The sequence below is a fragment of the Amycolatopsis lurida genome, assembly GCF_900105055.1.
Taxonomy (GTDB): domain Bacteria; phylum Actinomycetota; class Actinomycetes; order Mycobacteriales; family Pseudonocardiaceae; genus Amycolatopsis; species Amycolatopsis lurida.
Map to the genome: position 1 here is coordinate 4,850,241 of NZ_FNTA01000004.1, position 112,363 is coordinate 4,962,603.

The 112,363-nt window shown below is 69.2% G+C and carries 106 protein-coding genes, 1 pseudogene and 1 riboswitch (2 of these 108 only partly in view); of the genes and pseudogenes, 63 read left to right on the plus strand and 44 right to left on the minus strand.

What is annotated here, in order from left to right; all coding sequences use genetic code 11:
- Window positions 1-1,141: the 3' portion of a benzoate-CoA ligase family protein gene (locus BLW75_RS28275; RefSeq protein WP_034308184.1), read on the plus strand. It extends 467 nt beyond the left edge of the window; 1,141 of the gene's 1,608 nt are visible here — the last part of the coding sequence; the start codon falls outside the window, past its left edge; it ends in the stop codon at window positions 1,139-1,141.
- A 209-nt stretch (window positions 1,142-1,350) separates the two neighbouring features.
- Here BLW75_RS28275 and BLW75_RS28280 read toward each other — a convergent pair whose 3' ends face one another.
- Window positions 1,351-1,812, minus strand: coding sequence for a MarR family winged helix-turn-helix transcriptional regulator (locus BLW75_RS28280; protein WP_167373528.1), 462 nt, complete (start codon window positions 1,810-1,812; stop codon window positions 1,351-1,353).
- Window positions 1,813-1,911: 99 nt separating this feature from the next.
- On the opposite strand from BLW75_RS28280, the gene BLW75_RS28285 reads away from it, so the two are divergent.
- From BLW75_RS28285 to BLW75_RS28300, 4 genes are read left to right on the plus strand one after another with little or no spacing between them, the layout of a single operon-like run.
- Window positions 1,912-2,871 (plus strand): ring-cleaving dioxygenase, encoded by a 960-nt coding sequence (locus BLW75_RS28285; RefSeq protein ID WP_034308188.1) that lies wholly within the window; start codon window positions 1,912-1,914, stop codon window positions 2,869-2,871.
- Window positions 2,868-3,500: an alpha/beta hydrolase gene (locus BLW75_RS28290; protein WP_034308190.1), complete on the plus strand. Its 633-nt coding sequence runs from the start codon at window positions 2,868-2,870 to the stop codon at window positions 3,498-3,500. Before BLW75_RS28285 ends, BLW75_RS28290 begins: the two co-directional genes overlap by 4 nt.
- A 9-nt stretch (window positions 3,501-3,509) precedes the next feature.
- Window positions 3,510-4,658 carry a dipeptidase gene (locus BLW75_RS28295; RefSeq protein WP_034308193.1) on the plus strand — a complete coding sequence of 383 codons (1,149 nt, stop codon included), beginning with the start codon at window positions 3,510-3,512 and terminating at the stop codon, window positions 4,656-4,658.
- Window positions 4,659-4,696: 38 nt separating this feature from the next.
- Window positions 4,697-5,053, plus strand: coding sequence for a LapA family protein (locus BLW75_RS28300; RefSeq protein ID WP_034308196.1), 357 nt, complete (start codon window positions 4,697-4,699; stop codon window positions 5,051-5,053).
- Here BLW75_RS28300 and BLW75_RS28305 read toward each other — a convergent pair.
- The gene (locus BLW75_RS28305) at window positions 5,041-5,970 is read right to left on the minus strand and encodes an AraC family transcriptional regulator (RefSeq protein ID WP_034308198.1); all 930 of its coding nucleotides are present in this window, start codon (window positions 5,968-5,970) and stop codon (window positions 5,041-5,043) included. The two genes, BLW75_RS28300 and BLW75_RS28305, sit on opposite strands and share 13 nt — an antisense overlap.
- Window positions 5,971-6,052: 82 nt before the next feature.
- Here BLW75_RS28305 and BLW75_RS28310 point away from each other — a divergent pair, with 82 nt between their 5' ends.
- A complete protein-coding gene (locus BLW75_RS28310) occupies window positions 6,053-6,451 on the plus strand; it encodes a pyridoxamine 5'-phosphate oxidase family protein (RefSeq protein ID WP_034308201.1) in 399 nt (132 codons plus the stop codon).
- On the opposite strand, the gene BLW75_RS28315 is transcribed toward BLW75_RS28310, so the two are convergent.
- Entirely contained in the window at window positions 6,432-7,283 is an 852-nt protein-coding gene (locus BLW75_RS28315) for a maleylpyruvate isomerase family mycothiol-dependent enzyme (protein ID WP_241783423.1), read from the minus strand. The two genes, BLW75_RS28310 and BLW75_RS28315, sit on opposite strands and share 20 nt — an antisense overlap.
- 80 nt (window positions 7,284-7,363) lie before the next feature.
- Between BLW75_RS28315 and BLW75_RS28320 the strand changes: the two genes are divergently transcribed.
- The 8 genes from BLW75_RS28320 to BLW75_RS28355 all read left to right on the plus strand — a co-directional run bounded on the left by BLW75_RS28320 (window position 7,364) and on the right by BLW75_RS28355 (window position 19,529).
- Window positions 7,364-8,146 (plus strand): Abi-alpha family protein, encoded by a 783-nt coding sequence (locus BLW75_RS28320; protein WP_034308203.1) that lies wholly within the window; start codon window positions 7,364-7,366, stop codon window positions 8,144-8,146.
- A gap of 7 nt (window positions 8,147-8,153) precedes the next feature.
- Window positions 8,154-9,398 carry a DUF445 domain-containing protein gene (locus BLW75_RS28325; RefSeq protein WP_034308204.1) on the plus strand — a complete coding sequence of 415 codons (1,245 nt, stop codon included), beginning with the start codon at window positions 8,154-8,156 and terminating at the stop codon, window positions 9,396-9,398.
- A 464-nt stretch (window positions 9,399-9,862) separates the two neighbouring features.
- Window positions 9,863-12,835 (plus strand): patatin-like protein, encoded by a 2,973-nt coding sequence (locus tag BLW75_RS28330; protein WP_034308207.1) that lies wholly within the window; start codon window positions 9,863-9,865, stop codon window positions 12,833-12,835.
- 223 nt (window positions 12,836-13,058) lie between these two features.
- A complete protein-coding gene (gene ectA, locus BLW75_RS28335; protein ID WP_034308209.1) occupies window positions 13,059-13,550 on the plus strand; it encodes a diaminobutyrate acetyltransferase in 492 nt (163 codons plus the stop codon).
- A gap of 38 nt (window positions 13,551-13,588) precedes the next feature.
- Window positions 13,589-14,839, plus strand: coding sequence for a diaminobutyrate--2-oxoglutarate transaminase (gene ectB, locus BLW75_RS28340; RefSeq protein ID WP_034308211.1), 1,251 nt, complete (start codon window positions 13,589-13,591; stop codon window positions 14,837-14,839).
- A 32-nt stretch (window positions 14,840-14,871) separates the two neighbouring features.
- On the plus strand, window positions 14,872-15,261 hold the full coding sequence (locus BLW75_RS28345; RefSeq protein WP_007033454.1) for an ectoine synthase: 390 nt from the start codon (window positions 14,872-14,874) through the stop codon (window positions 15,259-15,261).
- Window positions 15,262-15,286: 25 nt separating this feature from the next.
- Window positions 15,287-16,186 (plus strand): ectoine hydroxylase, encoded by a 900-nt coding sequence (thpD, locus tag BLW75_RS28350; protein WP_034308213.1) that lies wholly within the window; start codon window positions 15,287-15,289, stop codon window positions 16,184-16,186.
- Window positions 16,187-16,739: 553 nt separating this feature from the next.
- Entirely contained in the window at window positions 16,740-19,529 is a 2,790-nt protein-coding gene (locus BLW75_RS28355) for an AfsR/SARP family transcriptional regulator (protein ID WP_034308216.1), read from the plus strand.
- Between the two features lie 277 nt (window positions 19,530-19,806).
- On the opposite strand, the gene BLW75_RS28360 is transcribed toward BLW75_RS28355, so the two are convergent.
- The 6 genes from BLW75_RS28360 to BLW75_RS28385 all read right to left on the minus strand — a co-directional run bounded on the left by BLW75_RS28360 (window position 19,807) and on the right by BLW75_RS28385 (window position 24,318).
- Window positions 19,807-20,457, minus strand: coding sequence for a hypothetical protein (locus BLW75_RS28360; protein WP_034308219.1), 651 nt, complete (start codon window positions 20,455-20,457; stop codon window positions 19,807-19,809).
- A 161-nt stretch (window positions 20,458-20,618) separates the two neighbouring features.
- Window positions 20,619-21,503, minus strand: coding sequence for a hypothetical protein (locus tag BLW75_RS28365; RefSeq protein ID WP_034308221.1), 885 nt, complete (start codon window positions 21,501-21,503; stop codon window positions 20,619-20,621).
- Entirely contained in the window at window positions 21,500-21,976 is a 477-nt protein-coding gene (locus tag BLW75_RS28370) for a DUF6932 family protein (protein WP_034308223.1), read from the minus strand. The genes BLW75_RS28365 and BLW75_RS28370 overlap by 4 nt, the downstream gene beginning before the upstream one ends.
- 91 nt (window positions 21,977-22,067) lie before the next feature.
- Complete coding sequence (locus tag BLW75_RS28375) at window positions 22,068-22,496, minus strand: hypothetical protein (protein ID WP_034308226.1); 429 nt, start codon at window positions 22,494-22,496, stop codon at window positions 22,068-22,070.
- Window positions 22,497-22,503: 7 nt separating this feature from the next.
- Window positions 22,504-23,220 carry an OmpA family protein gene (locus BLW75_RS28380; RefSeq protein ID WP_241783425.1) on the minus strand — a complete coding sequence of 239 codons (717 nt, stop codon included), beginning with the start codon at window positions 23,218-23,220 and terminating at the stop codon, window positions 22,504-22,506.
- A gap of 258 nt (window positions 23,221-23,478) precedes the next feature.
- Window positions 23,479-24,318 carry an SGNH/GDSL hydrolase family protein gene (locus BLW75_RS28385; protein WP_034308229.1) on the minus strand — a complete coding sequence of 280 codons (840 nt, stop codon included), beginning with the start codon at window positions 24,316-24,318 and terminating at the stop codon, window positions 23,479-23,481.
- A gap of 272 nt (window positions 24,319-24,590) precedes the next feature.
- On the opposite strand from BLW75_RS28385, the gene BLW75_RS28390 reads away from it, so the two are divergent.
- A complete protein-coding gene (locus tag BLW75_RS28390; RefSeq protein WP_034308231.1) occupies window positions 24,591-25,274 on the plus strand; it encodes a DUF3159 domain-containing protein in 684 nt (227 codons plus the stop codon).
- Window positions 25,275-25,358: 84 nt separating this feature from the next.
- Here the strand turns inward: BLW75_RS28390 and BLW75_RS28395 are convergent, their stop codons facing one another.
- Together BLW75_RS28395 and BLW75_RS28400 are read right to left on the minus strand one after the other, a co-directional pair.
- Entirely contained in the window at window positions 25,359-26,333 is a 975-nt protein-coding gene (locus tag BLW75_RS28395; protein ID WP_034308234.1) for an N-acetylglucosamine kinase, read from the minus strand.
- Window positions 26,330-27,373, minus strand: a complete 1,044-nt coding sequence (locus BLW75_RS28400; RefSeq protein WP_034308663.1) for an SIS domain-containing protein — start codon at window positions 27,371-27,373, stop codon at window positions 26,330-26,332. Before BLW75_RS28400 ends, BLW75_RS28395 begins: the two co-directional genes overlap by 4 nt.
- Window positions 27,374-27,513: 140 nt before the next feature.
- Here BLW75_RS28400 and BLW75_RS28405 point away from each other — a divergent pair, with 140 nt between their 5' ends.
- Both BLW75_RS28405 and BLW75_RS28410 read left to right on the plus strand, forming a co-directional pair.
- Complete coding sequence (locus BLW75_RS28405; protein ID WP_005160527.1) at window positions 27,514-28,269, plus strand: GntR family transcriptional regulator; 756 nt, start codon at window positions 27,514-27,516, stop codon at window positions 28,267-28,269.
- A 91-nt stretch (window positions 28,270-28,360) separates the two neighbouring features.
- Window positions 28,361-29,872: an MFS transporter gene (locus BLW75_RS28410; RefSeq protein WP_034308236.1), complete on the plus strand. Its 1,512-nt coding sequence runs from the start codon at window positions 28,361-28,363 to the stop codon at window positions 29,870-29,872.
- Window positions 29,873-29,930: 58 nt separating this feature from the next.
- On the opposite strand, the gene BLW75_RS28415 is transcribed toward BLW75_RS28410, so the two are convergent.
- Window positions 29,931-30,869, minus strand: a complete 939-nt coding sequence (locus tag BLW75_RS28415) for a threonine ammonia-lyase (RefSeq protein ID WP_034308238.1) — start codon at window positions 30,867-30,869, stop codon at window positions 29,931-29,933.
- A 149-nt stretch (window positions 30,870-31,018) separates the two neighbouring features.
- On the opposite strand from BLW75_RS28415, the gene BLW75_RS28420 reads away from it, so the two are divergent.
- The gene (locus BLW75_RS28420) at window positions 31,019-31,726 is read left to right on the plus strand and encodes a hypothetical protein (RefSeq protein ID WP_034308240.1); all 708 of its coding nucleotides are present in this window, start codon (window positions 31,019-31,021) and stop codon (window positions 31,724-31,726) included.
- 83 nt (window positions 31,727-31,809) lie between these two features.
- Here the strand turns inward: BLW75_RS28420 and thiE are convergent, their stop codons facing one another.
- Window positions 31,810-32,475, minus strand: a complete 666-nt coding sequence (gene thiE, locus BLW75_RS28425; RefSeq protein WP_034308242.1) for a thiamine phosphate synthase — start codon at window positions 32,473-32,475, stop codon at window positions 31,810-31,812.
- A gap of 30 nt (window positions 32,476-32,505) precedes the next feature.
- Window positions 32,506-32,613, plus strand: a riboswitch (TPP riboswitch).
- Between thiE and thiO the strand changes: the two genes are divergently transcribed.
- The 4 genes from thiO (at window position 32,607) to BLW75_RS28445 (ending at window position 35,182) form a co-directional block, all read left to right on the plus strand.
- Window positions 32,607-33,677, plus strand: a complete 1,071-nt coding sequence (gene thiO, locus BLW75_RS28430) for a glycine oxidase ThiO (protein ID WP_034308244.1) — start codon at window positions 32,607-32,609, stop codon at window positions 33,675-33,677. Its footprint overlaps the riboswitch before it by 7 nt.
- Window positions 33,677-33,877 (plus strand): sulfur carrier protein ThiS, encoded by a 201-nt coding sequence (gene thiS, locus BLW75_RS28435; protein WP_007033436.1) that lies wholly within the window; start codon window positions 33,677-33,679, stop codon window positions 33,875-33,877. Before thiO ends, thiS begins: the two co-directional genes overlap by 1 nt.
- A gap of 1 nt (window position 33,878) precedes the next feature.
- Entirely contained in the window at window positions 33,879-34,637 is a 759-nt protein-coding gene (thiG, locus tag BLW75_RS28440) for a thiazole synthase (protein ID WP_034308247.1), read from the plus strand.
- 110 nt (window positions 34,638-34,747) lie between these two features.
- Window positions 34,748-35,182, plus strand: coding sequence for a MarR family winged helix-turn-helix transcriptional regulator (locus BLW75_RS28445; protein ID WP_034308250.1), 435 nt, complete (start codon window positions 34,748-34,750; stop codon window positions 35,180-35,182).
- Here BLW75_RS28445 and BLW75_RS28450 read toward each other — a convergent pair.
- The 3 genes from BLW75_RS28450 to BLW75_RS28460 are packed head-to-tail and all read right to left on the minus strand — an operon-like array spanning window position 35,160 to window position 37,761.
- Window positions 35,160-35,957 carry an ion transporter gene (locus BLW75_RS28450; protein ID WP_034308252.1) on the minus strand — a complete coding sequence of 266 codons (798 nt, stop codon included), beginning with the start codon at window positions 35,955-35,957 and terminating at the stop codon, window positions 35,160-35,162. The genes BLW75_RS28445 and BLW75_RS28450 overlap by 23 nt on opposite strands.
- 26 nt (window positions 35,958-35,983) lie before the next feature.
- Window positions 35,984-36,814 (minus strand): bifunctional hydroxymethylpyrimidine kinase/phosphomethylpyrimidine kinase, encoded by an 831-nt coding sequence (gene thiD / locus BLW75_RS28455; protein WP_034308254.1) that lies wholly within the window; start codon window positions 36,812-36,814, stop codon window positions 35,984-35,986.
- A 23-nt stretch (window positions 36,815-36,837) separates the two neighbouring features.
- Window positions 36,838-37,761 carry an NADP-dependent oxidoreductase gene (locus tag BLW75_RS28460; protein ID WP_034308255.1) on the minus strand — a complete coding sequence of 308 codons (924 nt, stop codon included), beginning with the start codon at window positions 37,759-37,761 and terminating at the stop codon, window positions 36,838-36,840.
- A gap of 88 nt (window positions 37,762-37,849) precedes the next feature.
- On the opposite strand from BLW75_RS28460, the gene BLW75_RS28465 reads away from it, so the two are divergent.
- Together BLW75_RS28465 and BLW75_RS28470 are read left to right on the plus strand one after the other, a co-directional pair.
- Window positions 37,850-38,248 (plus strand): winged helix-turn-helix transcriptional regulator, encoded by a 399-nt coding sequence (locus BLW75_RS28465; protein ID WP_198935690.1) that lies wholly within the window; start codon window positions 37,850-37,852, stop codon window positions 38,246-38,248.
- Between the two features lie 95 nt (window positions 38,249-38,343).
- Window positions 38,344-39,861: an alkaline phosphatase family protein gene (locus BLW75_RS28470; RefSeq protein ID WP_034308257.1), complete on the plus strand. Its 1,518-nt coding sequence runs from the start codon at window positions 38,344-38,346 to the stop codon at window positions 39,859-39,861.
- 177 nt (window positions 39,862-40,038) lie between these two features.
- On the opposite strand, the gene thiD (BLW75_RS28475) is transcribed toward BLW75_RS28470, so the two are convergent.
- From thiD (BLW75_RS28475) to BLW75_RS28485, 3 genes are all read right to left on the minus strand, one after another.
- Window positions 40,039-40,854 (minus strand): bifunctional hydroxymethylpyrimidine kinase/phosphomethylpyrimidine kinase, encoded by an 816-nt coding sequence (thiD, locus tag BLW75_RS28475; RefSeq protein ID WP_034308259.1) that lies wholly within the window; start codon window positions 40,852-40,854, stop codon window positions 40,039-40,041.
- Window positions 40,855-40,888: 34 nt separating this feature from the next.
- On the minus strand, window positions 40,889-42,532 hold the full coding sequence (thiC, locus tag BLW75_RS28480; protein ID WP_167373530.1) for a phosphomethylpyrimidine synthase ThiC: 1,644 nt from the start codon (window positions 42,530-42,532) through the stop codon (window positions 40,889-40,891).
- Window positions 42,533-42,692: 160 nt separating this feature from the next.
- A complete protein-coding gene (locus tag BLW75_RS28485) occupies window positions 42,693-43,286 on the minus strand; it encodes a LysE family translocator (protein ID WP_034308671.1) in 594 nt (197 codons plus the stop codon).
- A gap of 157 nt (window positions 43,287-43,443) precedes the next feature.
- On the opposite strand from BLW75_RS28485, the gene BLW75_RS28490 reads away from it, so the two are divergent.
- Window positions 43,444-45,612 (plus strand): glycoside hydrolase family 15 protein, encoded by a 2,169-nt coding sequence (locus BLW75_RS28490; RefSeq protein ID WP_034308261.1) that lies wholly within the window; start codon window positions 43,444-43,446, stop codon window positions 45,610-45,612.
- A gap of 56 nt (window positions 45,613-45,668) precedes the next feature.
- Here BLW75_RS28490 and BLW75_RS28495 read toward each other — a convergent pair whose 3' ends face one another.
- Window positions 45,669-46,235 carry a peptide deformylase gene (locus BLW75_RS28495; protein ID WP_034308263.1) on the minus strand — a complete coding sequence of 189 codons (567 nt, stop codon included), beginning with the start codon at window positions 46,233-46,235 and terminating at the stop codon, window positions 45,669-45,671.
- Window positions 46,236-46,393: 158 nt separating this feature from the next.
- On the opposite strand from BLW75_RS28495, the gene BLW75_RS28500 reads away from it, so the two are divergent.
- Both BLW75_RS28500 and BLW75_RS28505 read left to right on the plus strand, forming a co-directional pair.
- The gene (locus BLW75_RS28500) at window positions 46,394-46,705 is read left to right on the plus strand and encodes a DUF3263 domain-containing protein (RefSeq protein ID WP_005160574.1); all 312 of its coding nucleotides are present in this window, start codon (window positions 46,394-46,396) and stop codon (window positions 46,703-46,705) included.
- Window positions 46,702-47,346 (plus strand): LytR C-terminal domain-containing protein, encoded by a 645-nt coding sequence (locus BLW75_RS28505; RefSeq protein ID WP_091598491.1) that lies wholly within the window; start codon window positions 46,702-46,704, stop codon window positions 47,344-47,346. Before BLW75_RS28500 ends, BLW75_RS28505 begins: the two co-directional genes overlap by 4 nt.
- A 54-nt stretch (window positions 47,347-47,400) precedes the next feature.
- Here BLW75_RS28505 and BLW75_RS28510 read toward each other — a convergent pair whose 3' ends face one another.
- The 4 genes from BLW75_RS28510 to BLW75_RS28535 form a co-directional block, all read right to left on the minus strand.
- A complete protein-coding gene (locus tag BLW75_RS28510; protein ID WP_034308267.1) occupies window positions 47,401-49,680 on the minus strand; it encodes an AAA family ATPase in 2,280 nt (759 codons plus the stop codon).
- A gap of 184 nt (window positions 49,681-49,864) precedes the next feature.
- The gene (pssA, locus tag BLW75_RS28515; protein WP_034308270.1) at window positions 49,865-50,836 is read right to left on the minus strand and encodes a CDP-diacylglycerol--serine O-phosphatidyltransferase; all 972 of its coding nucleotides are present in this window, start codon (window positions 50,834-50,836) and stop codon (window positions 49,865-49,867) included.
- A 3-nt stretch (window positions 50,837-50,839) separates the two neighbouring features.
- Complete coding sequence (locus BLW75_RS28520) at window positions 50,840-51,568, minus strand: phosphatidylserine decarboxylase (RefSeq protein ID WP_034308272.1); 729 nt, start codon at window positions 51,566-51,568, stop codon at window positions 50,840-50,842.
- Window positions 51,569-52,044: 476 nt separating this feature from the next.
- Window positions 52,045-52,329 carry a GlsB/YeaQ/YmgE family stress response membrane protein gene (locus BLW75_RS28535; protein WP_034308275.1) on the minus strand — a complete coding sequence of 95 codons (285 nt, stop codon included), beginning with the start codon at window positions 52,327-52,329 and terminating at the stop codon, window positions 52,045-52,047.
- A 215-nt stretch (window positions 52,330-52,544) separates the two neighbouring features.
- Here BLW75_RS28535 and BLW75_RS28540 point away from each other — a divergent pair, with 215 nt between their 5' ends.
- Both BLW75_RS28540 and BLW75_RS28545 read left to right on the plus strand, forming a co-directional pair.
- Window positions 52,545-53,108, plus strand: a complete 564-nt coding sequence (locus tag BLW75_RS28540; protein ID WP_034308278.1) for an ArsR/SmtB family transcription factor — start codon at window positions 52,545-52,547, stop codon at window positions 53,106-53,108.
- Complete coding sequence (locus BLW75_RS28545) at window positions 53,105-54,349, plus strand: MFS transporter (protein WP_091598497.1); 1,245 nt, start codon at window positions 53,105-53,107, stop codon at window positions 54,347-54,349. Before BLW75_RS28540 ends, BLW75_RS28545 begins: the two co-directional genes overlap by 4 nt.
- A gap of 15 nt (window positions 54,350-54,364) precedes the next feature.
- Here BLW75_RS28545 and moeA read toward each other — a convergent pair whose 3' ends face one another.
- Complete coding sequence (moeA, locus tag BLW75_RS28550; protein ID WP_034308280.1) at window positions 54,365-55,558, minus strand: molybdopterin molybdotransferase MoeA; 1,194 nt, start codon at window positions 55,556-55,558, stop codon at window positions 54,365-54,367.
- Window positions 55,559-55,631: 73 nt separating this feature from the next.
- Here moeA and BLW75_RS28555 point away from each other — a divergent pair, with 73 nt between their 5' ends.
- The 5 genes from BLW75_RS28555 (at window position 55,632) to groL (ending at window position 60,631) form a co-directional block, all read left to right on the plus strand.
- Window positions 55,632-56,309 carry a TIGR00266 family protein gene (locus BLW75_RS28555; protein WP_034308282.1) on the plus strand — a complete coding sequence of 226 codons (678 nt, stop codon included), beginning with the start codon at window positions 55,632-55,634 and terminating at the stop codon, window positions 56,307-56,309.
- A 4-nt stretch (window positions 56,310-56,313) separates the two neighbouring features.
- Window positions 56,314-56,937, plus strand: a complete 624-nt coding sequence (locus tag BLW75_RS28560) for an AIM24 family protein (RefSeq protein WP_034308285.1) — start codon at window positions 56,314-56,316, stop codon at window positions 56,935-56,937.
- A gap of 114 nt (window positions 56,938-57,051) precedes the next feature.
- On the plus strand, window positions 57,052-57,258 hold the full coding sequence (locus BLW75_RS28565; protein WP_005164266.1) for a cold-shock protein: 207 nt from the start codon (window positions 57,052-57,054) through the stop codon (window positions 57,256-57,258).
- 56 nt (window positions 57,259-57,314) lie between these two features.
- The gene (locus tag BLW75_RS28570; RefSeq protein ID WP_034308287.1) at window positions 57,315-58,754 is read left to right on the plus strand and encodes a serine/threonine-protein kinase; all 1,440 of its coding nucleotides are present in this window, start codon (window positions 57,315-57,317) and stop codon (window positions 58,752-58,754) included.
- Between the two features lie 248 nt (window positions 58,755-59,002).
- Window positions 59,003-60,631 (plus strand): chaperonin GroEL, encoded by a 1,629-nt coding sequence (groL, locus tag BLW75_RS28575; protein ID WP_034308290.1) that lies wholly within the window; start codon window positions 59,003-59,005, stop codon window positions 60,629-60,631.
- Window positions 60,632-60,874: 243 nt separating this feature from the next.
- On the opposite strand, the gene BLW75_RS28580 is transcribed toward groL, so the two are convergent.
- Window positions 60,875-61,099, minus strand: coding sequence for a PspC domain-containing protein (locus BLW75_RS28580; protein ID WP_007033414.1), 225 nt, complete (start codon window positions 61,097-61,099; stop codon window positions 60,875-60,877).
- 96 nt (window positions 61,100-61,195) lie between these two features.
- On the opposite strand from BLW75_RS28580, the gene BLW75_RS28585 reads away from it, so the two are divergent.
- From BLW75_RS28585 to BLW75_RS28595, 3 genes are all read left to right on the plus strand, one after another.
- Window positions 61,196-61,990 (plus strand): transporter substrate-binding domain-containing protein, encoded by a 795-nt coding sequence (locus BLW75_RS28585; RefSeq protein WP_034308292.1) that lies wholly within the window; start codon window positions 61,196-61,198, stop codon window positions 61,988-61,990.
- Between the two features lie 78 nt (window positions 61,991-62,068).
- The gene (locus BLW75_RS28590; protein ID WP_034308294.1) at window positions 62,069-62,650 is read left to right on the plus strand and encodes an RlpA-like double-psi beta-barrel domain-containing protein; all 582 of its coding nucleotides are present in this window, start codon (window positions 62,069-62,071) and stop codon (window positions 62,648-62,650) included.
- Between the two features lie 156 nt (window positions 62,651-62,806).
- On the plus strand, window positions 62,807-63,715 hold the full coding sequence (locus BLW75_RS28595; RefSeq protein WP_241783427.1) for a M23 family metallopeptidase: 909 nt from the start codon (window positions 62,807-62,809) through the stop codon (window positions 63,713-63,715).
- 63 nt (window positions 63,716-63,778) lie between these two features.
- On the opposite strand, the gene BLW75_RS28600 is transcribed toward BLW75_RS28595, so the two are convergent.
- Window positions 63,779-64,723, minus strand: a complete 945-nt coding sequence (locus BLW75_RS28600; protein WP_034308299.1) for an o-succinylbenzoate synthase — start codon at window positions 64,721-64,723, stop codon at window positions 63,779-63,781.
- A gap of 66 nt (window positions 64,724-64,789) precedes the next feature.
- On the opposite strand from BLW75_RS28600, the gene BLW75_RS28605 reads away from it, so the two are divergent.
- Complete coding sequence (locus tag BLW75_RS28605; protein ID WP_449500955.1) at window positions 64,790-67,603, plus strand: AfsR/SARP family transcriptional regulator; 2,814 nt, start codon at window positions 64,790-64,792, stop codon at window positions 67,601-67,603.
- Between the two features lie 115 nt (window positions 67,604-67,718).
- Here BLW75_RS28605 and BLW75_RS28610 read toward each other — a convergent pair whose 3' ends face one another.
- From BLW75_RS28610 to BLW75_RS28620, 3 genes are all read right to left on the minus strand, one after another.
- Complete coding sequence (locus BLW75_RS28610) at window positions 67,719-68,534, minus strand: DUF72 domain-containing protein (RefSeq protein ID WP_034308305.1); 816 nt, start codon at window positions 68,532-68,534, stop codon at window positions 67,719-67,721.
- A 52-nt stretch (window positions 68,535-68,586) separates the two neighbouring features.
- Entirely contained in the window at window positions 68,587-69,342 is a 756-nt protein-coding gene (locus BLW75_RS28615) for a DUF4253 domain-containing protein (protein ID WP_034308676.1), read from the minus strand.
- A gap of 234 nt (window positions 69,343-69,576) precedes the next feature.
- Window positions 69,577-71,223 carry a DNA repair helicase XPB gene (locus BLW75_RS28620; protein ID WP_034308308.1) on the minus strand — a complete coding sequence of 549 codons (1,647 nt, stop codon included), beginning with the start codon at window positions 71,221-71,223 and terminating at the stop codon, window positions 69,577-69,579.
- A gap of 85 nt (window positions 71,224-71,308) precedes the next feature.
- Between BLW75_RS28620 and BLW75_RS28625 the strand changes: the two genes are divergently transcribed.
- Window positions 71,309-71,941 (plus strand): LppU/SCO3897 family protein, encoded by a 633-nt coding sequence (locus BLW75_RS28625; protein ID WP_034308310.1) that lies wholly within the window; start codon window positions 71,309-71,311, stop codon window positions 71,939-71,941.
- Between the two features lie 59 nt (window positions 71,942-72,000).
- On the opposite strand, the gene BLW75_RS28630 is transcribed toward BLW75_RS28625, so the two are convergent.
- Window positions 72,001-72,960: an ABC transporter substrate-binding protein gene (locus BLW75_RS28630; RefSeq protein ID WP_091598502.1), complete on the minus strand. Its 960-nt coding sequence runs from the start codon at window positions 72,958-72,960 to the stop codon at window positions 72,001-72,003.
- A 191-nt stretch (window positions 72,961-73,151) separates the two neighbouring features.
- On the opposite strand from BLW75_RS28630, the gene BLW75_RS28635 reads away from it, so the two are divergent.
- The 3 genes from BLW75_RS28635 to mdlC all read left to right on the plus strand — a co-directional run bounded on the left by BLW75_RS28635 (window position 73,152) and on the right by mdlC (window position 78,188).
- On the plus strand, window positions 73,152-75,821 hold the full coding sequence (locus BLW75_RS28635) for a sensor histidine kinase (RefSeq protein ID WP_198935691.1): 2,670 nt from the start codon (window positions 73,152-73,154) through the stop codon (window positions 75,819-75,821).
- Between the two features lie 16 nt (window positions 75,822-75,837).
- On the plus strand, window positions 75,838-76,515 hold the full coding sequence (locus BLW75_RS28640) for a copper homeostasis protein CutC (protein WP_034308315.1): 678 nt from the start codon (window positions 75,838-75,840) through the stop codon (window positions 76,513-76,515).
- Window positions 76,516-76,604: 89 nt separating this feature from the next.
- On the plus strand, window positions 76,605-78,188 hold the full coding sequence (mdlC, locus tag BLW75_RS28645) for a benzoylformate decarboxylase (RefSeq protein WP_034308317.1): 1,584 nt from the start codon (window positions 76,605-76,607) through the stop codon (window positions 78,186-78,188).
- Between the two features lie 211 nt (window positions 78,189-78,399).
- On the opposite strand, the gene BLW75_RS28650 is transcribed toward mdlC, so the two are convergent.
- From BLW75_RS28650 to BLW75_RS28670, 5 genes are all read right to left on the minus strand, one after another.
- Complete coding sequence (locus tag BLW75_RS28650) at window positions 78,400-79,269, minus strand: ABC transporter ATP-binding protein (RefSeq protein ID WP_034308320.1); 870 nt, start codon at window positions 79,267-79,269, stop codon at window positions 78,400-78,402.
- Window positions 79,270-79,288: 19 nt separating this feature from the next.
- Window positions 79,289-80,122, minus strand: a complete 834-nt coding sequence (locus BLW75_RS28655; RefSeq protein WP_034308323.1) for an ABC transporter permease — start codon at window positions 80,120-80,122, stop codon at window positions 79,289-79,291.
- Window positions 80,119-80,889, minus strand: coding sequence for an ABC transporter permease (locus BLW75_RS28660; RefSeq protein ID WP_034308326.1), 771 nt, complete (start codon window positions 80,887-80,889; stop codon window positions 80,119-80,121). The genes BLW75_RS28655 and BLW75_RS28660 overlap by 4 nt, the downstream gene beginning before the upstream one ends.
- 8 nt (window positions 80,890-80,897) lie before the next feature.
- Window positions 80,898-81,902: an ABC transporter substrate-binding protein gene (locus BLW75_RS28665; protein WP_395766745.1), complete on the minus strand. Its 1,005-nt coding sequence runs from the start codon at window positions 81,900-81,902 to the stop codon at window positions 80,898-80,900.
- A gap of 247 nt (window positions 81,903-82,149) precedes the next feature.
- Window positions 82,150-83,106 (minus strand): ABC transporter substrate-binding protein, encoded by a 957-nt coding sequence (locus BLW75_RS28670; protein WP_034308330.1) that lies wholly within the window; start codon window positions 83,104-83,106, stop codon window positions 82,150-82,152.
- A gap of 737 nt (window positions 83,107-83,843) precedes the next feature.
- Between BLW75_RS28670 and BLW75_RS28675 the strand changes: the two genes are divergently transcribed.
- The 7 genes from BLW75_RS28675 (at window position 83,844) to BLW75_RS28710 (ending at window position 91,126) form a co-directional block, all read left to right on the plus strand.
- A complete protein-coding gene (locus BLW75_RS28675; RefSeq protein ID WP_034308682.1) occupies window positions 83,844-86,951 on the plus strand; it encodes a sensor histidine kinase in 3,108 nt (1,035 codons plus the stop codon).
- A 20-nt stretch (window positions 86,952-86,971) separates the two neighbouring features.
- The gene (locus BLW75_RS28680) at window positions 86,972-87,430 is read left to right on the plus strand and encodes a roadblock/LC7 domain-containing protein (protein ID WP_085939650.1); all 459 of its coding nucleotides are present in this window, start codon (window positions 86,972-86,974) and stop codon (window positions 87,428-87,430) included.
- A 25-nt stretch (window positions 87,431-87,455) separates the two neighbouring features.
- A complete protein-coding gene (locus BLW75_RS28685) occupies window positions 87,456-88,238 on the plus strand; it encodes a DUF742 domain-containing protein (RefSeq protein ID WP_034308333.1) in 783 nt (260 codons plus the stop codon).
- Entirely contained in the window at window positions 88,219-88,827 is a 609-nt protein-coding gene (locus BLW75_RS28690) for a GTP-binding protein (RefSeq protein WP_007033392.1), read from the plus strand. Before BLW75_RS28685 ends, BLW75_RS28690 begins: the two co-directional genes overlap by 20 nt.
- 427 nt (window positions 88,828-89,254) lie before the next feature.
- The gene (locus tag BLW75_RS28695) at window positions 89,255-89,674 is read left to right on the plus strand and encodes a roadblock/LC7 domain-containing protein (protein WP_005156190.1); all 420 of its coding nucleotides are present in this window, start codon (window positions 89,255-89,257) and stop codon (window positions 89,672-89,674) included.
- Window positions 89,675-89,677: 3 nt separating this feature from the next.
- Window positions 89,678-90,256, plus strand: a complete 579-nt coding sequence (locus tag BLW75_RS28700; RefSeq protein ID WP_091598508.1) for a DUF742 domain-containing protein — start codon at window positions 89,678-89,680, stop codon at window positions 90,254-90,256.
- A 537-nt stretch (window positions 90,257-90,793) separates the two neighbouring features.
- Window positions 90,794-91,126: a hypothetical protein gene (locus BLW75_RS28710; RefSeq protein WP_034308335.1), complete on the plus strand. Its 333-nt coding sequence runs from the start codon at window positions 90,794-90,796 to the stop codon at window positions 91,124-91,126.
- Window positions 91,127-91,146: 20 nt separating this feature from the next.
- Here BLW75_RS28710 and BLW75_RS28715 read toward each other — a convergent pair whose 3' ends face one another.
- Window positions 91,147-93,390 (minus strand): helicase-associated domain-containing protein, encoded by a 2,244-nt coding sequence (locus BLW75_RS28715; RefSeq protein WP_034308337.1) that lies wholly within the window; start codon window positions 93,388-93,390, stop codon window positions 91,147-91,149.
- 93 nt (window positions 93,391-93,483) lie between these two features.
- Between BLW75_RS28715 and BLW75_RS28720 the strand changes: the two genes are divergently transcribed.
- From BLW75_RS28720 to BLW75_RS43975, 5 genes and pseudogenes are all read left to right on the plus strand, one after another.
- Window positions 93,484-93,666: a hypothetical protein gene (locus tag BLW75_RS28720; RefSeq protein WP_007033389.1), complete on the plus strand. Its 183-nt coding sequence runs from the start codon at window positions 93,484-93,486 to the stop codon at window positions 93,664-93,666.
- Window positions 93,667-93,767: 101 nt separating this feature from the next.
- Window positions 93,768-95,159 carry an NAD-dependent malic enzyme gene (locus tag BLW75_RS28725; RefSeq protein ID WP_034308341.1) on the plus strand — a complete coding sequence of 464 codons (1,392 nt, stop codon included), beginning with the start codon at window positions 93,768-93,770 and terminating at the stop codon, window positions 95,157-95,159.
- A 285-nt stretch (window positions 95,160-95,444) separates the two neighbouring features.
- On the plus strand, window positions 95,445-96,992 hold the full coding sequence (locus BLW75_RS28730) for an alpha/beta hydrolase (protein ID WP_034308343.1): 1,548 nt from the start codon (window positions 95,445-95,447) through the stop codon (window positions 96,990-96,992).
- A gap of 107 nt (window positions 96,993-97,099) precedes the next feature.
- Window positions 97,100-97,570 (plus strand): cyclic pyranopterin monophosphate synthase MoaC, encoded by a 471-nt coding sequence (gene moaC, locus BLW75_RS28735; protein ID WP_016337573.1) that lies wholly within the window; start codon window positions 97,100-97,102, stop codon window positions 97,568-97,570.
- A pseudogene (locus BLW75_RS43975) lies at window positions 97,567-98,483 on the plus strand (molybdenum cofactor biosynthesis protein MoaE). The gene moaC and the pseudogene BLW75_RS43975 overlap by 4 nt, the downstream one beginning before the upstream one ends.
- 156 nt (window positions 98,484-98,639) lie before the next feature.
- Here the strand turns inward: BLW75_RS43975 and BLW75_RS28750 are convergent.
- From BLW75_RS28750 to moaA, 4 genes are all read right to left on the minus strand, one after another.
- Entirely contained in the window at window positions 98,640-99,287 is a 648-nt protein-coding gene (locus BLW75_RS28750; RefSeq protein WP_034308349.1) for a transglycosylase family protein, read from the minus strand.
- A 456-nt stretch (window positions 99,288-99,743) separates the two neighbouring features.
- On the minus strand, window positions 99,744-100,595 hold the full coding sequence (locus BLW75_RS28755; protein ID WP_034308352.1) for a phosphatidylinositol-specific phospholipase C/glycerophosphodiester phosphodiesterase family protein: 852 nt from the start codon (window positions 100,593-100,595) through the stop codon (window positions 99,744-99,746).
- Between the two features lie 164 nt (window positions 100,596-100,759).
- Entirely contained in the window at window positions 100,760-101,014 is a 255-nt protein-coding gene (locus BLW75_RS28760) for a MoaD/ThiS family protein (protein WP_034308354.1), read from the minus strand.
- Between the two features lies 1 nt (window position 101,015).
- The gene (gene moaA / locus BLW75_RS28765) at window positions 101,016-102,080 is read right to left on the minus strand and encodes a GTP 3',8-cyclase MoaA (protein ID WP_167373532.1); all 1,065 of its coding nucleotides are present in this window, start codon (window positions 102,078-102,080) and stop codon (window positions 101,016-101,018) included.
- Between the two features lie 78 nt (window positions 102,081-102,158).
- Between moaA and BLW75_RS28770 the strand changes: the two genes are divergently transcribed.
- The 7 genes from BLW75_RS28770 to BLW75_RS28800 are packed head-to-tail and all read left to right on the plus strand — an operon-like array spanning window position 102,159 to window position 107,345.
- Window positions 102,159-102,632, plus strand: coding sequence for a MarR family transcriptional regulator (locus tag BLW75_RS28770; protein WP_034308359.1), 474 nt, complete (start codon window positions 102,159-102,161; stop codon window positions 102,630-102,632).
- Between the two features lie 33 nt (window positions 102,633-102,665).
- Window positions 102,666-103,070: a TOBE domain-containing protein gene (locus BLW75_RS28775; protein ID WP_034308360.1), complete on the plus strand. Its 405-nt coding sequence runs from the start codon at window positions 102,666-102,668 to the stop codon at window positions 103,068-103,070.
- Entirely contained in the window at window positions 103,067-103,822 is a 756-nt protein-coding gene (modA, locus tag BLW75_RS28780; protein ID WP_034308363.1) for a molybdate ABC transporter substrate-binding protein, read from the plus strand. Before BLW75_RS28775 ends, modA begins: the two co-directional genes overlap by 4 nt.
- 28 nt (window positions 103,823-103,850) lie before the next feature.
- Entirely contained in the window at window positions 103,851-104,627 is a 777-nt protein-coding gene (locus BLW75_RS28785) for an ABC transporter permease (RefSeq protein ID WP_167373533.1), read from the plus strand.
- Entirely contained in the window at window positions 104,624-105,688 is a 1,065-nt protein-coding gene (locus BLW75_RS28790) for a sulfate/molybdate ABC transporter ATP-binding protein (RefSeq protein ID WP_034308366.1), read from the plus strand. Before BLW75_RS28785 ends, BLW75_RS28790 begins: the two co-directional genes overlap by 4 nt.
- A 9-nt stretch (window positions 105,689-105,697) precedes the next feature.
- Window positions 105,698-106,492, plus strand: a complete 795-nt coding sequence (locus tag BLW75_RS28795; RefSeq protein ID WP_034308369.1) for an HAD-IIA family hydrolase — start codon at window positions 105,698-105,700, stop codon at window positions 106,490-106,492.
- Window positions 106,493-106,529: 37 nt separating this feature from the next.
- On the plus strand, window positions 106,530-107,345 hold the full coding sequence (locus BLW75_RS28800; RefSeq protein WP_034308371.1) for a metallophosphoesterase: 816 nt from the start codon (window positions 106,530-106,532) through the stop codon (window positions 107,343-107,345).
- Window positions 107,346-107,348: 3 nt separating this feature from the next.
- Here BLW75_RS28800 and BLW75_RS28805 read toward each other — a convergent pair whose 3' ends face one another.
- Together BLW75_RS28805 and BLW75_RS28810 are read right to left on the minus strand one after the other, a co-directional pair.
- Window positions 107,349-107,723 (minus strand): YccF domain-containing protein, encoded by a 375-nt coding sequence (locus tag BLW75_RS28805; RefSeq protein WP_034308373.1) that lies wholly within the window; start codon window positions 107,721-107,723, stop codon window positions 107,349-107,351.
- Complete coding sequence (locus BLW75_RS28810; RefSeq protein WP_034308691.1) at window positions 107,723-108,484, minus strand: PhzF family phenazine biosynthesis protein; 762 nt, start codon at window positions 108,482-108,484, stop codon at window positions 107,723-107,725. The genes BLW75_RS28805 and BLW75_RS28810 overlap by 1 nt, the downstream gene beginning before the upstream one ends.
- 133 nt (window positions 108,485-108,617) lie before the next feature.
- Between BLW75_RS28810 and BLW75_RS28815 the strand changes: the two genes are divergently transcribed.
- The gene (locus tag BLW75_RS28815) at window positions 108,618-110,315 is read left to right on the plus strand and encodes an AMP-binding protein (protein WP_034308375.1); all 1,698 of its coding nucleotides are present in this window, start codon (window positions 108,618-108,620) and stop codon (window positions 110,313-110,315) included.
- Window positions 110,316-110,392: 77 nt separating this feature from the next.
- A complete protein-coding gene (locus tag BLW75_RS28820; RefSeq protein ID WP_034308377.1) occupies window positions 110,393-111,541 on the plus strand; it encodes a hypothetical protein in 1,149 nt (382 codons plus the stop codon).
- 57 nt (window positions 111,542-111,598) lie between these two features.
- On the opposite strand, the gene BLW75_RS28825 is transcribed toward BLW75_RS28820, so the two are convergent.
- Window positions 111,599-112,363: the 3' portion of a R2-like ligand-binding oxidase gene (locus BLW75_RS28825; protein WP_034308380.1), read on the minus strand. The gene runs 207 nt beyond the window's last position; 765 of the gene's 972 nt are visible here — the last part of the coding sequence; the start codon falls outside the window, past its right edge; it ends in the stop codon at window positions 111,599-111,601.

Genomic DNA, 112,363 nt, shown 5'->3' on the forward strand with positions numbered 1-112,363 from the left:
GTCCACTGTGGACGACGACGGGTTCGAACCGGCGCCGACCTGGGAGGATTCGCCCGCGCTCTGGCTGTACACATCGGGAACGACGGGCAAGCCGAAGGGCGCGATGCATCGGCACGCGAGCATCCGCGCGGTCTGCGAGACGTATGCGCGCGGCGTGCTGGACATCGGGCCGAACGACCGGTTCCTGTCCGTCCCAAAGCTGTTCTTCGCTTATGGCCTGGGAAATTCGGCGTTCTTCCCGCTCGCCGCCGGCGGGACGACCCTGCTCGAACCGGCGAGGCCGACCCCGGGGCTGATCGCCGCCAGGGCCCGCGCGGAGCGGCCGACGTTGTTCTTCGCGGTCCCGACGTTCTACGCCGCGCTGCTCGCCAGTGACATTCCCGACGACACCTTTTCCTCGGTGCGCCAAGCCGTTTCAGCGGGGGAGCCCCTGCCCGCCGTACTGTACGAGCGGTTCCGCGACCGCTTCGGCGTCGAGATCCTCGACGGGATCGGCTCGACCGAGGCGTTGCACATCTTCCTGTCCAACCGGCCCCGCCAGGTCCGCCCCGGCAGTACCGGGGTCCCGGTGCCGGGCTACGAGATCACGCTGCGCGACGAACAGGGGGAGCCGGTGCCGGATGGGCAGCCCGGGGAACTGTTCGTCGCCGGGCCGTCGATCGCGACCGGGTACTGGGCGCGGTACGAAACGACGAAGCAAGTCTTCCAGGGCGAGTGGCTGCGGACGGGCGACAGCTTCGTACGCAACGCCGACGGGAGCTACACCTGCCTCGGGCGCTTCAACGACATGCTGAAACCGGGCGGGATCTGGGTGTCGCCCGCCGAGGTCGAGGACAGGCTGCTGCAGCATCCGGCGGTCGCCGAGGTCGCGGTGGTGGCCGCCTTCGACGCCGACGGTATCGAGAAACCGGTCGCGTGCGTGGTCGGCGTACCGGGCGGCAGGCTCGACGCGGACGAGCTGATCGAGTTCTGCCGGGCGGGCCTGGCGTCGTTCAAGCGGCCGCGGGGCATCGTCGAGCTGGGCGAACTGCCGAAGACGGCGACCGGGAAGATCCGGCGCAACGTCATCCGGGAACTGGTGCGGGACATGTACGAGGTCCGGACGTATCAGCCGGACCCCACGTCGCCCCTGCCCGGCTGATCCGCCTTCAATCACGCGAGTTACGCCTTCAATCACGCGAGACCCGCCTCTGAGCACGCGAGTTCGCTCTTCGGTCACGCGAGTTCGCCGACTCCGCCCGTCAAGCTCAGGTGAGCAGAGGCGGATCTCGCGTGCTCAGACCCGTAACTCGCGTGCTCAGACCCGTAACTCACGTGATCGAAGACGTAACTCGCGTGACCGAGGGTGGATCAAGCTCCGTTGACGGTGCGCAAGGTCCGCATGGCCTCGGCCAAGTCGTGCGCGCCGTCACCGAGCGGGGTCAGGACGATGCGCCGCAGGATCTCGGCACACGCTTCCCTCGCCTTCTCGGCGACGTCGAGACCGTGGTCGGTGAGCGCCGCGAACGTGACGCGGCGATCGTCCGGGCTCGGCACGCGGCAGATCAGGTCCGCGGCGACCAGCCGGTCCGCGACCTTGGTGAACCCGCCGCTCGACAGCGCCGCCTCGACGGCCAGCCGCGTCATCGGCATCCGGTGCTCGGGCGAGCGCACGAGCCGCAGCAGGATGTCGAACGACGCCGGCGCAAGGCCGAACCGTTCGGCGATCTCGCCCATCAGCTTGTTCTGCGTCGCCAGGTAGCCCTCGATCACCAGGCCCCACCACGTGACCACTTCGTCGTCGTTCGGTTCCTCCGGTTTCGCCACTGTCACGCGAGCGAGGGTACACCAAGAACTCTTCCTGGAATATATCTTGCGCGCGAGAGGTTATCGGGCTAGCTTGAGTTCACCGGCTCCCAGAGGAGGGGCACCATGTCGATCAAGACTTCGGGCCTGCATCACGTCACCGCCATCGGTGGCGACCCCCAGCGCAACGCGGACTTCTACACCCGGGCACTCGGCCTGCGGCTGGTGAAGACCACCGTGAACTTCGACGACCCCGGCACGTATCACCTCTACTACGGCGACGAGTCCGGCAAGCCCGGCTCCCTGATGACGTTCTTCCCGTGGCGTGACGCGCCGAAGGGCCGTCACGGCACCGGCCAGGCGACCACGACGTCGTTCTCCGTGCCGGAGTCCTCCCTCGGCTGGTGGAAGCGGCACCTCGCCGAGAACCGCGTCGAGAGCAGCCAGGGCCGCAACGCCGACGGCGAGGAGACGCTCACCTTCCTCGACCCGGACGGCCTCGAACTCGCCCTCGTCGCGCATCCGCAGGGCGACCCGCGTGACCCGTGGGACACGAAATTGGTCCCCGCCGAGCACGCCATCCGCGGGTTGCACTCCGTCACGCTGTCGGTGTCCCAAGAGGACGCGACCGCCGGGATGCTGACCGACGGACTCGGCCTGACCTTTGTACACCAGGACGGCAACCGCCTGCGGTTCTCCGCCGGTGCAGGCGGCCCCGGCGCGCTCGTCGACGTCCTCGTCACGCCCGACGCCCCGCGCGGGCTGGTGGCGGCGGGCACCGTGCACCACGTCGCCTGGCGCGCGCCGGACGAGGACACCCAGGCCGCCTGGCGCGACGAGCTGATCGACGACGGCGTGAACGTGACATCCATTTTGGACCGTCAGTACTTCCGTTCGATCTACTTCCGTGAGCCGGGCGGCACCCTGCTCGAGGTCGCGACCGACGAACCCGGCTTCGCGATCGACGAGCCGCTGCTGGAACTCGGCCGCGCGCTGAAACTGCCGCCGTGGCTGGAGCCCAAGCGCGAGGACATCGAAGCCATGCTGCCGAAGTTGGATCTGCCGAGCGAGAACAACCCGCGATGAGCACCTTGGAGCACAAGTACGTCGAAGGGGCGGCCGACGAGCCGGTGCTGCTGCTCCTGCACGGCACCGGCGGCGGCCCGGACGATCTCGTGCCGCTCGCCCGGCAGCTGAGCCCGGCCTCAGCGCTGCTCGCGCCCGCCGGGCCGGTGTCGGAACACGGTGCGGCACGGTGGTTCCGCCGGCTGGCGGAAGGCGTTTTCGACCACGAGGACGTCGTCTTCCGCGCGAACCAGCTGGCCGATTTCGTGCTCGCCTCGCGGGAGGAGTACGGCCTCGGTGACCGGCGGCTGGTCGCCATCGGGTTCTCCAACGGCGCCAACATCGCCGCCGCGGTGTCCCTGCTGCGCCCGGACGCCGTCAAGGAGGCGGCGCTGTTCGCGGCGATGTCGCCGTTGCCTTCCCCGCCGCGGAACGACCTCTCCGGAACGAGGGTCTTCCTGTCGAACGGCGAGCACGATCCGATGGCGCCGCCGGCTTCGGCGGACACGCTCGTTCGTGACCTGCGCGAGCGCGGTGCGGACGTCGTCGCCCACCGGCATCCCGGCGGGCACCAGGTCACCGGCAACGGTTTGGTAGCGGCCGCGGGGTGGCTCAACCCATGGCGGGGAGAGCAAAGCACGCGAACGTAGCATCGGCCGATGACTAACGGGGACCTCGTCCGCGCCCAGGCCCTGCTCGACAGGGTCCTCCTCGCGGACGGGCACAACGATCTGCCATGGGAGCTGCGGGTCACGACCGGGCCGGACCCGGTCGAGGCCGTGGCCGGCACGGATCTCACGGTCCGTCAGCCGCATCTGCACACCGATTTCCCGAAGCTGGCCGAAGGCAGGCTCGGGATGCAGTTCTGGTCCGTCTACGTGCCATGCCAGTTCGAGGGCCACAGCGCGGTGACGGCGGTGCTCGAGCAGATCGAGATCGTGCACCAGATGGCCGAGCGCTACCCCGATCGCCTGACCCTCGTGGACACGGCCGACGAGGCGGAAAGCGCTTTCCAAGACGGCAAGATCGCTTCGCTGCTCGGCGCCGAGGGTGGCCACAGCATCGCCGAATCCCTTGGCGTGCTCAGGATTCTGCGCCGCCTCGGGGTTCGCTACATGACGCTCACGCACAACTACAACACCACCTGGGCCGACTCCGGCACCGACGAACCCGCGCACGGCGGGCTCACCGAGTTCGGCCGCGACGTCGTCCGCGAGATGAACAAGATCGGCATGCTGGTCGACCTCTCGCACGTCGCGCCGAGCACGATGCGCGCCGCGCTGGAGGTCAGTTCCGCGCCGGTGATCTTCAGCCACTCCTCCTGCACCGCGGTCAACGACCATCCCCGCAACATCCCCGACGACGTCCTGGAAACCCTGGCCGCCAAGGATGGCGTCGCGATGGTGACGTTCGTGCCGGGCTTCATCTCGCCGAAGGTCGCCGAGTGGGACGACCAGTTGCGGCAGGACATGGAAGCCGCGGGCAAGGACTACCGGAACATCGACCAGCGCACGAAGTTCACCGCCGAACGAGGCGGCCCCGAGAAGCCGAAGGCGGGCATCGACGACGTCGTCGCGCACATCGAGCACGCGCGCGAGGTTGCCGGGGTCGACCACATCGGACTCGGCGGCGACTACGACGGAGTCGCGACCCTGCCCGAAGGCCTCGAAGACGTCTCCAAGTACCCGGTGCTCTTCGCGGCCCTTCTGGAACGCGGCTGGAGCGAAGAGGACTGCGCGAAGCTGGCCGGGAAGAACACCTTGCGCGTGCTGCGCGCGGCCGACGAGGTCACCCGTTCGGACGCTTGAGAGCGCGATCAAGCCCGCTTCGGCGGACACTGTCCAGCATGACGCAGCCGGAGGAGGGCGCCGCCCAGGTTCCCGTCACGCCGTCCGACACCGCGGGCGGCGCACGCCACAGCGGTAAATTCGAAGCCGCCCCGAAGCTCAAACGGACGCGGGTGAGCGGCACCTGGATCGCCGTCATCGTGGCGCTGATCGTGCTGGTGTTCCTGCTCGTGTTCATCCTGCAGAACCAGGACACGGCCACCGTGCACTTCCTGGGCATGTCCGGGAGCATGCCGCTGGCGGTCGCGATGCTGTTCTCCGTGATCGCCGGTGGTGTCCTGGTCGCGCTCGTCGGTGGCGCGCGGATCCTGCAGTTGCGCAAGCAGGCCAAGAAGTCGCGGCATCAGCTGCGCTGAGGGACCCCTCGCCGGAACTCGCTCGGGTTGACGCCCCGCACGCGTTTGAACGCCGCGCTGAACCCGAACGCGTCGGAATAGCCGACGGTGCGGGCGATCTCGGAGAGGGTCGCGGGCTCCGGACCGGTGAGGAGATCCGCCGCGAGGGTCATCCGCCAACGGGTGAGGTAGGTCAGCGGCGGTTCGCCGACCAGGTCGCCGAACCGTTTGGCCAGGGTCGACCGCGATACCCCGATCCGCCCGGCCAGCGTGCCGACGGTCCACGGTGCCGCCGGTTCCGTGTGCAGCAGGCGCAGGGCGTCGCCGACCACGGGATCCCGCTGCGCGGTCCACCACGCCGGGGGTCGTCCGCCGGGCCGGTCGAACCATTCGCGCAGTGAACAGACCAGTAACCAGTCCAGCAGCCGGTCGAGGACCACCTGCTGCCCTGGCGCGTCGATGGCGACTTCGGCGGCGACGTGTTCCAGCACGGGGTCGCTCGTGCCGCCGGCGTCCACCCGCAGCACGACGGGCAGCGCGTCCAGCAGCGGGCGCCCGATCTCGCCGCGCACCGGGTACGCGCCCACGATCAAGGTCGTCTCGCCGCCCGGGTCGTCGACCCAGCCGAGCCGGTGCCGCGTCCCGCCCTGTTCGGGCGTCGCGCAGTCCTCCCCGCACGCGATCGGCTCGGCCGGGGTGCCGACCGCGTCGACGAAGGCGAACGTCGCGGGGCCGCGCACGATGACCGACTCGCCCGCGCGAAGCGGCTCGGGCGGGCCGTCCTCCGGGACGATCCAGCCCGCGCCGGTGAGCACCGCGCACAGGGTCAGCGGCGCGCCGTCCACGAAGTGCAGATTCCACGGCGGGGACAGGGTCGAACTGCCGAACAGCGAACCGTGGGAGCGCACCCCGCGGATCAGGTCACTGAACACGTCCACCCGGCCGAGGTTAGACGAATACACAGGCGATCCGGCCTTTCGCCTATGGGATCGTCCGTGTCGGCCGTGTTGAATCGAGCTCATGCTGACCTCTGACGACTTCGAATTCCTCCGCAGGCCGCTGCACGGGTTCCTGACCGTGGCCGACGGCCCGGTCCGGCCGGTGTGGTTCGAGGCCGCCGACGACGGCACGATCCAGCTCTTCACGCCCCGCGACTCACCCAAGGTGCGGCGGCTGAAGGACGACCCCCGCGCGTCGATCATCGTGGCCGCGCCGGTGGGCGAACGCGAGCGCTGGGTCTCGGTCTCCGGCGGCGTCACGGTCGAGCCCGACGGGGCGCACGAACTGGCCGCACGACTCGGCGCGCGTTACTGGGACCTCGACGACCCCGCCCACGCGGGCGAGCTCGCCGGGATCCAGACCCTCGATCTCGTGCGGCTCGTCATCCGGCCGGAGAAAGTCAGCCGTTACTCGATGTGATGATCGACGTCATCCTGAGCAGGGCGGCGCAAACGTTTTCGTCGCCCTCGGCGGTGACCCGGCCGCGGTCCGCCGGGTTCCGGGTGCACAGCCGCCAGAAGGTGTCCGCGTCCGTCGTCACCGAGGCCAGCGGCGTGCGTGACGTCGGCGCGGCCCGGTCGAGCTCCCAGCCGCCGGCGGTCCGCCGCGCCGTCCACTTCCCGCCACCCTGACCAGTGACGGTGTAGGCGACTTGCCTGCCGACGCGCGCGTCGATGTCACGCAGGGTGTGCGGCAATGCCCGCATGAAGGTGTCCACCACCGGCCCGCGAAACTCCGCTTCGTCCAGCATCCGCGCACCGACGGCCTCGCGGATCTGCTGCTGATGCACCCAGAACTCGGTGTACTCGCGGGCGACGTCGAGCCAGACCGGCGCGGGTTCGTCCCCGGCCCAGCTCACCGGCTCGCCGGTGGCGTCGAGGTCGGCGCGGCCCCACATCTCGGCGATCTGCGAGGTGCTGTCCACCAGCATCGCGAACAGCACTTCGGGGGACAGCCGACGGCACGCGACCACCCATTCGTCGTTGATCCGGTCGATGAAGTCGCCGAAACGCTCGCCCTCGTGCGGCGCGGTGGTCCGGTAGTCGTCACGGTCACGGGACAGCCTGCCGAGTTTGTCGCCGAGGATGTGGGCGGCGAGATCGTGCACCGTCCAGCCCGTGCACACCGTCGGCGCGGCCCATTGGTCCGCGCCGAGTCCGGTCAGTACGTCGAGGAGGGCTTGCTCCTCCCGCGCGAACAGCGGGAGGACGTCGATCGGCGGACCCCAGCGCGTGAAGCTCATGGTGACCATCCAAACACCAAGGTCCATCACATTTTCGGCCATTCGGCCTACTCGCAGGTAGCATCAGCGCGAACGTGAGGGGAGTGCCCGTGAGCGACGATCGACCCGCCGGTGAAGACCTGGCCGCTTTCGCCAAACGCGCGGGACAGCTGGCGGGCTGGGCCGCCCGCACGGGCTTCGAATTCACCCGCAAACTCCCCGGCGTCGAGATCGCCGAACAGATCGTCAAACAGGGCGAGCGGCAGCTGCTCTCGGAGTTGCGCCGTCGTCTCGACGAGGTCGACGACCCGTACCACGCGGCACTCACCGCCGCGTCCGCGATGAACCGGCCCGACACCAACGGTTCGCGGCCGGTCGAGGCGACGATCACCCTCGTGCACACCCGCGCCCAGCTCGAACCGCTCCGCGCGGCGATGGCGGAACTGCTCAACCACTCGATCGGCTTCGGGCGTGAGCGGGCCCGCGAATACCTCTACGCGATCATCCTGCGGCAACTCACTCCGGACGAGGCCCGCATCCTTTCCGCGCTCTCCGACGGCTCGCCGTTCCCCTCCGTCGACGTCGCCGAGCGGACCAGCCTCGGCGCGGCCGGGCGGTTCGTGCTTCGCAACGCCTCCACCGTCGGCAAGGCCTCCGGGGTGTCGCTGCCGGACCAGGTGCCCGGCTACCTCACCAGGCTGATCGGGCTCGGCCTGGTCGAGCTGGACGAGGAGGTGCCCGCGCTGGAGACGCAGTACGAGATCCTGCTGACCGACGAAACCGTGCGCGAGGCGGAGAAGTCGGTCAAACGGGCGAAGTTCGTGAAGCGCACGGTCCATATTTCCCGCCTCGGCGCCCAGTTCTGGCAGGCCTGCGACCCGAGCGCCGGCTGACTTCGGCATGGGTGCGTTCCTCGACGGGATCCTCGCCGATTTCAGCGAGCACTGGCCGATCTACGTCTCGATCCCGATCGTCGCCGCCCTGATCGGCTACACCACCAAACTCGTCGCGATCCGGATGATGTTCCAGCCGGTCGAGTTCGTCGGTATCAAACCCTTCCTCGGCTGGCAGGGCATCGTGCCCAAACGCGCCGCCCGGATGGCGAGCATCGCCTGCGACACGATGACCGAGCAGCTGATCAAACCGGCCGAGATCGTCGCCCGGCTCGATCCGCAGAGAATCGCCAAGGAGATCGAAAAACCGCTCCAGGCGGCCGTCGAGGACATCGTGCGCGACGTCGCCGCCCACTACCAGCCGGGGCTTTGGGAATCCCTGCCGGTGGGCATGCAGCGGCTGGTGATCCAGCGCGTCCAGGCCGAGACGCCGCGGATGGTCGCGGCCGTGCTGGAGCTGATCAAGTCCGATGTGGACAGTGTGTTCGACCTCAAGGGCATGGTGGTCACCGCACTGGTCAAGGACAAACGGCTGCTGAACCGGATCTTCCAGGAGGCGGGCGACAAGGAGTTCAAGTTCATCGCCCGCTCCGGCATCTTCTTCGGCGGGCTCATCGGCGTGATCCAGATGGTCGCGTGGGTGCTGTTCAAGTTCCCGCTGATCATGCCGCTGTTCGGGCTCTTCACCGGCTGGTTCACCGACTGGCTCGCGCTGCGGATGATCTTTTACCCGATCGAGGAACGCCGGTATTTCGGTGTGCGCTGGCAGGGCCTGTTCCTGAAACGGCGCGGCGAGGTCGCGGAGGCGTACGGCGCGTTGATCGCGAAGGAGATCATCACCCCGCACAACGTGATCGAAGCGGTGCTGCACGGCCCGCTGTCGGACCGGGTGCTCGGGCTGATCCAGCGCCAGCTCGACGAACAGCTCGGGCGCCGCGTCGGCGTCGGGAAACCACTGGTGGTGTTCGCCGTGGGCAGCAAGCGGTATCAGGACATGAAGCTGAACATCGCCGAGAAGATCATGGACAAGCTGCCGGACACCATGCGGTACATCGAGGACTACGCGACCGACGCGATGGACATCCGGAACGTGCTGGTGACGAAGATGAAGGAGCTGTCGCCGCGCGAGTTCGAGGGTCTGCTGCGGCCCGCGTTCCAGCAGGACGAATGGATCCTGATCGCGACCGGTGCCGTCCTGGGTTTCGCCGTCGGTGAGGCCCAGGTCCTCCTGCTGGAGCACTTCGCCGCCTGACGCTCCGCATTTCGTCCTCTGGATGCTGTAGGCCTGGCGCGCTACGGCGCCTTGGACACCAAGGAAACCCCGACCCGCTATGGTTCGCGCCGACCATGCGGATGTTCAACGCCTTCGGTACCACGCCGAACGGCTCCGCCGCGCCGACTCCACTCACGACCACCTGGACCGAACCGGGGGTTTCGCGTGACTGCGGGGACGACACGTGTGATCAGACGGACGACACCTGTGACTGAACGGACGGCACGCGTGATTGGACGGACGACACGCGCACGCGGCCGGGTCGCCGCGTGTCGTCCAGCTGATCACGCGTGTCGTCCGTCTGATCACGTGTGTCGTCCCTCCAGACACGCCAAACCGCCCGGCCGCGGGGACCTTGCCCTTCCGGGCGCACCATCGGCGGTACCCGGGGTCCTCCGTCCGGTCTAGAGTGCCCCCTGCACAAAGCCTTGGGGAGGGCGCACATGGCCGACGCGGGGAGCCCGTGGCCGCAGGAGATCCGGCTGGCGATGACCATGGTGGGCGGGGCGAGCCTCGCGGTCTGGATGGGCGGGGTCGCCACCGAGACCTCGCATCTGCTTCAGGCGTCGAGAACGCCGGAATCGAAAAGCCCGTACCGGGCCCTGCTCGATCTGCTCAACGCCACCGTCTCGCTCGACGTGCTCACCGGCACGAGCGCGGGCGGCATCAACGCGGCGTGCCTCGGGCTCGCCGAGGCGTTCCGGTCGAGCCCGCAGGTGCTGCGAGACACGTGGATCAGCACGGGGTCGCTCGACAATCTGATCCGCGACCCCGGCGAGAAGGAACCGCGGTCGCTGCTCGACGGCGACAAGGTGCTGCTCGGCGATCTCAAGGACGCGTTGCACCGGATCACCGACAAGGCGACCGTGAAACCCGACTGTCCCGACATCACGGTGCTGCTCACCGGCACGATGATCGACGGCGAGACGACCAGATTCGACGACGCGCTCGGCAACCTGGTGCGGGACACCGAACACCGGCTCCTGTTCCGCTTCGACGGTCCTTTGTGGACGGATGATGTGGTCGGCCCGCTCGCGCTCGCCGCGCGGTCCACCGCGTCGTTCCCGGGTGCCTTCGAACTTTCCCGGATGCCGATCGGCGAGAGGACCGGACCACTGCATCCGGACATGACGAAGTACACCGACGTCACGCGGTCGCATTGGCTCACCGACGGCGGCGTGCTGCTGAACAAGCCGCTGCGGCCGGCGTTGCGGGAGATCTTCGAGCGGCAGTCGCATTCGGACGTCCGGCGGCTACTGCTGTACGTGGTGCCGACGTCGGAACGCGAGGCCGAGCGGGTCGCGGTCGATCCGGAGCGGCCGCCGCTGCTGGGCAGCGCGCTGAGCAAGGTCGTCGGCACCGTGCTGAGCCAGACGATCAGCGCCGAGCTGGAGGACCTGACCAGGCACAACGACGCCGTCGTCCGGACCAGGGGGACTCGCGTTTCCCTTGCGGCGATGGGGGTTCGCGGCGGCCCGGGCTCGCTGGTCGACCAACGGCTGATGAACGACTACCGCGACCGGCGGGTGCAGGAGGACGCCACCGCGCTCGTCCGCGAGGCGACCCGCAGGCTCTCACTGTCCGATGTGGAGGATCAGGGCCGTCAATGGGCGTCCGGCACGGCGGCGCAGCTGCGCGCGGCCGCGGCGGCCGGGCTGCGGGACGGCCTGCCCGCCGAGCCGCCGAAGGACACCTGCGAACTCGTGGATCTCGTCGCCTTCCGCACCACCGCGCTCGACGATTCGGTCGCCACCGGGCTGCAACTGGTGAACGCGGGCTTCCGGCTCGACCCGTCGCCGGAGCAGGCCGTGCAGCTCAATCGTTGCCGGGTGCTGCTGCACGAAGCGCGGCACAGGGCCGCGCGGGGGCAGCGGCTCGCGGGCTGGATCACCGAACAGGAGCCGCCTGCCTCCGACGTCACACTGGCGGCCTGGATCGAAGGCCTGGCCAAGGACTGGGCCGCACTCGGCCGCTCGGAAACGCTGAAGGAGGCGTGGCCGCTCGTCGTCGCCGCCCTCCGGCAGGCCACGCCGATCCTTTTGCCGCTGGCGCAGGCGAAACCCGGCACCGAGGCCGCCGACACGGTCAGCACGCTCCTGGCCTGGACGGGGCTTACTTCGGACGACAAGAGCGCCGGTGATCCCGTCGTCACCTCGCGGCTCGTGCGCCTGCACATCGCGACCCGGGGGCTGCTCGCGCAGCCCCCGTCGGTCGACCAGCGGGTGGATCTCGTCCAGGTGAGCGCGGATTCGCGGACGCTGCTCGACATGAAGCGTCGCCGTTCGTGGGACAAGCTCACCGGGATGCAGGCCGACTACTTCGGCGCGTTCTACAAGGCGTCCTGGCGCGCGAACGACTGGATGTGGGGCCGGGTCGACGGCGCGGGCTGGCTCGTGCAGTGCCTGCTGGACCCGAAACGGCTGCGCCTGCTGCGCGACGTCGTCGGACGGGAGGCGTTCCGGACGCGGGTGCGGGACACCTTCAAGGCGATCGGCTGGCGGCAGCCAGGTACGGAAGACGGTCTCTCCCAAGAGGAAGTGGACGCCCTGCGCGCGCAATTGGCCGGGGAGCTGGCTTTCCTCGGTCTCGACGGCGAACTCGCCGACGTGGAAACCGAAGCCGCCCTGCCGATCAGCATGCCGGTGACGGCGATGGTGCTCGCCAGGGTGCGGCAACTGGAGATCGCCCGCGAAGAGCTGCCGTGTGTCGGCCTCCACTGCGGGCACGACGCGAAAACGGCCAAGGGGAACGGGAAACCGTCGGAGCGGTTCAGGAAGCTCGTCGAGAACGAGCCCGAAACCGACGAGCAGACCCAGCGCGCGTTCCAGGCGTGCCAGGTCTCCGGCGAACGGTTCGAGCACGAACGCGGGACGATGCTCCTGACCAAGACGCTGGTGAAGGCCGGCGCCGCCGGGCTCAACGCGGCCGCCGGGGCGACGCGGGTACCGAAGTCCGTCCAGCCGGCCGCGACCTTCGCCAAGGCCGCCGGGCGCAGCGCGTGGTGGATCACCCGCGGTGCGGCCACCCTGCCGTCGCCGTGGAACGTGCTCGCCGCGCTGATCACCGTCCTGGCCGGGTTCGTCCTCGGTGGACAGGGCGGCCCCGTCCTGCAGTGGGTCGGCGTGCCGGTGGCCGCGGGCGCCATCGTGTTCCTGGTGGTGAGCCTGATGACGTTGCGCAAGACGTGGCGGATGGTGCTCACCGTGCTGGGTGTGCTCGTGGTGGCGGCCTTGCTGTTCGCCGCGTTCCTGCCGCCGGTGCGCGACCCGCTGTTCGGCTGGCTCGGCGACGTCGTCGCGGGCTGGCGGCGCGGCGAGGCGCCGGTCTGGTGGCTGGTGGTCTGCCTCTTGCTCGTGCTACCCGCCATCTGGACGCCGCTCGGTTCGCTCGGGGGTCGCAAACGGCGTCGTGAATAGCCGAACCGGGCGTCGAATAGCGCCCTGAGCCTGCGACGAAGCGGTAACGGTTGGTATCGTCACATGCGGTGAGACCGCGGCGAAGCGGCCTTACCCACAAGTGCTGCGCTTCAAACGTTACCGTTACCTTTGTCACGTGTGTTTCAGGGTTGTTGCAGGTAGCCGCGTTGCCGCCGTCGCGCTGATCTGACCGCGCCCGAATCCTCCGGTACGTTTCTTGGACATGTCCGGAAAGCACTTGATCGAAAATCCGACCAAGGCAGACGGTGCCGCGCTCTGGAGAATCGCCCGCGATTCGAAGAAGCTGGATCTCAACACGCCTTACGCCTATTTGCTGTGGTGCCACGATTTCGCCGACACCTCGGTCGTCGCGAAAGTCGACGGGACCCCGGTCGGCTTCGTGATCGGATACCGCAAGCAGGACACCGGCTTCGTCTGGCAGGTCGCCGTCGACGCGTCCCAGCGAGGAAAAGGCCTGGCCGGAGCCCTGCTCGACGAGCTGTTCGGCCAGTTGACCGCCCAGGGCGTCCGGTACCTCGAAACGACGATCACCCCGGACAACGAGGCTTCGATCCGGTTGTTCGCCTCGTTCGCCAAGCGGTGGGACGCCACCGTGGAACGCCAGGATCTGTTCTCCGCGACGGATTTCCCGGCCGAGGAAGGAACGCATGAGCAGGAGGACCTGTATCGAATCGGTCCGCTCGGCAGTCAATAGAACGTAAATCCGGGGATCTCAGGGAGAAAGAAAACGTGATGAGCATTTTCGAGGAACTCGAATCAGAGGTACGCAGTTACAGCCGCGGCTGGCCCGTCGTGTTCGACCGGGCACAGGGGAGCTACCTGTACGACGAGGACGGCAAGGCGTATCTCGACTTCTTCGCCGGCGCCGGCGCGCTCAACTATGGGCACAACAACCCCGCGTTGAAGCGCGCGCTGATCGACTACATCGCCCGTGACGGCGTGACGCATGCGCTCGACATGTTCACGGTGGCCAAGCGGGATTTCCTTCAGACGTTCCAGGAGAAGATCCTCAAGCCGCGCGACCTCGACTACAAGGTCGTCTTCCCCGGCCCCGGTGGCGCGAACGCGGTCGAGGCGGCGTTGAAGCTCGCCCGCAAGGTGACCGGCAAGGAATCGGTCATCAACTTCACCAACGCCTTCCACGGGATGACGCTGGGCGCCCTGTCGGTGACCGGTAACTCGATGAAGCGCGGCGGCGCGGGTGTCCCGCTGGTGCACGCCACCCCCATGCCGTACGACAACTACTTCGACGGCTCCATCCCGGACTTCCTCTACTTCGAGAAGCTGCTCGAAGACTCCGGCAGCGGCCTGAACGAGCCCGCCGCCGTGATCGTGGAGGGCGTGCAGGGCGAGGGCGGTATCAACGCCGCGCGCGTCGAGTGGCTCAAGGCGCTGGACGACCTGTGCAAGAAGCACGGCATCCTGCTGATCCTCGACGACGTCCAGATGGGCTGCGGCCGCACCGGCCCGTTCTTCAGCTTCGAGGACGCGGGCATCAAACCCGACATCGTCTGCCTGTCGAAGTCCATCGGCGGCTACGGCATCCCGATGGCGCTGACGCTGATCCGCCCGGACCTCGACGTCTGGGAGCCGGGTGAGCACAACGGCACCTTCCGCGGCATCAGCCCGGCGTTCGTCACCGCGACCGAGGCGCTGCGCGTCTACTGGAGCGACGACGAGCTGGAGAAGTCGACCAAGGCCAAGGGCGAGCGCATCGCCGCCGCCTTCCAGGGCATCGTCGAGGCGTATCCGGACGCGAACCTGTTCGCGAAGGGCCGCGGCCTCGCCCGGGGCATCGAGTTCGCCAATGGCGACCTCGCGGGCAAGGTCTGCGCCGCCGCGTTCGAACGCGGGCTGCTGATGGAGACCTCCGGCCCCGACGGCGAGGTCATGAAGGTCCTCCCGCCGCTCACGCTGACGGACGACGAGCTCACGAAGGGCCTGTCGATCATCGACGAGGCCGTCGCCACTGTCCTGAACTGACCGCACAACCAGGAACGAGAAGGAGTTTTCCGTTGCTTGTCAGAACACTCGACGAGGTCACCGACACCGACGCCGACATCAAGACCCCGAACTGGCGCAGCAAGCGCATCGTGCTGGCCAAGGAGGGCGTCGGTTTCTCGGTGCACGAGACCACGCTGTACGCCGGGACGGTCAACGACTTCTGGTATGCGAACCACATCGAAGCGGTGTTCATCACCTCTGGTGAGGGTGAGCTCGAAAACACCGCGACCGGCGAGGTCTTCCAGCTGAAGCCGGGCACGTTGTACCTGCTCAACGACCACGACAAGCACCAGGTCCGGCCCAAGACCGAGATCAAGTGCGTCTGCGTGTTCAACCCGCCCATCACCGGCCGCGAGGTCCACGACGAAAACGGCGTGTACCCGCTCGTCACCGAACCGTAGAAAATCGCTCGAGGAGGCGACCGCATTGACGCTGACCGACACCCGAGTCGACGACAGTTACCCGACCCGCATCACGGGTAAGCCCGTACATCTGCCCAGGACGCACCCCACCGTCTGGGGCGCCGAGGCCGACGGTCCCATGGACGCGGCCACGCTCGCCAACCACGAAACGCGTGGTTACACCGTCGTCGACCAGTTGCTGTCGCCCGGCGAGGTCCAGGCCTACTGGCAGGAACTCGTCAGGATGTCCTCCGGGGACCACAGCGGCGACGAGCGCGTCATCACCGAGGCCAAGACCGGTGAAGTCCGCTCCATTTTCGACGTCCACGAGACGAGCGAGCTGATCGCGGAACTCGTCCGGGATCCGCGCGTGCTCGACCGTGCCCGGCAGATCCTCGGCTCCGAGGTCTACATCCACCAGAGCCGCGTGAACTACATGCCCGGCTTCAAGGGCACCGGGTTCTACTGGCACTCGGACTTCGAGACCTGGCACGCCGAGGACGGCATGCCCGCCCCCCGCGCGGTCAGCTGCTCCATCGCACTCACCGACAACTACCCGTTCAACGGCGGGCTGATGGTGATGCCGGGCTCGCAGCGGACCTTCGTGCAGTGCGCCGGGGAAACCCCGGAAGACAACTACAAGAGTTCGCTGAAAGAGCAGCGGGTCGGCGTCCCGAGCGAGGATGACATCACCGCGCTCGCCGCCGAATACGGAATCGACCAATTCACCGGGCAGGCCGGTTCGGCGCTCTGGTTCGATTCGAATGTGATGCACGGTTCGTCGAACAACATCACGCCGTACCCGAGGTCGAACATCTTCCTCGTGTTCAACAGCGTCGAGAACGCGCTGCGGGAGCCGTTCGCCGCGATCGAACCGCGTCCGGCGTTCATCGCGGGCCGCGACTCGACCCCGCTGTCGCGCTGACGAAACCGCAGGTCGCGAAGGCCATGGCGGGGCGCTTGTAGCCGTCGGTGTGCGCCCTGTTACGTTGTCGACACGCGTGCGGGCCAGTGGGCTCGCTCACGTAGGTGTTGTCGACGACCGAACGGGTTCTTCGCTCGGGGTGAGCCCACCCGGACGGACGTGGACGCCGATGTCCGGTGTGGGTCGCGCCCCCAGGCGGCCCAAATCGGATATCTCCCGGCTCCGTGCCATCAGATCGGGACTGATGGCACGGAGCCTTTTCTTTTTCGTGAGGGCCGGACCGCCGGTTTCGGCTCCGTGGCGTGTCGTCCCGCTGGACACGCGTGTCGTCCATCCGATCACGCGCTGCGGGCTTGCCGCCGAAGTCCACAGTGGACGCAAACCGCCCGCTTGGGGAACTTTGTCCGGATCGGGCAGGTCGTGAAGGCCTCCTTCCCTACCCTGAAAGTAGGGAAGGAGGCCTTCACGACCTCGAGCGTCCTGGTTGGCGGCCTCTTCGCGCGGTAGGTTGGCTACTCCGGTAAGGGGAGAGATCGGAGGAGGGGGGCTTGTCATGGGCGAAAGCGGTTCCCCTGCCCGCTTCCAACTCCTCGGTCCCGTCCGGCTCCTCGACGGCGAACGGCCCGTCCCCGTCGGCGGCCCCGGCGTCCGCGGCCTCCTCGCGTTGCTGGCGCTGAAGGTCAACAAGGTCGTCGCGCTCGACGAGATCATCGACGCGCTCTGGGGGCACGACCCGCCCGCCACGGCCCGCACGATCGTCCACGGCAACGTCTCGCATCTCCGGCGCGTGCTCCGGGGCATCCAAAGCGATCATCCGCACGGCGCCCGGATCCTCACCGCGCCGCCCGGCTACCAGCTCACCGTCGAACCCGAGCGGATCGACGTCCACCGCGCCCGGTCCCTGCTGGAGCGGGCTTCCGCGGAAGAGCCGGAGAAGGCGGCCGAACTGCTCACCGAGGCCCTCGCGCTCTGGCAGGGACCCGCGCTCGCCGGTGTGCCGGGGTCGGTCCGCGCTCCCGAACTGGAGGACCTGCGGCTCGCCGTCCACGGCGCCAGGGTCGACGCGGACCTCGAACTGGGCAGGCACGCGGAATTGATCGTCGAGCTCAGCCCGCTCGTCCGGGCGAACCCGCTCGCCGAGCGCACGGCCGGTCAGCTGATGCGCGCGCTCTACCACGCCGGCCGCCGCGGCGACGCGCTCGAGCTCTACCGCACGGTGTCCAGGGCGACCCTGCGCACGCTCGGCGTCGAACCCGGCGCGGACCTGCGCTGGCTGCACGAACGCGTCCTCAACGACGATCTGCCGGTCAAGGTCGCCGCGGAACCGAAGGCCGAGGCGGCGCCCGTCCAGCAACTGCCGCCCGCGGTGCCGAACCTCGCCGGACGCGAGACCGATCTGGCCTGGCTCGACGAACTCGCCGAGCGGGCCGAAGCGGGTGAGACCGCGGTCGGCGTGGTCACCGGGACGGCCGGGATCGGCAAGAGCAGCCTGGTGGTGTGGTGGGCGCATCGCGCGGGCCGCCGCTTCCCCGACGGCATCCTTTTCGCCTCGCTGCGGGGTTTCGACCCGCACCATCCGCCGCTGGAGCCCGCCGACCTGCTCACCCAGTTCCTGCTCGGGCTCGGCGTCCCGGCCGAGGGCGTCCCGGAACAGGTCCACGAACGCGTCGCCCTCTACCGCTCGATGATCGCCGGACGCCGGATGCTGGTCATTCTCGACAACGCCCGGAGCGCCGAGCAGGTCCGGCCGTTGCTGCCGCCCGGTTCGCGGTCGATGACGCTGGTGACCAGCCGCTCCCGGCTCGACGGGCTCGCCGTGTCCAACGCCGCCAAACTGCGGGTGCTCGGCACCCTCGCTCCCGGCGACGCCGTGCGGCTGATCGAGGAACTCGCCGGGCCCGCCGGTTTCGACCTCAACCACGCGCTCGCCCGGCTCTGCGGCTATCTCCCGCTGGCGCTGCGGATCGCGGGTGCCCGGCTCGCCGCCAGCGCGCAGTGGTCCGCGCAGGATCTGGTCGACGAACTCGGCAACGAACGGACCAGGCTGGCCGCCCTCGACGTCGAAGGCCCGGACGACGGTGTCCGCGCGGCGTTCGACGTCTCGTTCCGGGGGCTGCCGCCGGAGGTCGCGAACACTTTCCTGCGGCTCGGCGTGGTCCAGTGCGTTTCGGCCGGTTCGCATCTGACGGCGGCGATCGGCGGGATCACCGTCGCCGAGGCGCGGCGGCATCTGCGGGTGCTCGCCGCGCACAACCTGCTCGCCGAAACCGGCCGCGACTCTTTCGTCCCGCACGACCTCGTGCGCTTGTTCCTCCGTGAACTGGCGGAGAACGAACTCGACGAGACCGACCGGGAGGACGTCCTGTCGCGCTCGGTGCGGTTCTATCAGGCCGTCGCCGACCGGGCCCGGCGCAAGATGCTGCGGATCGTCGACCCGCTCGACTTCACCGGGGCGCTGACCGACGCACAGACGCCCCCGCTCGGTTCCTTCGACGAGGCGCAGGACTGGTTCACCGCGGAATGGGAGAACCTGATCGAGGTCCTCGAAGCCGCCCGTGCCGCCGGACGGCACGACGACGTCTGGCGGCTGGCCAGGGTCGCGCACACCTATCGCGCGGTGTACCCGCTGCTCGACGAGTGGACGCGGCTGGTCGCGATCGGGCTGGAGGCCGCCGAGCGATCCGGCGACGTCCTCGGCCGGTGCTGGATGCTGATCTCCCGCTGCGCCATCGCGCTCACCTTCGAGCTGCCGCAGGGCTGCCTCGCCGACGCCGAACGCGCGCTGGAACTCGCGACCGCGATCGGCGACGACCGGCTGATCGTCTCGGCGAACATCCATCTCGGCTCCGCGCTGACCCTGCTGGGACGGCACGACGAGGCGATCAGGACGCTGCGGCGGGCGGTCGAGGAGACCGAGCGGACCGGCGATCTCGAATTGCGCGGCCAGGCACTCAACAACTGCGCCGAGGCCGAAAAGCGGGCAGGCCGGTTCATCGAGGCGATCGGGCATCAGGTCGCCTCGCTGGACATCGACCGGACCCTCGGCGACGAAAGCTACGTCGTCGTCTCGCTGAACAATCTGGCCGAATTGAGCATGCGGATCGGCGAACTCGCGGCGGCCGAGCGGTACGTGTGGGAAGCCGTGGATTTGACGATCAGCAGGCGGTTCGTCCTTCAGGAGGGCGTCCTGCGGCTGACGCTGGGCCGGGTGCTGCGGGCCGGGTCGGATGTGGACGGTGCCCGCGAACAATTCGCGCTCGCGCTGAAGATCCTCGCGGACGTCAATCCCAAGCTCGCCACACTGGTCCGTGCGGAACTCACCGACCTCGACGAAAGTCCGTGAGTGATCCTTAGCGGATTCTTAGTGGCCTCGCCGCGCACGCGCGTAGGGTCCGATTCAGTGTCGATCGAGCCCTAGGGGAGGGGCACGCGGTAGTGATCGGCGCTCGGGCGGCCCGTTCCGGGCCCGTCTGAAGAGCCGCCAGGAGCGGCTCGTGGCGGTCCGGCCGGTGGAGGTGGGGGCGATACCGGCCGGCCGCCAGGCGGCACCCCCGCGTTCCGTCCTCTGGATGCGGTCCTTGCGCGTGCGACTACCGCATCCAGAGGACGAAACGCACGGATCAGCCGGTGCCGGCGGTGCACAGGGCGATGGTCTGGCCCTTGTTCTCCGCCACCTTCTTGCCGTTGACCAGGATCGTGCAGGCGATCTGGTTGCTGACCGTCGAGTTCCGGGTGTCCGCGGTGACGGTGAGCAGGTAGTCGCCCGAGTTGAAGGACGCCGTGCCGCGCCATTCGTCGGTGCTGGCCGGGGTCGTCTCGGTCCGCTGGTCGTTGAGCGAGCCGTACCGGATGGTCGCGCCACCGGAGGCGCTGACGACGAACTCGACGGTGTTCTTGTCCCCGGCGACCGCCGGGACGTGCAGTCCCGACTCGCCGGTAGCGAAGAAACTGGTGTAGACCAGTAACCCGGCCGCGGCCAGAAGTCCGGCGATCGAAAGCGCGAGCCCCGCGATCCCCATTCCCTTCTTGTCCGCTTCACCCTTCTTGATTTTGGTCAAACCGATCACGGAAAGAATCAAACCGGTCACGGCGAGCGGCCATGCGGCGACTCCGGCGACCGGGACGAAGGCGACCCCGAGTGCCGCCAGTCCGACCAGGAAACCCGCGATGACCAGGCCGTTCTTGGGTTTGCGGTGACGTGTTCCGTGCGCGGCGAACCCCGGGCCGTAGCGGGTGGCAGGCGGGTGCGGGAGAGGTGGATCGGTCGGCATACATGCCCTTTCGGAGGGTTCCGTCCGAAGACGTTAACCCATCGTTCGGGGGAATGGCCGAAATTGTTACCTGCCGGAAAAAGTCACCATTCAACGATGATCAAGCGGTCACCGATATTTTCTGACGAGAATTGCGGCATCGCCGAATGTCGGAAACCCGATCACTGATCGAACAGGTTGACTTCCGGGGTGATCTCCAGCAGTTCGTGCACCGGGCGGCCGCGGCGGCCGTCGATGGTCGTGGTGCGCACGACGCGCAGCCGCGCGGTCACCGGCCGGTCCAGATTCTCCTTGATCTCGTCGAGCAGATCCGGCGCGACCGCGCCCTGGATCGTGCCGCCCGATTCGCGTTCGAGATAGAAGATCCGGCGCCGCGTGCGGACGCCGTCCAGCCTGCCGCTGACCGTCTCGTAACCGACGGCCTCACGGGACTCGCGCAGGCTTCCGGACAGGATCCGAGCCTGTTCGGTGGTCATGCTGCGGGTCAGCTCGTCGCCGGCGGTGGGGGTCAGCGCCATGCCGATCCCGGCGTGCTTGCTGACCGCGTTGACGATGTCGCTGACCGCGTTGCGCACGGTGTCGCGCTGCAGCAGCACCGCGTCCAGCGCGCCGTCGTCGGAGCCGTTGGCGGGCAGGAAGTCGCACAGTTCCTTGACCGCGCGTTCGGACAGCGACTCGATCCCGTCGTGGATGAGCGCGTCGTCGAGCGCCGGTTCCGGGAAGCCGAAGAAGATCGCGTTGCCCGCCTGTCCACGCTGGATCAGCGGGGCCTTCTCGCGGTCCGCCGGCTGGACGAAGGTCACCTCGCCCGACGGGTTCCGGATGATGTGCCCGATCTTCGCCGTCGCGTCCTGCAAAGCGCGGCTGATGTCGGAGAAGGTGTACGCGTCCAGATGCGACTCGCCGAGCACGGACACGCGAAGCAGCGGCGACCGTGATGTGCGCTCGAACTTGGCGTACGCGGCCATCGCCGACGCGCGCGCGAGGTCGTCGAGCCAAGTGCCGCCGGGGATCTCGTCGGCGATACGCCGGAATTCGTTCCTCACCAGATCACTTCCGGAATTCCCCTGCCACCCGATGCCCACACTTCTTCCCAGATCTCCTCGTCGCCGGGGCGGCAGAGGAACCCGTCGAGCATGCCGCCGACGGGCTGGACCTGGTCCAGGTACATGGCGGGCTGGCCGACGATGACCCCGCGCAAGGTCAGCAGCCCGTACAGCGCCGAGCGGCCCGTGTCGTCGAGCCGTTTGAGCGCGCCCCATTCGTCCGGGATCAGCACCACGTCGAGCCCGACCGGCGCGTGCGGGGTCCTGGCGGTCAGATCGCCGCCGATCCACGCGCGGCCGGTCGGCATGATCCGCCGGGCCACACCGAGGTAACTGTTCAGCGCGCTGAACAGGATTTCACGGTCGTTCTGGTGCGGCGCGTCGAAGACCAGCCGCTCGTAGACGTCGGCCAGATCGGCGGGATGGCGGCCAGGAGGCAGCAGGTTGTGCGGCGTCCAATAGGGGAGCGCCAATCGGAGCCTCCTTCGTGTGCCGGAGCTCCCGATCGAAGAAACGTACCCGGCTTCCCGCTCACAGTGCGTAGCCGAATTTACCAGGCGAGTGTCAGCCGCCCTGCCCCGGCCGGTGCCCGGCGGGCGGCCAGTCCTCGTCGCTCGGCCAGACGGGTTCGGGTTCGTGACCGCCCTCGCCGTTCCGGGCGGCCGGTTCCGGCGGCTCCGGGTGGTAGGCCCGCACCGGTTCCGGCGTCAGCTGGCCCTCGCGGTGGCCTTCCGCCTCCTGGTCGTACGGCTCGTCGTCGTCCTGGATCCGCGCGGGCGGGAGGAACTGCGTCCGTTCGGTGGAGAGCAGCTCGGGCACGGGTTCGGGCTCCGGCTCGGCCGGGACCGGTGCCGGGCGCTCCGGCTCGCGGGCCACCGGTTCCGCGGCCGGTCGCTCACGTCGTTCGCCGCGCATCAACAGCCAGGTGACGCCGCAGCCGAGGGCGAACGAGATGAGCAGCCAGAGCCAGATCTGCCCGAAGAGCCAGAGCATCAGGCCATCACCTCTGTTCTGCCGTGATGTCGACGCGGCGGCCCTCGCCGCTCGCGCCTTCGGAGTTCCTGCGCTGGGTGGAGTACGCCTGGTCGCGTTTGACCCCGTTGCGTTCGAGCAGCCGCTCGACCGTCAGCGCCCGGTTCAGCGCGAGTTTGCGGTCCGAACCGGTCGCGACCGACCCGGTGATCCGGAATCGCAGTTCGCGGGGCGCGTCCGTGAGCAGCTTCGCGATCTCCAGCGCGCCGCGTTCGCCGTCGGCGGTGAGTTCGGTGGTGTCCGGTTCGAACGTGATCGGCGTGGCCGCCAGCAGGCGGTCGATCTCGGCCTGGAAACCCGCCTTGTCCACCGGCTTGGCCGACGTCGGCGTGGGGCTGGGCGGCGGGCTTGGGGGCGGCCGGCTCGGCGGCTCGCCGCTGGTCGTCACCGGCCCCGCGGGCGGGGCGGTGTCACCGGAGATCTCGACCGTCCGGACCCCGTCGATGCGCTGGATGGCGTCCATCGCCTGTGCGGCCTTGTTCGGCGGGAAGCCGGTGAGGTTCGCGTCGCGGCCGGAGAAGCTCACCTGGCCACCGGAGACGCCGACGTCGGCGAGCGCGTTCTTCGCACGCGCGGTCAGCTCGGCCTCGATGTCGTCGGAGGCCGACCAGACGGTGATCGCCGTCAAGGCGAGCGTGACCAGCAGCGCTGTAGGCAGCAAGCGGCTCCAGCGTGTACCGGGCATGAAGGGACTGTAAGCCGCGCCCGACCGGTTGGCGAACCGGCTTTCAGCACTTCCGGTCCAACGTCCTGCGCTCTTCGCGAGGTACCGCGCACCCGGTCTGGCCTGCGACGTCGCCGCGTTCCCTCGTGGGCCCCGGATGCCGCGCCGGTGTACCGGGCGGTCAGTACATGACCCTTCTGGGTGACACCGTCAAGTACGTGAAGGCCCCCTTCACCGCGCTGGACGCTATGAAGGGGGCCTTCACGTACTTGCCGAGGCTCAGCTCGCGTGGTGGTGGATCTCCCGCAGATCCGTGGCGGGCAGGGTGACGCCCGTCGGCTCGATCTGCTCCAGCGGGAGCAGCGGCGCGAGCTCCGGGCGCTTCGGGGACAGGCCGTCGCCCATGGACTCGCCCTTGAGCTGACGGCGGATCCACGGCAGCAGGTGCGCCTTCGTCCACTCGAGGTCCGAGCGGCGCGACGTGATCCAAGTGCTCGGCTCCTCGGACGCCGGCCACGGCTCACGCCAGTCGTCGGCGACCGGGACGCCGAGGACCTCGGCCGCGCGCAGCGCGATCCGCCGGTGGGCCTCGGGGGTGAAGTGCAGCCGGTCGTCGCTCCAGGCGCGGCGGTCGTGCAGCGGGGCCATCGCCCACATGTCGACCATCTTGGCGCCGTGCCGGTCGGCGATCGCCCACAGATGCGCGTTGTAGATGCCGACCTTCCCCCGCAGGACGTGCATCACGGACAGGTACTTGGTGTCCGGCCCGTTGAAGATGAGCACCGGGATCCCGGCCTCGCGCAGCTTGGCGACCCCCGCCTCCAGCCGCGCGGCGACGGCGTCCACGTCCGCGCCGGGCACGATGATGTCGTTGCCGCCCGCGCACAGGGTGACCAGGTCGGGCTTCACCGCGAGGGCGATCGGGAGCTGCTCTTCGAGGATCTCGTCGAGCATCTTCCCGCGGAGGGCGAGGTTCGCGTACTGGAAGTCGGGCCTGCCTTCGGCGAGGATCTCCGCCAGCCTGTCCGCCCAGCCCCTGAAGCTGCCGTCGGGCAAGCCGTCGTTGAGTCCTTCGGTGAAGCTGTCACCGATCGCCACGTAGCTGTCGAATCCGTACACGTTGGGTCCCCTTCCGTCCGTGTGCCCCCGGTGGTACTTGTACACCACAACCAACAGCCGTGAGCGCCCCTGCAATCCCACCCGGCCGAAACCCTTGGTTCAGCCCGTTGACACAGTCTCTTATTTTGTCGGACGTCCATGCATCTCCATTACGGGGATGTACACTCCTGGGCTGCGTGGATTCCCCTCAAGTGGACGTAAACCGGACACCTCGTGTGGCGAACATCTCCCCGCCCGGGTGTTCCGGCTCATAGATCCGGCAGGCTGTAAGGGTGACCTCACGACCCTCGCGCGAGTCGCTCGCCCAGATCCTCGGCGGGCGGCGAGGCGCCATCGACGCGAGCATCCCGCCCGCGGCCTTCGTCCTCGGCTGGCTGATCGCCGGCCAGTCGATCGCCTGGGGCGCCGGGGTGGCCATCGGGGTGGCGGTGCTGCTCGGCGTGTACCGGGTCGCGCGCGGCGACAAGGCCCGCGCGGTCGTGGTGAGCCTCGCGGCGGTGATCGCCGCCGCGCTGATCGCCCTGCACACCGGCCGCGCCGAAGACTTCTTCCTCATCCAGCTGCTGTCCAATGTGGCCAGCGCGCTGCTGTGGGCGGCCAGCATCGTGGTCCGGTGGCCGTTGCTCGGCGTCGTGGTGGGGCTCGTCATCGGGCAGAAGACCCGCTGGCGCCGTGATCCCGCGTTGCTGCGCGCGTATTCGCGGGCGAGCTGGGTGTGGGTCTTCCTCCAGTACACGCTGCGGGTCGTCGTGTACGGCTCGCTGTGGTGGAGCGGGCAGGTGGTCGCGCTCGGCATCGCGCGGACGGTGCTCTCCTGGCCGCTGGTCGCGGTGACGGTCGCCGTGAGCGGCTGGGTGCTGTACCGCACGCTGCCGCCGGAACATCCCGGCCTGCGGGTGGTAGAGGAGAACGGGGATCCCTCGGATTCCGCGCCCGGCGGGCTGCCCAGGACATAAGGCGGCCCCCGGCGAGGGGGGAGGGTCCGGGGGCCGGGTCCTACGGTACCCGGAGTTCGGCCCCGGAGTCGATGGTTTGGTCTTTCAGGGCTCGTTTTTGGTGTTTTTCCAGGGTGGGACCGGCCGGGGCGCCCCTTCTCCATAGGCGTCGACGGCGGCCAGCCAAGCGGCTCCGAGCACGCCGTCGGTGCTGGTCAGGACCTCGATGCCGTCGAGTCCGGCACGGACCTTCGCCCCCACCGGCCCCTCCGGCGACAACACGCCGCCCACCAGGACGACCGGCGTGTCCTCCCCGGGATCCCGGGCGGCCATGACGTTCGTCACCAACAAGGTGGCCGCGCGGGAGGTGATTTCGTCCGCCGCCGGATCGCCTTCGCGGTAGGCCTCGCTGACGAACGGGGCGAACCTGGCGAGCCGGATCGGCGCTTCGGCGTTGGCGCTCGTGATGAGCGCGCGCCAGAGCGGCGCCCGGTCGCTCGCTCGGTCCACAGCGGACGGTCCGAGCGCTTCGGTGAGCACGGCGCGCGCGAGCGGACCGGGTTCGCCGCCGCGGCCCAGAACATCCAAAGTGGAGCGAACGGCTTCACGGCCGAGCCAGTACGCGGAACCTTCGTCGCCGAGCAACCAGCCGTAGCCGCCGACGGTGGACACCGTCCGCCTGCCCCGGATCCGGCAGGCGATCGACCCGGTGCCCGCCACGAGCACCGAACCGTCCGGCGCGGAAGTCGCCGACGCGTAGGCGACCTCGGGGTCGGGGACCGTCCGCACCGGACTGATCCCCGCGTCCTTCCACGCGGCTTCGAAGATCTCCGCGATCGCCGGATCGCTCAGCTTGCTGACGCCCGCCATGCCGACGACGCACGCCGCGGTCGCGGCCGGCTCCAGCCCGCCGAGCGCGCCGGTGATCGCGCTCGCGATCCGCGCCGCGGCCTCGTGCGGCGGATGGGAATTGGGATTGGCCCCGTCCGCGTGCCCGGTGCCGAGGACGGCGCCGGAGGCGTCGACGGCGATCGCTCGCGTCGACGTGCCTCCGGCGTCCACACCGATGACGTGGGTCACCGGGTCTTGGTCACCTTGAGCAGCCCGCGCGGGCTGTCCGGGTCACCGCCGCGCGCCAGCGAAAGGCCGAGCGCGATCCGCTGGATGGGCAGGATCTCCAGGATCGGGGCGACCTCTTCGGCGGACGGCGCGACACCGATCCGCAGCGCCGCGGGCACGTCGGCCGAAGCGGAGCCGACCGCGAGCACGTCCGCGCCGCGTTTGCCGACGGCTTCGAGGACCTCCTGCATCGCGCCCACTCCGTGTCCCTGGCTCGTCACGGCGAGCACGGCGGTCTCGCCGTCGACCGCGGCGACCGGACCGTGCAACAGGTCCGCGCCGCTGTACGCGCGGGCCGCGAGGTAGCTGGTTTCGGCCAGCTTCAAGGAACCTTCCAGCGCCGTGGCGTAGGAGTAACCGCGGCCCGTGGTGAGCACCCGGTCGACGAAGCGGTAGCGGTCCACCGCGCGCTGCACGCCTTCTTCGGAGCCGTCGAGGGTCTGCTGCGCGAGCTCGCCCAGCTTCTCCGCGTCCGCGCCCTTGCCGCCGCGGACCGCGTCGATCAGAAGGTAAAGCGAAAGCAAGGTGGCCGAGTAGGTCTTGGTGGCGGCCACGGCCTTTTCCAGTCCCGCACCGATGTCGACGCCGAGTTCGGCGGCGGCGCGAAGCGGCGACTCCGGGGTGTTGGTGACCGAGACGGTCAGCGCTCCCTGGCGACGCGCGGTTTCGGTGACCTCGATGAGATCCGGGGATCCACCGCTTTGGCTTACTGTGATGAAGAGAACGTCCCGCAGATCGGGACGGGCGCCGTACAGAGTCGCGGTGGAGGGTGAGACGAGACCGCAGGGGAGACCGAGGAGTACTTCGATCAGGTACTTCGCATACAGGGCGGCGTGGTCGCTGGAGCCCCGGGCGGCGAGGAGTGCGAACCTGGGCGGGCGCTTGGAGATGGCGTCGGCCACCTCGGCGATTTCGGCCTGTCGCTCCACGATTCCTGCCAGAATGGCGGGTTGCTGGGAGATCTCCGCGGCCATGTGCTCGCCGGGGCGCTGTTCGGTCATCTCGTTCCCTTCCACCGGGACGTACTTCGTCCCCCGAGTAGGTCTAGACCAATGCTAGCCCGAATGGACGTTTGTGGTGAAGGGTACGTTTCCTAGCGGGGACGGTGCGCGTTTGAGTGGGAAGGCTTAGGGAGTCGGTCATGTTGGAGACAACCACCGCGAGTGAGGCGGGCGCTACGGCAGGGATGCGCGGGCAGCGCGAACCCAAGTACTGGGCGCTGAAACAGCATCTGCTCGATCTGCTCGACGCGTTGCCGCCCGGCTCGCCGATTCCGACGGAACGGGCGCTGGCGGGGGAATTCACCGTTTCGCGCACCACCGTCCGGCAGGCGCTCGCCGACCTCACCGCCGAGGGCAGGCTCCACCGCGTGCAGGGCAAGGGCACCTTCGCCGCCGAGCCGAAACTCGCGCAGCGCCTGCAGTTGTCGTCCTACACCGAGGACATGCGCAAGCAGGGGCTCAAGCCGTCGTCCAAGCTGCTGGAGATCGACGAACTGCCCGTCGAAGCCGATCTGGCGAAACTGCTCGGAATCCGCGTCGGCGCGAAGATCCTTCGCCTTCGCCGTCTCCGGCTGGCCGATTCGCAGCCGATGGCGCTGGAGACCACCCATCTCCCGCTCGGCCGCTTCCGCGGTTTGCGCAAACACGTTTCCGCAGGTGGATCGCTGTATGCCGTACTGAGGGAGCACTACGGCGTCGAGCTCGAAAGGGCCGAGGAAACGATCGAGACCGCCCTTGCCGGGCCGCACGAGGCGGAGATGCTCGGCGCCGACGTCGGAATGCCGATGTTGCTCCTTTCGAGGCATTCCTTCGCCACCGACGGAAAACCGGTCGAGTTCGCGCGCGCGATCTACCGGGGTGACCGTTACAAATTCGTCACCACGCTGCTTCCCTGACGAGTCAGGTAATTCCGGGAGAGATCGCTTTCCCGGAATTACCGCCGATTTCGCGGTGGCCCGGTCCCGGTCGTCGTGATTCAGTCGTCCCATGACTGACACGGCGGCGGGAATTCGATGGGGGACGCCGGTGGCGCGCGGCGTGCTCGCCACGACGATCGTGGGCTCGGGCATGGCGATGCTCGACGGGACGATCATCAACGTCGCGCTCCCGAGGATCGGCGACGAACTCGGTGCGTCCGTCGCGGGCCTTCAATGGATCCTCGACGGCTATCTGCTCGCGCTCGCCGCCCTGATCCTCGTCGCCGGATCCCTCGGCGACCGCTACGGCCGCCGCCGCATGTTCATCGTCGGCGTCGTCTGGTTCGGCGTCGCCTCCGGGCTGTGCGCCGCCGCGACGACCACCGAGCTGCTCGTCGCGACCCGGATCCTCCAGGGGATCGGGGGAGCTTTGCTCACGCCCGGCTCGCTCGCGATCCTCCAAGCGTCCTTCACCCATGAGGACCGGGCCCGTGCGATCGGTGCCTGGTCCGGGCTCGGCGGCATCGCGGCGGCGATCGGCCCGTTGCTCGGCGGTGTCCTCGTGCAGGTGTGGTCATGGCGGCTGGCGTTTCTGATCAACCTGCCGCTCGCCGCGGTCTGCGTCCTGCTCGCCCGGCGCTACGTGCCCGAGTCCCGCGACGAGGAGGCGACCGGGCATCCCGACTTCCTCGCGGCCGCCGTCGGTGCGATCGGGCTCGCCGGGCTGACCGGCGCGCTGGTCGAGGCACCCGGACGCGGTATCGGTGACGTCGTCGTCCTGGTCGCCATCGTGCTCGGCGTCGCGGGGCTCGGATCGTTCCTGATGATCCAGCACCGCTCGGCCGACCCGCTGGTGCCGCCGAAACTGTTCCGCGACCGGACGTTCAGCCTCGCCAACGCGCTGACCTTCGTCGTCTACGCGGCGCTCGGCGGCGTGATGATGCTGATGGTCCTGCAGCTGCAGGTGTCGCTGGGCTACTCGCCGACCGCGGCCGGGCTCGCCGGGCTGCCGATCACCGTCATCATGCTGCTGTTCTCCGGCCGGTCCGGCGCGCTCGCGCAGAAGATCGGGCCGCGTGCGCAACTGGTCGCCGGCCCGATCCTGGTCGGCGTCGGCATGCTCCTGCTGATGCGTGTCGGGCCGGGGTCCTCGTACCTGGGGTCGGTGCTTCCCGCCGTCGTCGTCTTCGGCGCCGGGCTGGCGACGGTCGTCGCGCCGGTGACCGCGACGGTGCTGGCCGCCGCGCCGGACCGGTACGCCGGCGTCGCCTCCGGGGTCAACAACGCCATCGCCCGGTCGGGTGGCCTGCTCGCGATCGCCGTCCTGCCCGCCGTCGCCGGGCTGTCCGGTGCCGCCTACACCGATCCGGTGGCGCTGACCGCGGGCTGGCGGACGGCGTTGCTGGTGTGCGCGGCGCTGGCGATCGGCGGCGGGCTGATCGCGCTCGGCATCCACAACGGCGTTCTCGACACACCTTCCGACGACACCGCCGAGGAGTCGCCGCACCCCGGCGAATGCCTCCATTGCGGCGTCGACTCACCCCCGACCCACGTCCGCCCCGGCCGACACACGCGTGATTGAAGGCGTAACTCACGAGTTACGCCTCCAATCACGCGAGATACGGCCCCAGTCACGCGAGTTACGCCAAGAGGCCGGCCAGGGTCGCCGGGTCCAGGTTGCCGCCCGAAACGACCGAAACGACCTTGCCCGCTGGTAGCGCATCGTGGTGGGAGAGGAACGCGGCGGTCGCGGTGGCGCCGCTCGGCTCGGCGACCAGACGGGCCCGATGCGCCAGCGTCCGGACGGCCTCCCGGATCTCCTCCTCCGAAACGGTGATGACGTCGTCGAGCACCGCCTGGAGGTGGGCGAAGGTCAGGTCCGACGGCTGGGCGCGCAGGCCGTCGGCGCTGGTGCGCGCCCGTAGGTCCATCGGCCACTCGATCCGCCTGCCCGCGCGCAGGCCCTCGGCGGTGTCGCCCGCCAGCTCCGGCTCGACGCCGATGACCTTCGCGTCCGGCAGGAGGGCCTTGATCGCCGTGCCGACGCCCGAAGCCAGCCCGCCGCCGCTGAGCGGCACGAGCACGACGCCGGCGTCCGGCAGGTCTTCGGCGATCTCCAGGCCGACGGTGCCCTGCCCGGCGATGACGTCGCGGTGGTCGAACGGCGGGATCATGGTGAGCCCCCGTTCCTCGGCGACGGCGAGCGCGGAGGACTCCTGCGCGTCGATGGGGACCTCGATGACTTCGGCGCCGAGCGCCTTGGTGGCTTCGACCTTGGCGCGCGGGGCGACGTCCGGAATGAGGATCACCGCGGGAATACCGAATCGCTTCGCCGAGTACGCGACCGCTTGCGCGTGGTTGCCGCTGGAGAACGCGACGACGCCGCGGGCGCGCTGATCTTCGGTCAGCGCGGCGATCGCGTTGTAGGCGCCGCGCACCTTGAAGGCACCGATCGGCTGGAGGCTTTCCGGTTTGAGCCACAACGGCGCCCACCCTTGTTCCAGCAGCGGGGTGCGCACCGCGACGCCTTTGACACGGCTTGCCGCGTCGCGGATTTCCTCGATCGATACCAGGTTCATACGTCCGATTATGTCAAGGAGTTGTGAGCCGTGGACAGTCCTTTTTGGACAGACGGGGTGGCGCTCCTCACGTGCGGGCAACGCGGGGAGCATCCCGTGCGCCTTATTCGTTAGGACGGGTGAGGACCGACTAGCAGCAGAACGGGATCATGACCAAGGAGAGCACGGAGAAAACCGAAAAGACCGAAAAGCAGGGCCGGATCATCCAGGTGACGGCGGCCGCGATGGCCGCGATCACCGCGGCGCTGCTGGGTTCCACCCTCGGCGTGGCCGGAACGGTGGCGGGCGCCGGGCTGGCGAGCGTGATCACGACGCTCGGCGGCGAGCTGTACCTGCGTTCGCTGCAACGGACGAAGGACGCTGCGCTGAAGGCGCGAGTGGTGCTGACCGTTCCCGCACGCCGCAAGGTGCTCGACCCGGCGGAGCAGGAGACCGTCCGCCTCACCCCGGCGGAGGAGGAAGAGCCGTCCGGGCGGAAGTTCAAACCGCGCTGGGCGGTGATCGCCGGCGTCAGCGTGGTGGCGTTCGCGGTGGCGCTCGTCGCGATCACCGGTTTCGAGGGGGCGACCGGGAAGACTTTCGGCGGCGGAACCGGGACCACCATAGGGAAGATCATCGGCGGCGGCGACCAGGCCCAGGAGCGGCAGGACAAGCACGACACCCCGCCGGCGACGACCCCTTCGGAGACACGGGACAACGAGCCCGAGAAGACGCCGTCGACCACGCCGACCCCCTCGACGACGCCCACCACCACGACGCAGGCGCCCCCGACGACGCAGTCCACGGCGCCGTCGACCTCCCAGGCGCCCTCGACGACCGCCTCGGCTCCGCCTGCCTCGAAGACCCCCGCGCCCTGACCCCCTTCCCTTCCCGCAATTCGGCACCTGATTGCGATGGTTCGCGTTCCGGACTATCGCAACCAGGTGCCGAATCGCGTGAGTCAGGGCAGGGCGGAGCGAAGGGTGCGTGCGGCCGCTTCGGGGTCTTCGGCCTCGGTGATCGCCCGGACGACGACGATTCGCGACGCGCCCGCGTCCAGTACCTCGGGCAACCGCTCGGCGTCGATCCCGCCGATCGCGAACCACGGCCGCGTCGTTCCCAGGCCAGCGGTGGAGCGCACCAGGTCGAGCCCCGGGGCGGACCGGCCGGGCTTCGTCGGGGTCGGCCAGCAAGGGCCGGTGCAGAAGTAGTCCACGCCGGGCTCTTCGGCGGCGGCAGTGGCTTGTTCGGCCGAATGGGTGGACCGGCCGATCACCACGTCGTCCCCGAGCACCCGGCGCGCCAGCGACACCGGGATGTCGTCCTGGCCAAGGTGGAGCACGTGCGCGCCGACCCCGAGCGCGACGTCCGCGCGGTCGTTCACCGCCAGCAGCTTGTCGTGCTTCTCGCACGCCTCGGCCAGCACTTCCAGGGCGGCGATCTCGTGTTTCGCCTCGATCGGGGCACCGCCGGTCTTGTCCCTCAGCTGGATGATGTCGACCCCGCCCGCCAGCGCGGCGTCGGCGAATTCGGCGAGATCGCCGCGGCCGGACCGGGCGTCGGTGCAGAGGTACAGGCGGGCGTCCGCGAGCCGGGCGCGGATCAGCGAACCAGACAGGGTGGGCATGGCGGCGACGGTACTCGCGCGCTACGGTGGGGTGGTCCGCACGGGAGCCCGAGGACGGGCTGAGAGGGAGCCGGGACCGCTCCGACCGTGGAACCTGATCCGGGTCATGCCGGCGCAGGGAGCGTGATTCCATGAAGGAACTTTCGGTTGTCGGCGGCGGGGTCATCGGCCTCTCGGTCGCTTGGCGCGCGTCCGCGCGCGGCCATCGCGTCACCGTGTACGACCCCGATCCGGGGCGCGGCGCGTCGTGGCTCGCGGGCGGCATGCTCGCGCCGGTCACCGAGGCCTGGCCCGGCGAGGAAGACGTCCTCGCGCTCGGCGAAGCGTCCTTGCGGCGCTGGCCGGATTTCGCCCGTGACCTGGCCGAAGAGGGCATCGACCCGGGGCTTTCGCCGCACGGCACGCTCGTCGTCGCGCTGGACAGCGCCGACGCGGGCAACCTCGAAATGCTCGCCGCGTACCTGGCCGAGCTCGGCCGCGAGGTCGAGCGGCTGACCGGTCGCGAGGCCCGCCACGCCGAGCCCGGTCTCGCCGGATCCGTCCGAAGTGGACTCCTGGTGCCCGGGGATCTGGCCGTGGACAACAGAAGGCTGCTGCACGCGCTCGAACACGCCTGCCGCGCGCACGGCGTCGAATTCCGCCGGCAGACCATCACGGACCTCAGCGGGCTGGGCGACGTCGTCCTCGCCGCGGGCGCCTGGACCGGACGGCTGCATCCCGCGCTCGACGGCGCCGTCCGCCCCCTCAAGGGCGAGATCCTCCGCCTCCGGCCGCGACGGGGGTGCCTGCCGCCCCCGAAACGCACCGTCCGCGCGATGGTCGAAGGCCGCCCGATCTACCTCGTCCCTCGCGACGACGGTCAGCTCGTGCTCGGCGCGACCCAGTACGAGGCCGGTTTCGACGAGACCGTCACCGTCCGAGGCGTGCGTGAGCTGCTCGAAGGCGCGGAGCGCGTCTTCCCGGGCCTCACCGAATACGAACTCGTCGAGACCGCTGCCGGGCTTCGCGCGGCGAGTGTCGACACGATGCCCTTCATCGGTGAACTGGGCGAAGGTGTCTTCGCCGCGACAGGTCACCATCGCAACGGTCTCCTGATGGCCCCGGTCACCGCGGACGCCGCGGTCGCCTGGCTGGACGGAGCGCCGTTGCCGGACGAGGTCGCGGCGGCCACGCCGTCGCGGCGAAGCGAGGAGCGGGTGTGATGGAGATCCAGGTCAACGGCCAGTGGCGCGAATTCCCCGACGGCACCACCGTCGAGGGCGTGCTGGAGGCGCTGGGCACGGCGACACAGGGGGTCGCGGTCGCGGTGGACGGCGTGGTCGTCCGGCGTGGCGAATGGCCGGAAGCGGTGGTGCGCAAGGGCGCCAGCGTCGACATCCTGACCGCTGTGCAAGGAGGCTGACATGAACGGTGACGAACTCGTCATCGGCGAGCACAAGCTCTCGTCGCGGTTGATCATCGGCACCGGCGGCGCGGGCAACCTCGCCGTGCTGGAACGCGCGCTGGTCGCGTCCGGGACGGAACTGACCACCGTCGCGATGCGCAAGGCCGACGCCGAAGGCGGCTCCGGCGTCCTCGAACTGCTCCGCCGCCTCGGTATCCGCCTGCTGCCCAACACCGCCGGTTGCCGGACGGCCGCCGAAGCGGTCCTCACCGCGCGGCTCGCCCGCGAAGCGCTCGAGACCGACCTCGTCAAACTGGAGGTCCACGCCGACGACCGCACCCTGCTGCCGGACCCGTTCGAGACCCTCGAAGCGGCCGAACAGCTCGCCGCGGACGGCTTCACCGTGCTCGTGTACACCAACGACGACCCGGTGCTGGCGCTGCGGCTGGAGGAGGCGGGCTGCGCGGCGGTGATGCCGCTCGGCGCGCCCATCGGCACCGGTCTCGGCATCCGGAACCCGCACAACATCGAGCTGATCGTGTCCCGCGCGGGGGTGCCGGTGATCCTCGACGCCGGGATCGGCACGGCTTCCGACGCGGCACTGGCGATGGAGCTCGGCTGCGACGCGGTCCTGCTTTCCACCGCCGTGACCAGGGCCGCGGACCCGGAACGGATGGCGTCGGCGATGCGGGCCGCCGTCACCGCCGGGCGGCTGGCGGCCGGTGCGGGGCGGATCCCGCAGCGGTTCTGGGCGCACGCGTCGAGCCCGCCCCGGTAACCCTTTTGTACGGTTCACGGCCTTGACGGCGAGTTCGCACCGGGAGCCCGTATGGTTGACGGCACCTTTCCGGAGGCGCACCCGCCGCCGTGTACCCAGAGGAGCCAGTGGTGACCACGTCAGCGGTCCAGGACGTTTCGGGCAGGTTGTTCCTGGCGGTGGGCAGGCTGTCCCGGTCACTGCGCCAGGCAGGCGTACCCGGGCCCGGCCACGGCGCGATCTCGGCGCTCGCCACGCTCGTGCACTACGGCCAGCTCCGCCTGGGTGATCTCGCGGCCAAGGAAGGCGTCGCCGCGGCCACCATGTCGCGGATCGTCGCTTCGCTGGTCGAGGCGGGCTACGTCAGCCGTGAATCGGACCCGATCGACAGGCGTGCCTGGCTCGCGGAGGCCACCGAAGAAGGCGCGAGGCTGGTTTCCGGTGTCCGGTCGACGCGGGTGAATGAGCTGGGCAAACGCCTCGAACGGCTGAGCCCGGAGCACCAAGCGGCCCTGGCGGCGGCCCTCCCGGCGCTTGAAGCGCTTATTGCCGACGAAGAGCGCTGACTTCGGCGCGAAGGGCGCGAAGCTCGTCGAGAATCTCCTTGTTCGCCACGGCCTGGGTTTCGGCCTGCTTGGCTTCTTCCTCGCGGATGTCCTGGCGAAGCTCGTCCTCCATCCCGCTGACCACCACGGCGATGAAGAGGTTCAGCACCGCGAAGCTGGACACGAGGATGTAGACCACGAAGAACACCCAGGCCATGGGCGCTTCCTTCATGACCTCCTTGGCGATGTCCGGCCAAGCCTCGCCGGTCATCACCTGGAACAGCGTGAACAGCGAAGTGCCCAGGTCGCCGAAGTTCTCCGGCGAGATCGCGCCGAACAGTTTCGTCGCCATCACGCCCGCGACGAAGATGATCAGCGCGAGGAGCGCGGCGATCGACGCCATGCCGGGGATCGCCGCGAGCAGGCCGGTGACGACCTTCCGCATCGACGGCACGACCGAGATCAGCCGCAGCACCCGCAGGACCCGCAACGCCCGCAGCACCGCGAACGGGCCGGTCGTCGGGACCACCGCGATCCCGACGACGATCAGGTCGAAGATGTTCCACGGGTCTCGGAAGAACCTTCCGCGATAGGCGTAGAGCTTCGCGCCGAGTTCGAGGACGAAGATCCCGAGCGCGATGTAGTCGACCGTGTGCAGCAGCGTCCCGTGTTCCGCGACCATCCTGGTCGAGGTCTCCAGGCCGAGCGTGACGGCGTTGAAGACGATCACCGCGATGATGAAGTTCTGGAAGCGGCGGTCTTCGACGACCCTGGCCACCGTCTCGCGTCCCGTCACGGCGCAGATCGTAACCGGGCGGGTGCTCAGTGCTCGGGCGCAAGCCGCCAGAACGCCGAAACCGGACCGACCTTCGCGCCCATCGGGTAGGCGTTTTCGACCGCGTGTGAAACGAACCACTTGCCGTAGCGGGCGGCCTCCACGACGGACATGCCCTTCGCGAGACCGGCCGTCAGCGCCGACGCCATCGTGTCCCCGGCGCCGTGCGTGTGCTGCGTGGCGAACCGCTCGCCCGGCAGTTCGACGAACGTGGAGCCGTCGAAGAGCACGTCGACGCATTCCGGGTCGGAGACGAGGTGACCGCTCTTGACGAGCACGTACTTCGGCCCGAGCCGGTGCAGGACGACGGCCGCCTGATGCATCTGTTCGCGGGTGGTGACGGTCATCCCGGTGAGCAGGCGGACCTCGTCGAGGTTCGGCGTGAGGACGGTCGCGCGCGGCAGGAGTTCGTCGCGCAGCGCCACCAGCCCAGCCTCGTCGAACAGCGGATGCCCGTGCATCGACGCCGCGACCGGGTCGACCACGAACGGCACCTTGCTGTCGCGGCCGATCTCGGCCTTGTCACACGCGGCGGCGACGGCGTGGATGATCTCGGCCGAAGCGAGCATGCCGGTCTTCGCCGCGTTGACGCCCATGTCGGCCGCGACGGCCTCGATCTGCCCGGCGACGATGCTCGCCGGGATGTCGGTGCGGTCGTGGACGCCGAGGGTGTTCTGGACGGTCACGGCGGTGACCGCGACCAGGCCGTGCACGCCACAGGTGAGGAACGTGCGCAGGTCCGCCTGAAGGCCGGCGGCGCCGCCGGAGTCGGACCCCGCGATGGTCAGCGCCGACGGCGGGCTCGGGTTCTCGCTCATGGGTTCATTTTCCACGCGCGTTCTCAGAGGGTCAGGACGAGCTTCCCGGTGACCCTGCCGCCTTCGCCGACTTCATGCGCCTTCGCGACGTCTTCAAGGGGAAAGGTCTGGTCGATGTGGACGCGCAGTTCACCCTTCTCGATCAGGCCGGTCAGCGCCAGGAGACCGATTTCGTCCGGTTCGGCGAGCATCCCCGACGTCCGCACACCGAGCTTCTCGGCCTTCGCGATGACAGCCTCGCTCGCGCCGCCGGGAACCGCGATCAGCAGGCCGCCCGGTTTCACCGCGTCCAGCCAGCGCAGGTCGCTCTGCTCGCCGACCAGCCCGAACACGACGTCCACCTCGGACGCGGTCGCGGTCTCGTCGCGGTAGTCGATCGGCTCGTCGACACCGAGTTCGCGGAGGAATTCGTGCTTCCCGGCGCTCGCCGTGCCCAGGACGTACGCGCCGCGCGCCTTCGCCACCTGCACGGCGAGGTGTCCGACACCGCCCGCGGCAGCGTCGATCAGCACACGCTGTCCAGGCTGGACGCCGGCGATGTCCACCAGGCCCTGCCAGGCGGTGAGCCCGGCGAGCGGCAACCCGGCGGCCTGCTCGTGGGTGAGGCTCGCGGGTTTGCGCACGAACTGGCGGGCGGGCGCCGTCACGTACTCGCCGTAACCGCCGGCCTGCCGCGGGAACCACGGGAAGCCGAGGACCTCGTCGCCGACGGCGAACCGCGTGGTGCCGACACCGAGCTCCTCCACCACCCCGGAGACGTCCCAGCCGAGGACGAACGGCGGCTCGCCCATGAAGACGCCGTAGGCCCGGGTCTTCCAGTCGACCGGGTTGATCCCGGCCGCGCGCACGCGCACGAGCACCTCCGTCGGGGCGGGGGACGGCCGATCGGTTTCGGTCACCTCCAGCACTTCCGGGCTACCAAGCCGCTGCTGGGTCACGACGCGCATCGAAAGCTCCTTCGTTGTTGGTGCTTTCCATGCTCGGACGCTTGGTCTCTTTTCGCTAGAAGGCACTTAAAGGTAAACTAGGTACCTGATGGAAACCACCTGTGAAGTGCCGGAATCCCCGTGGGACATCTACCTGCGGAACTGCCCGTGCCGAGACGTCCTCGATCTGCTCGCCAACAAGTGGACCGCGCTCGTGCTCGGCGCGCTGTCGCGGCGGCCGCACCGGTTCGGTGAGCTGCGCCGCGCCGTCGGCGGGATCAGCCAGAAGATGCTGACGCAGAATCTGCGCGCCTTCGAACGCGACGGCCTGGTCACGCGCACGGTCTTCCCGACCACGCCGCCGACCGTCGAGTACGCGCTGACCGAACGCGGCGCCGGCGCGGGCGCGCTGCTCATGGCGGTCAGTGAATGGTCGGTCGCGAACTTCGACGGGATCCTGGAGTCGCGGAAGGAGTACGACTCGCGGGTGATGGAGCCCGTCGGCTGAAGTCCTCCGCGGCGGCACGCGGACTTCATCGGGAAGACAGTTCGGCGCACTAACTTGACGAACAATTGGTTCGAACAAGTTACCTGGAGGCTTTCGTGCGCAGAACGCTTTCCCTCCTGTCGGTCTTGGTGGCCGTCGCCGGGCTGACGTCCGGTGTCGCCGTCGCCGCGGCCAAGACGCCGAAGGTGCTGGTCATCGGCCTGGACGGCGCCCGGTTCGACAAGCTGATGGCCGCCGACACCCCGAACGTCCACGCGCTCGTGGAGCGTGGGTACGCCTCGCGCAGTTCGCTGTACGGCAGCGGGATGGCGCCGACGGTGAGCGGTCCCGGCTGGTCCACCATCCTCACCGGTGTCTGGCCGGACAAGCACAAGGTGAAGGACAACTCTTTCTCGGGCAACGATCTCGCCTCGCATCCGAGCTGGCTCGCCCGCGCCGAAACCGCGAACCCGGCGCTCGACACATACGCGGCCGTCGACTGGACGCCGATCGGCGACCGGATCCTGCGCACCGGCCAGGACCGCAAGTTCGTCCTGAACGGCGACAGCGCCGGCTACGAGAAGACCGACGAGCAGGTCGCCGTCGACGCGGAGAAACACCTCAAGCAGGACAAGGCCGACGCCTCGTTCGTCTACTTCGGACAGACGGACATCGCCGGCCACGACCATGGCGCGGATTCCCCGCAGTACGAAGCCAGCTTGCGCACCGACGACGCGCTGATCGGCCGCCTGCTCGCCGCCGTCGACGCCCGCGCGGACCGCGCGAACGAAGACTGGCTGATCATGATCTCGTCGGACCACGGCCACACGCCGTCGGGCGGCCACGGTGGTGACACGCCTGAGGAGCGGATGACGTTCGTGATCGCCGCCGGTGGCGCGGTCCCGGCCGGAACCCCCGCCGTGGCACCGAAGATCGTCGACATCGCGCCGACGGTGTTGCGGCACCTCGGCATCGCGGCTCCGGCGGTCTACGACGGCTACGCGCTCGGCGCCGCGCCCTCGGATGTCTTCGACACGGCCGTTCTGAAGGCACGGCAGGATGAAACCGGTGTCCCGGCGGGAGTCCTCGGCTGGACGCACGACGCGCCCGGCGGCTGGAGCGTGCGGAACGCGTCCGGCATGCCCGCCGGGGTGACGGAGTGGCAGGGCTGGTCCTTCACCACCGACGACTTCTGGACGCGCACCGCCCCTGGCCAGCAGCGCGAGGCGAACGCCCGCGCGCGTGGCGTCTTCGCGGTCGCGGATCCGGACGAGTGGGACGACAAGGGCTCGCCCTCTTCGCGCGGCACCTTCGACTCCTCTCTGGTGTCGCCTTCGCTCGACGTTTCCGGGAAGTCCACTGTGGATGTCTCGTTCGTTTCGCACTACCGGCAGGACGGGACGCAGCGCGGTGCGCTGACGGCGTCGTTCGACGGTGGTCCCGAGCAGAACGTGCTGGCCTACGGGCCGGAATCCGGTACGGCGAACAAGGGTGGCGACGTGCTTTCGGTGCCGACGTCGGCTTCGGTCAAGGTGCCCGACGGGGCTCGGTCGGTGAAGCTGACCTGGCGGCTCTACGCGGCGGGGAACAACTGGTACTGGGCGGTGGACGCTCCTCGCCTCAGCGCCCGGTAAAGCCTCGTGAGGGTAAGTCAAAGGTGCCGCGTCGGAGGAATGGGCTCGTCGTAGAGATCGGCGCGGCGGGCGGGGTCGTGAGTGGTAAGTGTCGTTCTAACGCTCCTTATCACTCACGACCCTCCGCGCGGACCTGGCCAAATGAGCATACGGACTACGCGAGGTGGAGTCCGGCGCCTACCGCAGCGTCCAAAACGGCGAAACGGGGCCGACCCCGGCCCCCAGCGGATACGACTCCGCCACACACCGCTCGATGAACCGCTTCCCCTCGGCGACGGCCGTCGGCACGTTCGCCCCCTTCGCCAGCGAAGACGTGATCGCCGAAGCCATCGTGTCCCCGCCGCCGTGGGTGTTCCGGGTGTCGAAGCGCGGGCCGCGCAGCTCAACCCAGGATTCGCCGTCGGACAAGAGATCCACGCAGTCCTGGGCCGCGTCGAGGTGCCCGCCCTTCACCAGCACCCACTCCGAACCGAACTCCAGCAACGCCTCCGCCGCCTCGCGCTGGGTCGACGGCCCGGTCACGTCTACGCCGGTCAGCAGCCGCACCTCGTCGAGGTTCGGCGTGATCAGCGTGGCGCGTGGGAAGAGCTCGGTGCGGATCGCCTCAAGCGCCTCCTCACGCAGCAACGCGTGCCCGGTCATCGAAGCGGCGACGGGGTCCACGACGAACGGCGTGTCCGACGAGCGTCCGATATGGACTTCGTCGAGCGTCTTCGCGACGGCGTTGATGATCTCGGCCGTCGCGAGCATGCCGGTCTTCGCCGCGTCGACGCCCATGTCCGTGGCGACGGCCTTGATCTGCCCGGTGACGACGTCGACCGGGATCTCGCTGAAACCCTGCACGCCCAGCGAGTTCTGCACGGTGACCGCGGTGAGCGCGACCATCCCGTGCACCCCGTTGGCGAAGAAGGTGCGCAGGTCGGCCTGGATGCCCGCACCACCACCGGAATCCGATCCGGCGATGGTGAGGGCGGTCCTGGGCGCTGTGTTCACGGCGCCTCCGCGGGAGGGAGTACGTCGGCGCGTGTCACTGATTGACCACCGGCAGGTAGACCTTGTTGCCCTGCTCGGCGAACTCGTTCGACTTCTCCTCCATGCCGGCCTCGATGGCCTCCACAGTGGACAGTCCGTGTTCCTCGGCGTACTTGCGGACGTCCTGGGTGATGCGCATCGAGCAGAACTTCGGCCCGCACATCGAGCAGAAGTGCGCCGTCTTCGCCGGTTCCGCGGGCAGGGTCTCGTCGTGGTACGCGCGGGCGGTGTCCGGGTCCAGCGACAGGTTGAACTGGTCGTTCCACCGGAATTCGAAGCGGGCCTTGGAAAGTTCGTCGTCCCACTCCTGCGCGTACTGGTGCCCCTTGGCGAGGTCGGCGGCGTGCGCGGCGATCTTGTAGGTGATGACGCCGGTCTTCACGTCGTCGCGGTTCGGCAGGCCGAGGTGCTCCTTCGGCGTGACGTAGCAGAGCATCGCCGTGCCGTACCAGCCGATCTGCGCCGCGCCGATGGCCGAGGTGATGTGGTCGTACGCCGGCGCGATGTCGGTCGCGAGCGGGCCGAGGGTGTAGAACGGCGCTTCGCCGGTCAGCTTCTCCTCGAGCTCGACGTTCTCCTTGATCTTGTGCATCGGCACGTGGCCGGGGCCCTCGATCATCACCTGGACGTCGTGCTCGCGGGCGATGTGCGTGAGCTCGCCCAGCGTCTCGAGTTCGGCGAACTGCGCGCGGTCGTTGGCGTCGGCGATCGAGCCGGGCCGCAGGCCGTCACCGAGCGAGAACGTGACGTCGTACTCGCGCAGGATCTCGCAGAGTTCGGCGAAATTGGTGTACAAGAACGATTCCTTGTGGTGCGCGAGGCACCAAGCCGCCATGATGGAGCCGCCGCGCGAGACGATCCCGGTGACCCGGCGCGCGGTCAGCGGGATGTAGCGCAGCAGCACCCCGGCGTGCACGGTGACGTAGTCGACGCCCTGTTCGCACTGCTCGATGATCGTGTCGCGGTAGACCTCCCACGACAGCTTTTCCGGCTCCCCGTTGACCTTCTCCAGCGCCTGGTAGATCGGCACGGTGCCGACCGGCACCGGCGAGTTGCGGATGATCCACTCGCGTGTCTCGTGGATCCGCTTGCCGGTGGAGAGGTCCATGATCGTGTCGGCGCCCCAGCGGGTGGCCCACACCATCTTGTCGACCTCCTCCTCCACGGAGGACCAGACGGCCGAGTTGCCCATGTTGGCGTTGATCTTCACCAGGAACTTCTTGCCGATGATCATCGGCTCGGTCTCCGGGTGCTTGCGGTTGGCGGGGATCACCGCGCGGCCGCGCGCGACCTCGTCCCGCACGAATTCCGGCGAGCAGCGCTCGCGTGCCGCGACGTACTCCATCTCGCGGGTGATGACGCCCTGTTTCGCCCAGCCGAGCTGGGTGTTGTGCTCACGACCGTCGGCCCAGCCCGCGCGCAGCCGATGAAGTCCACTGTGGACATCGATCTGCGCGTCGTCGTCGGTGTACGGGCCGGAGGTGTCGTAAACGTCGAAATGCTCGCCGTTCGAAAGGTCGATCCGCCGCGCGGGGACCCGGAGACCGGACTCCGTCTGGTGATAGACCTTGCGGGAACCGGTGATCGGCCCGGTGGTCACGGTCGGCGTGATGCCCTGGGCATTCTCAAGCGTCGTCAACGACGTTCACTCCCTACGCCGGCATTACCCGGTCAGGTTCATGCGGTCGGCGGCGCCGGGTCCCCTAGAAAGACTCCAGCCGCCCTCTCAGCCCGCCATGGCGCGAGCTCCCGCGGTTGTTTGGTTGTGCCCCGACCATGCCACGCCGGGGCGCGGACAATCAACCCTCCAAGGCGACGGTCACTCCGAAGCCGACCAGAACGCCGCCGGACGTGCTCTCCAGCCACAGCTTGACGCGATCGCGGCGCAGCCACTCACCCAGGCGTGTGACCAGCAAGGCGAGCGACGAGTACCAGACGATGTCGACGGCGATCCACACCGCGACGCACAGCAGCAGCGACCACGGCCCGTCGTCGGCGGGCACGAACTGGGGGAGGAACGAGATGGCGAACACGCCCGCCTTGGGGTTGCTCACGTTGATCAGGAAGCCGGAGCGGAAGCCGCGCCCGGCGGGCTCGGCGACCTCGTCGGCGCCCTTGCGGAAGAAGAGCGCTTTGACGCCGAGGTAGATCAGGAAGACCGCGCCCGCGATCCGCAAGACGTCGTAGGCGACCTGGGAGGCGATGAGGAGCGCGGTGAGGCCGAACACCGCCGCGAGTCCCCAGAACGCGACGCCCGCCTCGATCCCCGCGACGGTGGCGAACGCGTTGCGGCGCGACCCCTTCGCCGACTGCTTGATCAGCATCACCGTCGCGGGGCCGGGGACCATCGCCATGAGGAACGCGGCGGGGATGAACGCCGGCAGGTTCGGCATTCCCCGATCGTCGGGGACGAGGGCCGCCACGAGCAACGCGATTTCCGGGCCGACATGTCGACAGCGTTAGCGGTTCACCGGTTTGGAGCATGTGCGCGCCGGTGATTCACGACAGAATCCCGGGGGTTCTGCACCGTTACAGAAGTCTGGGGTGGATATGCGAAAACTCGTGCTCCCGGTGCTGGCAGGAGTGCTGATCGCGGGGCTGGTCCCGGCGGTGGCCGCGGCACAGGGCGGTGAGGCGCCAGGAGCGCCCGGCGCCCATCCGAGCTGGCTCCCGGCGGACAAGACCGGCTTCGGCACCGCCCGCGAACGGGCGAGCAACGTCTGGTTCACCCTCCAAGGTGGCCGGATGTCGGAGGTCTACTACCCGGATCTCTCCACGCCGAGCGTCCGGGCGCTCGACCTCGTCGTCACCGACGGGACGAGCTTCGCCACCGTCGATTCGTCGGCCAAGGCGCAGCAGGTGCGCCGCACCGGCGGCCTCACCTACGAACAGACGATCACCGACGACCGGCGCCGCTGGAAGCTCCGCAAGACCTACGTCACCGACCCGGCGCGCGCGAGCGTGCTGATCGACGTCGACTTCGTTTCGCTGACCGGCCGCCCGTATCAGGTGTACGCGGTCGCGGATCCCGATCTCACGAACGAGGGTTCCGACGACTCCGCACGCACCGATGGGGTGAACGCGGTCTCTTCCGACGCCAAGACCTCGGCCGCGCTGGCGGCGGAACCGGCGTTCTCGCGCACATCCGTGGGTTACGCGGGTTCCTCCGACGGCATAACACAGCTGACGAAATCCTTCGCCCTCAAGGATTACGGGACCGCGGCCAAGGGCAACGTGCTGATCACCGGGCAGACCTCCGCCGACGGTGTCCGCTCACGGGACTTCACGCTTTCGCTCGGCATGGGCGCGAAGGACTCCGACGCGCTCACTAACGCGAAAGCCTCGCTACGGCGCGGATTCGCCGACGCCGCCCGCGCGTACGACCGCGGCTGGAAGCAGTACCTGCGCCGGTTGAAGGACGCGCCGTCGTCACTCAAGACCGGGCGGGAACGGGACCTCTACCAGGCGTCCGTGCTCATGCTCGCAGCGAGCGAGGACAAGATCCACCAGGGGGCGCTCATCGCGTCGCCGAGCATGCCGTGGCGGTTCGGGAACAACGACCCGGAATGGTCGCCGTCGGGCACGTATCACCTGGTCTGGCCGCGGGACCTCTACCAGATCGCGACCGGCCTGCTCGCCGCCGGCGATCGCGACGCCGCCAACAGGTCGATCGACTACATGTTCGGGACGCAGCAGCTGCCGGACGGGCATCTGCCGCAGAACAGCCACGTCGACGGCACGCCGTACTGGACGTCCATCCAGCTCGACGAGACCGCACTGCCGATCGTGCTCGCCCAGCAGCTCGGCCGCACCGACGCCAAGACCTGGACGGGTGTGCGCAAGGCGGCGGAATTCCTCTTGTCCTACAAGGCGGACAACGGACACGCGTCGCCGTACAGCCAGCAGGAACGCTGGGAGGAACAGGACGGCTACTCGCCTTCGACGATCGCCGCGGTGATCGCCGGGCTGGTCTGCGCTGCCGACATCGCCAAGGCGAACGGCGCCGCCGCCGACGCGAAGCGCTACCTCGACACAGCCGACGCGTTCAAGGCGAAGCTCGCCCAGTGGACGGTGACCACGAACGGCCCGCTGTCGAAGGACCCGTACTTCGTCCGGCTGACCAAGGACGGCGACGCGAACAACGGCACGAAGTACAACCTGGGCAACTCCAGCGTGACCATGGACCAGCGTGCCGTGACCGACGCCGGGTTCCTCGAACTGGTGAGGCTGGGCATCTACCGCGCCGACGATCCGCTGATCAGGAACAGCGTCAAGGTCACCGACGCCGGCATCGCGTTCACCACCCCGACGGGTCAGTTCTGGCACCGGTACACGAAAGACGGCTACGGCGAGAAGGCCGATGGGTCTCCGTGGGACTACACGTTCCCGGCGGAAAGCCGGACCACTTTCGGGCGGCTGTGGCCGCTGCTCGCGGGTGAACGCGGCGAGTACGACCTCGCCAACGGTGACCGGGGTACGGCGGCGAAGCGCCTTCGCGACCTGGGGCGCGTCAGCAGCTCCGGGGACACGATGCCGGAGCAGGTCTGGGACGAGAACGCGCCTTCGGGGCAGCCAGGCTTCCCGGCCGGCACTCCGACCGCGTCCGCGACGCCGCTGGCCTGGACGCACGCGCAGTACCTCCGGCTCGCGTGGTCGGTACAGGCGGGGAAGGTGATCGAACAGCCGCGGGTGGTGCGGTGCCACTTCCTGGGCTGCTGACCCTCACGTCTCGTGAGTGGTAAGGACGGTTCTAACCGTCCTTACCACTCACGAGGTCAGTCGTCCGAGGGCTGAGCCTCCGGCAGCCACGAATTGCCCGGAACGCCCCATTTGTTCGCCTTGAGCATCTTCTTCGCTGCACGGGCGTGGCGCCCGACCAGCCGGTCGAGGTAGATGAAGCCGTCCAGGTGATCGGTCTCGTGCTGCAGGCAGCGTGCGAAGTATCCGGTTCCTTCGACCTCGATCGGATTACCGTCGACGTCGAAGCCGGTCACCTTCGCCCACGAAGCGCGGCCGGTCGGGTACGACTCGCCGGGCGCCGAGAGACAGCCTTCCCAGTCGTCGTCCGGATCCGGCATCGTCTCCGGGATCTCCGACGTCTCGAGCTTCGGGTTCACCACGACGCCCTTGTGGCGCGTGCCCTCGTCGTCGGGGCAGTCGTAGACGAACACGCGCAGGTCGAGGCCGATCTGGTTGGCCGCGAGGCCCACCCCTTCGGCGGCGTACATGGTCTCGAACATGTCGTCGATGAGCGTGCGCAGCTTGTCGTCGAACTCGGTGATCTCCCGAGTCGGGTTGTGCAGCACGGGCTCGCCGGCGATCACGATGGGATGGACGGTCACGCGCGCAGTTTAGTCGGACCCTTCTGGTACACCCTTACCCATGACGCGCCGACGCCGTTACCGAGGCCGGGCGCCGCATCCGTGGTCTAATGGCGCCGCGGAATGACAAGCCTGTGGTTTCACGCCCGCCGAGCACTGACCTGATTGCGAGGAGTCGGATGGACGCCGCGGAGTCGATGGCTGAGCCCGACCAGCCGTCCCCGTCGGAGACCGTGAACGGCCTCAGCGAGCGCGAGCTCGACATGCTCGCGTTCGAACGTCAGTGGTGGAAGTACGCCGGCGCGAAGGAACAGGCCATCCGCGAACGCTTCTCTATGTCGTCGACGCGCTACTACCAGTTGCTGAACCGGCTGCTCGAGAAGACCGAAGCCATGCAGGCCGATCCGATGCTGGTGAAGCGCCTGCGAAAGACGCGAGCGGCCCGGCAGCGCAATCGCGCGGCCCGGCGACTGGGGATCGATCTCTCATGAGTCTGTTTTCGGGTCTGTCCCGGCCGATGAAGGCCGCCGGACTGGCCTTGGTCGGTGTCGCCGTGATCGCCGCCGTGATCGGCGGCATCACTCTGACCAGTGGCGGCGGTGATTCGGACACCGCGACGCCGCCCGGCAGCACGCCCACGACCTCGGACGGTGCGACGCAGCCCTCGTCTCCTGCACCGGGTTCGCCCTCCGCCAGCACGCCGCCCGCGTCGTCGGCGCCGCCGTCGAGCGCGCCCGCGAGTTCCGCGCCGCCGGCGAGCCAGCCGGGGCAGACGGGGCAGCCCGGCCAGCCCGGTCCGGGGCAGCCCGGCGGTGACCAGCAGGCGTCGCACAAGTGGGTGACGGTGCGCGTCTACAACAACAGCACGATCCAGGGGCTCGCCGAGCAGGCCGCGAACGATTTCCGCGCCTCGGGCTGGAACGTCTCCGAGGTCAAGGGATATCCGGGCAGGCTCCCCGAGACCGTGGCCTACTACCGGCCGGGCACCGACGAGGAAGCGGCCGCGAAGGCGCTGGCGCTGGAGTTCGGTTTCCGCGCCGAGCCCCGGTTCAAGGAGATCGAGAACATCGGCCCCGGCGTGATCGTCATCCTCACCAAGGACTACAAGACCAACGACAAGGACGGCTCCTAGCCGACCTGTGAAAGGGCCCTCTTCCTCGCGAGGAAGAGGGCCCTTTCACGTACTTCAGACCTGGGTCTGCGCGTACGCCTCCAGTGCCGCGAGCTGGGCCGGGTCGAGCGACGGACGCACGGCCTGGGCCGCCTTCGTCAGATGCTCGGCGGTGACCTCCTTCGCCTCCAGCGATTCGCGCATCGCGGTCAGCGCGGCCTCCCGGATCAGGGCCGCGCAGTCCGCCGCCGAATAACCGTCCAAAGTGGCCGCATAGGCGGCGAGGTCCACATCGGACGCGAGCGGCGTGTTCTTGGCGCTGGCGGCCAGGATCGCCTCGCGCGCGTGCGCGTCCGGCGGCGGGACGTAGACACGGCGCTCCAGCCGCCCCGGCCGCAGCAGGGCCGGGTCGACCAGTTCCGGCCGGTTCGTCGCACCGAGGACGACGACCTCGCGCATCGGTTCGACACCGTCCAATTCGGTCAGCAGGGCCGCGACGACGCGGTCCGACACGCCGGAGTCCGAAGACTGGCCGCGGCGCGGGGCGAGCGCGTCGATCTCGTCGAGGAAGATCAGCGAGGGCGCGGCCTCGGCGGCGCGGCGGAAGAGTTCCCGCACGGCACGCTCGGACTCGCCGACCCATTTGTCCATCAGCTCGGCGCCCTTGACCGCGAAGACGTTCAGCGCGCCTGTGCCCGCGAGCGCGCGGACCAGGAAGGTCTTGCCGCCGCCGGGCGGCCCGTACAGGAGCACGCCGCGCGGCGGATCGACGCCGAGGCGGGCGAACGAGTCCGGGTAGCGCAGCGGCCACAGCACCGCCTCGGTGAGCGACTGCTTGACGTCGGTCATGTTCCCGACGTCGTCCAGTGTCAGCCCGCCGGTCGCGAGATTGTCCGAAGTGGACATCGAAATGGGACGGACGGTGGTCAGCGCGTCGAGCAGGTCCTGCTGGGAGATCCGGGGTTCGTCGGCTTCGCGTTGCCGCAGCGCGGCGCGGAGGGCGGCGTCGCGGCGGAGCGCGATGAGGTCCGCGGCCACGAAGCCGGGAGTGCGCTCGGCGATCGGGCCGACGTCGACGCCGGACTCCAGCGGGGCTTCGCGCAGGAGCACGCGCAGCAGTTCCGTGCGGGTCTTCGAGTCCGGGAGCGGCAGGCCGAGTTCGCGGTCGAGCAGGTCGGCGGCACGCAGCCGCGGATCGGTGGACTCGGCCCGCCCGGTGGTGGCGACGACGGCGAAACCCTTGTTGCGCAAGGCTTTACGCAGGTCATCGAGGACGACCGTCGCGAGCGGCGGCGGCTGGGACGCGGGCAGCAGCGCGTCGATGTCGGTGAGCAGCAGGACAGCGGGGTCTTCGTCGCGGGTGGCCTGCTCGATCGCCTCACGGAGGCGCGCGGCGGCGACGTTCGGTTCGAGGACGGCGATGTTCGGCGCCGCGAGCGACACCACCCGCACCTTCTCGGCCTGCGCCACGGCGCGGACCAGCGTCGCCTTCCCGACGCCTTCCGGCCCGGACAGCAGGACGCCGAGATGCGCCGACGTCCCGAGTTTCGCCAGCAGCTCCGGGCGGTGGAAGGCCAGGTCGAACCACTCGGCGAGCTTGCGCGCGGCCGTTTCGGACCCGGCGAGGTCCGACAACGGCGGCACGGATTCCTCGGTGACCTCGTCGATCCGCTCGTCCTCGACGATCTCGGCGTCGATGAAATCCTCGTGTGGCGTGGCGGGCGTGCTGCGCACCAGCGTCGTCCCGGCGCGGGCCGGGGCGGCGGCGGGCGCGGCCTCGCCGGTGCGGGCGCCGTTACGCCAGCTGACCACAGTGGACGGTCCGACGGCGACCGGTCCCGACGGCTCGGTGGCGGTGACGGTGAGCAGCTCGTTCGTCCACGTCATGCCGATGGCGCGGGACAACTGGCCGCGGACCGCGGAGACGTCGGAGCCCGGCGCGGGCGCGAGATCCTGGGGGAGCAGGGAAACGGCGTCGCCGACGGTCAGCACCTTGCCGATCAGGGCGAGCCGCAGGGTGTGCGGGGAGAGCGACACGCTCGCCATCCTCGAACCCGACACGGTGACCGTCCTCGCGGCCGACACCTCCGCCGGCGCGACGACCACCTCCGCTCCCTCGGTCACGCCGAGGTTCGACATCGTGACGTCGTCGAGGAGGATCACCCCCGGGATCCCCTCCGTGTCCGACGGGGCGGCCAGCGCCGAACTGACGCGCGCGCCGGTGACGCGGACGGCGTCCCAGGCCATCAGGCCGAGCGCGTCGAGGACTTCGGGGTGCAGCCGGACGACGCCACGGCGGGAGTCCAGGGCGGACGGGGTGTGCCGGACGGTCAGCGTGATCTGGGGTGCGCTCACCCCGCCACCCTATCCACGCGGCGTGCTCCCACCGGTCGAAGGACAGGTTCTGCCCGGCGGGTCGCCGGGCGGCGGGGGAGAAGACGCGCTGGGTGGCCGGGTTGTTCTTCGCGGAACTCACTACTTCGCCGGTGCGATCGCACCTGGACCAGCCCCAAGCGCCTGCCTCGAGGTCCTGGCCGGGTCAGCGCTTCCGGAGGCCGATCCGGCGCCACGAGCGGCGTCGCGGGCCTCGGCCGTTGTCGCGGTCCTTCTCGGTGCTGAGGGTGCGCGGAGTACGCGCGACGTGCTGTTCGCCCCGCTGGAGCCGGACCCGCTGAGCGGCGCCGGCCACCACCCGCCGCAGCGGCGGGCGAAGGCCGAGACGACGGCGGCTCGAACGCCGCCGGATCGCGCGTCGTTCCCGCGGCGGCGCCATCCACGCCTCGGGGTGGCTCGCCAGCCATCGTTGCCGGTACACCGAGTACGGGATGTGCGCCAGGTACAGGATCAGCGCGATCGCCAGCGCCACCAGCGGGAACTGGATGATCGCGGCGGCCAGCAGGCTCACCCCGACCAGCAGCGGAGCGATCGCCTTGGGTGGCGCCTTCACCGTCTTCAGCGACAGCGTCGGGAGCCGGCTGATCAGCAACGCGGCGACGGCGATCGTCCACACCCACACCACGTACTGGTGCGACCACCAGCCCTGCCCGAACTGCAGTTCCAGGATCAGCGGCAGCATCGCCAGCAGGCCACCGGCGGGCGCGGGCACACCGACGAAGAACTCGCCCGCGTACGGCGGCTGCTCGGTGTCCTCGATCAGCGTGTTGAACCGCGCCAGCCGCAGGATCATGCAGACCGCGAAGATCAGCGACGCCACCCAGCCGATCCGCTCGCCCTCCGCGTGCCAGACGTACAGCACCAGCGCGGGCGCGACACCGAACGAGATCCCGTCGGACAGCGAGTCGAGCTCCTGCCCCATCTTCGACGTCGCGTCCAGCAGCCGCGCGATGCGGCCGTCGAGACTGTCGAGCACCGCGGCGATCCCGATCGACGCGATCGCCATCGGATAGTTGCCGATCAGCGCGAACTGCACCGACGACAGACCGGCGCACAGGGCGAGCACCGTGATGGCGTTCGGCAGCAGCCGCACGCCGGGAGTGGTCACGCGGACCATGGATCAGCCTTCCGGGTGCGGCGCCGTGGGCAGCTCGGCGATCGGCGTCTCGCCGCCGATCGTGCGCTGGCCCGTCGAGACGAGAACCTTGCTGCCCGGCGGCAGGTACAGGTCGACTCGCGAGCCGAAGCGGATGATGCCGTACGTCGCGCCGACGCCGACCTTGTCACCCTCGCGGATCTCACAGAGGATGCGCCGGGCCACCAGCCCGGCGATCTGCACCACGACGAGCTCGTGACCGTCTTCGGTGCGCATGAGCACGGAGTTGCGCTCGTTGTCCTCGCTCGCCTTGTCCAGGTCCGCGGACAGGAACTTCCCGGGCCGGTACGCGACCCGCTCGATCACACCCGACGCCGGGATCCGCTGGACGTGCACGTCGAACACCGACAGGAACACGCTCACCCGCATCCGCGGTTCGGCGGGCAGCCCCAGCTCGGGCGGCGGCACGGCCTCCTCGATCAACGAGACCAGACCGTCCGCCGACGCGACCGCGAGGCCGGACCGGGCGGGCGGGACGCGCTTCGGCTCGCGGAAGAACGCGGCCGTGGCGGCCGTCGCGAGCGCGCCGAGGACGCCGAGGGGCTTGGAGAACCTCCGCAGCACCAGTGTCGCGGCGAGACCACCGAACACGAACGGCCTGCCGGCCGGGTGCATCGGCGGGACGGTCTCGCGGGCGAGCTTCACGGCGTGCGCGAGGGGGTTACCAGTGGCTTCCGGCCGGTTGCCGCTCATTGGTCGGGTTCACCGCAGTTCGTGTCGGGGGTCGGGACAGGAAGAGCCACCACGCTACCGCCCTGTCCGGAGACAGGCCGTGGCCTCCCCCGGAAGGGTTTCCCTGGGCCGGGTGGGAGGGGCCACATCCCGGTAACGGAAGGTGGAAATACGCGATAACTCTAGGTAGTTGATGCCGATCGCCGACCTTGAGGACCCGCGAATGCCCGCCAGCCCGGACCCCGCAGGCGTGCGACTCGCCGAGCTGTTCCGCGCCTGGAAGAGGGACATTTCGGCGGTGCCGATGCCTCCGCTCATCGATCCCGTCCGTGCCGCCTCGGTCATCGCCGAGGCACGCGCGTCCGGACGCATATGCCCCCCGACGGCACATGCGACCGGACGCGGCCACTGGAACTGAGCGAAACTCCCACTCTAGTTCGCCGGACACGCACGATCACCCGTCGCGAGAAAACCGTTACCAACGGTTACTCCATCGGTCATCGGCGATAGGAGTCGTGGCTCCGCCCGGAGCCGCGCACCAGTCGCAGCAGGGCGAGCAGCACGATCGATCCGAGAATGGCGACGCCGAAGCTGGGGAAGTCGAACTCGAAGGTCCTCTCGGTGCCGGTGGCGAGGCGGTAGATGAAACCGCCCAGCGCCGCACCGAGCACGCCGACCAGGATGCTGAACAGGCAGCCGCCCCGCCGGTCCGGGCCGCCCACCACGACATTGGCCAGCCACCCCGCGATGGCGCCGAACACGATCCACGAGAAGAAACCCATGCCGTCGAGATTACGTGGACGGCGCGAGTCCGCCCGGTGACGTCATCACCACGTAGGGCATCGCACCCCGGGCGAAGTACATGAAGGCCCCCTTCCTTGCGCCAGACGCAAGGAAGGGGGCCTTCATGTACTCGGCAGGGTGTGAAGGGCGACTTTCCTCGGCAGAGCACAAGGGGACTTGTACAAGAGTTATTGTGCAACTACTGTTGTGCGTCATGGCCGACCGTGAAGTCCGTGAAATCCACGATTCGAAGGTGCTCGCCGCGATGTCGCATCCGCTGCGGCGCCGCCTGCTCGACGTCCTCCGCCTGGACGGACCGTGCACGGCGTCCGTGCTCGCCGAACGGACCGGGCAGGCGGTCGGGAACATCAGCCATCACCTGAAGGTGCTGGCCGCCAGCGATCTGGTCGAAGAGGCGCCGGAACTCGCCCGCGACCGCCGCGAGCGCTGGTGGCGCCGTGTCGGCTACGCGGTTTCCTGGTCACCGTCGGACTTCCCCGACGACCCGGTCGCGGCCGCCGCCGAATCCCTCGCCCTCGAACGCCAGGTTTCCATGGCGCGCCAATGGTTCGCCGAACGCGAGACCTACCCGGAGGAGTGGCATCGCGCCGCCTTCGCCACCGACAGCTGGATGAAGCTGTCGGTGGCGGAACTGGCCGAGATCGAGGGCCGGATCCAAGCGCTGGTAAGGGAGTACAGCGATCGCGAAGAGCCGGACGACGGCCAGGAACGCAGGCCGGTGTTCTTCTCCACCCGCGCCGTCCCGGCCCGCCCGTGACCACCCGCGAACGCGGCGGATTGCTGCGCTCCAGGGATTTCCGGCTCTTGTGGACCGGCGAGACGACCAGCGTGCTCGGCAGTTCCATCGCCGTCGTCGCGCTGCCGCTCGTCGCGGTGGTCACCCTGCAGGCGAGCACGTTCGCGGTCGGGCTGCTGACCGCGGCCGCCTGGCTGCCGTGGCTGCTGATCGGCCTGCCCGCCGGCGCCTGGGTCGACAGACGGCCGAAACGCCCGGTCATGCTGCTGTGCAACGGCATTTCCATGCTGGTGTTCCTGAGCGTCCCGGTCGCCGCGTGGGCGGGTCTGCTCACGATGACCCAGCTGATCGTCGTGGCCTTGGCGGGCGGCGTCGCGAAGGTGTTCTTCAACGTCGCGTACCGCGCGTATTTGCCTTCGCTGGTCGAGAAGGATCAACTCCAGGAAGCCAACGAAAAACTGCAGGGCAGCGAATCCGCCGCGCAGATCGGCGGCCCCGGGCTGGCCGGTCTGCTGGCACAGGGGTTCGGCGCGGTCGCCGGGGTGCTCGCCGACGCCATCAGCTTCGGGATCTCCGCGCTGTGCCTGCGTTCCATCCGTCACCGGGAGCCGGAGCGCCCGGTGAAGCCGCGGTCACGACTGCGGGACGAGATCCGCGATGGCCTCGCTTTCGTCGTCCACGACCCGTATCTGCGTGTCCTGGCGGTCTTCGGCGCGATCTCGAACGTCGCGCTCATGGGCTACCAGTCGATCGAGGTCGTCTTCCTCGTCCGCGACCTCGGCGTGGGAGCGGGCACCGCCGGACTGGTGCTCGCGCTCGTCGGCGCGGGCGGCATCTTCGGTGCCGCGTTGTCGGGCAAGCTCGCCGTGCGGATCGGCACCGCCCGCGCCTTCGTGTTCTCCGAGGGGGCCGGAGCGTTGATGATGCTGCTCGGTCCGCTCGCGCGGGACGGCTGGGGGCTCGCCTTCTTCGTCGTCGCCGGGTTTTCGCTCAGCGCCGGGGTCGTAGGCTCGAACGTCCTCAACGCCACCTTCAAACAGCGCTACGTCCCGGCGGCCATGTTCGGCCGGGTCACCGCGAGCATGTCCGTGCTGAGCCTCGGCGCGATCGCGCTGGGCGGCTTGCTCGGCGGGATCCTCGGTGAGACCGCCGGCGTCCGGCAGACGCTGGGCCTGATGGCCGGGCTGGAGGTCGTCGCCGTCTTCGCGCTGCTGTTCACGCCGATCGGCCGGTGCCGCGACTTCCCGTCGGATCGCGATTAGCCCGCGAAACGCAGGTCAGAGCAGCAGGACGGTCACCTCGTCGCCCTGCTCGACCGAGTCCACGTCCTCCGGCAGCACGATCAGGCAGTTCGCCTGCGTGAACGACGCCAGCAGATGCGAGCCCGGCCCGCCGCGCGGACCGACGATCCCGGTGACCTCGCCTTCGGAATGCGTGTAGAAGCCCCGCCGGAACTGGCGCCGTCCGGCGGGGGAGGTCATCGCCTCGGTCAGCCGGGCGCGCACCTGCTGCCGGTCGACGCCCGTGTGCCCCATCGCCGCGAGCAACGCGGGGCGGAGGAACGCTTCGAAGGAGACGAGCACGCTCACCGGATTGCCCGGCAGGGTCACCACCGGCACGCCGTTCCAGCGTCCGCAGCCCTGCGGCCCGCCCGGCTGCATCGCGACCTTCCGGAACTCCACGCCCTGTCCGGTCAGCGCGTCCTTCACCACTTCGTACGCGCCCGCGCTGACCCCGCCCGAGGTCACCAGCAGATCCGCGTCCGCCAGCCGCGGCTCGATCACCGAGCGGAACTCGGCCACGTCGTCGACCACACTGCGCACGACCTCGGCCTCGCAGCCGAGCGCGCGGATCGCCGACGCCAGCATGATGCTGTTCGACTCGTAGATCTGCCCGTGCCGCAAGGGTTCCGGCGCGTCGACCAACTCGGTCCCGGTGGACACGACGAGCACCTTCAACGGCCTGAACACGGGGACCTCGGCGAGTCCGACGGCGGCCGCGAGCCCCAGTTGCGCCGGGCCGAGCACGGTTCCGGCCGAAAGCGCCACCGTGCCCTCGACGACGTCTTCACCCCGGCGCCGGATGTGCGTGCCCGGGACAACCGTCCTGAGAATCCGGACGTCTGTCACACCGCCGTCCGTGTGCTCCACCATCACCACGGCGTCGGCGCCGGGCGGCAGCGGCGCGCCGGTCATGATCCGGTGCGCGGTGCCCGGCTCCAGCTTCGTGATGTCGACCCGGCCCGCGGGGATGTCTTCGGCGACCGGCAGCGTCACCGGCGTTTCGCTGATGTCTTCGGCGCGGACCGCGTAACCGTCCATCGCCGAGTTGTCGAACGGCGGCAGCGAGACCCCCGCGCGCACGTCCTCGGCGAGGACGAGCCCCGCGGCGGAGGCGAGCGGAAGGCGGATGACAGGGGCGTTTCCGAGCAGGCCGGTGACGGTCTCACGGTGGGCGTCGACGGAGATCACCGGACCATCCTCCTCGGTCGGGGGGCGCATGCAAGACTCTGCGCGTCACAACCACCACCGGGGAGAAGAAGACATGCAGGTTCAGATCCGTCACCAGCCCTCGTTCGCGGTTGCGAGGCTCATGCTCGCCCCGGGTGAGCCGGCGCAGGTCGAGTCGGGCGCGATGATGGCGACGAGCTATGGCGTGCAGGTCCAGTCCCAGGCGCAGGGCGGCATCATGAAGGGCCTCGGCCGCGCCTTCCTCTCCGGCGAGTCGTTCTTCATCTCCACCTACACCGCCCCGCAGAACGGCGGCTGGGTCGACGTCGCCGCGAACCTGCCGGGCGACATGCAGATCATCAACCTCGACGGCCGCACCGGCTGGTGCGTCACCCGCGGCTCGTGGCTCGCGTCGTCGCACGGCGTGCAGACCGAGACCAAATGGGGCGGGCTCAAGAACCTCGTCGGTGGCGAGGGCGGCTTCCTGACCCACGCGACGGGACAGGGCCCGCTGGTCGTGGCCTGCTACGGCGCGCTGGAGACGGTGACCCTGCAGCAGGGCGAGGTGATCACCATCGACACCGGGCACGTCGTCGCGTTCGCCGACACCCTGCAGTACCAGATCCGCAAGGTCGCCACCGGCGTCATCCAGTCGATGAAGAGTGGTGAAGGCCTGGTCTTCGATTTCGCCGGTCCTGGCCAGCTGCTCACCCAGACCCGCAACCCGTCGGCGCTGTCCGCCTGGGTGATCGCCCAGGTCCCCTCCCGCTGAGCCCATGCGGGTCCAGACGAGGCATACCCCGAACTTCGGGGTCGCACGAGTGCTGTTGTCCCCCGGCGAGGCCGTCCAGGCCGCCGGGGACACCCTGCTGGCCAGCAGTTTCGGCATCACCGAAACCGTTCCCTCCCGCGGTGGTTCGCGGGCGCGCAAGGGCGCGCCGTCGGTATTCAGCGCGCCGGAAGGTGGCGGTTGGATCGACTTCGCGCCGCTGGCCGCGGGCGACGTCTATCCGCTGGAATTCACCGGCGCGGGTGGCTGGTGCGTGAGCCGGGACGCGATCCTCGCCCGGCCGGCGACCGTCCGGCACGATCCCGGCTGGGCGCCGCTGCAGACGCTCTTCGGGTCCGACTCCGGTTTCCTCGAGCACTACAGCGGAACCGGGCCGCTCGTACTGGCCGCGCAGGGCCCGGTCGACGCCTTCGAACTCACCGCGGGCGAGCTCGTCACCGTCCGGCCGGACTTCCTGCTGGCCTACCCGGACACCGTGCAGTGCCGTCTCCGCGCGGTCGACCCGTCCGGCCCGCAGTCGGTCCGCACCGGCGAAGGGCTCGCGCTGGACTTCGCGGGACCAGGACGCGTCCTTGTGCAAGCGCGCAATAGGCGGCTTTCCCGCGGATGACCTTGAGACGAATTGAGCATTGCCGACGCCGGTAATTCGGGTAGCGTGAACTGCACTCGAAACCGCCGGCCGGGGCAGAGAAGGCCGACGGATCCAGTGCTGAGGGAGTGCGCTGTGGCAGTCGGCACCGTCAAGTGGTTCAACTCGGAAAAGGGCTACGGATTCATCGAATCCACCGAAGGGCCCGATGTCTTCGTCCACTACTCGGCCATTCAGGCCGACGGATTCCGGACGCTCGACGAGGGTGACCGCGTGGAATTCGAAGTCCAGTCCGGCCGTGACGGGCGGAGTCAGGCGGCGGACGTACGCAAGGTCTCATAACGAGACTTCGGCCGACCCCCGGCGGCCTCCGGAACTGGCGCGTTAGGCTGCGCTGCGTGACAGGCGATGAGTCGGGGGACCTGACCGGTCGCCGGCTGGGCAACTACCGCATCGACGGAGTGCTCGGCAAGGGCGGCATGAGCGTGACCTACAAGGCCACGGACGTGCGGCTCGGACGCAAGGTGGCACTGAAGGTCATCGGTGATCACCTCGGGGCCGACGCCGAGTTCCGCGAACGCTTCGTCGACGAGGCGCGGAACACGTCCGCGATCGACCATGCCAACGTCGTGCCCTTGTACGACTTCGGCGAGCTCGAAGGCATGCTCTACATCGCCATGCGGATGGTCGACGGCGGCGACCTCGCCGGGCTGATCTCCGGCGGCCCGATCGCGCCCGCCCGTGCGCTGAACATGCTCGACCAGGTCGCCGACGCGCTCGACACCCTGCACAACCGGGGTCTCGTGCACCTCGACGTCAAACCGGCGAACGTCCTGGTCACCAGCAAGGAGACCTCTCGTGAGCACGTCTACGTCGCCGACTTCGGCCTGACCCGCCGCGGCGCCACCGGGCACCGGACCCGCGGCGGCGACTTCCTCGGCTCGCCCACGTACGCGGCCCCCGAGCACCTGCGCGGCGAGCCGCTCGACGGCCGCACCGACCAGTACGCGCTCACCTGCGTCCTCTACGCCTGCTTGACCGGCAGCCCGCCCTTCAAGGGTGACGTGCAGACGGTCATCAAGGGGCACCTGAACGGCGAGCCCCCGGCCATCTCGCGGATCGTCGGCCTGCCCGCCGGGATCGACGAGGTCGTCCGGAAGGGAATGGCGAAGAATCCCGCCGATCGCTACCCCAACTGTGTTGAGATGATCGCGGCCGCCAGGCGCGCGCTCGGTCCGCTCGCGACTTCGAACGAGCCTCCCGGTCCGCCCGGGGCCGCGGCGCCGGTCCAGCAGACCGCGCCCCAGCAGGCGCCAAGGCAGAACACGCCGCCACAGGGAGAGGGGGGCCCCGTGCACCCGTACGGAGGACAGCAGCCCGGCTACGGCCAGCAGGGACCGGGACCGCAGGGGCCGCCGCCGCAAGGCCCGCCGCCCGGTTACGGCCCGCCGCCGCAGCAGGGTGGCTTCCAGCAGGGTGGTTTCCAGCAGGGGCCGCCGCCTGGCTACGGCCCGCCGCAGCAGCAAGGCGGTTTCCAGCAGGGTGGTTTCCAGCAGGGGCCGCCTCCGGGTTACGGCCCGCCGCAGCAGCAGGGCGGTTTCCAGCAGCAGCCCAAGAAGGGCGGCGGCGCCAAGTGGATCTGGATCATCGTCGGCGCCCTCGTGGTCGCGGGCGCGATCGTCGCCGCCATCTTCGTCTTCGGTGATTCGAGCAGGGGCAACGGCCCGCAGACCACCGCGCCGAACATCCCGGTCGGCCCCGGCGGCTCGCAGTCGCAGGCCCCCGGATCGTCGCTGAAGCCGCCGCCGTCGTCGATCTCCATCAAGCCGAGCACCTGATACCACCGCGCTGACCTGCGGTTCTTGCACTCTCCCCTGGAGAGTGCTAAACACGACATTGGCACTCGACGCCGTCGAGTGCCAGGCAGAGCGGTCACCGATCGCTCGCCTGAAGGTCGGGACGGTGAGGCCGCACCCTTGATCGGGTGGGTCGTCCGTCGCGGGCACCGAGCCTGGCCGAGGAAGAGTCCTGCCGCCGCGCTGTAGTAGGCGTGCGGCGGCGCCCAATACCGGAGGACCACACCGCAATGGCCAAACTGATCGCGTTCGACGAGGACGCCCGCCGCGGTCTTGAGCGCGGCTTGAACACCCTCGCCGAAGCCGTCAAGGTGACCCTCGGCCCGCGGGGCCGGAACGTCGTGCTCGAAAAGAAGTGGGGCGCGCCGACGATCACCAACGACGGTGTCTCCATCGCCAAGGAGATCGAGCTCGAGGACCCGTGGGAGAAGATCGGGGCCGAGCTCGTCAAGGAAGTTGCCAAGAAGACCGACGACGTCGCGGGTGACGGCACCACCACCGCCACCGTGCTCGCCCAGGCTCTCGTCCGCGAGGGTCTGCGCAACGTCGCCGCCGGGGCCGACCCCATCAGCCTGAAGCGCGGCATCGAGGCGGCCGTCGAGGCCATCACCGAGCAGCTGCACAAGATGGCCGTGCAGATCGAGACCAAGGAGCAGATCGCCGCCACCGCGTCGATCTCCGCCGCGGACCGCACCATCGGTGAGCTCATCGCCGAGGCGCTGGACAAGGTCGGCAAGGAAGGCGTCGTCACCGTCGAGGAGAGCAACACCTTCGGGCTCGAGCTCGAGCTCACCGAGGGTATGCGCTTCGACAAGGGCTACATCTCCGGTTACTTCGTGACCGACCCGGAGCGTCAGGAAGCCGAGCTCGAGGACCCGTACGTCCTCCTCTTCGGCTCCAAGATCTCCACCGTCAAGGACGTCCTGCCGCTGCTGGAGAAGGTCATCCAGTCCGGCAAGCCGCTGCTGATCATCGCCGAGGACGTCGAGGGCGAGGCCCTGGCCACCCTCATCGTCAACAAGATGCGTGGCACCTTCAAGTCCGTCGCCGTCAAGGCCCCGGGCTTCGGTGACCGCCGCAAGGCGATCCTGCAGGACATCGCGATCCTGACCGGTGGCCAGGTCATCTCCGAGGACGTCGGCCTCAAGCTGGAGAACGCGGACCTTTCCCTGCTGGGCAAGGCGCGCAAGGCCGTCATCACCAAGGACGAGACCACCATCGTCGAGGGTGCGGGCGACGCCGACCAGATCCAGGGTCGCGTCAACCAGATCCGCGCCGAGATCGACAACTCGGACTCGGACTACGACCGCGAGAAGCTCCAGGAGCGCCTGGCGAAGCTGGCCGGCGGCGTGGCCGTCATCAAGGCCGGTGCCGCCACCGAGGTCGAGCTGAAGGAGCGCAAGCACCGCATCGAGGACGCGGTGCGCAACGCCAAGGCCGCCGTCGAAGAGGGCATCGTCGCCGGTGGTGGCGTCGCTCTCATCCAGGCCGCCGAGGCCGCCTTCGCCGGTCTGAAGCTCGAGGGCGACGAGGCCACTGGTGCCAACATCGTCAAGGTCGCCGTCGAGGCGCCGCTCAAGCAGATCGCGATCAACGCCGGCCTCGAGGGCGGCGTCGTGGCGGAGAAGGTCAAGTCCCTCCCGCAGGGCCACGGCCTCAACGCCGCCACCGGTGTCTACGAGGACCTGCTCGCCGCCGGCGTGCCGGACCCCACGAAGGTCACCCGCTCCGCGCTGCAGAACGCCGCTTCCATCGCGGCGCTGTTCCTGACCACCGAAGCCGTCGTGGCGGACAAGCCGGAGAAGGCCTCGGCCGCTCCCGCCGACCCGTCCGGTGGCATGGGCGGCATGGACTTCTGAGTTCGAGCCTGTAGCACCACCGGAAAGCCCGGACGCGCCTCGCGCGTCCGGGCTTTTCTTCTGCCCGTAACTCGCGTGCTTGGGGACGTAACTCGCGTGATTGAAGCCGTAACTCGCGTGATACGGCCTCGATCACGCGTGATACGGCGAAAGCGAAAGGCCCGGGCATCCCCATACCCGGGCCTTTCGCTTGTCCCCCTGCCCCAACGGGCGCCGCGCCCCCTGCGCGCGACGCCCGCCCCGTCAGGATTCGCCCGGTTGTTCCGGAGTCAGGAGCCACGCGGCGGCGTAGAGCGGGATCGCGAAGCCGGCGGTGAAGAAGACGCCTGCCACGAGGGCGATGCGCAGGATCGCGGCGTCGACGCCGAGGTAGGCGGCCCAGCCGCCGGCGACGCCCGCGAGCATCTTGTCGGTGCGGCTGCGGTAGAGCTTCTTGGTGGCCTGGGGGGTGTACACGCTGTTGGTCATGGCTCAATGTTCGCTTCGGAACGACCCCCGGCGCATCGGGGAACGGCCCCGAGCCGACCCTGGAATCCGACCCTGAGGGGCGGGGAGAATGCCTTGATGACGATCAAGGCGAAGGTGCTCACGTTCGGGGTCGCGGTGCTGACCGTGCTGGGAATCGGTACGGCCGGCGCCGCGCCCAAAGGCCATGGCGCGCAGAGCAGGCTCGACGTCGTTCAGGCTCGCGGCGAGATCCGCGTGTGCTCGACGGGCGACTATCGCCCGTTCACCTATCGCGACGCGGCGGGCGCGTGGAGCGGGATCGACATCGACCTCGCGGGCGACCTCGCGCGGCGGCTCGGCGTCCGGCTCCAGCTGGTCCAGACCACATGGAAGGCGATCGCCGACGACGTCGGGCGGAAATGCGATCTGGCGACGGGCGGGGTGTCGGTGACGTTGGACCGCGCGAAGAAGGGTTTCTACACCGTTCCCTATCTTCGTGACGGCAAGACCCCGATCACCTTGTGCGAGAACGAAAAGCGCTTCCAGACCCTGGAACAGATCGACCAGCCGGGCGTCCGGGCGATCGTGAATCCGGGCGGTACCAACGAACAGTTCGCCGACGCCAACCTCGAACGCGCGACCATCGTGCGGCATCCGGACAACAACACGATCTTCGCCGAGATCCTGGCGGGCCGGGCCGATCTGATGATCACCGACGCGACCGAAACCCGTTGGCAGGCAAAGCGGAATCCGCGTCTGTGCGCGGTGCACCCCGACGAGCCGTTCACCTTCTCGGAGAAGGCGTACCTGATGCCGCGCGACATCGTGTTCAAGGAGTGGGCCGACCAGTGGCTGCATCTCGCGCTGAACGACGGCACCTACGCGCGGATCGCGAAACCCTGGCTCGGCTGAACTCGGTTTGAACCATTTCCGTTACCCGGCCGTATCCCTGGATGTGGGTGAGGAGGAACCAGACCGGAGGAAGCACCGATGATGAACAGTGCCGGGAAACACCGCAAGCGTGCGACGATCGGCATCGCGTCCATTCTCGGGGTGGCCGCCATCGCCGCGGCGATGTTCGCGATCAGCACTCCGGACGGACAGGCCGCGGAAAGCTGCCAGGGACTGGACACCGCCCTCCGGAACAATCTCGGCTTCATCGCGGGCCAGCAGGCGGATCCGGACGCGCAGTCCGCGGCGCGGATCGCGAACCGGCAGGCTGTCGTCGACCTCATCCAGCAGCGCCGCGAAGCCGCGGGATGCACCGAGGACGTCCAGGCAGACGCCATCGCGGGAGAGGCCGTCGAGCAGGCGGCAGGGGAAGGCGAAGTCGTCTGCCCGGGCTCCACGGTGACGCTGTCCGGCGAGGGCGGCGCGCCCGCGGCGTCCAGCAGCGAGTTCCCGGCGGGCACCAAACTGAAGGTGACGAACCTGGACAACGACAAGTCCACGACCGTCGAGGTCACCGGCGTTTCCGGCAGCTGCGCGCTGCTGAACAACGCGGCCTTCGAGCAGGTCCGCGAACCCGGGAAGTTCCTGATCCGCCGGGCCACCATCGAGCGGGTCGGCTGAGACACCCGCACCGGGACGGGGAAGACGCGGACGGTCCGGTGCGGAGGCGGCGCGAGTCCTCCTGGTCCCCTCGGCCAGGAGGGCTCGTGGTCGTTTGTATCTCGCTTGTACGCCCTTTCGGGACGCTTCTCGCGAAACGCCGAGAAAGGACTTCCGATGAGATTCAGACGAGTGGTCACGGCGGCCGCCACCGCCTTGCTGGGCATGGCCGGGCTGGCGATCACCGCGACGTCGGCCGAGGCCGCCGTCGGGCCGCGTCCCAACTTCCAGCTCCCGTTCCCCTGCAACCAGGTGTGGAACGGCGACAACGACAACAGCAGCGCGCACCGGGCCTACGAGATCGACTTCAACCGCGGCGGCTCGGCGGGGGCGGACCTCGGTGACACCGTGGTCGCGGCCGCGGCGGGCAAGGTCGTCATCTCGGCGCACCAGGGGTCGGACAACGGGTTCGGCAATCTGGTGAAGATCGACCACGGTGGGGGATGGTCGACCTACTACGCGCACCTGAAGGTCCGCTCGGTCGCGCTCAACGCGCAGGTCGCGCAGGGGCAGAAGATCGGCGAGGTCGGCAACACCTCCAAGCCGGGCAACAACATCAGCCCGCACCTGCACTACGAGGTCCGCACCAACGACTCGTCGTGGCCGAGCAACATCAAGCCCGCGTACTTCAACGGCGTGAAGTTCGGCTACCCGAACGCCAACGTGACCTCGAAGAACACCTGCAGCGGCAACGGGAATCCCAACCCGTACGACGCCGTCGAGGTGTGCGGCGACGGCTACAAGGTGATCGACTCGCAGGCACTCGGCAGCGCCGCGACCGCGTACCTGCTGTACAACGGCACGACCAAGAACAACTGCGTCACCACCATCAAGTCCACCTCGGTCGGCACGGGCAGCGCGGTTTCGGCCTTCCTCGAAGTCCAAGGTTCGGCGAGGAAGACAGACTCCGGCAGCTTCGAGTACTACGCGGGCCCGGTGAGCGCGGCCGCCGGCGCGAAGTGCGTCCGGTGGGGCGGCTCGGCGGGTTCCAACAGCTACGAATCGCCTTTCGAGCACTGCACCTGATCTTCTCCCGACAGCGTGAGATGAAGGACGCTTTCATGGCGAAATTCGTTGTGAAAGCGTCCTTCATGGCGTCCGGAGGTGGGCGCGGACGCGGGTGAGGCGGGCTTCCCAGGCCGCCCGGACGTCCGGGGCGGCGGCGTGAGCCGCGAACAGGTCGGGAGCGGGAGCCTGAAGCGGCACCGGCAGCTGACCGTCCACAGGAGACAGTGAGTCGCCGCAGACATCCCCCGTCAGCAAGGACATCGTGCCCAGTCCGCAGGCGAAGTCCAAAGTGGGCAGTGCACCCGCGAGCGCCAGCCCGGCGGCGAGACCGACGCTCGTCTCGACGGCGGACGACACCACGCACGGCAGCCCGCACGCTTCGGCGACCTCCAGCGCTCGCCGGACCCCGCCCAGCGGAGCGACCTTCAGCACGGCGATGTCGGCCGCTCCCGCCACGGCCACCTTGAGCGGATCCTCGGCCCGGCGGATCGATTCGTCCGCGGCGATCCGCACGCCGACCCGGCGCCGGACGTCGGCGAGCTCCTCGATCGACGGGCACGGCTGCTCGGCGTATTCGAGCCCGCCCGCCGCGCGGTCCAGTTCACCGATGGCCTTGACCGCGGTGTCCACGTCCCAGGCCATGTTCGCGTCGACGCGGACCGCGCCCCGAGGGCCCAGCGCGGACCGCACCGCCTCCACCCGGGCGCAGTCCTCGGCGAGGCTCACCCGCGGGTCGGCGACCTTCACCTTCGCCGTACGGCAACCCGACGCGGACACGAGTTCGTACGCCTTGTCCGGGGACACCACCGGGACGGTCGCGTTCACCTCGACGCTCTCCCGCACCGGCGACGGCCAGCCGCGTTCGCTCGCCTCCAGCGCGGACGCCAGCCACGGCGCGCTCTCGGCGTCGGAGTAGTCGGAGAACGGGCAGAATTCGCCCCAGCCCGCTTCGCCGCGGAGCAGCAGTCCTTCACGGACGGTGATGCCGCGGAACCGCGTGCGCAGGGGGATCGCGTAGACGTCCATCGGTACCGATCATGCCACTGTGGGAATCACGTGCCGTTTGTCTCGGTTCCGGACAGAATGAGCGACGTGGCACTCGACTTTCGCGTGCTGGGGCCCACGGAGGTCACGGCGGACGGGCTGCCGGTGCCCTTGGGCGGCAGCAGGCCGCTCATCGTGCTGGCGGGCCTGTTGCTGCGCGCGAACACGGTGGTGCCGGTCGAGGAACTGGGCCGCTGGCTGTGGCCGGACGACCGGCGGCGGTCCAAGGGAGCCCTGCAGACCTACATCCTGCGGGTCCGCCGCGCGCTCGGTGACGAGGTCACCATCCGCACGGAACGCGGCGGCTACCTGCTCGAACTCGACGAGAAGCTGCTCGACCTCGCTCGTTTCCGGTCACTCGCCACGGCCGGGACGGAGGCCGCGCGGGACGGCGACCTGCGCGGGGCCGCGGACCGGTTCGCCGCCGCGCTGTCCGAGTGGCGTGGCCCGGCATTGCAGAACGTCCACTCCGAAGCGCTGCTTCGGGACGAAGCCGATCAGCTGGGTGAAGAGCGGCTGCGCGTGCGTGAGCAGTGGGCCGACGCGCTCATCGCCCTCGGCGATCACGCCACCGTCGTTCCCGAACTGACCAGGTTGTGCCGCGAGAACCCGCTGCGGGAGCGGCTGCACGAGCAGCTGATGATCGCGCTCTACCGCTCCGGCAGACAGGCCGAGGCGCTGAAGGTCTACCGCCGGATCGGCGCGGTGCTGGCCGAAGAACTCGGCCTCGACCCAGGCGCGTCGCTGCAGCGGGCGCACCAGGCCATCCTGACCGGTGAAGAGTCCGTCGAGACCACATTGGACTCCGGGCTCACGCGGTACCGGCTCGGCGCCGAGCCGTTGATCCCGCGGCAGCTCCCCGCCGATCTCCGGGTGTTCTCCGGCCGCCAACGCGACCTCAAGGCGCTGCACGGACTCGTCCCGGAAGCGCTGGACACCGAGCGTTCGACCTCGATCGCGTCGATCGAAGGGATGGGCGGGATCGGAAAGACGACGCTCGCCGTCCATTTCGCGCACGAGGTCGGAGACCGGTTCCCCGGCGGGCAGGTGTACCTCAACCTGCGCGGCTACGGACCCGGCGAGCCGGTCGAAGCCGCCGCCGCGCTCGAAACCATGCTCGTCTCCGTCGGTGTCCCCGCGGACCGGATCCCCGCCGACGTCGACGGGCGCGCGGCCACCTGGCGCACCTACAGCGCCGGCCGCCGGATGCTGATCCTGCTCGACAACGCGGGGAGCACCGAACAGATCAGGCCGTTGCTGCCCGGCCCCGGCTGCCTGGTGCTGGTGACCAGCCGCTGGCAGTTGCAGGCACTCGTGGCGACCCACGGCGCGCGGCGCCTCGCGCTGGAGGAACTGCCGGACGAGGACGCGATCGCCCTCCTCGCGTCGACGATCGGACTGGACCGCGTCGCCGAAGACCCCGAGGCCACCGAACGATTCGTCCGGTACTGCGGCGGGCTGCCGCTGGCCATCCGGATCCTCGCGGTGCGGGCGGCACAGTTCCCGGACCTCGGGTTGCGGGAGTTCGTCCGGCTGCTGGAAGCCGAACAGGACCGGCTGGGCTCGTTCGACCTCGCCGACGGCGACGAAACGAACATCCGGGCCGTCTTCTCGTACTCGTACCGGGCGCTCGACGAACGGGCCGCGCGGCTGTTGCGGCTGCTCGGCCTGCCCACCGGTGGCGACTTCAGCGTGCCCGCGGCCGCGGCGGTGGCCGGGGTCGACATCGCCGAAGCGCACGAGGATCTGGCGAAACTCGCGTCCGCTCACCTGATCGGGCGGTCCAGGCCGGGCCGGTACCAGTTCCACGACCTGATCCGGGCGTATGCGGCCGAGCTTTCGGCGAAGATCGACGGGCCCGAGGCGCGGACGGCCGTGCTGGACAGGCTGCTCCACGCGTCGCTCGCTTCGGCGTTGAACGCGTCGAGGCTCCTGCGTCCGGAACGGCATTACCGGCTCGTGGAACCGGAGCGGTTCGACGGTGCCGGACTGCGGTTCGGGCACTACGAGCAGGCGCTCGACTGGTTCGACGAGGAGGCGGGGAACCTCATCGCCGCGGTGAACGTCGCGTACCGGGAGCGGCGGTACCGGGAGTGCTGGCAGCTGGCGTGGCTGCTGCAGTCGTACTTCATCGTGCGGGCGCGGCTGGAGGACTGGCGTTCGGTGTTCGGCGTGGCGCTCCGCGCCGCCCGGGACCTGGGGGACCGTTCCGGCGAGGCCGCCATCCTCAGCGGGCTCGGCGTGGCCTGCGGCGTCGCCCGCCAATACGGCGACAGCGTCGGCTACCTGAAGCAGGTCGTCGAACTGCAACGGCAGGTCGGGGACCGGCAAGGTGAGGCGCGGGCCCTCTACAACCTCACGCTGGCCAGCCAGGACCCCGACACCGGATGGGAATACGGGACGCGCGCGTTGCGGCTCATCCGGGAGAGCAACGTCGGCGCCGGCATGGAGGCCAGCGCGCTGCAGGCTCTCGGCGACATCTGCACCAAGGCGGGCCGCTTCGAACAGGCACTCGACTTCGCCGATCAAGCCTTGGCGCTGGAGTCGCACGCGCTCCCCGACGAAGCCCGCTTCACCTTGCACACCAAGGGCACCGCGCTGGTCGGGCTCGGCCGCGGCGAGGAGGGCATCGCCTGCATGCGGCGCGCCGTCGAGATGTTCTTCGCCCACGGTGAGCTCTACGAGGCGGCCGACGTGCTGGCCCAACTCGGCGGAATCCATCTTCGGCTCGGTGATCCCTCGTCGGCGCGGGAGTGCTGGCTGCGTTCGGTCCGGGTGCTGACCGAACTCGCGCATCCCGACGCCGAGGACGTCCGGACGAAGCTGGCCTCGCTCGTCGGCGAAACGGCCAAGGCCGAGTGAGGCACGGGCGCCCGGCGTGCCGACCCCCAGTCGCAGCACGCGAGTACGCCCGTGCCCGCACATGTCACCTAACAGGACACCGCTCACTGCGCGCTGACTGTGCAGCTTGCGCGGGTCAAACCAGCAATTTCGCGAGGGCGATCGCGTTCTTCGGCGCTTCCACCTTGACGTCGTTGTCGAAGTAGACGTACGTGTCGCGGTCCCAGCCCTTGATCCTCCGGGCCCACTCCTTCAAGGCCTTGTCGCTGTACCCGCTGACGTACAGTTCCTCGTCGCCGTGCAGGCGGACGTACGCGAACTCGTCGCTCGTCATCTCCTCGATGAACGGGAACTTGCCCGCGGTGTCGGCGACCACGAGCGCGATGCCGTGTTTCCGGAACAGCTCGAGGCTTTCGGGCTCGGCGAAGCTCGGATGCCGCACTTCGACGGCGTGCCGGAGCTTCCGGCGAGGCTTCGGATCGGTGTACGGCTCGGCTTTCAGCTTGTCGTCGTGTTCGCTCGCGAGCTTGGCGGCGGCGTGGCTGGTGCGCGGCAACAGTTTGAAGAACGCCTCGACGCGCTCGGCGTCGAACGCCAGCCGGGGCGGCAGCTGCCAGAGGAGCGGCCCCAGTTTGCGGCCGAGCGCCAGCACCCCGGACGCGAAGAAGTTCGCCAGCGGCGCCTCGACGTCCCGCAGTTGCTTCATATGCGTGATGAAGCGGCCGCCCTTGACGGCGAAGACGAAGTCGTCCGGCGTCACTTCGGCCCACGAACGGTATCGCTCGGGACGCTGCAACGAGTAGAACGAGCCGTTGATCTCCGCCGAGTTCATCCGGGACGACAGGTATTCCAGCTCGCGCCGCTGCACCAGGCCGCGGGGATAGAAGTCCCCGCGCCACGGTGGGTAGCGCCAGCCCGAAGTGCCGATCCTCAGCTCCGCGACGTCGATCACCGCCTTTCCGCGTTGGCCTGATTCCCCCTCTCCGGCCGGTGCAAACGCCCGCTCACGCCCACGAGAACCGCCACCGCCGGGTCTGGACCAGGCTGGAGGCGAACTCGCGGAGATTGCCCGGCTGACCGGCGAACGAGGGCAGGCAGAACGCCCGGTGCTCGGCGGCGACGGTGAGCGCGCGGCCCTGGGTGCGCGGCGGCGCGGCCACCGACAGCTCCATCGAGTCGAAGCCCAGCACCGTGAGCGTCGCGCCGAAACGGTCTTCCCAGCTGCGCAGGACGGCGGACAGCTCGTGCACCTGGTCGGTCGCCTTGATCATGCCCGTCCAGCCGAGGATCGCCGGGATGTCGGCGGGCCGCTCCGTCTGCACCAGCGCCAGCCGATGCGGCCCGCGCGCGGCCAGGATCGACCCGGTGTTGCCCGCTTCGGCCAGCGGATCCGCCCGGCGCGCCGGGCGACGGGCGAGCCCGGGGAACTTCGCGCCGAACGGGCGCAGGCAGGCGCCGTCGCAGCACGACGTGTCCCACCAGCGGGCCAGCACCTCGGCCGGGTCCACCGAGGCGATCCGGTGGTCGGCGGGGGCGAGCCTGCCGCGGTCGTCGATCCAGTCCTCGCCGTTGGCGGCGAAGCGCTGGTCGTGCGGGATCAGCACCGGCCAAAGCCCGGAGCGGTCGAACTCGGCGACACAGCCGGTGTAGCGCTCCGGCCTGGCCAACGGCAGGTCCGAAACCCAGATCCGGCCGTGCCACCGGCCGGGCGGCAGGGTCTGGACGGGCGGCGTACCCGGACGGAACGGTGCGATCGTCATCGGCTTCCCCTCGAACTGGTGTTCGGTCAACTCTACCCGAACACTAGTTCGAAGCACCGACAGTTTTCGATACCCCGTTTGCGGGATCCCGGGGCGGACGCCTCAGGTGCCTCTGGTGTCACATGGGCACCACGTTCGTCCACAGTGGACTTTTCGAGGCCGGGAGGTGCTGCCGCGAAAGCTACTTTCGCAACGAGTTCTTCACGGAGCGGCCACCCAAGACCGAAGACCGTCCTACATGGGGCGCAGCAGGTCGTCCGCGTCCACGATCCGGTACGCGTACCCCTGTTCCGCCAGGAACCGCTGCCGGTGCGCCGCGTACTCCGTGTCCACGGTGTCCCGCGAGACGACCGAGTAGAAATGCGCCTGCCGCCCGTCGCCCTTGGGCCGGAGCAGCCGTCCGAGCCGCTGTGCCTCTTCCTGCCGCGAGCCGAACGTCCCGGAGATCTGGATGGCGACCGACGCCTCCGGCAGGTCGATCGAGAAATTCGCGACCTTCGAAACGACCAGGGTCCTGACCTCGCCGCGACGGAACGCGTCGAACAGTTCCTCGCGTTCCTTGTTCCGTGTCGCGCCCTGGATCACCGGCGCGTCGAGTTCGTCGCCGATCATCTCCAGCTGGTCGAGATAGGCCCCGATGACCAGGGTCGGCTCGCCGGGATGCCGGTCGACCAGCGCTTTGATCACCTTGGTCTTGGTGTCCGCGGTCGCCGCCAGTTTGTACCGCTCCTCGGCCTCGGCGGTCGCGTACGCGAGCCTTTCGGCGTCCGTCAGCGTCACCCGGACTTCGGTGCATTCCGCCGGTGCGATCCAGCCCTGCGCCTCGATGTCGCGCCACGGGACGTCGTACCGCTTCGGTCCGATCAGGGAGAACACGTCGCCCTCGCGCCCGTCCTCGCGCACCAAGGTCGCGGTCAGCCCGAGGCGGCGCCGCGACTGCAGGTCCGCGGTCATCCGGAACACCGGCGCGGGCAGCAGGTGGACCTCGTCGTAGACGACCAGGCCCCAATCCCGCGAATCGAACAGGTCCAGATGCTTGTATTCGCCCTTGGTCTTGCGCGTGACCACCTGGTAGGTCGCGATGGTGACCGGCCGGACCTCCTTCTTCTCCCCGGAGTATTCGCCGATCTCCTCCTCGGTGAGCGAGGTCCGCGCGACCAGCTCCCGCTTCCACTGCCGTCCGGCGACGGTGTTCGTCACCAGGATCAGTGTGGTCGCCTTCGCGTGTGCCATGGCCGCGGCGCCGACCAGCGTCTTGCCCGCGCCGCACGGCAGCACGACGACGCCGGAGCCGCCCGCCCAGAACGCCTCGGCGGCCTTGCGCTGGTAGTCGCGCAGCTCCCAGTCGACCTCGGCGAGGTCGATCGGATGCGCTTCGCCGTCGACGTAGCCGGCGAGGTCCTCGGCGGGCCAGCCGACCTTCAGCAGCGCCTGCTTGAGCCGCCCGCGTTCGGACGGATGCACGATGACGGTGTCCTCGTCGATGCGGGCGCCCAGCATCGGGCTGATCTTCTTGTGCCGGAGGATCTCTTCCAGCACCGCGCGGTCGATGGTCGACATCACCAGGCCGTGCGCCGGGTGGTTCGCGATCTGCAGCCGCCCGAACCGGCCCATCGTGTCCACGATGTCGATGAGCAGCGGCTGGGGGACGGGGAAGCGCGAGTACGTCGTCAGCGCGTCGACGACCTGTTCGGCGTCGTGGCCCGCCGCGCGGGCGTTCCACAACGCCAGTGGCGTGATCCGGTAGGTGTGGACGTGCTCGGGCGCGCGTTCCAGTTCGGCGAACGGCGCGATGGCGATCCGCGCGTCGTCGGCCTGGCTGTTGTCGACCTCGAGGAGCACGGTCTTGTCGGATTGGACGATCAGCGGGCCATCGGTCACATCGTCCTTTATACGTTCCGGCCACACCGGCTCCCGCCGCGGCACCGCTGGTGGAAGGATATGCGGCAGGTGACTGGAGGGGACCTTGACGACTACACCGACCGGCGGGACACCCGAGTTCGACCCGTTCAACGCGCCCGCGCCGCTGCCCCCGATGCCCGAGGCGGTACCGCCGACGCCGTTCCCCAAGCCGCCACCGCTGAGCGTGCCGGCCAAGGTCTCGATCGTGCTGGGCGTCGTCGCCGCGCTGGGCCTGGGGAGCCTGGCCGCCTTCGGGCTCTCGCAGTCGAGCCGGTTCACCAGGGTCGAGGCGGGCAAGTGCCTGTACCTGACCGACGAGGCGGGCGGCAAGCAGAGCTACACGACGGCCAGTTGCTCGTCGGATCGCGCGACCTTCCGCGTCGACGAGGTGCGGTCGGGCTCGTCGGACTGCCGTAGCGCCGACTACATCCAGTTCGAGCTGTACGGGGGTTCGTCGAGCAAGAGGGCGGACAAGACGCTCTGCCTCGCGCTGAACGTCGAGAGCGGGGACTGCCTGCGCGACGTCGTGCACGAGACGCGGATCGCGAAGGTCCGCTGCAGCGACATCAGCGCGGAGGCGCGCGCGACCGTGATGCGGGGATCGGCGGCCGTCTGCATGCCGGAGGACACCGAACTGCGCTACACCGGGCCGCCCGTGCGCACCGTATGTCTCAGGCCGACCGGAGAGAACATCTAGCGCGTGGTCGTGAGTGGTAAGGACGGTTCTAACCGTCCTTACCACTCACGAGGAACCCGTTACGGGCGCGCCACCATCGACTGCACGTCGAGCCGCGCGCCGAGCAGGCCGGAGTTGTGCATCAGGTCGGCGACGCGTTGCAGCCGGATGCCGTTGAGGGACACCGGGTACGTCCCGAGCGAGATCAGCGACGCCGTCGTCCGGTCGATGTCGGAGAACGACGGCAGCGCGTCACGGACGACGGCCGGGTCAGCGGCCCGCACCTGCGCTTCGCCGAGCACCTTGCGGAAGACGGCGAGCGTGCGGGCGTTGCCCTGCCCGAAGGCGCCCGTCGAAACGTATGACGACATCGGGAAGTCCAGTGTCGCGCCGCGGGCGCCGTCGGCGAGGATGCTCGCCCCGAGTTCCTTTTCGGCCCTGGTGATGTACGGCTCGACCATCCACGCGGCATCGACCTCGCCCGCCTGCAACGCCTGGGGCATCCGGTCGAACGGGTGCTGCTTGAACTGGATCCGGTTCACGTCGACCCCCGCGGTCGCCAGTACCGAGCGGGCCGCCAGCACACCGACGTCGTCGAGCATGTTCACCGCGATCTTCGGCGACTTCTTGAGGGTCGGCTCGGTGTAGTCGGAGCCGGGGAGTGTGACGAGCGCCATGGTGTTGCGGCCGGCGGTGTACGCCTCGCCCTGCAACTGGAGCGCCGTCCCGGCCGCGGCGGCGCGGAAGATCGACACGTCACTCGCGAACGCCAGATCGATCTCGCCCGCGGCGAGTTTGCCGATCGCCTGGTCGGCGGGGACTTCGGCGAGGGTCACGGAAAGGCCGGCCGCGGTGAACTTCCCCTCGGCGACGGCGACCCGCAACGGTGCCGTGTCGATCGGGCTGCTGACGCCGATACGCAGTTCCGTCCGTTCGAGTGGCGCGTCGGTACTTGCGTCACCACCGGAAAACACTCCGCAACCGGCGGCCGCCAGCAGCGCCGCTACCAGCGGAATCGCCAAGACGCGCATCTTCGTCACCGCTCACCTACCGAGAGAATGTGCTCCTCCTTCTGGATCGTATGGTCCGGGCCCCATACGATCGCCTGCGGGAGGCGCCCGATGGCGCGGCTTTCGATCGTTCTCGAACCTTGTTACTCTACAGTAGGTTCGGGCTCTCGTCCCCGATGTCAGCCATGGGAAAGGGTCCCGTGGTGGGAAAAGGAAACCAGGTGGCCCGTCGCGACAAGCGTCCCCGTGGGGGCGACGCGGCGGAACGGCATCCTCGTGTCGGCGGACGCTGGCGGCTGCGGAACTGGCACCTGCGTACCAAACTCTTCGTGGTACTCCTGATTCCCGCCCTCGCGGTGGTCGCCCTCGTCGGGCTCCGGGTCAACTCCGATCTGCGGGACGCGAGGCAGCTGGCCGAGTTCGCCACCCGCGGCCGCGTCGACAGCACCGTCGCCGAGGCCGTGCACCAGCTCCAGCGCGAACGAGATCTCACCGTCCGGTTCGTCGCCGGCGATCGCAAGGGCGACCTTTCCGAACTGACGGAACAGCGCAAGCGCGTCGACGAGGCCATCGGCACGTTCGATCGCACGCTCGGCGAGAGCAAGAGCAGGCTCGGCGGCAAGACCGCGACCAGCCTGCAGCAGACCAGCGACCGGCTGCGCGTGCTGACCGGCCTCCGCTTTTCCGCGGAACACTCCGCCTTTCCCGCCGACGCGGTGCTGCGCTCCTACAGCGACCTGATCTCCGGCCTGCTCGACATCAGCGATTCCACCGCCGCCGACGTCTCCGACCCGGATCTGGGGAAGCTCCGCCTCGCGGGCAACGCCCTCGCCCGGGTCAAGGACCAGATGTCGGTCAAACGCGCGATCATGGCGGCCGCGCTCGCGCAGGGCGGCCTCAACCGGGACCGGACCCGCGCGTTGCTCGGCGCGGAGGCCGAACTCGCCGCCGCCCGCAACGACTACCGCACCTTCGCGACCCCCGAGCAGCAGCGGATGTACGACGACACGGTCATCGGCCTGATCGTCGACATCGGCAACGACATGGTCGAATCGGCGCTCATCCGCGCGGAGAACGACCAGGGGCTCGGCGGGCTGGACCCGAACCAGTGGGACACCTCCGCCACCTACACGGTCAATCTGGCCCACCAGGTGCAGCAGGCGCTGCTCGTCCAGCTTCAGGAACGCACCGACGCCCTCGCGGCACGGGCGAGGACGTCCGCGATCTGGGACGGCGGCATCGTGCTCGCCGTGCTGGTCGTCGCCGGGGTGCTCTCGGTGATCATCGCGCGATCGCTGCTGCGGCCGCTGCGGATCCTGCGCCGCAGCGCGCTCCACGTCGCCGAGCACCAGCTGCCGGCGGCCGTCGAAGGACTGCTCAGCGACCCCGAACCGCAGCCGGAAAACCTGCGGCGGCGCTTGGCCGTCGCCCCGGTCCCGGTGTTCAGCCGCGAGGAACTCGGCCAGGTGGCACGCGCGTTCGACGCGGTGCACGGCGAGGCCGTCCGGCTCGCCGGGGAACAGGCGATGCTGCGGGAGAACATCAACGCGATGTTCGTGAACCTGTCGCAGCGGAGCCAGGATCTGGTCGAACGGCAGCTGTCCGTGCTGGACCGCATGGAGGCCGACGAACAGGACCCCGACACGCTCGCCGGGCTCTTCGAACTCGACCACCTCGCGACCCGGATGCGCCGCAACAGCGAGAACCTGCTGGTGCTGTCCGGAACCGACGTCGTCCGTGAGGACGGTGGCGCCGTCGTCGCCGACGAGATCATCGGTGCCGCGCTCTCGGAGGTCGAGCACTACCAGCGGATCGAACTGGGCCCGGAACCGCGGATCGCGGTGCGCGGCGAGGCCGTCAACGATCTCGTGCACGTGGTCTCCGAGTTGCTGGAGAACGCGACCCGCTATTCGGATCAGAGCACGATGGTGCAGGTCGAGGGGCACGAGACCGACCGCGGGGAATGGCAGATCGAGATCACCGACCACGGCGCCGGGATGCCGCAGGCGGAGATCGACCGGACCAACGCGCGGCTGGCGAACCCGCCGGACGTCGACGTCGAGGTCTCCCGGCGGATGGGCCTGTTCGTGGTCGCGACGCTGGCGATCCGGCACCACATCGACGTCCGCCTCCGGTCCGCCGACGGCGGCGGGATCACCGCGGTGGTCGTCGTGCCCGCCGAACTCATCGTCGAAGCGCCCCGGCCCGCCCCGATTCCGGAACCCGTGCCCGTCACCGTCGTCGTCCCGGAGCCGGAACCCGAGCCGCCGCTGGAAGTCCCGCCGCTGCCCGAGCCGGAGGAGAGCGCCGAGGAGTCGCGGTTCGCGCCAGTGCTGGACCCCGGTCCCCTGCGGCGCGCCCCCGTCGTGGAACGCGAGAACCCGCCGGAATGGCCGTCTTCGGACGACGACGCCGTCGACCATCTCGAGCTGGACTCGCCGACCGAGCGGATGCCCAAGTACCAGAGCGTGCTTTCGCAGTGGTTCGACCACGGAGGCCCGCGCGAAGGGCCTTCGCCCGCGGAACCCGGCCCGCCTTCCTTGCCTTCGTTCGAGCCGGTGAAACACGCCGTCCCCGAGGAACCCGCGCAGGATCCGGACGAGCCGACCGAACCGACGCTGAAGCCGCTGGAGCCGAAGGAAAAGGAACCGGAACCCGCCTGGCCGACGCCCGCCGAACTGGAACAGGAGGACGGGGCGGAGGAGACCTGGCCGGTGCTGCCCGCCGTCGTTCCCGAGGCCCGGTCGCAGGACGACAGGCCGGAGAAGCCGCGAGGGGAGAGGCCGATACTCTCACTTTCCCCCGAAGCGGTCCGCGAACGGATGACCAGCCTGCAAGGCGGATTCCGGCGCGGTCGCCACGCCAGGGGTGACGACAACCCCTCGGATTGAGCGAATTGGAAGGTCCATGACCCCGAAAACCGGCCTGCTGGAAGTGATCGCGCTGACCGCGGTGGACGCGGAGCGCGCGCAGGAGGGCGGGGCCGATCGCCTCGAACTGGTCAGCGACATGGCCAGCGACGGGCTCACGCCGTCGGTCGAGACGCTGCGCGACGTACTGGGAGCCACCGATCTCCCGGTGCGGGTGATGCTGCGCGACAACATGTCCTTCGCCGCCGGTGACCTCGACGGGCTGCGTGCGGACGCCGCGCGTCTGATCGACGCGGGCGCGCGGGAGTTCGTCTTCGGCTTCCTGGACCTGGAAAGCGAAATCGACGTCGAAGCCTGCGAGACCCTGGTCAAGGAGCTCGACGGGTTGCCGTGGACCTTCCACCGTGCCATCGACCGCGCGCGGGACCCGTTGCGCACCTACGACGAGTTGGCCGCCCTCGGCTGCGACACGGTGCTCGCGGCCGGGCATCCGCACGGCGTCGCGCACGGGCTTTCGGTGCTGCAGCGGCTCGCCCGGCGTGAGGACGGGCCCCGGCTGCTGGTCGGCGGCGGTCTGCGGGCACAGCAGGTGCATCTGCTGCGAGCGGGCGGGGTCGGCGCGTTCCACGTCGGCGGCGCGGTCCGCCCGGGCGGCTGGGAGTCCGATGTGGACGTCGCCGCCGTTCGTGAGTGGGCGGCGCTGGTCAAGGAGTAGTCCGGATGCGCCGGGTCAGGTCCAGACCACATACGGTGATACGAGGTTGCATCTTCAACTATCGGGTGCCGACGAGATAGCGTGTGGCCATGGCTACCCGCACCGTACGTGACGCGACCAGGGAACTGCTGCGCGATCTGGGCCTGACCACCGTTTTCGGCAATCCCGGAACGACCGAGATCGCCTTCCTCACGGAGTGGCCCGACGACTTCACCTACGTGCTCGCGCTCCACGAGGCTTCCGTCGTCGCGATGGCCGACGGGTACGCCCGCGCGAGCAGGCAGGCGGCGCTGGTGAACCTGCACTCCGCCGGCGGGGTGGGTCACGCGCTCGGGCATATCTTCACCGCGTACCGCAACAACGCTCCGCTGATCATCCTCGCGGGCCAGCAGACCAGGTCGCTGCTGCCGGACGATCCGTTCCTCGGCGCCGTCGAGGCGGCGAACTTCCCCAAGCCGTACGTGAAGTGGAGCTGCGAGCCCGCGAGGGCCGAGGACGTCCCGGCGGCGCTGGCGCGGGCGTATCACATCGCGACGCAGGCGCCCATGGGGCCGGTGTTCGTCTCGGTGCCGGTGGACGACTGGGACGCCGAGACCTCGAAGCCGATCGTCTCCCGGCCGCGGATCCCCGGTTTCGCGCCCGATCCGTCCGCTTTGGACGAACTGGTGTCCGCCTTGGACACCGCCGAGCGCCCGGCGATCGTGGTCGGCCCCGGTATCGACGGGGAAGGCGCCGTGCCGGACGTCGTCGAACTGGCCGAGAAGGTGGGCGCCGGAGTCTGGGCGCCGCCGATGGGGGCGCGCTGCTCGTTCCCCGAGGATCACCCGCAGTTCTTCGGATTCCTGCAGCCGGAACGGAAAGCGCTCGCGAGCGCGCTGACCGAGCACGATCTCGTGGTCGTCATCGGCGCCCCGGCGTTCACCTATCACGTGTACCGGGGCGAGTCGGAAACCGCGCTGCCGCCGTTGTTCCTGGTCAGCGACGACGAACAGATCCTCGCCAGGGCCGCGGAGGGCACCGGCATCCGCGCGACGCCGAAGCTCGCGATCCGCGCACTGCTGGACCGCGCCGCGCCGCGGGAAGCGCCGAAACCCCGTACCCGGCTGGAAAAGCCCGCCGCGGTCACGCCGATCACCCCGGCCTACGCCTACTCAGTGATCTCGGAGGTCCTGCCGGAAGACGCGATCGTCGTCGAAGAGACCCCGAGCCACCGCAACGAACTGCACGACCACCTGCCGATCAAGTCCACCGACACCGGTTTCCTCACCGTCGCCAGCGGCACCCTCGGTTACGGCCTCCCGGCCGCCGTCGGTGCCGCGCTGGCCCGCCCGGACCGCAAGGTCGTCGCGATCCTCGGCGACGGGTCGAGCATGTACTGCGTCCAGGCACTGTGGACGGCGGCGCAGCACAACCTGCCGGTGACGTTCGTGATCTTCGACAACTCGCAGTACGCCGCCGTGCGCATCCTCGGCGAGGCGGCGGGCGGCGAGAAGGTGCCGGGCGTCGACCTCGGCGGCATCGATTTCCCCGCGCTGGCGAAGAGCCTGGGGCTGCGGACTTCGGTCGTCGAGAAGGCCGAAGACCTCAAGCCGACGCTGGAGGCCGCGCTGCCGGACGAACGGCCGCATCTGGTGCACGTCCGCATCGACGCGAACCCGCGCACGCTGTACTGAGAGAGCCGAAGGGCGCTTTCCCCGCATGTGATGCGGGGAAAGCGCCCTTCGACGCGTCGCGTGGTCGTGAGTTCCATGTGGAGCGTTGCGAAAGCCACTTTCGCAACACCTGCTCGGCCGCGTCGCCCACCGTGGCCCGGCGCCACTCCCAGAAGTACGTGAAGGCCCCCTTCACTGCGCCTAGCGCAATGAAGGGGGCCTTCACGTACTTTCAGCTCTTCGCGCGCGCCTCGGCCTCGGCGTCGGAGGCGGCAGCCTCCTGCTGCGCCAGTTCGTACTCGGCCGCGTCGGAAGCCGCGGTGACGGCTTCGGGGGCACCGCCGTGCAGCAGCCGCGCCACCTCACCGCGCAGCGTCACGAACTCCGCCGACTCGCGCGTGGTGATCTGGTCCCGTTCCGCGGGCAGCCCGACCGGCAGGTCCGCGACGATCTTCGCGGGCGACTTCGACAGCACCAGCACCCGGTCCGACAGGTAGACGCTCTCGTCGATGTCGTGCGTGACGACGAGGACCGTGCTCCCGTTCTCACGCTGCACGCGCCGAGTCAGGTCTTCGAGCTCGAACCGCGTCTGCGCGTCGACCGACGCGAACGGCTCATCCATCAGCAGCAGGGCCGGACGGCTGGCCAGCGCCCGCGCGATCGACACGCGCTGCTGCATACCGCCCGAGAGCTGCCACGGGAACTTCGAGCCGACCCCGGAAAGACCGACCGACTCCAGCGCCTCCTGCGCCCGCGTTCGGCGCTCTGAGCGGCTCAAGTTGCGCCACCGCAAGGGGAACTCGACGTTCTTCGCGACCGACAGCCAGGGGAACAGCGAACGGCTGTAGTCCTGGAACACGACGGCCAGATCCTCCGGGACGCCGGAGACGTCGTCGCCGTGCAGGCTGACGCGGCCGGACGTCGGCTTGATCAGCCCGGCGATGCAGCGCAGGAGCGTCGACTTGCCGCAGCCCGACGGGCCGACGATGCTCGCGAGCTGTCCCGCTTCGACGGTGAACGACAGGTCGTTGACCGCGACGTGCGCCTTTTCTCCCGCGCCGTACCGGTGGTTCAGCCCGGAGACTTCGAGCATGGTTGACATCTTGCTGACCCTTCGAAAACTAGAGACGGCCGTTGCGGGTGGGCTGCCAGCGAAGCACTCTCTGCTCCACCGCGAGGAAGGCCGCGTTGAACCCGAAGCCGAGGAGCCCGAGCAGGACCAGCCACGACCACATGAGCGGGAAGTCGAACGCCTGCTGGGCGTCCATCAGGGACCGGCCGATGCCGTTGTAGGAGCCGACCAGTTCCGAGATCACCATCAGCAGCAAGGAGATGGACAGGCTCAGCCGCAGACCCGCGAAGATCTTCGGCCCGGCGGCGGGCAGCACGATCGAGCGCACCCAGTACGACCGGGGGGTCCGGAACGACTTCGCGGTGTCGATCTTCACCTGGTCCACCGACTGGACGCCGTCCACGGTGTTGAGCAGCACCGGCCAGATCGCGCCGAAGATGATCGATCCGGTCTGCATCCCCGGCCCGAGTCCGAAAAGGACGATGAACACCGGGATCAGCGCGGGCGGCGGCACCGAGCGGAAGAACGCGAAAAGCGGTCCGACGTAGTCCATCCCGGTCTTCGACCGTCCCAAAAGGACACCCAGCGCGACACCGAGGGCGCCGGCCAGGAGCCAGCCGCCGAGCGTCCGGCCGAGGCTCGGCAGGACATTGTCGAACACGGTGTCGGTCAGGAACAGCTGTGAGGCCGGGCCGGTGAACCACAGTTTCACCGAGGCGGACAGGATCTCGGTCGGTGGCGGGAAGAACGGGCTTTCCGCGAGCCTGGTCGCGAGCTCCCAGATCCCGAGCAGGGCGAAGAACAGCAGCCAGTTGCGGACCAGGATGCCGATACCCCGGCCCACGCGCCTGCCGACGCGGCTGGTCAGCGTGAGGGTCGTCACGAGACCGCCTCCCGGTCGACCGTGCTCCAGCGGAACGCCCGCCTGCCGATCATCTCGAGCCCGCCGTTGATGAGGAAGCCGAGCGCGCCGACCACCACGGTGCCGGCGAGCACGAGGTCGAACCTGGTGGAACCGGTGCTGGCCTGCATGATGAAGTTGCCGATGCCGAGTTTGGCGCCGGCGAGGAACTCGGTACTGACCACCGCGATCAGCGCGATGTTGGCGGACAGCCGGACCCCGGTGAACACGAACGGCGCGGTATGCGGCAGCGCCACCGACGTCAACGTCCGGAACTTGCTGGTACCGCAGGCTTTCGCGGTCTCCTGCAGCACGGGGTCGATCTCGCCGAGCGCGTAGATCGTGTTGAACATGATGGGCCACAACGACGCGTACACGGCCAGCGTGATCTTCGCTTCGGGCCCGCCGCCGATCAGCAGGAGCACCAGCGGGATCAGCGCGACGGCGGGGATCGGCCGCAGGAACTCGATGACCACCGCGGTCGCGGTGCGCAGGCCGGGGATGCTGCCCAGCAGCAGCCCGGCGGGCACGGCGATGGCGACCGCGATCAGCAGGGCGATCGCCCACGCGAGGAACGTGGCGACCAGGTCCCGGATGAACTGGGTCTCGCCGAACTGTTCGAAGATCGTCACGAGGACGACGGACGGCGGGGGGAGGAACTCTTTACGGACCAGGCCGGCCTGGACGATCACTTCCCAGACGAGGAAGAAACCGGCCAGACCGGCCAGGGCACGGAGAAGTCGTGGCACCTTGACCTTTATCCAGCTTGAGGGGCGAGCATCGGAGCGGCGTCGAGCTTGGCCGTGATCACTCCGGTCTGCAGCAGCAGGTCCGGCACGCGCTGCAGGCGACGGGCGTCCAGTGTGGACCCGAACGTCGGCAGCGTGAGCAGTGAAGCGGTTTCGGCGTCGACCTTGGCGTACTTGACGATCATCGGTTCGATCTTGGAACGGTCGGCCGAATCGCGCACGGCCTTGGCCAGTGCGCGCTGGAACGCGGCCAGCGTCTTGGGGTTCTTGTCCACGAAGGAGCCGAGCGCACCGAAGCCCGCCAGGGGGAAGTCCTGGGTGGCGCCGGTCGAGATGTCGACGACCGGGGTCGCGCCGACGACCTTCGAGGCCTGGGTCAGGAACGGCTCGGGCAGGTAACCCGCGTCGACCTGGCCCGACGAGAGCGCCGCGGCGATGTTCGGCAGCTGCATGGGCACCCACTGGACCTTGCTGGTGTCCACGCCGTGGTCCTTCATCACCGAGACGGTGAGCAGGTGGGAGGCGGTGTTCTTGTCGGTGATCGCGATCTTCTTGCCCGCGAGGTCGTTGATCGTCTTGACCGAGGAGGTCGGCACGGTGACGACGGCGTTGCTCTTGGGGCTGGCCGAAACGGAGTCGGCGACGAGGCGGATGTCGGCCGCGCCCTTGCTCTTCGCGACGAAGAACGGCATGTAGGTGGAGAAGGCGATGTCGACCTCGCCACCGATCATCTTGGTCATCGCCTGCTGGCCACTGGGGGCGTCGACCGCTTCGACCTCGAGACCTTCGGCCTTGAAGTAGCCGCCTTCCTGCGCCAGCCGCAGCGGCGCGAGGTCGACGACTGGCAGCAGGGCCACCTTGATCTTCGGCTTCTCCAGCCCGCCTTCGCCACCCGACGCCTTCGACGTGTCCTCTCCACCGAGTGCGCCACAGGCGCCCAACGTGGCCAGCATGAGCGCGCTCAGGGCGACGCTGACGGCACCCCGTCCTCTCCGTGCACCGTTCCTGCTCATGGCGTTTCGAAACAAAGCCAGCTCCTCGGAAACAATGAATCACCGTTGGGTTTTTTCATCCGTGTCGTGGCTTCATTTCGCCAGGCACGCGGTCACCTTAGAGATTTGCCCACCTGCTCACAATGGGTGTCGTGAGCGGGTGATCATTTTAGGCCATTCGCCCGATCGCTTGATCACCCGCTTGGACATCATTACTTTCAGTGACTGAATTCCGCGTGAATGGGCAATTCAGAGTAACCGCGAGTCATCAGCTGGTGGTCTGCGCCGCGATCATCGGGCCGACGTCGATCTTGGTCTGGATCGCGCCCATCTGCAGGAGCAGGTCCGGGACCCGCTGGATGCGGCGGGGGTCCAGGGTGGACTGGAACGTCAGCAGCGTGGTCAGCGCGGCGGTGTCCTGGTCGATCTTGGCGTACTTGACCAGCAGCGGCTCGATCTTGGAGCGGTCCGCCGCGTCGCGGGTGGCCTTCTGCATGGCGCGCTGGAAGGCGGCCACGGTCTTCGGGTTCTCCGAGACGAACTTGCCGAGCGAGCCGTAGCCCGCGGTGGGGAAGTCCTGGGTCGCGCCGGTGGCGGTGTCCACGACCGGGACGGTGCCCGCCTGCTTGGCGGTCTGGGTGATGAACGGCTCGGTCAGGAAGCCGGCGTCGATGTCACCGTTCTTGAGCGCGGTTCCGACGTTCGGCAGCGGGATCGGCACCCACTGGACCTTGCTGGCGTCGACGCCGTGGTCCTTCATGACCGATTTGGACAGTGTGTCCGACACGGTGTTCGGCGCGGTGATGCCGATCTTCTTGCCGGCCAGGTCACTGACGCTCTTCACCGAAGACGTCGGCAGGGTGACCAGCATCGTGCTCTTCGGGCCCGCGGAGGAAGCGTCCGCCACCAGCTTGATGTCGGCGGTGTTCTTGCTCATCGCGATGAAGAACGGCGTGTAGCTCGCGTACGCGATGTCGACTTCGCCGCCGATCAGCTTGGTCAGCGAGACCTGGCCGGTCGCGGCTTCGATGGCCTCGACCTCGAGACCTTCGTTCTTGAAGTAGCCGCCGTCCTGGGCGAGACGCAACGGGGCCAGGTCGATCGTCGACATCACGGCGACCTTGATCTTCGACTTCTCCAGGTTCCCCGAGCCGCCGGAGGAGGACGAATCGTCGCCGCCGAGGAGTCCGCAGCCGCTGACCGATACCGAAACTGCGGCCGCCATCGCGAATGCGAGGGCTCCACGCCGACCCAGGCTGACGCTCAAGGCCTTCTTCGAGCTTGCAGAGCCAAGCAAGTGATGCTCCTGATCAAGGGGAGGGACACGTGATGACGTGGCCTGATGTGGAATTCGGAAGTGACTCTTTGTCTCAAGTCAGGGCCCACTGTAGAGAACACACACTGTGCTCACAATGGGTGGTCATCCCATGATCCCAAGTGGTAACGATCACCCGAACAGGTTGTTTGTCAGAAGTGAACACAACTGGGCGTGTTCGCGCCGGGGACTTGTTGACAACTGAGCGCCCACGGGTCAAGACCCGTCCGGGGCTTTCTCGGAGGTCTTGACCGAAGGGTTACATCTGGGCCGCCCGTTCGCTACCCTCATGCACCGGTAGTGAGGTGTGGACCACTGATGTAGTGAAAGAGAGTGCCTTGGATGGCCGAACGCTCTGGACCTTTCCCGAGGTGCAAGGCACTCTGTGTCGCACACGTCAAATACGGTGAACACGTCCGTGCTTCACTGGTGCGCGCCCGCGCACTGGCGGGTTAGGCCGAACAGACCAATGGCACCGAGCAGGGTTTCGGTCAAGTGCACTTGAGAGATCACGTCGAAGAAGACTTCCTCATTCGGATGAGTGGATACTCACGCCGTGCGCATCCCTCCCGAATGAGGGGAGTGTGCGGGTAGTGGTCTCCGACAACCGACCCAGACAGCAGCAGTACGGCCAGCTCGAGAACGGCATGTCCAAAATGGGCTTTCCCGGCCCGAATGAAGATGATGGTGGTGCGGCGGTGCCGAACGAAGACACCGCGGGGGTGGGAGGGGCCCCTGCGCGGGATACCGGAGACGGTCCTGGTGGGAAGGCCGGGTCGTTCCTGGGCCTGCGTAACTGGCGTCTGCGATCGAAGCTCGCGGCCATTCTGATCATTCCGACGCTGACGGCGCTCGCGCTCGGCACGCTGCGCGTGATCGACGACAGCGGCGAGGCGGCGAGGTTCCAGGACACCGCCGACCAGGTCGCGTTCGCCGACAAGATCACGCTCGTGGTGCACGAGCTTCAGAGCGAACGCGCGCTCGCCGTCGCCAAGATCGCCTCCGGTGACCCGTCGCGCCAGAACGGTCTCGACGCACAGATCGCCAAGGTCGACCGCGCCATCGACGATCTGCGGGCCTCGGCGAACCAGATCAACCCGGACGATCAGGACACCAGGGACCGCTACTCGCGTGGTCTGCAGCGGCTCGACGCCTTGCGCCCGCTGCGCGGCGCGATGAACACCTCGCTCCTGGGCGACACGCCGGTCCTCATCGCCTACTCCGGCATCCTCGACTCGCTGGTCCAGCTCGGCCGTGAGGTGACCACCGCGGTGGCCAACCGCGACGTGCTCCGGCTCGGTGTCACCGTGCAGGCCATCAGTGAGAGCAAGGAGTTCATCGCCCGCGGTGACGCGGCGCTGCTGATCGCCTCCTTCCGCTCCGGGTTCCCCGGCGACCTGTTCGACCAGGCCCGCTCGGCGGTCGCGAGCGGCGACGCCTCGACGGCGGCCTTCGTCGCCAACGCCAGCCCCGAGCAGCGGCAGCTCTACTCGGACACCTTCTCCGGCCCCGAGGTCGACGACCGCCGCCGGATCACCACGATGGCGTTCTCGCTGCACCAGCAGAACGAGCCGCCGTCGATCGACAACGTCGCCCTCGGCAACGACAGCCGGGTCGCGCTGGACAAGCTGCGCGCGGTCGAGACCAACCTCCTCGGCCAGCTGCGGGCACAGGCCGACGGCCTGGCCACCGACGCGATCAACTCGGCCTGGATCGGTGGCGCGATCGTGCTGCTGGCCCTGCTCGCGGCGCTGTTCTTGATGCTCGTCATCGCCCGCTTGATGCTCCGCCCGCTGCGGGTGCTGCGGAAGACGGCGCTCGACGTCGCGTACACACGACTGCCGGAAACCGTGCAAGCCATCCTCGACGACCCGGACCCGGTCAACGCCTCGAAGCGGTCGGTCGAGCCGGTGCCCGTCACTTCGCGTGACGAGATCGGTGAAGTGGCGCGGTCGTTCGACGTCGTCCACGAACAGGCCGTCAAGATGGCCGCCGAACAGGCCCTCCTGCGCGAGAACGTCAACGGCATCTTCGTGAACCTGTCCCGCCGGTCGCAGCGGCTGGTGGAACGCCAGCTCGGCGTCATCGACCGGCTCGAGGCCGACGAGCAGGACCCGGACCACTTGGCCAGCCTGTTCGAACTCGACCACCTCGCCACGCGGCTGCGCCGCAACGGTGAAAGCCTCCTGGTGCTCTCGGGCGCCGGTCTCGCGAAGTCGGTGCCCAAGCCGGTGCCCGCCGCCGACGTCATCGGCGCCGCGGTCTCGGAGATCGAGCAGTACGCCCGGATCGAGATCGGGATCGTCCCCGAGGTCGCCGTCCAGGGCCTGACGATCCACGACCTCGTGCACGTGCTCGCGGAACTGCTGGACAACGCCACCTACTTCTCCGAGCCGGAGACGAAGGTGACCGTCCGCGCGGTGATCACCCGCAAGAAGGCGCTCGCCATCCAGGTCACCGACCACGGTGTCGGCATGACCGAGGAGCGCCTCGCCGAGGTCAACCAGCGGCTCGCCGACCCGCCGGACCTGGACGTCTCGGTGACCCGGCGGATGGGCCTGTACGTGGTCGCGCGCCTGGCGCGCCGTCACGGCATCGAGGTCCGGCTCCGGGAGAACGAGGACATCGAGGGTGGCGTGATCGCGCGGGTCGTCGTGCCCGCCGAGCTGCTCACGCAGATGCGGCCCGGCGTGCGCAACACCCCGCCGCCGGCGAACCGCTCGGAAACGTCGATGCCCTCGATGCCGTCGGTGTCCGACATGTCGACCTCGCTGCCGAACATCCCGGCTTCCGACCGCGGCCTGGAGATGACGCCACCGCCGCCGTCGAAGCCCCCGGCTTCGCAACCGGTCGCGCAGCAGGGCGGGCTCGTCCCGCTCGACCAGCCGATCAGCCTCGACGACCTGGTCGCGGGCAAGAACGCGGCCGGGCCGTTCCTCAGCCCCGCGAAGCCTGCCGAGGAGACCCCGGCGTGGCCGACGGCCGAAGACATCTCGCCCACCAACGGCGACGGTGCCTCCAGCGGCACCGAGACACAGTTCGCGTCGCTGGTCCTGCCGAAGCGGGAGCCGAAGTACACCCCGGTCGAGCCGCAGAACAAGCCGGAGGAGCATTCGGACGCCGGCAAGTCGGCGCTCGACGACGACGTGCCCACCCGGCGGCTGCCGATCTACCAGTCGGTGCTCTCGCGCTGGTTCAGCGAAGGCGACGAGGCCGGAGGCGACAGCCCGACCACCTACACCGAGCCGGTCGAGTCCGATGCGTCCGCGCAGACCCGTAACGGTGGTGCCGAAGGGGAGGAACCGGCCGCGGAGGACACTTCCGGAGAGGCATTGCCCACTCGGACGCCGCGGAGTGTTCCGCCGGAGACTGTGCTCCAGGACAATGGCTGGCGCAGCGCGTCGGACGACGGCTGGCAGGCGGCGCAGGTCCTGTACGAAGACCGGAACGACGAGATCACCCCGGCGGGCCTGCCCAAACGGGTGCCGAACCAGTACCTCGTCCCCGGCTCGATCGGCGGGAACGAGCCGAAGAAGGAAGACTCGTTCGCCGACAAGACCTCCGGAATGCCGGGAACGGGTGCGATCGCCCGCTCGGCGACGGCGGCGCGGAGTCGGATGGCAAGCTTCCAGCAGGGCTACAAGTCGGGACGGCACGCGTTGAAGGAACGTCCGATCGACGCGCTGGATGACAACGGCGTTCCGGTGACTGGCGGGGATGCGGGTTCCCCTGCCGATGACAGCAGTAAGGAGTGACAGTGACACGGGCGGGTGCGATGCAGCCGGGTGGTCCGGCGCAGCCTGGCGGCCAGGCGCAGGGTAAAGGACACACGAGCAGCTTTGCCTGGCTGATCACGGATTTCGTGCACCGGGTCCCGGGCGCGGCGCATGCCGTGGTGGTGTCGGCGGACGGTTTGCTGCTGGCCTCGTCGAAGGGACTTCCCAAGGACAGGGCCGATCAGCTGGCCGCCGTCGCGTCGGGGCTCACGAGCCTCGCCCGCGGTGCGGCGAAGGTGTTCGAAGGTGGCACGGTCGCCCAGACGGTGGTCGAGATGGCCAACGGCTTCCTCTTCCTGATGTCGGTGTCCGACGGGTCCTGCCTGGCGGTCCTCGGCTCGCCGGAGAGCGACATCGGCTTGGTCGTCTACGAGATGACCCTGCTGGTGGAACGGGTGGGGCAACAGCTGACACCGGAGATGCGCGCGCAGCTGCAGGGCGCGTCGGTCCGCCGCTGAGCGACCGGGAACCGAGGAGAATGCCGTGGACGACGGGCGCTTGAGGGGCGATGGCCGGCTCGGTGACGACTTCTCCGGCGGGTGGTCGGAACGTGACGACGGCCGGGAGGACTGGACGTCCTTCCGGGACCGGGTCGACCGCGAATGGCGATCGCGGCGGGCACAGGGGTCGGACAACGACCCCGTGTCCCCGGACGAGGCTTCCCGCTGGCTGACCGATTCGAACGCGGGTCAGGGACCCGCCGATTTCAGCGTTTCGGACTACCGGGAACGCCTCCTCGGCGGCCCCGGGGCGGAACTGTTCGGTGGTGGCAGCGGTCCGCTCTACGATTCCGGCGAATTCGCCAAATTCTCCTTCGACAAGGAGGAGGAGCGCCGGGCGGCGGCCGCCGCCGACCCGCTCGCCGCGGCACTGCCGCAGCAGGCGCAGAACGAGTACGTCGACGAGCAGTACACCACCGACGTCGAATCCTCCGGCCTGGTCCGGCCGTACTTCCGCACGCGGGGACGGACCAAGCCGACGTACGACCTTGCCATCGAGGCGCTGATCTCGACCAGCGAACAGGGACGCGTGCTCGACCGGGTACGCGTCCCCGAACACCGGTCGATCTGCGACCTTTGCCTGGACACCCGGTCCGTCGCCGAAGTCGCGGCGCTGTTGCGCCTGCCGCTCGGCGTGGTCCGGGTGCTGATCGGAGACGTGGCCGGCCTCGGTCTGGTCCTGGTGCACACCGCCAGCCAGAACGTGGGTGACCGGCCGAGTATCGAGTTCATGGAGAGGGTGCTCAGTGGGCTTCGGAGAATTTGACTCCGACGCGAATGCGCCGCAGGTGACCGGACCGACTTCGTCGGCCAAGATCGTGGTCGCTGGCGGATTCGGCTCGGGGAAGACCACGCTGGTCGGAGCGGTTTCGGAGATCGATCCGCTGACCACCGAGGCCATGATGACCGAGGCCAGTACCGGCGTCGACGACAATTCGGCCACCCCGAACAAGTCGACGACGACCGTGGCCATGGACTTCGGCCGGATTTCGCTGGACTCGGACTTGGTGCTGTACGTGTTCGGTACGCCGGGCCAGCACCGGTTCTGGTTCATGTGGGACGACCTCGCGGTCGGCGCCATCGGTGCCGTCGTGCTGGTCGACACGCGGCGGCTCGCCGACGCGTTCCCGTCGATCGACTTCTTCGAGAACCGGAAGCTGCCGTACGTCGTGGCGATCAACTGCTTCGACCGGCTGCTGCACCACCAGATCGAGGACGTCCGGCACGCGCTGACGATCTCCCCGTCCGTGCCGATCATGGCCTGTGACGCCCGGGAACGTGAGTCCGCCAAGCAGGTGTTGATCTCGGTCGTGCAGCACGCCATCGCACACGATTCGGCGTTGCGCGCCGGGTAAAGGCGACAAAAGCCCGGAGCGGATGCGGCCGTTGGAGTGAACTCGGCAGGCTTCACCCGCTTCGGGGAGTGGCGTCACCGGCCGGACCGGACGCGGGCGGCCCCTTTCCCGCTATCCGGCGCCGGCGCCACTCGATCGGGCGACCGTGACGCCGATGACCTGCGCGGACACCGGTTCACACCTGGTCGCACCCGGCCACCACGGGGTGACCCACGAATGCGTGGTTCGCGATGGGTCGACGCGGTGAGCGGCTGGACGTTTACGTTCGGTTAACGCCGATGGCCGGGTGGCGGACTCGACACGATCGACGGGACGAATACGCTGGGTGGAGGCGTCTTTCGGCTCGACGGCACCGGGATCGGTGCAGGTCGGCGCGAGACGCCCGGACCACGCCGCCCAGGTGGTCTTGAGCACCGAGGAGGGACTTGTGACGGCATCCGGGCAGCAAAGCTCGTTCGGCTGGCTCATCACGGATTTCGCGCGCCGGGTTCCCGGCGCGGCGCACGCCGTGCTGGTCTCCGCGGACGGGCTTCTCCTCGCGCCGTCGGACGGACTGCCGCAGGAACGGGCCGAACAACTGTCCGCGGTCGCCTCCGGACTGATCAGCCTCACCGCCGGCGCGGCGCGCTGCTTCGACGCGGGCGGGGTCAACCAGACCGTCGTCGAGATGGAACGCGGCTACCTCTTCCTCATGTCGGTCGCCGACGGCTCGTCGCTCGCCGTGCTGGCCGCGCCGACCTGTGACATCGGCACGGTGGCCTACGAGATGACGCTGCTCGTCGAGCGGGTCGGCCAGCAGATCACGCCCGAGCTGCGTGCGCAGCTCCAGGGCGGCGTACGTGGGTGACCGATGAAGATCACCGGATTCACCGAACCGGAACCGTCCGGCTGGGACTCTCTCTACCAGGGCACCGAACGCGAAGCCTTCGACTCGCCGAGCCGCTTCGAGCTGAGCTCGATCAGCACGGTCATGCCGCGGCGCCCGGCCGAGCCGCCTCCCGCACCCCCGTCGATGCCTTCGCCGATCCGTCAGTCACCGCCGCGTCCCGCGCCCGCTGACGTCGCACCCGCTTCGGTCTACCTGCCGACTTCGGGCTCCCGGGTCCGGCCCTACACCCGCACCGGCGGACGCACCCGCACCGCGCACGACCTGGCGCTGGAGGCGCTGGTGTCGACCACCGACGACGGCCGCCGGTACCGCGGCGTGCGGACACCCGAGCACCGCCAGATCTGCGACCTCTGCCTGGACACCCGATCGATCGCGGAGATCGCCGCGCATCTGCGGCTGCCGCTGGGTGTGGTGAAGGTGATCGTGGGTGACATGGCGGACGCCGGGCTGGTGCTGATCCACCAGACGGAGCTGATCCTCGGCGACTCGTCTTCGCGCGCTTTCATGGAGCGAGTGCTTCAGGGCCTGCGCGCCCTCTGACCCTTCCGCATTTAGTCCTCTGAATGTGTTCCGGGTGCTCTCGGCGGTGTTCCCAATGTCGCATTTGAGACGCTGAGTGTCCCTGATGCGACATTGGGGACCCTGGTTCCCGGTTCGCCCGCCCCCGCCGAGGGCCTCGGGCTACTTGCGGCCCGGCAGATCGCATGTCTCGTTGACTACTTTCGGTGAATATCAGGCACCTTCGGTAATGAACGCGCTTCGCCGTGGTTACCTCTCGGTCGTCCGTGAACGGGATCTCAGCGTGACGCCGGTCTTCCTGATCTGCGTTAACCTGGGCAAGGAGTAGCCGGTGGGGTACTGGAGAAAGCATCCTAGGAAGGATCTGGAAGCTGTTCTCGAGCACTTCCATCGGGCAGGATGGAGGATCTTGGATCCACCGACCTACTACACCGTCCGGTGTCCGTGCGGGCAGCATCAACGTTGGATCCACTTGACGCCGAGCGGCGGCAACTACGGAAAGAACGCGGTGTCCTGGCTGCTTCGTCAACCTTGTTACGAGATCGAAGGGGGTTCCTGATGGGTGTGAGGGTCCACGCGCACTGGGTCTTCATCGCCGACGGTGACGGTGATCTCTTCGACTACTGCGACAAGGTCATGCGAGCGCTGCTCCAACAAGAACGCTGCCTCGACGGGTTCGTCGACAGCGCGGTTTCCGCGGACGCGGCGCGTGCGGTGATGGAGATCGAAGCCGATATTTCCGGTGACGACCTTTCCCACGCCATCGCGGAGGGTCACGCCGCTGTCCGCGCCGCGCTGCATTCGGCCGGGATCGGCACACCGGACTGGCCCACCCACGGCGAGGCCTTGTCGATGGTGCTGAAGGATCTCCGTACCGAACAGCTGGTCTAGGCGACTAAATGCGGCGTCGGTCAGTCTTCGACGAGGGCCGCCGACGTGATCCGGTGCAGCGGGTAGCGCTCGTTGTCGGTCCCTTCGAGGACCCCGCCGCCGACGCGCAGCGGCCGCACCACCCGCTGGCTCGCCGTCCCGCGTGAGTCGACGAACCCGATCCACACCTCGCGCCGCTCGATGGTCGCCTGGGACAGCAGCGCCAGCGTCGCGGACGTGTCCCCGGAGCCACCACCCTGCGGCGCGCGCACCGTCTCGCCCCGGCGGCGCGCCGAAGCGGCGTCACCGGCCCGGACGTGCGCGACGATCTTGCCGACCTGGTCGTCGGTCAGCCCGGCGGGCTCGCCAGGCGCGCGACGCGCGGAACGTGCCTTCGCGGGCAGCCGGCGTCCGGACGGCCTGATGTCCATGACGCGTCCGTCGGGTCCTTCGGCGGCCGGAGCGAACCCTGCGGCGCGGAGCGCGTCGAGGACTTCGGCGAGCGGGTACGCGCTGATGAGCACTGTCGGCGCGATCATCCGCAAGCCGTACTCGGTCGCGACGGGACTGCCCATGACCTCGGCGAGCAGCGACGCGTCGTCGCAGCGCAGGAACGACTCGGCGGCCCCACCACGCAGCCGCCCGTGCCGCCGGGCGACGTCGTCGATCAGGTAACTCAGCGACTGGGGCACCGGCGTCGCCGACTTCGTCGAGAACAGCTGCTGCAGCTCACCCGCGGTCCGCCCGGTGTCGAGCGCGCGCCGCACGGACGTCTCGGTGATCCGATAGACGGTCGCGTGCCCGGAGGATTCGATGTCGGCGACGGCGGTCATCTCGGCCGCGAGTCCGGCCTCCAGCGGCCCGGGCGCGACCACGGTCAGGTCGGCCTGGACGAGGACGTGGTCCACCGGACGCGGCAGCGCGTCGATCATCGCCTCGACCGCTCCTGGCCGGTCCTCGGCCAGCAGCGCCCGCGTCGCCGTGGTGAGCCCGCCGAGCCCGATCAGGCCGAGCGCCGCCCCTTCGGCCATCGTCCAGCGCACGGTTTCGTCCCGCAGCCGCCCGCCCCGCCTCGGCGCGCGCCAGGCGAGCGCGGCGACCAGTTCGTCGGTGCTCTTCACACCCGCGCCCTCGGGAAGCGCGGCCAAGGCGAGGAGGATCCGCCGTCGCGACGTGGGCGCCAGAGGACGGCGCAGGTCTTCCGAAAGCGGTGCGATCGGCTTGTCCTTCGCGTCCCGCCCGCCGGCGAGGCCGGGCAGCCGGGGCAGTTCGAGCCAGGCCTGCGCGATGGTCATCCAGCGCTGCGCGGTCGGCGACGCGAGCCACGAATCCGTGAGCGTCGTCGGCACCCATTCCGGCGCGGTCGCTTCGCTGTCGGCCACCAGCCCGGCGCCGACCGCGATCTCCGCGAGCAGGGTCACCCGGGTCTCGTCGACGTCGAGATCCTTGGCGAGCTTCTTGAGCTCGCGGACCCCGAGCCCGCCGGATTTCAGCACCGGCGGCGGTGTCTCCGACCATGCGCGAAGCATGCTTTCGGTCTGGCGCAAGAACTCCATCGCCTCGCCCGCCGCCGTCGTGTCCACTGTGGACGACTGATGCGGATGCGTGGGGAGTTCCGGTTCGCGCAGCGACGCCGGGTCGAACACCGAGCCGCCGCGCAGCGCGATCCCGATCTCCCGCGGCAGCTCGACGGTCTGGTCGTCCCGGCGCAGCAGCAGGCCGCGCGCGAGCAGGCGCTGGACCGGGTTCTGCGCCCGCTCCAGCGGGATGTCGGCCGCCGCGTCCCGGGTCCGGCCGATCGGCGGCCCGGCCGCCAGCGTCGTCAGGACGGCGCGTTCGTCCTCGCCGACCTCCGCGAGCGCGGCCTCGATATCCGTTCCGGCGAGCGAAGGCGACGACGACCCGAGCCCGGCGGGGAAGGGTCCGAGCGCGTCGCGAGCCGACGGCGGGACGCGCAGCGCGTCGTCCTCACCCCAGACCAGGGCCCGCTTGCGCAACAGCGCCAGCGGCTCGCCGATCTTCTTGCCCACGAGCTTCGCGACCTCGGCCGAGGCGACCGGCTCGGTGTCCGCACCCGCCAGCAGCAGGGCGTCGAGGACGGCGAGCGTGAAGGTGTCGAGGTCTTCGCAGGCGCGCGCGACGGAGCCCGGCGTGCCGGCCCGGGTGGCGAGCACGATGGTGTCGGACGGGGGCGGCGTGGACAGGTCGCGACGCGTGCGCAGCAGTGCCGCGAGAGCGTCGTCGGACTCCTGGCGCAGCCAGTCCGCCAGGGAGGGCGCGGGCATAGAGGACCAGGATACCGGGCGGGTGGTGGCCCGGCAGCCGCGTTCGGGCAGACTGTCCCCTGAGAACGGCTTGACCATGCTCTGGAGGACGTTGTGGCGAAGGGCGATAACAAGAAGCGCGCGGGCATCGACCCCACGTGGCCCGGTGAAGACGGGGAGCACCCCGTCACCGAGCTCGCGTCCGACCGGCAGGGCGCACTGTCCCCGTTCGGCGACGTGACCTTCCCGCTCGAGAGCGTGCCTTACGTGCACCCCGAGACCGAGATCAACCGGTAGGAAGCTACTGGCCGGTTACCCCCTGCGAGGGTTCGTGGCGGTCGTCACGGGAGTAGGTTTTCGATCGACCTATTCGAGCGTTCCTCAGCGGGGGTAGTGCCATGCCGGTTCCCGGTCCCGGATATTCGATCACCGTCCGGGTGGAGGCCCCCGCGTCGTCCACCGCGGCGGGTGATCTGACGACCGCCGTCGGCCGGGTCGGCGGCGTGCTGACCGCGTTCGACGTCGTCGAGTCGCACCCCGACTCGATCGTCGTCGACATCAGCGCCAACGCCCTGTCGGAGAACCACGCTCAGGACATCACGCAGACCCTGGACTCGATGCCGGGCGTCCGCGTGCGCAAGGTCTCCGACCGGACGTTCCTGATCCACCTCGGCGGCAAGATCGAGGTCACCCCCAAGGTCGCGCTCCGTAACCGCGACGATCTCTCCCGCGCGTACACGCCGGGTGTCGCCCGCGTCTGCCAGGCGATCGCGGCGAACCCCGAGGACGCGCGCCGCCTGACCATCAAGCGCAACACCGTCGCGGTGCTCACCGACGGCTCCGCGGTGCTGGGGCTGGGCAACATCGGCCCGGCCGCCGCGCTGCCGGTGATGGAGGGCAAGGCGGCGCTGTTCAAGAAGTTCGCCGACGTCGACGCGTGGCCGGTCTGCCTGGACACCCAGGACACCGAAGAGATCATCATGATCGCGAAGGCGCTCGCGCCGGTCTACGCGGGCATCAACCTCGAGGACATCGCCGCGCCGCGCTGCTTCGAGATCGAGAAGCGCCTGCGTGAGCAGCTCGACATCCCGGTGTTCCACGACGACCAGCACGGCACCGCGATCGTCGTGGTCGCCGCGCTGCGCAACGCCCTGCGCGTGGTCGGGAAGAACATCGAAGACTGCAAGATCGTCGTCAGCGGCGTCGGCGCGGCGGGTTCGGCGATCATCCGCCTGCTGCTGGGCAAGAACCCCGGCGACATCGTGGCCGCCGACATCGACGGCATCGTGCACTCCGCGCGCGGCAACCTCGACGAGAACCTGACCTGGATCGCCGAGCACACGAACAAGGAGCAGCAGGCGGGCACGCTGCACGAGGCGCTCGTCGGCGCCGACGTGTTCATCGGGGTCTCCGCGCCGAACCTGTTCGGGGCCGAGCAGGTCGCGACCATGAAGTCCGACGCCGTCGTGTTCGCGCTGGCCAACCCGGACCCGGAGATCGACCCGCTGGAGGCGCAGAAGCACGCCGCCGTGGTCGCCACCGGCCGCAGCGACTTCCCGAACCAGATCAACAACGTGCTCGCGTTCCCCGGCGTCTTCCGCGGGCTGCTCGACGCGCAGGCGCACCACATCGACGACTCGATGCTCCTCGCGGCCGCCGACGCCATCGCGGACGTCGTGGACAACGGCAAGCTGAACGCTTCGTTCATCGTGCCGAGCGTGTTCGACAACGCCGTCGCCCCCGCGGTCGCGGAGGCCGTCAAAAAGGCCGCGAAGGCGGCCCAAAAGTAGTCAACGGCGTCTCCTCAAGGGCGCTCAGCGCCCGACGGAGACTTCACCGTCGCCCGCCCTCTTTGGGCGGGCCGCCCGATACGCCCACCGCGGGTCGGGTACGGCCTGCGGCTCTTCGCCGAGGCTCCGTGAGCGCGCGACAGATCAACACAGTCCCTTGCTCCGTTCGGGGGCGTCGTCATCACTGAGGCCGATCCCGGGGCCGACTTCAGGGTGACGACTCCGCCGATGCCCCGCTCCTAGGCTCGACTCCGACCAAGAAGTCGATCATGACGGGGGTTGGGGATGAATCGCTCTGTCCTGAGCAGGATCGGGACACTCACGGCCGCGGCGGTGACGATGGCGGTACTCGTACCGGCCACGGCGTCCGCCGCGGTTTCGTCCGTGCGCTGGGGGCCGTGTCCGGAGGACGTGGCCGCGCCCGGCGTGCAGTGCGCCACCTTGAAGGTCCCGCTCGACTATCGGAATCCGGGCGGTAAGACCATCGACATCGCCGTTTCGAAACTCGCCAGCACCAAGCCGGCGAAGCGGCGCGGCATCATGCTGACCAACCCGGGCGGCCCCGGCGGGCCAGGGCTGACCATGCCCGCCGGGTTGCGCGCGGCGGGCATGCCGTCGAGCGTGCTCGACGCGTACGACATCATCGGCTTCGATCCGCGCGGGATCGGGCACAGTACGCCGGTCACCTGCGACCTCACGCCCGAACAGCAGGTCAGCAACGTCCCGCCCTACGCGCGTGACGCGGCGGCGGTGGCGGAGCGCGCGAAGTACGTGGAGGTCATCGCGAAGCAGTGCGGGGCCTCGAAGACCGCCGCGAACCTGCCGTACATGACCACGGCCAACACCGCCCGCGACATGGACCGCATCCGGGAAGCCCTCGGCGAGGAGAAGCTCTCGTACTACGGCGTTTCGTACGGCAGCTACCTGGGCGCCGTGTATTCGACGCTGTTCCCGCGGCAGACCGATCGCGTCGTGATCGACAGCGTGACCGGCCCCGGCGGGCTCGATCCGGTCACCTCGCGACGCCTGGCGGAGGGGTTCGAGGACCGCTTCCCGGACTTCGCGAAATGGGCCGCGGCACGGCACGCGAGCTACGGGCTGGGCCGCACTCCGCAGCAGGTGACGGCGAAGTTCTACGACCTCGTCGCCAAACTCGACGGCGGTGCCGTCCCCGGTGTCGACGGCGCGGCGTTCCGCATGGGCACCTTCGGCGGGCTCTACGCGACCAGGTCCTTCCCGGCGCTGGCGCAGCAGTGGCAGGCGCTCGACACCGAAGGCACCGTGAAGCAGACCGCACAGGCCCAGCAGATCGACCCTGCGCAGCTGCTGGCCGGGCAGTTGCACGTGGTCTGCAACGACGCGGACTGGCCTGAGGACGTCGCGACCTACCAGCGCAACGTCGCGAAGGACCGGGTGAAGTACCCGATGTTCGGCGCCGCCGGGGCGAACATCTGGGCCTGCGCGTACTGGCCGTCCGAGCCGATCGAGCCGCCGGTACGGATCGGCGACCGGGGGCCGTCGAACATCCTGATGGTGCAGAACCTGCGTGACCCGGCGACGCCGCTGAGCGGCGCCAAGGAGATGCGCCGCGCACTCGGTGACCGGGCGCGGATCGTGACCGTGGACGAAGGCGGGCACGGGGTCTGGCTGAGCGACGAGAACGCTTGCGGCAACAACGCCGTCAACCGGTTCTTCGTGGAAGGCAAGCGCCCCGCGCGCGACACGGCCTGCGCCGCGGACAAGGGCGGGTTCTTCGCGTCGATGACGCCGGAGCAGCGGCAGGAACGCGAGAAGGCCCTCGACGAGGTTCGCTCGAAGCAGCGGATGTTCTGAGTTCTCCGAGGTGAACCCGCGGCCGCTGTCGCAGTGTTCACGCGTGTGGTGCCGTGCCGAACGGACCTCGGCTCCGCCGACAGGTCCTGAGGACTAGCCTGCTGGGCGTGAGTGAACTCAGCCACGTCGACCATACGGGCGCCGCCCGTATGGTCGACGTTTCCGGCAAGACGCCCACCGCCCGCACCGCGCTGGCGGGCGGCACCGTGCACACCACGGCCGAGGTGCTCGGCCTGCTGGCGACGGACGGGCTACCCAAGGGCGACGCCCTCGCGACCGCCCGGATCGCGGGCATCATGGGCGCGAAGAAGGTGCCCGAGCTGATCCCGCTCTGCCACCAGATCGCGTTGTCCGGCGTGAAGGTCGAGTTCGTCCTCGACGAGACCGCCGTGCACATCACCGCGACCGCGAAGACGAACGACCGGACCGGCGTCGAGATGGAGGCGCTGACCGCCGTCGCCGTCGCCGGGCTGACCCTGCACGACATGATCAAGGCCGTCGATCCGGCGGCGACCCTCGACGACGTCCGCCTGATCCGCAAGGACGGCGGCAAGACCGGGACCTGGGAGCGGCCGTGAACCGGGTCGCGAGGGTGATCGTGGCGTCGAACCGGGCCGCGAAGGGCGTCTACGAGGACACCACGGGCCCGGTCATCACGGGCTGGCTGACCGCACGGGGCTGGGACGTGCCGGAGCCCGTGGTCGTCGAGGACGGGGAACCCGTCGGCGAAGCCCTGCGGGACGCCGTCGCGGCCGGGGTGCAGGTGATCGTGACGACCGGCGGCACCGGCATCTCGCCGACGGACCGCACCCCGGACGTCACGCGCGCCGTCCTCGATTACGAACTCCCCGGCGTCGCGGACGCGATCCGCGCCGCCGGACTCCCCAAGGTGCCCACGGCCGTGCTCTCGCGCGGCGTCGCCGGCGTCGCAGGCCGGACCCTGGTGGTGAACCTGCCCGGCTCGCGTGGCGGGGTGAAGGACGGCCTTGGCGTACTGGACGGGATCCTCGACCACGCCGTCGACCAGCTGGCGGGCGGCGACCACCCACGGGAGGCACAGCAGTGAGCGTTCGGGTCGCACGGATCGCGGTGGTCGACGAGCCGCTTTCGGTCGAAGAGCACGCCCGCCTGGTGGACGACGCGGCCGCGGGTGCCGTCGTCACCTTCGGCGGGGTCGTGCGGGACCACGACGGCGGCCGGTCGGTGGACCGGCTCGCCTACGAGGGACACCCCAGCGCCGCCGACGTGCTCGCGGAGGTCGTCGCGGATCTCTCGGGCAAGTGGGAGGGCGTGCGGGCGGTCGCCGTCAGCCATCGGCTGGGCGCGTTGGCCATCGGTGACGTCGCGCTGGCGTGCGCCGTGGCGGCCGAGCACCGGGGCCAGGCGTTCGCCGCCTGCTCGGAGCTGGTCGACGAGGTCAAGGCGCGGCTGCCGGTGTGGAAGCACCAGCACTTCAGCGATGGCAGTGACGAGTGGGTCAACTCGCCGTAACGGGGCCCCTTCCTTGCACAGGGCTGGCCTGAGGGGCCGGACCCCGGACACGACAAAGCCCCACCGCCGGGGGAATGGCGCGGTGGGGCCTTGTCAGTCGTGACGTGGCCGCGCGGGGAATCCCGCGGGCATCACGACTTACCGGTGCTCAAGAGCTCACTTGGTGGCGAGCTTCTGGCCGACGACGATGAAGTCGGCGTTCGGCACGTATTCCTTGTTCAGCTCCTGCAGCTTCTGGTAGCCGCCCTGGACGTTGAACTTGGAAGCGATCTTCGACAGCGTGTCGCCGGCCACGACGGTGTAGTCACCCGCCGGGTTCGAGTTCGCGACAGTGGCGGCGGCCGGGGCCGGAGCCGAGGCCGGGGCCTGCTGCTTGGTGACCGGAGCGGTCGACTTCTTCGGGGTCACCTTCTTGGTGGCCTTCGGGGCGGTCGACTTCGCCTTGGCGGGGCTGGCGGAGCCGCCCTTCTTGCCACAGTGCGGCCACGCGCCGATGCCCTGGCCCTGGAGGACGCGCTCGGCGACGGCGATCTGCTGCTCACGCGACGCGTTGTGCGCGCTGCCGGTGCCACCGTAGGCACGCCAGGTGCTCTGCGAGAACTGCAGACCACCGTAGTAGCCGTTACCGGTGTTGGTGTTCCAGTTGCCGCTGCTCTCGCACTGCGCGATGGCGTCCCAGTTGGTCGCCGACGCGGGGGTCGCGGCGATGGCGAGGGGAGCGCCGACCGCGACACCCGCAATGGCGACGCGGGCGATGTGACGGGTGGCGGCGGACATCTTGCGGTGCTTGCCTCGGTAAGACATGTGAGTAAATCTCGCTCCCTGCGCCTACGAGCCTGTGCTGAGGGAAAGACCCGTGGGTCCTGGCCGGCCGTCTCAGGCCGGCTGACTTCGCCTGACGCACGACGCGTCGGCTCGGTCCCCTCGTCCCTGTCCGGAAATGCTTTCGCTCGGGGTTGGGTCCGGGAATCCGTTGGACAGGGCTCGGCGCTACGGGTTCCCGGTGTTGCGTGGTCGGTCGGGGCCAACCGAAAAGCGACGGTACGTAACGAACGGCCTGATCGGAAATTATTCGAGCTGTGACCTACATCACAGTAACAGCACGCAACCCATAACGATTCGGCTGTTTCTGCAGGTCAGAGCGCCGTTATCTGGCCGTTTCCTGACCGAGATAATTCACGGATCGTGAGGCTTGCATCACGTGGATTAAGGGATGACTGGACCATTCGTGCGCCTTCGCGCGCGAATGGGCCGCGCACTTTAGCGAGCCCTCAAGAAGTTCGCCAGTCCTGGCAGGTCATCCGTATTCAGGTGGTCGACCCCGGCGGCGACCAGCTCTTTCCACAACGCGTCACGTCCGGGTCCGGCGGCGTCCGGCGTGGCCCAGAAGCGCACCCGCTGGCCCGCCGCGTGGGCCCGCATGACCAGATCGTGGAGTTTCGCCCGCTCGCCGGCGGGGAAAGGGCCGTCACCGGTCCAGGTGAACAGGCCGCTCCAGGAATCCGAAACGAGTGGTGTGACCCGCGGGTCGGAGCCGATGCCGAGGTCGTTCTCGTCCCTGATCCGGCCGTCGTAGAAGGCGAGCCGGAACTTCTGCCCGAGCATCACGTCCTTGGGGCGCCCGCCGGAGATCACCGCGGTGACGGCCCGCTTCTTCACGTGACCGAACGCGTACAGAGAGAAGAGGAAGGAGTAGCGCGGGTCGTACAGGCGCTTCTCGAGTGCCGCGTAGGTGCTGTTCGCGTCCCCCTTGACGTCGATCAGCAGCTGGAACTCCGCGCGCTGCCGGTACACGCCGACCCCGTGATTGGCCAGGACGCGCTTGCGCAGCGGCTCCAGGTACAGCGACTCCAGGGTGCGGTCCGGGCGGGTGTCCGCGAGGTCGTGGGCGACCAGCAGCTGCCCGTCGACCAGGAAGATGTCGGCCTCGACACTGGTGAAGCCCTGTTCCAGCGCGTCGTGCAGCGGCCGGTTGTGCTCGTAGTCGTTGTGGCTGTGCGCCTGCGGCAGCGGCCGGACGCCGCGTTCGTGGGCGGACGCCGGAGCGGTCGCGAGGCTCGTGGCGGCGACCGCGGCGAGCAGTGCGGCGAGAATACGGCGGGGAGTGATCACTGGCGCATCCTCGGCTGCTTCGGCGACCGGACGGTGAACTCGAGACGGCGAGCAAGGGACCTTTGCTACCACTTTCGCCGTTCGCCCAGGTCAGCGGCGGTCAGTGGGCGGCCAGTGTGTCCCGGAAGTGGCTTTCGCGACACGCTCTGGCGGGCGACAGCAGGTCAGCCGCCGGCGAACGGGGGCAGGACGTCGAGTTCGGCGCCCTCGGTCAGCGGCCGCGTGAGATCCCGCACCGCGACGCCGTCCAGCAGATAGGAGACCGCGTCGAGCAGCTTCGCCAGCTTTTCCGGGTGGAGTTCCCGCAGGCGGGCGACGGCGTCGGCGACGCGGGCGCCGTCCGGCAGGGTGACCTTCTCCTCGTCGAGACCGACGGCCGCGCGGGCCGAGGCGAAGTACCGCACCACGATGGTCACCATGTCAGCCGCCGATCGCGCTCATCGGCCGGATCGGCTGCGCGAACCCGGCCTCGTTGATCTCGTGCCCGGCGAGCTTGCCCCACATGGTCGCCCGCCAGGCGTCCGCCACCTCTTCTTCGCGCGCGCCCGCGCGCACGAGGGCGCGGAGGTCGGTCTCGTCGTTGCTGAAGAGGCACGAACGCACCGCGCCGTCCGCGGTCAGCCGGGTGCGCTCGCAGGCGCCGCAGAAGGGGCGGGTCACCGACGCGATCACGCCGACGTCCCCCGGTCCGCCGTCGACCAGCCAGCGTTCGGCGGGCGCCCCGCCACGTGCGGCGGGGAACGGCGACAGCGTGAACTCCTCGCCGAGCATGCCGAGGATCTCCTCGGCGGTGATCATGTCGGCGCGGTTCCAGCCGTGCTGCGCGTCCAGCGGCATCTGCTCGATGAAGCGCAGGTGGTAGCCCTCGGCGAGGCAGAACTTCAGCAGCGGCACGGCCTGGTCCTCGTTCAGCCCGCGCATCAGCACCGCGTTGACCTTCACCGGGGCCAGCCCGGCCTCGCGCGCCGCGGCCATGCCGGCGAGCACGTGCGAAAGCCTGTCGCGGCGCGTGATCGTCTCGAACAGCGCGCGGTCCACGGTGTCCAGCGAGACGTTGATCCGGTCCAGGCCCGCGTCGGCGAGCGGCTTCGCCCGCTTCGCGAGCCCGATCCCGTTGGTGGTCATGGAAAGCCGCGGCCGCGGTTCGAGTGCCGCGACCCGCTCGACGATCTTCTCCAGGCCCTGTCGCAGCAGTGGTTCGCCGCCGGTGAGCCGGATGTCGGTGATCCCGAGCCGCTCGACGGCTATCCGCAGCAGGAGCACGAGCTCATCGTCGGTCAGCACGTCCGCGCTCGGCATCCATTCGAGCCCTTCGGCGGGCATGCAGTAGGTGCAGCGCAGATTGCACTTGTCGGTGAGCGACACCCGCAGGTCGGTCGCCACGCGGCCGAAGGTGTCGATCAGGGCGGGGTTGTCCGGCCTGGGCACGCTGGGACGCCCTCGTGTGCCGGGGACACGGGGAAACCCGAGATCGACTGCTGTCATTGACACCAGACTAACCCCGAAGCGGGCGAAAACCGACTGTCTAGAATTCCGCACGCACCGAATCCGAAGGGTTTCCGAATGGCGAAATATCCGCTCTCGGCGGAGGAATTGGCCCGGTTCGCCCATCTCGGCAGGGAGAGCAGCACGCTGACCGTTCTCCGGCACGCCAGGATCGCCGAGCGGATGGGCCTGTCGGCCACCGATCACAAGGTGCTCGAACTGGCCGGCCAGGCGCCGGGACCGTTGACAGCGGGCAGGATCGCCGAACTGACCGGGTTGTCGACGGGCGCTGTGACCGGCGTCATGGACAGGCTTGAAAAGGCCGGTCTTGCTCGCCGCGTCCGCGACACCGCCGACCGCCGGAAGGTCCTGATCGAGGTCGTCCCCGGCGCCATGGAGCGGCACGCGCCGCTCTTCGAATCCGCGTACACCACCATGAAGACGGTGCTCGAACAGTTCTCTCCAGAGGAACGGAAAGTGCTCGAGCGATTCCAGGGCGCGGTGCTCGACGGCCTCCGCGACGAACTCCGCGGCGCTTCTTCGCGTCCATAGCTTTTCCGCATCTGCGGAAGTAATCTTCCAGGCATGCCGCAATTCCGGTTGTCCGAGGCCGCTCGTCTGCTCGGCGTCAGCGACGACACCGTCCGCCGCTGGGTGCGCGCCGGCCAGCTGACCGCGTTCGACGACTCGGCGGGCCGCAAGGTCGTCGACGGCGCCGAGCTCGCCGCGTTCGCCAAGGCGCAGGCCGAACAGCCCGATGACCCGTCGAGTGTCGGCCGCTCCGCGCGGAACCGGTTCGTCGGGCTCGTCACCGAGGTGATCACGGACAAGGTGATGGCACAGGTCGAGCTGCAGTGCGGCCCGCATCGCGTGGTCTCCCTGATGAGCGCCGAGGCCGTCCGCGAACTCGGACTGCGGCCGGGGGTGCTCGCGGTCGCCGTCGTCAAGGCGACCACCGTCGTGATCGAAACCCCGGAAGGAAGCCGATGAGGAAACTCGCCTCCGTCCTGGCCGCGCTGGCGCTGGCCGCGACGGCCTGTGGTTCGGAGGCGGCGCCTCGAGAAGGGGCGAGGACGCTGACCGTCTTCGCGGCGGCGTCACTGACCGAGTCGTTCGGAGCGCTGGGCAAGCGGTTCGAGGCGCAGAACTCCGGGGTGTCCGTGAAGTTCAGCTTCGAGGGCTCTTCGGCGCTGGTCCAGAAGCTGACCCAAGGCGCGAAGGCGGACGTCTTCGCTTCCGCCGACAAGGCCAATATGGACAAGGCCGTCAAGGCGGAGCTGATCGACGGGCAGCCGTCGGTGTTCGCCACCAACCGGCTCGCCATCGCGGTCGGCAAGGGCAACCCCAAGGGCATCAAGGGGCTGGCCGATCTCGCGAAGGACGGGCTGACCGTCGTCGTCTGCGCGCCGCAGGTGCCGTGCGGTTCGGCGGCGAAGAAGGTCCAGCAGACGTCCGGGGTCGCGCTCAAGCCGGCGAGCGAGGAGCAGGACGTCAAGTCGGTGCTCGCGAAGGTGCAGACGGGCGACGCCGACGCGGGGCTCGTCTACGTCACCGATGCGACATCGGCGGCCGCGAAGGTGGACAGGGTGGACTTCCCCGAGGCGGGGGGCGCGATCAACGACTACCCCATCGCGGTGGTGAAGGACGCTCCGCAGGCTCAGCTCGCCGGGTTGTTCAGGGACTTCGTCCTCGGCGCCGAAGGCAAGACCGAACTCGCGAAGGTCGGTTTTGGCTCGCCCTGACCCCGCGTTCAGAGGACGAAACGCGGGGGTGCCGTGGGTGCTCTGGCCGCCGGCGATCTGCGCGCTGGCGCTGGTGGTACTGCCCGTCGTCGGCCTGCTGGTGCGTTCGGACCTGACCCGCTTTCCGAGCCTCATCACCTCGACGTCGTCGCTGAACGCGCTCAAGCTTTCGCTGATCACGGCCGGGCTGTCCACTGTGGCCTGTGTGCTGCTCGGTGTCCCGCTCGCCGTGGTGCTCGCGCGCTCGGGGGCGCGCGGGGTCCGCGTGCTGCGCGCGGTGGTGCTGCTGCCGCTCGTGCTACCGCCGGTGGTCGGCGGCCTGGCACTGCTGTACCTGTTGGGCCGCAAGGGTTTCCTTGGCATCCTGGTGACCACCCTGACCGGCGAGCAGGTGCCGTTCACCACGGCCGCGGTCGTCATCGCGCAGACGTTCGTCGCGATGCCGTTCCTGGTGGTCAGCCTCGAAGGAGCCCTCCGCGGCGCCGGTGACCGGTACGAAAGGGTCGCTTCGACGCTGGGCGCCAAACCGTGGACGGTGTTCCGCCGGGTCACGCTGCCGCTGCTGCTGCCCGCGCTCGGTTCGGGCATCGTGCTGAGCTTCGCGCGGGCGCTGGGCGAGTTCGGCGCGACGATCACCTTCGCGGGCAGCCTGGAAGGGGTGACCCGGACCTTGCCGCTGGAGGTCTACACCCAAGCCGAGGTCGACGTCGACAGCGCGGTGGCGCTCGCGTTGCTGCTCATCCTGGTCGCCGTCGCGGTGATCGCGCTCGCCCGGCCGCGCGCGCTCGAAGGAGTCCGGTCGTGACCCTTTCGGCCGAACTCGCCCTCCGGCGCGGCGAGTTCACCTTGGACGTCGGCTTCGAAGTCCCCGACGGTGGTGTGCTCGCGCTGCTCGGCCCGAACGGGTCGGGGAAATCCAGTGTGCTCGGCTGTCTCGCCGGGCTGCTCGCGCCCGGCCGGGCGCGGATCACCCTCGACGGCCGTGACCTGGCGGGCCTGCCGCCGCACGCACGCGGCATCGGCCTGCTCTCCCAGGACGCGCTGCTCTTCCCGCATCTGTCCGCAGTGGACAACGTCGCCTTCGCTCCGCGTTCGACCGGTGCCGGCCGCGCCGAGGCGAAGAAACGTGCGCGGGAGTGGCTGACCGAAGTGGACGCGCTCGAACTGGCCGGGCGGCGGCCCGCCCAGCTCTCCGGCGGGCAGGCGCAGCGCGTCGCGATCGCGCGGGCGCTGGCGGCCGAGCCGGGACTCCTGCTGCTCGACGAGCCCTTCGCCGCTCTGGACGTCGACGCGGCGCCCGCCATCAGGGGACTGCTCCGGCGGGTCCTGCGTTCCGGACCGCCGACCGTGCTCGTCACTCACGACCCGCTCGACGCGCTGGCGCTGGCCGACCACGTCGCCGTCCTCGACGGCGGCCGGATCGTCGAACGCGGCGAAACGCGCAAGGTCCTCTCCGCGCCGCGCACGGCGTTCACCGCGCGGATCGCCGGGCTGAACCTGGTGCCCGGTATCGCCGCCGAGGGCGGTTTGCGCACGTCAGGTGGGCAGTTGGCCGGATTCCCGGCGGAGGACGTCGTCGAGGGGGAAGCGGCCGTCGCCGTCTTCGCGCCCAGCGCCGTCGCGGTGTACCTGCGGGACGGTGAACACCGGGGCAGCCCGCGCAACACCGTCGAGGGAATCGTCGACGCGCTCGAACCCCACGGACCGGTGATCCGCGTCCGGGCCCGCGGTGACGGCTGGGCGGCGGGCCTCGCCGCCGACCTCACCCCGGCCGCGGTCGCCGAACTGGCGCTCGAACCCGGCACACCGGTCAATCTTTCGGTCAAGGCGGCGTCCGTGGCTGTCCACGCCGTCTCGGATCATTAGGGTGAGGGCATGAACGAGCGCCGTTGGACATACCTCAGCGACATGGATGGCGTGCTGGTCCAGGAGGAACACCTCGTACCCGGCGCGGACGAGTTCCTCAAGGAACTGCGCGCCAACGACATCGGCTTCCTGGTGCTGACCAACAACTCGATCTACACCCCGCGCGACCTGCGGGCGAGGCTCGAGCGGACCGGTCTCGACATCCCCGAGGAGGCCATCTGGACCTCCGCGCTGGCGACCGCGAAGTTCCTCGCGTCGCAGCGGCCGAACGGCTCGGCGTTCGTGATCGGCGAAGCCGGGCTCACCACGGCCCTGCACGAGGTCGGCTACGTGCTGACCGAACGCGACCCGGACTACGTGGTCCTCGGCGAGACCCGCACGTACAGCTTCAGCGCGATAACCCGCGCGATCAGGCTCATCGAGGGCGGCGCCAAGTTCATCGCCACCAACCCCGACGCCACCGGCCCGAGCATGGAGGGCTCGATGCCCGCCACCGGTTCGGTCGCGGCGCTGATCGAGAAGGCGACCGGCCGCTCGCCGTACTACGTCGGCAAGCCGAACCCGCTGATGATGCGCTCCGCGCTGCGGCGGCTCGGCGCGCATTCGGAGTCGACGCTGATGATCGGCGACCGGATGGACACCGACGTCCACTCGGGAATCGAGGCCGGCTTGCAGACGATCCTGGTGCTCACCGGCATCTCCACGCGGGAGAGCGCCGAGCACTATCCGTACCGGCCGACCAAGATCATCGACTCCATCGCCGATCTGGTCGGGCGCACCGGCGACCCGTTCGGTGAAGGCTGAGCGGCACGGTCGCATGCGGAGGGCTTATCGTCAGACGATGCACGACGATCAGCCCGCGTCCCCGACCTACGTGGTCGGTGACGTGCACGGACACCGGGACGAGCTGGCCGAAGCGCTCCGGGAGAAGGGGCTGATCGACTCCGACGACGACTGGTCCGGCGGGGAAGCGACCCTCTGGTTCCTGGGTGACTTCGTGGACCGGGGGCCCGACGGCGTCGGCGTCATCGACCTGGTGATGCGGCTGGAGCGGCAGGCCGCGGCGGCGGGCGGGCACTGCGGGACGTTGCTGGGCAACCACGAGATCCTGCTGCTCGGGATGTACCACTTCGGCGACACCGAGGTGCCGTCCGACTTCGGTCCGCGCAGCTTCGCCCGCAGCTGGGAGATCAACGGCGGGCTGCTCGAAGACCAGGACCGGCTCACTCCTCAGCACATCGAATGGCTGACTACCCGCCCGATGCTGACGCTGGCCGCGGACCACCTGCTGATGCATTCGGACACGCTCGAGTACCTCGACTGGGGCGAGGACATCGACGGGATCAACGCGCGCGGCCGCGAAATCCTCGAAGGCAGCGACATCCAGGCCTGGTGGGACGTCTGGCGGCGGATGACCACGCGCTACGCCTTCCGCGGCCCGGACGGCGCGGACGTCGCGCAGCAGGTCATGGACCGGCTCGGCGGCGTGCGGATCGTGCACGGGCACAGCGTCATCGCCGATCAGCTCGGAATCCATCCCGCGCAGATCGAGGGGCCGTACCTCTACGCGGGCGGAAAGGCGCTGGGGATCGACGGCGGGTTGTTCGTCGGCGGCCCCTGCCTCATCGTGTCGCTGCCCTGGGAACCCGAAGACTGAGTCTCACGGCAACTCCACGATCTCCTTGCCGAGCGGCATCAGCGAGACCGGGATCATCTTGAAGTTCGCCACGCCGAGCGGGATCCCGATGATCGTGACGCACAGCGCGACCCCGGTCAGCACATGCCCGATCGCGAGCCACAGCCCGGCGAAGAGGAACCAGATGACGTTGCCGATCGTCGACGCCGCCCCGGCGTCGCGCCGGTCCACCACGGTGCGGCCGAACGGCCAGAGCGCGTAGGCCGCGATCCGGAACGACGCCAGCCCGAACGGGATGGTGACGATCAGGATGCAGCAGATGACGCCGGCGACGACGTAGCCGAGCGCCATCCACAGGCCGCACAGCACGAGCCAGATGACGTTCAGGATCAGGCGCATCAGACGTGCAACTCCCCGCTGGCCACGGTGACCGCCTGCCCGGAAAGCAGGACGCGATCGCCTTCGAGGTTCATCCGCACGATGCCACCGCGAGCCGAAGCCTGTTCGCCGACGAGCTCGACCCGGCCGAGGCGAGCGGCCCAGTACGGCGCGAGGACACAGTGCGCCGAGCCGGTGACCGGGTCCTCGTCGATACCGACGCCCGGCGCGAAGAACCGGGTGACGAAGTCGATCCCGGCCACGTCACCCGGTGCGGTGACCATCAGCCGTCCGTTCCAGTGCGCGCGCAGCGCGGCGAGGTCCGGGGCGAGCGAGCGCACCACGGACGCGTCGTCCACGACCGCGAACAGGTTGTGCTTACTGCGCCCGACGTACTCGAAGGAGACGCCCGGCAGGATCGACGACAGATCGTCGTCCGATTCGCGGGGCGGATCCGACGGGAAGTCCATCGACACCCAGCCGTCTTCGGCGCGGCAGCGCAACTCGCCGCTTTTCGTCGTGAAGGTCTGTTCGCCACCGAGGACGTGCGTGGTCGCCAGCGTCGCGTGCCCGCACAGGTCGACTTCGGTCTCCGGCGTGAACCAGCGAAGTGACTTCGGGCCTTCGCCACCGACCTCGACGAAGGCCGTCTCGGCGTGCTTCAACTCGGCGGCGACGGACTGCATCCAGCCCGCGTCGCCCGGCGAGTCCAGCAGCACCACGCCGGCGGAGTTACCGGCGAAGGCGTCGGAGGTGAAGGCGTCGACGATGTAGAGGCGCATGTCTTCGACGATATCGGCCGCCGCCGGACCCGGCCTCCGGGTTTCCCCCGAGGTGGTCTCCACTTGCAGGTGGCCGCCGTCACGCCGCGTTCCTAGACTCGACGCGTCGATACCGCCGAACGCAGGAGTCTCCATGCCCGACGCCCCCGCAGTACCGGCTTCGAGGCACGCCTTCCCGCCGAGAACCCCTCAGCGCAGCTACACATCGGGAATCTCGGACACCCCGCTGCTGGGGGACACCATCGGGGACAACTTCGACCGCACGGTCGCCGCCTTCGGTGACCGGGACGCGCTCGTCGACCGCGCCGCCGGGAAACGCTGGACCTACACCGAACTCGCCGCCGAGGTGGACGCGCTCGCGCTGGGCCTGCTCGACCTCGGGATCGCCAAGGGCGACCGCGTCGGCATCTGGTCGCCGAACCGGTGGGAGTGGACCTGTGTCCAGTACGCCACCGCGAAGATCGGCGCGATCCTGGTCAACATCAACCCGGCGTACCGCTCGCACGAACTCGAGTACGTGCTGAACCAGGCCGGGATCAAGCTCATCGTGGCCGCGAAGTCGTTCAAGACCTCGGACTACGCGGGCATGATCGCCGAAGCGGGACCGAAATGCCCGGCGCTGGACCATGTCGTGCTGCTCGAAAGCGCGGAGTGGACGTCGCTGCTGGAGAACGGACGCGACGCGGATCCGGCGCGGCTCGCCGAGCGCCAGGGGGAGCTGTCCGCGGACGACCCGATCAACATCCAGTACACCTCCGGCACCACGGGTTTCCCCAAGGGCGCCACGCTGAGCCACCACAACATCCTCAACAACGGTTACTTCGTCGGCGAACTCTGCAACTACACCGAAGCCGACAAGATCTGCATCCCCGTGCCCTTCTACCACTGCTTCGGCATGGTGATGGGCAATCTCGCGGCGACCTCCCACGGCGCGTGCATGGTCATCCCGGCGCCCGCGTTCGAGCCGAAGGCCACGCTCGAAGCCGTCGCAGCCGAGAAATGCACGTCGCTGTACGGCGTTCCGACGATGTTCATCGCCGAACTGGCCGACCCGGACTTCACTTCCCACGACCTGTCCTCGCTGCGCACCGGCATCATGGCCGGCTCGCCGTGCCCGGTCGAGGTGATGAAGCAGGTCATCCACCGGATGGGGATGGCGGAGGTGTCGATCTGCTACGGCATGACCGAGACGTCGCCGGTGTCCACGCAGACGCGCGCGGACGATTCGGTGGAGCGGCGGGTGTCGACGGTCGGACGGGTCGGGCCGCATCTGGAGGTCAAGGTCGTCGATCCGGAGACCGGGCTGACCGTGCCGCGCGGCGAACCCGGCGAACTCTGCACCCGCGGGTACTCGGTGATGCTCGGATACTGGGAGCAGGCAGACAAGACGGCCGAGGCGATCGACACGGCGCGGTGGATGCACACCGGCGACCTCGCGATCATGGACGCCGACGGGTACGTCAACATCACCGGCCGGATCAAGGACATGGTCATCCGTGGCGGTGAAAACCTGTACCCGCGCGAGATCGAGGAGTTCCTCTACACCCATCCGGACATCCTCGACGCGCAGGTCATCGGCGTCCCCGACGAGAAGTACGGCGAGGAACTGATGGCGTGGGTCCGCATGCGCGAGGGCGCGGAGCCGCTGACGGCCGAAGCCGTGCGGGAGTTCTGCGAAGGGAAGCTGGCGCGCTACAAGATCCCGCGTTACGTCCACGTCGTCGACGAGTTCCCGATGACGGTCACCGGAAAGGTGCGCAAGGTCGAGATGAGGGCGGAGTCGATCAGCATCCTCGGGCTGGAGAAAGCGGCGGCGACGAAGCACGCCTGACACTTCAGGGCAACCTGTCACACCTCCCGGGCGTGTTCCCTTCGCGGTGGATCCGAACCGCCGCGAAGGGGAGAAAAATGAAACTCAAGCGAAGTGGAAGAGTTCTTGCCCTGGGCGTCTCGCTCGCCATCCTGCCGCTGATCGCGCCCGGAGTGGCCGCGGCCGCTCCCGCGCTCGCCCCGATCGACCTCGGAACCCTGCCAGGGGATCAGTACAGCGAGGTCAACGCGGTCAACGACGGCGGCGTCATGGTCGGCTCCTCGACGCCGCTGGACGGCCAGATCAAGTACCACGCGGCGAAATGGGACGCGCAGGGACGCATCTCCGCGTTGCCGGGCCTCGGCGGTGAACAGAGCAAGGCGACGGACGTCAACCGCGGCGGCGCCGCGGTCGGCTGGGCCCTCAAGGACGCGACCTGGAACCAGACGGCGGTCAAGTGGGCGCCGGACGGCACGGTCACCGCGCTGCCGTACCTGCCCGGCGGGGATCACGCGATCGCGAACGCGATCACCGACGGCGGGGTCATCGTCGGCGCCGGACGGGCCGCGGACGGGAAGCTGCACGCCGTGCGGTGGAATCCGGACGGGACGGTGGTGGACCTCGGCGGCCTGCCCGGCGGGACCTACGCCAACGCGGAATGGATCACCCCGGACGGCAGGACCGTCGCCGGGACGGCTTCCGACGCCGCCGGGAACAACCATGTCGTGCGCTGGAACCTCGCGGGCGCGATCACCGATCTTTCCCCCGGCAATCCGTACAGCACGCCGGAGGACATGAACGACTTCGGCGTGATCGTCGGAAGTGCCGAGCTGAACGGCAACCCCAAACCCGTGCGCTGGGAGCGCGACGGGCGGATGACCTGGCTGGAGTACCCGGAGAGCGGGCCGGCCTGGGCAAAGGCGGTCAACAACGCCGGGGCCGCCGCCGGTGGCGGTTACCTGGTGTTCGGTACGGAGAGCCCGGCGAAGTGGAACCGGGCGGGAACCCGCACGACGCTTTCGACCGAACGCGGACTGGGCTACGACATCGACCGGCTGGGGACGGTCGTGGGCCTGGAGGACAACATCGCGGCGAAGTGGGCCGCCGACGGCACCCGGACGGTGCTCGGCGCTTTGCCAGGCGGTACCTACAGCGTCGCCACCCACATCGCTCCGAACGGGACCATCATCGGCGTGTCCGAGAACGAGAACGGCCGCACGCGCGCCGTCTACTGGCCCGCCGGGTAAGTCCGTGAAGGCCCCCTTCCCTCGGCTCAGCCGAGGGAAGGGGGCCTTCACGCGCGATCAGGCCGCGGTGGTGGTGGCGGCCGCGGCGATCGCCTTCGCGTCTTCTTCGCCGAAAGTCTCTTCGAGGTTCTCCGGCGAATAGTCGAGGTCGATCTGCTCCACCGGCATCCCGCGCGCGGACTCGATCGCGCCGAGACGCCGCTGCGCCCGGTCGGCCGCGTACTGGATGATCTCCTCGGGATCGTTGTCGAACGGGATCTCCTCGAACTGGTCCTGCACCCACTGGATCATGCCCAGCGCGTGGGGAAGCAGTTCGCCCATCCGCTGTTGCACCGCGTCCCACAGCGAGTCGTCCGCGGCGACGTGACGACGGCAGGTGAAGGTGCCCCAGGCCATGTGGCGGCGTTCGTCGTCGCCGATGCGGCGCACCAGTTCCTGCATTCCCGGCAGGATGTCGTGCTGCGTGCAGATCAGCTGCCACGAGTAGTACCCGGTCAGCGCGAGACTGCCTTCGATGACGTGGTTGTAGGTGACGCTCGCACGGATCTGGTTGAGCGGGCTGGGATCGTCCTCCAGCGCGCGCAAGGACTGTGGCAGCTCCTCGTAGAAAAGCTTGCGGTAGTGCGGATTCTCCGCGACGTACGGATGCAGATCCTCGGTCAGCCCGACGGCGTCCATCCAGCGGCGGAACACCTCGGTGTGCTTGGCCTCTTCGAAACAGAACTGCGTCAGGTACATCTCGTCGCCGAAGCGGCCCGTCGCGGACATCGCCCGCATGAACGGCTGGATGTCTTCGGTGACCGCCTCTTCGCCCGCGATGAA

Excerpts from the sequence above, each read along its gene's own strand:
- BLW75_RS28285 (WP_034308188.1), top strand. The coding sequence starts at position 1,912 with ATGTCGATCAAGACTTCGGGCCTGCATCACGTCACCGCCATCGGTGGC.
- BLW75_RS28290 (WP_034308190.1), top strand. The coding sequence starts at position 2,868 with ATGAGCACCTTGGAGCACAAGTACGTCGAAGGGGCGGCCGACGAGCCG.
- BLW75_RS28295 (WP_034308193.1), top strand. The coding sequence starts at position 3,510 with ATGACTAACGGGGACCTCGTCCGCGCCCAGGCCCTGCTCGACAGGGTC.
- BLW75_RS28300 (WP_034308196.1), top strand. The coding sequence starts at position 4,697 with ATGACGCAGCCGGAGGAGGGCGCCGCCCAGGTTCCCGTCACGCCGTCC.
- BLW75_RS28310 (WP_034308201.1), top strand. The coding sequence starts at position 6,053 with ATGCTGACCTCTGACGACTTCGAATTCCTCCGCAGGCCGCTGCACGGG.
- BLW75_RS28315 (WP_241783423.1), bottom strand. The coding sequence starts at position 7,283 with ATGGTCACCATGAGCTTCACGCGCTGGGGTCCGCCGATCGACGTCCTC.
- BLW75_RS28325 (WP_034308204.1), top strand. The coding sequence starts at position 8,154 with ATGGGTGCGTTCCTCGACGGGATCCTCGCCGATTTCAGCGAGCACTGG.
- BLW75_RS28330 (WP_034308207.1), top strand. The coding sequence starts at position 9,863 with ATGGCCGACGCGGGGAGCCCGTGGCCGCAGGAGATCCGGCTGGCGATG.
- ectA (WP_034308209.1), top strand. The coding sequence starts at position 13,059 with ATGTCCGGAAAGCACTTGATCGAAAATCCGACCAAGGCAGACGGTGCC.
- ectB (WP_034308211.1), top strand. The coding sequence starts at position 13,589 with ATGAGCATTTTCGAGGAACTCGAATCAGAGGTACGCAGTTACAGCCGC.
- BLW75_RS28355 (WP_034308216.1), top strand. The coding sequence starts at position 16,740 with ATGGGCGAAAGCGGTTCCCCTGCCCGCTTCCAACTCCTCGGTCCCGTC.
- BLW75_RS28360 (WP_034308219.1), bottom strand. The coding sequence starts at position 20,457 with ATGCCGACCGATCCACCTCTCCCGCACCCGCCTGCCACCCGCTACGGC.
- BLW75_RS28375 (WP_034308226.1), bottom strand. The coding sequence starts at position 22,496 with ATGCTCTGGCTCTTCGGGCAGATCTGGCTCTGGCTGCTCATCTCGTTC.
- BLW75_RS28380 (WP_241783425.1), bottom strand. The coding sequence starts at position 23,220 with ATGCCCGGTACACGCTGGAGCCGCTTGCTGCCTACAGCGCTGCTGGTC.
- BLW75_RS28400 (WP_034308663.1), bottom strand. The coding sequence starts at position 27,373 with ATGACCGAACAGCGCCCCGGCGAGCACATGGCCGCGGAGATCTCCCAG.
- BLW75_RS28405 (WP_005160527.1), top strand. The coding sequence starts at position 27,514 with ATGTTGGAGACAACCACCGCGAGTGAGGCGGGCGCTACGGCAGGGATG.
- BLW75_RS28410 (WP_034308236.1), top strand. The coding sequence starts at position 28,361 with ATGACTGACACGGCGGCGGGAATTCGATGGGGGACGCCGGTGGCGCGC.
- BLW75_RS28415 (WP_034308238.1), bottom strand. The coding sequence starts at position 30,869 with ATGAACCTGGTATCGATCGAGGAAATCCGCGACGCGGCAAGCCGTGTC.
- BLW75_RS28420 (WP_034308240.1), top strand. The coding sequence starts at position 31,019 with ATGACCAAGGAGAGCACGGAGAAAACCGAAAAGACCGAAAAGCAGGGC.
- thiE (WP_034308242.1), bottom strand. The coding sequence starts at position 32,475 with ATGCCCACCCTGTCTGGTTCGCTGATCCGCGCCCGGCTCGCGGACGCC.
- thiO (WP_034308244.1), top strand. The coding sequence starts at position 32,607 with ATGAAGGAACTTTCGGTTGTCGGCGGCGGGGTCATCGGCCTCTCGGTC.
- thiS (WP_007033436.1), top strand. The coding sequence starts at position 33,677 with ATGGAGATCCAGGTCAACGGCCAGTGGCGCGAATTCCCCGACGGCACC.
- thiG (WP_034308247.1), top strand. The coding sequence starts at position 33,879 with ATGAACGGTGACGAACTCGTCATCGGCGAGCACAAGCTCTCGTCGCGG.
- thiD (WP_034308254.1), bottom strand. The coding sequence starts at position 36,814 with ATGAGCGAGAACCCGAGCCCGCCGTCGGCGCTGACCATCGCGGGGTCC.
- BLW75_RS28460 (WP_034308255.1), bottom strand. The coding sequence starts at position 37,761 with ATGCGCGTCGTGACCCAGCAGCGGCTTGGTAGCCCGGAAGTGCTGGAG.
- BLW75_RS28465 (WP_198935690.1), top strand. The coding sequence starts at position 37,850 with ATGGAAACCACCTGTGAAGTGCCGGAATCCCCGTGGGACATCTACCTG.
- BLW75_RS28485 (WP_034308671.1), bottom strand. The coding sequence starts at position 43,286 with ATGCCGAACCTGCCGGCGTTCATCCCCGCCGCGTTCCTCATGGCGATG.
- BLW75_RS28490 (WP_034308261.1), top strand. The coding sequence starts at position 43,444 with ATGCGAAAACTCGTGCTCCCGGTGCTGGCAGGAGTGCTGATCGCGGGG.
- BLW75_RS28500 (WP_005160574.1), top strand. The coding sequence starts at position 46,394 with ATGGACGCCGCGGAGTCGATGGCTGAGCCCGACCAGCCGTCCCCGTCG.
- BLW75_RS28505 (WP_091598491.1), top strand. The coding sequence starts at position 46,702 with ATGAGTCTGTTTTCGGGTCTGTCCCGGCCGATGAAGGCCGCCGGACTG.
- pssA (WP_034308270.1), bottom strand. The coding sequence starts at position 50,836 with ATGGTCCGCGTGACCACTCCCGGCGTGCGGCTGCTGCCGAACGCCATC.
- BLW75_RS28520 (WP_034308272.1), bottom strand. The coding sequence starts at position 51,568 with ATGAGCGGCAACCGGCCGGAAGCCACTGGTAACCCCCTCGCGCACGCC.
- BLW75_RS28535 (WP_034308275.1), bottom strand. The coding sequence starts at position 52,329 with ATGGGTTTCTTCTCGTGGATCGTGTTCGGCGCCATCGCGGGGTGGCTG.
- BLW75_RS28540 (WP_034308278.1), top strand. The coding sequence starts at position 52,545 with ATGGCCGACCGTGAAGTCCGTGAAATCCACGATTCGAAGGTGCTCGCC.
- BLW75_RS28555 (WP_034308282.1), top strand. The coding sequence starts at position 55,632 with ATGCAGGTTCAGATCCGTCACCAGCCCTCGTTCGCGGTTGCGAGGCTC.
- BLW75_RS28560 (WP_034308285.1), top strand. The coding sequence starts at position 56,314 with ATGCGGGTCCAGACGAGGCATACCCCGAACTTCGGGGTCGCACGAGTG.
- groL (WP_034308290.1), top strand. The coding sequence starts at position 59,003 with ATGGCCAAACTGATCGCGTTCGACGAGGACGCCCGCCGCGGTCTTGAG.
- BLW75_RS28580 (WP_007033414.1), bottom strand. The coding sequence starts at position 61,099 with ATGACCAACAGCGTGTACACCCCCCAGGCCACCAAGAAGCTCTACCGC.
- BLW75_RS28585 (WP_034308292.1), top strand. The coding sequence starts at position 61,196 with ATGACGATCAAGGCGAAGGTGCTCACGTTCGGGGTCGCGGTGCTGACC.
- BLW75_RS28590 (WP_034308294.1), top strand. The coding sequence starts at position 62,069 with ATGATGAACAGTGCCGGGAAACACCGCAAGCGTGCGACGATCGGCATC.
- BLW75_RS28595 (WP_241783427.1), top strand. The coding sequence starts at position 62,807 with ATGAGATTCAGACGAGTGGTCACGGCGGCCGCCACCGCCTTGCTGGGC.
- BLW75_RS28600 (WP_034308299.1), bottom strand. The coding sequence starts at position 64,723 with ATGGACGTCTACGCGATCCCCCTGCGCACGCGGTTCCGCGGCATCACC.
- BLW75_RS28615 (WP_034308676.1), bottom strand. The coding sequence starts at position 69,342 with ATGACGATCGCACCGTTCCGTCCGGGTACGCCGCCCGTCCAGACCCTG.
- BLW75_RS28640 (WP_034308315.1), top strand. The coding sequence starts at position 75,838 with ATGACCCCGAAAACCGGCCTGCTGGAAGTGATCGCGCTGACCGCGGTG.
- mdlC (WP_034308317.1), top strand. The coding sequence starts at position 76,605 with ATGGCTACCCGCACCGTACGTGACGCGACCAGGGAACTGCTGCGCGAT.
- BLW75_RS28650 (WP_034308320.1), bottom strand. The coding sequence starts at position 79,269 with ATGTCAACCATGCTCGAAGTCTCCGGGCTGAACCACCGGTACGGCGCG.
- BLW75_RS28665 (WP_395766745.1), bottom strand. The coding sequence starts at position 81,902 with ATGAGCAGGAACGGTGCACGGAGAGGACGGGGTGCCGTCAGCGTCGCC.
- BLW75_RS28670 (WP_034308330.1), bottom strand. The coding sequence starts at position 83,106 with ATGGCGGCCGCAGTTTCGGTATCGGTCAGCGGCTGCGGACTCCTCGGC.
- BLW75_RS28675 (WP_034308682.1), top strand. The coding sequence starts at position 83,844 with ATGTCCAAAATGGGCTTTCCCGGCCCGAATGAAGATGATGGTGGTGCG.
- BLW75_RS28680 (WP_085939650.1), top strand. The coding sequence starts at position 86,972 with ATGCAGCCGGGTGGTCCGGCGCAGCCTGGCGGCCAGGCGCAGGGTAAA.
- BLW75_RS28700 (WP_091598508.1), top strand. The coding sequence starts at position 89,678 with ATGAAGATCACCGGATTCACCGAACCGGAACCGTCCGGCTGGGACTCT.
- BLW75_RS28710 (WP_034308335.1), top strand. The coding sequence starts at position 90,794 with ATGGGTGTGAGGGTCCACGCGCACTGGGTCTTCATCGCCGACGGTGAC.
- BLW75_RS28715 (WP_034308337.1), bottom strand. The coding sequence starts at position 93,390 with ATGCCCGCGCCCTCCCTGGCGGACTGGCTGCGCCAGGAGTCCGACGAC.
- BLW75_RS28725 (WP_034308341.1), top strand. The coding sequence starts at position 93,768 with ATGCCGGTTCCCGGTCCCGGATATTCGATCACCGTCCGGGTGGAGGCC.
- BLW75_RS28730 (WP_034308343.1), top strand. The coding sequence starts at position 95,445 with ATGAATCGCTCTGTCCTGAGCAGGATCGGGACACTCACGGCCGCGGCG.
- BLW75_RS28750 (WP_034308349.1), bottom strand. The coding sequence starts at position 99,287 with ATGTCTTACCGAGGCAAGCACCGCAAGATGTCCGCCGCCACCCGTCAC.
- BLW75_RS28760 (WP_034308354.1), bottom strand. The coding sequence starts at position 101,014 with ATGGTGACCATCGTGGTGCGGTACTTCGCCTCGGCCCGCGCGGCCGTC.
- moaA (WP_167373532.1), bottom strand. The coding sequence starts at position 102,080 with ATGACAGCAGTCGATCTCGGGTTTCCCCGTGTCCCCGGCACACGAGGG.
- BLW75_RS28770 (WP_034308359.1), top strand. The coding sequence starts at position 102,159 with ATGGCGAAATATCCGCTCTCGGCGGAGGAATTGGCCCGGTTCGCCCAT.
- BLW75_RS28775 (WP_034308360.1), top strand. The coding sequence starts at position 102,666 with ATGCCGCAATTCCGGTTGTCCGAGGCCGCTCGTCTGCTCGGCGTCAGC.
- modA (WP_034308363.1), top strand. The coding sequence starts at position 103,067 with ATGAGGAAACTCGCCTCCGTCCTGGCCGCGCTGGCGCTGGCCGCGACG.
- BLW75_RS28795 (WP_034308369.1), top strand. The coding sequence starts at position 105,698 with ATGAACGAGCGCCGTTGGACATACCTCAGCGACATGGATGGCGTGCTG.
- BLW75_RS28800 (WP_034308371.1), top strand. The coding sequence starts at position 106,530 with ATGCACGACGATCAGCCCGCGTCCCCGACCTACGTGGTCGGTGACGTG.
- BLW75_RS28805 (WP_034308373.1), bottom strand. The coding sequence starts at position 107,723 with ATGCGCCTGATCCTGAACGTCATCTGGCTCGTGCTGTGCGGCCTGTGG.
- BLW75_RS28810 (WP_034308691.1), bottom strand. The coding sequence starts at position 108,484 with ATGCGCCTCTACATCGTCGACGCCTTCACCTCCGACGCCTTCGCCGGT.
- BLW75_RS28815 (WP_034308375.1), top strand. The coding sequence starts at position 108,618 with ATGCCCGACGCCCCCGCAGTACCGGCTTCGAGGCACGCCTTCCCGCCG.
- BLW75_RS28820 (WP_034308377.1), top strand. The coding sequence starts at position 110,393 with ATGAAACTCAAGCGAAGTGGAAGAGTTCTTGCCCTGGGCGTCTCGCTC.